Genomic DNA, 115,343 nt, shown 5'->3' on the forward strand with positions numbered 1-115,343 from the left:
TCGTCAAATTATATGATGATCTCCAAAAAGACTATCAAGAGGAAGGAATGTTAGGCGCAAATATGAAAATTGGGGAAGACTCAGAAGAAGGTAATCAATCCGAAGGTGAACAAGAGGAGGAAGAAACGAATCAGTGATGAGCTGGTTCGTTTTTTTGAAAGTTTAAAAGTGTTACAGCCATTTAATAGAAGAAAAAATAGAGGGGGGAAGTTTGTTTGATGAAAAAACGGTGGTTTACATCTATCGCATTGTTCTTCACTATTCTTTATCATCCTGACAGCCTCAGGTAAATATTATATAAAATTATAAGAATTTTCGGAATAATACTTGAACAAGTTGCTATATAATGTATATCATAGAAGTAGCTTCATAGATTACTACAAAAAAGAAAATAATAAGGAGGCAATATTTGTGGAAGATCGAACAAAGTTTTTTGCAGATTATAGCCATACTGCCTGTTCACATGATGTAGAAATTCCTGAAGAACCCGTGTCATTTTTGTTGAAGAGGAGTGCAAAACTTTATCAAGATCATACGGCTTTATCCTTTTATGGGAAGAAGCTAAATTATGCGGAACTTTATAAAAATTCACTCGCCTTTGCTTCTGCATTGCAAAACAAAGGATTAAAAAAAGGAGATCGGGTTGCCATTATGCTCCCGAATTGCCCGCAATATGTCATTGCATTTTTCGGAATTTTACAAGCAGGTGGAATTGTAACACAAGTAAATCCTTTGCTTGTTGAACGAGAACTAGACTATATATTGAAAGATTCAGGAGCAAATATGATTGTTGCTTTTGATGCGGTTTATGAATTAGTTAAAAAAGTACAACCTGAAACGAAGGTAAAACAAGTGATTACTGTTAGCTTGCAAAAGCCTTTTACACCCCCATCACAAGATCAGGCATTTGAAGACTTTATCCAAACGGCAACCCCATCATTTATACCACCTCATATCGATGCAAAACATGATGTTGCAGTTTTACAATATACGGGAGGGACGACTGGGAGATCAAAAGGAGTCATGTTAACGCACTATAATTTAGTTGCAAACGTCATTCAGTCTGCCGAAGTTTTTAAAACGAAAATTGGGCCTGGAGAAGATATATCGTTAGCAGTTGCTCCTTATTTTCATATCTTCGGATTAACGACAAGTTTGACCTTTCCTGTATATTTTGGGAATGAGTTAATCATAGTTCCTCGCTTTGATGTAGATGAGATCTTGCAAATCATTGAAAAGGAAAAGCCAACAGTATTTCCTGGAGTTCCGACCATGTATGTAGCCTTAACAAACCATCCAAAAGTAACTCCCGAGAGTTTAAAAAGCCTTTGGCTCTGTAATAGTGGTAGTGCGCCAATGCCAGTAGAATTATTAAAAAGGTTTGAAAAAATGTCTGGAGCGATGATTGTCGAAGGATACGGGCTATCTGAAACATCTCCAGTTGCAACTTGTAATCCAATTGATAGTGTTCGAAAGCCAGGAAGTGTAGGGATGGGAGTACCTAAAACAGCCATTAAAATAGTCGATATTGCCACAGGAAAAGAAGAGTTAGGAGCGAACGAACTAGGTGAAGTTGTTATAAGTGGACCTCAAGTGATGAAAGGCTATTGGAATAATGATGAAGAAACAGCGATTGCTTTGAGGGATGGCTGGTTTTATACAGGGGACATTGGTAGGTTAGATGAGGAGGGATATTTGTATATTGTAGATCGAAAGAAAGATATGATTATTGCAAGTGGATTTAACATTTATCCTAGAGATATTGAGGAAGTTTTATATGAACACCCAGCTATACAAGAAGCAGTCGTTATAGGTATACCTGATCAGTATCGGGGTGAGACCGTAAAAGCAGTTCTCGTCTTTAAAGAAAATAGATCAGCATCTGAAGAAGAAATGATTGAATACTGTAAAGAAAGACTTTCTGCCTATAAAGTACCTACTATCTTTGAGTTTAGAACAGAATTACCTAAGACGAATGTAGGAAAGATTTTAAGAAGAGCATTAAGAGAAGAAGTCACGAAACAATAGGAGGATTTAATGAAGATTGAAGATATTGATTCCATTGCAGTAATTGGAGCAGGTCAAATGGGTCACCAAATAGCCATGCTATGTTGTTTAGGAGGATTCAAAACTTTTTTGTATGATAAAGAAGAACTAGCATTGAAAAATGCTAAACAAAAACTCGATCAGTTAACGAGTAGATGGATTGAAAAACAAAGATTTTCTGAAGATAAAATTGAAATCGCTTACAAAAATCTGATCTTCACGACAAATTTTTTAGAAGCCGTTTCGAATACACCGTTTATAATAGAAGCCGTAGTTGAAAAGCTATCCGTAAAGCAAGAGGTTTTTCGAAAGTTAGATGAGTGTGCTCCAAAGGAAGCCATCCTTGCGACAAATAGTTCAACTATTGTCAATTCGTTATTAGCTGAAGTAACGAATCGGAAAGAAAAAGTTATTAACATGCACTTTTTCTTTCCACCAGTGAAAATGGATTGTGTTGAGATTGTTAAAAGTGATCAAACAAGTCAGGAAACGACTTTAATTACAGAGGCTGTCTGTGACAAGATTAATCGAAGTGCAGTAGTCCTTGAAAAAGAAATCTCTGGTTTTGTCGCCAATCGTATTTTAGGAGCCTTGCAAAAAGAGGCGGTATACTTATATGAAAATGGTTACGCTAGCTTTGAAGATATTGATCTAGTTTGTAAAAAAGCACTTAATCATCCTCTTGGACCGTTTGAGTTAATGGATTTATCAGGTATTGATGTTGGTTATTATGTCATGCAGCAAAGGTATGAGGAAACAGGAGATCCTTTGGATAAGCCATTTAAGTGTTTAGAGGATAAAGTAAAAAAAGGTCATCTAGGTAGAAAGACCGGTAAAGGGTTTTATCAATATTCACCTTAACTAAAGGGGGTAATTAAAAGAATAACTTCAAAAAGGAATTATCATTTTGAAGTTATTCTTTTTTTCTTTCAAATGTGGAAGGATTTTCTCTGTGAAGGTAGAAATGGTTCTATATGAAACATTGAACTAAAGAATGAGTTTTTCAATTATGAACAGTGACAGGAACGAGGAATCCTTTAAGAATTCATAAACTTAACAACTAGAGACAAGTGATCGGTGGTTTCAAAAGAGCTAAAAAAGCTTTTTTGAGTTGAAAAGGCACTAAGCTCATAATCATTTTTGATTATCAATCGAAAAAGGTGGTTTGAAGGAGGGGAATTGATGAAAAAAGAACTAAACGAAACAAAGGATCCTATTCAATTAATTGAGGTTTATATCCTTTTATCGGAAAGTGGTCATTTTCGTTTTGTTTCAACCAATTGTTTTCAACTGTTAGGCTATGAACAGCAGGAGCTCATCGGAAAAAATATTAGACACTATGTTCATGAAGAAGACATTTTTTTAATAGATTCTTATTTTTACAATGACCACCATCTTGAACCTTTGTTTCTTCGTCTTGTTAAAGAGGATGGTTCCTGTTTATGGGTTGAAGCGACTGTCGAAATTATTCAAAATCAGCTATGCAATCAGACAGAAATTATTATTAAAATTAAACCTCGTGAAATAGATTATTCATTGAATGATCACCTTCCAACTCGAGAACAATCACTTCCATATGGACAAACCCCCATTGATTATGCTTATTTAAATGATATACCTACTCCTATTGTCATAACAATAGAGGATTCAATCGTATTTGTTAATCATTATTGTCTTTTTCTTTTAGGTGCAAAAGCTACAAGTGAAATTGTAGGTAAGAAGATTGAGCAATTCATTTATGGTTATGATTCATCTATTTTGACCACCTCGAAAAAAACGGAGCAAAAATGGAAAAGGTTAGATGGACAAATGTTAGAGATTGAAATGAAGACAGGAAGAATGATGTTTAAAGGAAAAGATGCTAATATCATGACATTAATGGACATTACATCACGAAAAAGTTTTCAAAAATTACTACAAAAAAATAGAGAGCGTTATCAAAGGTTAATTCAAAACTCTGTAGATACAATCGCTGTTATCCACGAAAATAAGTGGGTTTTTATCAATGAATCTGGGCTCAAGCTGTTTAATGTCCCTAATTATTCAAACATTTTAGGTCATGACGTCTTTTCGAACTTAAATAAAGAATATCATTCAAATGTAAAGGAAATGTTCTCGCATATTTTATGTAAGGTTAAAGAAAAAACAATCGCCAATTTGACATGGGCTACTCCCAATCAACAAGAAGTTTATACTGAAATGATTTCATTGCCTACAACTTATTTTGGTGAACCTGCTGTACAAGTAATATTAAGGGATTTGTCTGAGCGAAAGCAGGCGGAAGAGTTAATGCTCCAATCTGAGAAGCTTTCAGTGGCAGGACAATTAGCTGCGGGAATTGCTCATGAAATAAGGAATCCTTTAACAGCCATAAAAGGTTTTTTACAGCTAATGAGGGGAGAAGAACTTAAAAATGATGAATATGTCGATATTGTATTTTCGGAGCTGAATCGAGTCGAACTCATTTTAAGTGAGCTCCTTTTACTAGCTAAGCCCCAAAAAGCACAACTCAAAGAAATTGCTATTCATAAAATATTAAACGATGTTATTACTTTATTAGAGACGGAAGCAAATATGAAAAACGTACAAATCGTTAAGGATATCAAACAAGAAGAGCCCATCGTCTGTGATGAAAATCAGATAAAGCAAGTTTTTATCAATTTAATTAAAAATGCAATAGAAGCGATGCCGAATGGTGGAAAAGTGAACGTTGAACTAGAAAATAAATCCAATCATGAGATCGTGATAAAGGTTGTGGATGAAGGAGAAGGGATTCCAGATCATTTAATAAAGAAACTAGGAGAGCCTTTTATAACAACGAAACCAAATGGAACAGGGTTAGGTCTTATGATTACATATAAAATTATTCATCATCATCAAGGGGCTATTAATGTTTATAGTAAAAAAGGCAAAGGGACAACGTTTGAGGTATTATTACCTAAAACGTTCCCTTTTGAAGAAGTAGTTGATTAAGGTCCAACTATGCTTGAACAATAGCTTTCTAATCGATCAAGAGCCTCTTTAAGCTGGGCCATGTTATAAGCAAATGAAAGCCTAAAGTAGCCCTCACCATATAAAGAAAAAGAACTACCAGGCACAACAGCTACCCTAGCCTTCTCAAGTAAATCAATCGCAAATTGAAAAGAAGTCATGTTTTGAAAAGGAACTTTTGGAAAAAGATAAAAGGCTCCATCAGGCTTGACGACATCCATTCCCATTTTAATTAATCGCTTATAGACATAGTCAAGACGTTTTTCGTATTCTTTTCTCATTTTGATCGGATCATCTCTCCCATTTGTCAGAGCAGCCAGAGCAGCTCTTTGTGAAATGGAACAAGTACAAGAAACATTGTATTGATGAACTTTTAAAACATGTTGAACAATTTCGGCTGGACCAAGTAAAAAACCAATTCGAAATCCTGTCATACTATGGGATTTAGACAAACCATTTATAATGATCGTTTGGTTGGGCAAAAATGAAGCAATCGAAAGGTGCTTATTGGAAAACTGTAGCTCACTATATATTTCATCCGACAGTATAAAAATATTACGACCTTTGACAAGGTTAGCTATCTTCTCTAGTTCTTCTTCTGAGATAGATACGCCTGTAGGATTTGAAGGATATGGCAACACAATACAGCGAGTTTTATTAGACAATAAAGGCTTAATTTGTTCGGCTGTTATCTGAAAATTGCTCGTTGTTGTATCAACATAAATAGGCTTAGCTTCACTAAGTTTAATTAAAGGTTCATAACCAGGATAAATCGGTCCTGGTAAGAGAACTTCATCTCCGTCTGATAAAATTGTACGGAAGGTTATATCTATTCCTTGACTGGCACCGTTCGTCACTATAATCTGATCTTTAGGAGAGTATTGAAGTTGATCTTTATCATAATAGTATTGGGCAATGGCTTGACGTAACTGTAACATTCCTGCATTTGCAGTATAGGTTGTGAAATTTTCATCAATGGCTAGCTTGGCTGCTTCTTTAATATGTTCTGGAGTTGGAAAATCAGGTTGTCCTATCGTTAACGATAATACATCCTCATATTGTGAAACCATGTTAAAAAACTGTCGAATCCCTGAAATTTGAATATTTTTCACTTGACTATTTATAGTATGTTCCATAAAATCATCCTTTAAGTTCATTCAATAGTTCATTTCTTGTTATGTATTTAGTTCTATTTGCCTGATATTGATTTTTAAGTGCATGTCAGTATTAAATTCTATTATAAGACTTGATGTTTAAATATTAAATAGGTATAACTAACATAGTTACTTTTTTTTTAAAAGCAACAATTTTGTTAAGGGAGAGAAAAAAATGGAAGAAATACAAAACTCGAAGGTGGAAAGTTATGAGTATGCCAGTATAGGATTAAGGTTTGCTGCACATCTTTTAGATGGAATTATACTATCCATTTTATCATTTGTATTGCAGTTTGTTTATTCACTTTTTACTATAAGTGATGAACTCTATGATAAGATCCTTATTTTAGAACAGAATCCCGAGTCTGTGTCGGAGGAATTTGCTGTTGAAATTTTTTGGGAACTTATGCCTATCATATCTTTTTTTATTTTATTATTAGTTATCATGTGTTACCTTTATTATGCGATTTTCCAATCTTCGAAGCTCCAAGCAACTCCTGGTAAATTAGCATGTAGTATCAAGGTAACAAACGTGAATGGCGAAAGAATTGGCTTTGGTCGAGCAACAGGAAGGTTCTTTAGTAAATCGTTTATTTCTTCACCTATCTTCATGATCGGTTATATTATTGCCTTCTTCACTGCAAAAAAACAAAGCTTACACGATTTAATTGCAGGTACGTTAGTTTTAAGAAAATAATCTAATTTTGTTTATTGAGACTTGTTGTCCTCTTATCAGACAACAAGTCTTTTCATATTCACCGTTTTTCTCATGAAAACCTTACAACGGTCGCTTCCACTTTTCTTTATTGTCTAGCTCCAGCGACCAGTGACTGGTGTTGCTTCGCCCTCCTCTCTACGATAAGTCAACATCGAAGCCTGCGGCCTTTCGTGTTTCCTATATCTCATGCGGGGGGGCTATAAGCACCTGCGTCACTAAACGGTCGCTTCCACTTTTCTTTATTCCCCAAAGGTTTGCAAATTCCCATTTTGCGCATCCATAATTAAATTTTCAAGCATCCTAATTTCAATATCCATTTGTTCTAACGTGCCTTTAATTAAATGAATGACGGGTCTTGGTATAAACTTATGGTACTGTTTATACACTTCATTTAGTTCATTATATCTTGATATGACAAGTTTTTTTCTTTTTTGAAAGATATCTATTATTTTTTCTTGATCTCCATATAAGGAAAATGATAGCCCAATACTTAAGGGGTGATAGTTTCTTTCATTTGTTGATAACATTTTATAAAGTAGGTCGTAAAAATGTTCCTTACCAGCTCTATTTATTCTATAAACTGTTCGATCAGGTCTATTCGTATCTGTAATGACTTCGACAACGTCTATCATCTTATCTTTATGTAGTTTATCAATGGCATAATATAAAGACCCCTTCTGTAGTTTTATAAGGTGGTCTAAATGCCTTTCAGACATGGTTTGTTTCAGTTCATAAGGGTGTGCATCTTTTTCCATGAGCAGTCCTAAAATGATTAATTTCATTGACATGAAAATACCTCTCTTCTATATCGCTATTCATATTATATAGAGATCTTTTCCATTTGTTCAATAGTAAAAAAAGAGATGGAATCAATCCATCTCTTTCCTCGTTTTTAATGTAGTGAATGTGCTATAAAATTTGCCAAAAATAAAAGAGCGATAATATAGAGAGGTAAGGTTACCTCTTTATGTCGGTTCATGGCAATTTTAATAAGTGGGTATGCAATGAAACCAAATGCCATACCATCAACAATACTATAGGTTAATGGAATAAGTGTAATGATCAAGAATGCTGGAAAGCTTTCTGTGAAATCTTTCAAATTAATGTTTTGGATATTTTGGATCATTAAACCGCCAATTAAGATTAAAATTGGAGCAATCGCACTATCAGGAACTAGTTTAACGAATGGAATAAAGAATAATGAAAGAAAAAACAACATTCCAGTCGTGATCGCTGTTAAACCCGTTCTTCCACCAGCTGTTATTCCAGAGGCGGTTTCTACTGTTGCAACTGTCGGACTTGTACCGAAAATTCCACAAGTAATCGTTGATAGTGAAGTTGATTGTAGTGATTTTTTATACCGTTCTGGCTGGTTAATCATTTGGACGTGACCATGAACTAAGCCAATGTTTTCAAACACAATGACCATGGTTAAAGAAAAAGTAGCGGTCCAGAAAACGACATCAAAAAAACGGTCAAATGACATGGCGCCAAACACGGATAAGTAATCTGTAAAGGAAAAGTTTGAGCTCGTTGCCGCTTGGTTCTCAATAAGTCCAAACATCCAAGCAATCAAAGTACCCATAACCATACTTATCAAAAAATTACCTGGGACATTTCGAGCAAATAGGATGACCGTTAAGATTAACGTAATCACCGTTGCAAGTACATGTAAGTCAGTCATATTTCCTAGGGCAACAAAAGTGGTTTCACTCCCCACGACGATGCCCCCTTTTTGAAGACCAATAAATGTAAGGAAAATTCCTATTCCTACTGTAATGGCTTCTTTTAAAGAAGAAGGGATTGCATCAGAAATAATATGTGACAGCTTTGTAAAGGCAATAATTGAAAACAAAATGCCTGAAACAAAAACAACGGCTAAACCTTCTTGCCAAGTTAATCCCATCGATTGGCAAATGGTATAGGTGAATAGAGCGTTAACTCCCATCCCAGGAACCACAATAATGGGGGTGTTACCGAAAAAACCCATTATTAAACATCCGACAAACGAACTTAACACAGTTGCAAGAATACCTGCTTCTAATGGAATTCCAGCATCCGTTAAAATAGATGCATTGACGACAACAATATAGACAATAGTGAAAAAGGAAATCGTTCCTGCAAGTAATTCCTTCCGAATCGTTGTTCCTTGTTTATTGAGTTGGAAAAATCGTTCCATCTATATCCTTCCTTAATTGTAACCCTCAACCCTGCCCGTCAATCAGTAGTATAAACAATCTGATTTACATTTAGCATTATAACAAGAGGTCAGACTTTATGCATTATTTTTTTTGGTAAATAAGCAGGTTCATTAATTATGCTATTTATGGCATCATTGTCAATCAATAATTACTATGTTTAAATACTATTTCCTCAAAAAATAGGCACTATTTTACCATGATCCAAAAGATTTTTTTTAGAAAATTGATGTTTTTTGTCAAATAAGATGAAAAAATCTGAAAATCAAGTATGATAGAAGAGGGGATCCTATTAAACTACATTAAAAAGGGGAGACATGATGGAACAAATTCAAAAAAAAAACATACAACAGGAAAGTAGAAAAACACTAACTTTATTATTTTCGTTGCCTATTTTTTCATGGGCGTTATACGATGCGCTAATACAATCTTTTCTTCAAATATTGTCACAATCTTTTTCCCTTTTTATTTAGAAGAAGTTGTTGGAAATAATGAAACGATGAAACAAGTTGCGGGGAGTTTCATTTCCTATGCAAATGCGATAGCGAGTTTTTTTATTGTGATTTTTTCACCGTTATATGGGGTTTTAGTAGACAGGACTGGCCTGAAGAGGAAGTATGTCATTCCTTTCACATTAGTGGCTGTTTTTTCAACTATGATGATGGGGGTAGTAGCCTCTGTAAACAGCAATCAACTAGTGTTCAATCTCCCGATAAACTTATTGTTTGTAATTTTATTCTTTATAATTGCAAAGTTTTGTTTTCAGTCGAGTCTTGTGTTTTATGATCCTATACTAAGTGATTTAGGTACAAAAGATGAAGTGCCACTCATATCAGGGATAGGGGTAGCTGTTGGTTACATAGGTACATTAATCGGTTTATTAGTTTATCCTTTAGTTGGAGATAGTGGTTTTCATGATGCCTTTATTCCAACAGCCATCCTTTACTTAGTTTTATCGTTACCTCTATTTTTCTTTATCAAGGATAGACCTAAGAAAGTCACTGAAGAAAAGAAATCATTCTTTAGTGGATATGGAGAAATTGTTCAAACATTTAAAGACATGAAGCATTATAAAGGGCTATTTCTTTTTATGGTAGCTTTTTTCTTTTTAAATGATGCAATCGCAACTGCAATTGCCATGATGGCATTTTATGCTAAAGCGATAGTTGGTTTTACAACTGGTGAATTTATCGTTATGTATTTAGTCAGCACAATTTCTAGTATTTTAGGCGCCATTGTGTTTGGCTACATTACGAAAGCGATGGGAGCAAGGCGAGCGATATGGCTAGTTGGAATCATTTTGTTAACAGCGATTATTATTGCTACTTTTGCAACGAAAGGAGTTTATTTTTGGATAGCAGGAAGTCTTTTTGGGGTTTCTTTAGGGTCCATGTGGGTTACTTCACGAACGTTAATTGTTGAAATGTCACCTGAAGATAAGCTTGGTCAATTTTTTGGATTGTTTGCATTTTCAGGAAAGCTATCATCGATCGTTGGGCCTGTTCTTTACGGTACAATTACCCTTTTATTAAAAGATTATGGAAATTTAGCAAGTCGAGTTGCCATTGCATCGCTAGGTTTACTTGTCATCATAGGACTGGCTTTTCATAGTAGGATAAAAGAAGAACCAACAGCTTAAATCAAGTTAGTTGAATAACAAGGCAAAAAGACAATTAAATAATTCTTTCATAGGAGGTGCTTTTTGCCTTGTATTTTGTTTAGGAAATATAATTTGTGATGATTGTTAGTTATACAAGGGTTATTCCTGCACCAATGATAATTAAAAGAATAAATAGTATTAAAATAATAATAAAGTTGCTTCCACAGCAATTGTTTACGTAATTACAACCTCCACCTGCATAACCGTAGCTATTGTATCCGCCCATTTTTTTTTCACCACCTTAGAAAGTTATTAGTAATATTTAAAATAAAGCCCCACAAGCTTGTGTTGGGGCTAATAAACTAAATTTTAATAATAACCTCCGCAGCATGCGCAACCTACAATGACTAGTAGGACAAAAACTACAACGATAAAAGCAAACCCTGCACCATATCCATATTCGCCCATTTTCTAACACCTCCTTCTGTCATATTAAATAATATGTAGGAGGGCACTTGTCTCGATAGGGACAGATGACTAGTTTTTTATAGGCGAATGCGGATTTTTTTATAAGAGGTTGTTCAAAAAGTCATGAAAAATTGCTGTCGAATAACTTTGTTGTCTCGCTATTCCAAGCTCCGACGTCAGGATTGGCTAGCACGAGCGTTATCCCTAGGATGGCGATGCACACGATGTGCTAGCGCAGGCGTTGTCACAGGACGTGGCCGATGTTAGTTGACGTTCCTCCTTTAGCCCGTGAACCATACTGAACGTACACTGTGGTGCTTCGATGCCCAAGGACGGGCTAGCGCAGGCGTTGTCACAGGACGTGACTGAACTTAGCCTGCGTTCCTTTAAGCAGTCGCCTTGTTCTTCTCGGCCCTTTTCCCCCCTACTTTTTGAACACGCACTAAAAAGTAAATGTTCATGTAAAAATATGATGACTTGAAATTATTGTTGTAATACAAAAAACTCCTTCGATTGAGGAGTTTTTATACATTCATGGTTCGACATAAAGTTTAGTAAGTCTCACCTAATTTTTTAAATACGGGTTTCTCATATTTTTGTTTTTTAGAAGAAGCTTTTTCATGATCGTCTTTTAAACCTACATAGTTTTGGAGTATCTCTTTTGCTATTGATAAGGAAAGAGAAGATTTTGGGTTTCGATAAGAAGAGGATAACTTTCCTAAATGAGGTAAATTTTTAAAGTCTTCTTTTGTAGGTGGCATATGAAAATAGTATTTCCCTGCTTCAATAAGTACGTCAGATGATTGCTGACTAAATCTTGGGTTATTAGAGTAGTGAAGGCCTTTTTTAGAGGCTTTACCTTCTTTTAAAAGCTTAATCAATGCTTTTCTTTTTAGAAGGTAAAGAAACTTTGGGTCAGGAGCCGTTTTCGCATGTCGGTTGACTGTAAAAATAGCCTCTGCAATATGATCTGTAGAGTGATTTGTCCGTTTGTCTTGATAATGATCATCCATAATGAATCTCCTTTAACTGTAAAAATTTACACGAGGTAAAATGCTTGTTAAGTCATTCTCTTATAAAAGATTATACGTTTCTTTTGAAAAAATGCAACATTCTAATAAATGTCGAAAAAGGCTTGTTAAATAGATCTATATATGATTAAATGTTCATATATGGATTTAAGGAGGGGGAATGGTTATGAAAGAGGATGTTTCTTCTAACTATGACATAGATGAGGAAACGTTATTTATTGTTACACAAACGTTTAAAGCCTTATCAGATCCCACTAGAGTAAGAATTTTGCACTTATTGTCGATAAAAGAGTGTTCAGTAAATGAAATAGCTAGTCAATTAACTTTGTCACAATCTACGGTTTCACACCAGCTAAGGTTTTTAAAAAACTTACGCTTAGTAAAGTTTCGTAGAGAAGGAACTAGCTTATACTATAGTCATGATGACGAACATGTACAAAACGTTTTAGAAGAAACGATTCGCCATGCACGTCATAATTAGGAGGAGTAAAGATGAAATCATTTGAGGTTGAAGGTTTATCATGTCCCAACTGTACACTTTCTATGGAAAAACAAATACAAAAGCTTCCTAGTGGCGAATCGGCTAGGCTGAATTATCAAACAAGTCAGCTAACGGTTGAAGAGAATATTAACATGAAAAAGGTAGAGGGTATTTTATCTTCAGATGGGGCGAAAATAGTCAAAGATGAATCTGATGAAGTGGCAAAATGGAGTCCAAAACAAGTGATGGTTGCTCAATTGGGAGTGTCCATTTTCCTTTTCATAACGACATTACTTTTACCTGATTTAGGCATCGTTTCTAAAGGTCTATACTTAACTGCAATCACTTTAAGTGGATATAAAACCTTTTTAAAAGGACTTAAAAATCTCACTAAATTTGTTTTTACGATGGATACGTTAATGACGATTGCCTTAACAGGTGCAGTAGCTATCGGAGAATGGAAGGAAGCCACCTTAGTTGCTATATTGTTTGGTTTAAATGAGCTGCTTGAAAGAATCGGAATGGAAAAAGCTCGTGATTCCATGAAATCCTTGTTAGCTGTAGCTCCAAAAGAAGCTGTTCTTTTAACGGATAGAGGCGAAGAAATTGTTTCGATTGAACAGTTAAAAGTAGGAGATGTTGTTTTAGTCAAGTCGGGAGAGAAAGTACCTTCTGATGGGAGTGTTGTAAAAGGAAAAAGCTCAGTTAATGAAGCTGCCATTACAGGAGAATCATTACCGGTTGAAAAGGATGTAGACGAGCCTGTTTTTGGAGGGAGCATAAATAACGAAGGTGTCCTCCATGTTAGGATTGAAAAAGAATATGAAAAGTCTTCCTTAGCAAAAATCCTTAAAATGGTACAAGAGCTCAAGATTCAAAAACACCAACAGAGCTTTTTATTGATAAATTTGCTAAATACTATACACCAGCCATTATGGTTGCTGCATTACTGATCACATTAATTCCTCCTCTCTTTTTTGGAGGCGACTTTTCTTTCTGGCTTTATGAAGGTTTAGCCATTTTAATTGTCGGTTGTCCATGTGCCTTAATTCTGTCTTCACCAATTGCTCTTTTATCCGGTATAACTAAGAATGCAAGGAAGGGTGTTTTAATTAAAGGAGGAGCCTATTTAGAAGCGTTAGGTAATGTAAATGTGCTTGCCTTTGATAAAACAGGTACGATAACAAAAGGGACACCTTATGTAGAGTCTTTTAAAGAATATGATCGTGAAATGATGAGGATTGCAGGAGCCATTGAACAATCTTCATCGCATCCTTTGGCAACAGCTATCGTTGACAAAGCGAAGGAAACAATGACTGAATTTCCTGAAGTAGATGAATTTGAAACGGTTAGCGGTGAAGGTATTGAAGCTATTGTTGAGGGGAAGGCTTATTGGGTTGGTAATGAAAAAATGGCGAGAAAAATTAATTTATTAAAGGACCAACAAGAACAGATTTCTGAATTGAAAGGAAGAGGGAATACGATTGTTCTTGTTGGTAATGATACAAGCCTTTTAGGGGTTTTCGCATTAGCAGATGAAATTAGACAAGAGAGTAGATCACTCATTAAAGAGCTTAACGAGATTGGGATTAATGAAACGGTCATGTTAACTGGAGATCATGAAGTGTCTGCAAAAAAAGTAGCTAACGAAGTTGGGATAAAATCTTTTTTTGCAAATTTACTTCCTGCTGAAAAGCTGGAAAAGGTTAAAAGTTACGGTAATAGACTTGCGATGGTTGGCGATGGTATTAATGATGCTCCTGCTCTAGCAACAGCAAATATAGGGATAGCCATGGGAAAAGGAACAGATAGTGCGATTGAAACAGCAGATATTGTGCTGATGCAAGACCATTTAGGAAAACTGCCAGAATCAATCAAAATTGCTCGACATGTAAATAAACTGATCAAAATAAATATAGGTATTGCTTTAGCTTTAAAAGCCATTGCATTAGGGTTAAGCTTATTTGGATTGTTAACCTTATGGTTTGCTATATTAGCTGACATGGGTGCAACCATAATTGTTACGTTGATCAGTCTAACGGTATTATACGAAACAAAAAAGTGAAACAACCAATAGAAACAACCTAAATGTTAAAAACACAGGCTGAAAGTTAAATACTTTCTAGCCTGTTCTTTGCTTTTCTCTCGTAGCTCTTCTCCATAACCATACTTAGGCGAGGCAAGGTGAGAAAATAAAAGACAAACACAATAAATAAAATAGCACTTACCCCATAATAGACGTAATCAATATTTGCAATAATGTTTGGAAATAAAAGGGCGATTAAAGTCAAGGTTAAAGATTGGGAAAACATCATCAAAGGATCTATCCAACCACTCACTCTCCCCATTAATTTAGGGTGAACAACCTTTGGTAGCCAACCGCCAATAGCGACATTAACAGGTGCTAAGCAAATTCCAATGATAAAGACGATACTTAAATAAACGGATAGAGTACTCGTATAGCCTAATATTAAGACAAGGAGTGATGTAATAAAGATAGGAAATATAAAAAGTTGATACGTTTTCACTTTATTTGCAAAATAGGTAGCTAATAAGTTTCCGATTAATAATCCAATCCCCAAGCTTATGGAAAAATAGGCTGCATGTTTTTCAACATGGTCTGGTGATAATTCATAAGCCATCGTAAACATTGGAAGAATGGCAAAACTGCCTGTCATTAAACCGAAAATAAAGAAACCGAATAGGATAAGGGTTAAAAAGCGATTCTTTAAAATATATACAATCCCTTCTTTATAATCTCGAAAAGTCGATCTAATATTTAAATCTTTCCACGTTACTTTTCCATTAGGAAGTCTAGCTTCTTTTGGAATATGACACGACCTTATAAACAAGGCCGAAATGATAAAGCTAATTCCATCGATTACAACCGCACCGTGAATGCCAAAATAGGTATAGGTTAATCCGCCGAGACCAACTCCAAAAACCATAAAAATACTAAATAAAAGTTGATTAAGTCCAGCAGCAGTTGAATATTGGTCTCTTCTTAAAATCCCTTGTACTAAACTGTTTTCTGCAGGAAAGAAAAACTTTGTTATCGAACTTCTTAAAAACAGCAATAGAAAGATTAAAGGAATGGAATTTAAATAGAGCGCAAAGAAAATGAGTAATGTGATGAAAGCTCTAATCCAATCGCAGTTTTCTGCAATCTTTTTTCTGTCAAAACGATCCGCTAATACACCAACAAAAAAGAAAACGAAGATTGTTGGGATTGAATACATTAATTCGGCAATCGTAGCATAATAAGGTTGATCTCTAAAACGATCCAGTAGGTAAAAGGCGAAAGCCATGTTACCAATGGTTGTCCCAATTTGAGACATCAGAGCAGCTAGAAACAATTTAACAAAGTTCTTGTTTTTAAAGATATCCATCGAAAATCCTCCAACAATAGTTCTTCAAGCGAATATTATTATAGTGCGTGTTCAAAAAGTAGGGAAAAAAGGACGCTGAAGAACGAGGCGGTGTAGCTTTGAGCACTCACAGTGTACGTTCTTGGTACATGAGGAGCGGAAAAGCAAACCAACAAAGTTATTCAACCGACATTTTTTTAGGACTTTTTGAACAACCCCTTAAAGAAAATAACAAGAAATGTGATAAGGAAAAGTATATCCTTTTCTATATTATCAAAAAAGAAACAAACATGTGTATTTTTCACACAAATTATTGGTGAACACCTAGGTTATTTTCGATTAATTGATTACTAAATCCTCTTACCTAGACAAAAAAGCTTACTTACCAAAAACAACCTCTTTAAATATAGTATTTCCCTTTTCGTCAGCTTTAATAAAGGGTAAGATAAAGATAATAGCTCGAAAGATAGGATGTTTAAAATGAAGAAAAATTATGCCATTATTGATGTTGGATCTAATACCATTCGTTTAGTCATTTATCAAATTGATCAAATTGGTCGATTCAAAGAGATTCAAAATGTAAAAGTCGTTGCAAGGTTGAGAAACTATTTAAACTCTCAGAGTCAATTGAGTCCCGAAGGAATCACGGTTTTGATTAACACGCTAACTAGTTTTCGTGAAGTTATCGCTTCTTATCCTGTTGCTAAAATAAAGTGCGTGGCGACTGCAACTGTTCGCCAGTCCACAAATCAAAGAGAAATCATGCAACAAGTGAAGGATAAAACTGATTTAGACTTTCGCGTTATATCAGAGTATGAGGAGGCATTTTTTGGTTTTTTAGCGGTTGTCAACTCAACACCATTTGAAGAAGGAATTACAATTGATATTGGTGGAGGGAGTACGGAAATTACTTATTTTAATCAACGTGAAATAAAAGAATTTCATAGTTTTCCTTTTGGGGTATTATCATTGAAACAAATGTTTGTTGCAGGGGAATTACCAACGGAGACTGAATTAGCTAAAATTAGTTTCTTTTTAAAACAACAATTTTCTAGTCTGTCGTGGTTAAACAATAAACAATTGCCCATTATTGCGATAGGTGGAAGTGCTAGAAATGTAGTTCAAATAGATCAAGCTATCAAAAAATATCCATTAGCTGGTGTTCATCAATATAAGATGAAACGTGACGACCTATCTTCGGTTAAAAGTTATTTACAAGGAAAAACAGTGGAGCAATTAGAAAGAGTTGAAGGTTTATCGTCTGATCGAGTAGATGTAATTATTCCAGCATCTGAAGTGTTTCTCTCTTTATATGACTGTGTGAATGCAACAAGCTTTTGCCTTAGCCGAAAAGGATTGAGAGATGGTGTGTTTTATGAAGAATTAATGAGAACTTTTCAAATTTCTGTTTTCCCAAATGTGTTGGAAGAGAGCTTTCATGAATTGGCGGAAGAGTATGAAATTGATGTTAATCACTCTTTTCATATTGCTCATACTGCAAAAACAATGATGGAGGAACTTGAAAAGCTATCGCTAATGTCATTCTCTGATGATGACTACTTTTATATTAATAAAGCATCATATGTATATAATTTAGGTCAGTATATTGACTCGGAATCAAGCAGTCAACATTCGTTTTATTTATTAGCCAATCGAACCATTGATGGAATGCTTCATAAACAGAGGTTGACAATTGCTTTATTAGCCTCATTTAAAAATAAGGCGACGTTTAAACAATACCTTCATCCATTTCGCTTATGGTTTACAAGAGAAGAGCAAAAAAAGCTGCGAATATTAGGGCTATATTAAAAATGGCTTCCAGTATGAATTCGACGAAAAGAAAAGTAATCGATTGCTTTCGTTTAGAGACCAACGGGAACCATCTTTCGTTTTATATCGGTTGTTTAGCAAATTATCAACCGGAACAATATCAAGTTGAAAAACAAAAGAAACAATTAGAAAAAGCATTAAAAATGACTATTTCATTTCATTTTTTTTTCTTCAATAGTAGGATGTAAACCACTTGTAGTAAATACTATTTCTTCAACATCGGAAAAATAGATGGTTGTTCAATATATGGTAAAATTTGTTTTTGTCATTTCTCATAAAACGAGCGCCTTAAGCTTTTCTTAGTTTCAGTAAGTTGAAATATCCAAAAACAATGATTTTTATAATATAATGAAAGTAATGGCTACCAATCTAGTTATTTAAAGGGATGATATATTATGGAAAAAGTTAAGAAGACAGTCAATTTAGGTCTTCCTCAATTTTATAATAATCGTGAATTAAGTTGGCTAGCATTTAATAAACGAGTCTTAGAGGAGTCTATTGATCAACGAAATCCTTTATTAGAAAGAATGAAATTTTTAGCTATTTTTAGTTCCAATTTGGACGAGTTCTTTATGGTTCGCGTTGCAGGCTTAAAAGACCAAGTAAAAGCAGGCTTCAATAAACCTGAGAATAAAGCAGGTATGACACCAAAGCAGCAGCTTACTCATATTTCAGAAAACACGCATGAACTAGTCAGTCTTCAATATAAAACATTTACTGAAGGTTTATTGCCAGAATTGAAAGATGAAAATATAGAGATTGTATCAATGGAGGATCTTTCAGAAGTAGAAAAAAAAGAGCTGGAAATGTTTTTTGATGATCAAGTGTTCCCTGTACTCACGCCAATGGCAGTCGACGCTTATCGGCCGTTTCCCATTTTACTAAATAAAAGCTTAAACTTGGCTATTTTGCTTGATGATGAGGATGAGATAGAGGAAAATCGCATTAAAACTGCGATTGTTCAAGTCCCATCCGTTCTTAACCGGTTTGTTAATGTAGGTGAAAAAACAGATGGTGATCGTTTTATAATGTTGGAGGATGTCATTAGTCATTTTATTGAAAAACTGTTTTATGGATATAGGGTTTTATCTGTTTCCGAATTTAGAATTACAAGAAATGCTGATATGACGATTCATGAAGAAGGTGCAAGGGACCTGCTGAAGGAAATAGAAAAAGAGTTAAAGAAAAGGAAATGGGGATCGGCCATCCGTTTAGAGGTGAAATCAGGTAAATTTGATGAACGAGTATTATCATACTTATTAGAAGAGCTTGAGATACATGAAAAAGACGTATATCAAATTAATGGACCTTTAGATTTAACTTGTTTATTCGGTTTTTATAAAAAACTCTCGCAAACAAATGAAACATTAATATATGAGACGTTAATTCCTCAGCCACCAAGAGACTTAGCATCTGATGAAGACTTATTTGAGGTCGTTTCAGAAAAGGATATCTTTTTACATCATCCATATGAATCCTTTGAACCGGTCGTAGACTTTATTGCGGAAGCTGCAGATGATCCAGATGTACTGGCCATTAAGCAGACATTGTACCGAGTAAGTGGTGATTCACCAATCATTGAAGGATTAAAAAGGGCGGCGGAGAATGGCAAGCAAGTAACCGTATTAGTCGAACTCAAAGCTCGCTTCGATGAAGAAAACAATGTCCAATGGGCGAAAGAGCTAGAAAAATCCGGCTGTCATGTTATATATGGTATGACCTATTTGAAAACTCATAGTAAGATTACTCTTGTCGTTAGAAGACGAAATGGGAAAATCGAACGGTTTGTTCATTTAGGTACTGGAAATTATAATGATGCAACTGCAAAACTTTATACAGATATGGGAATTATGACATCAGACTCTAAGTTTGGGATAGATGCTACGAACTTTTTTAATTATTTAAGTGGGTATACAGAAAAACCTCACTTTCATCAAATTTCTGTGGCTCCTTTTGACATAAGAAGAGATTTCTTGCATTTAATTGAACGTGAAATCCAGTTTCAGAAACAGTTTCAAAATGGTCGAATCATTGCTAAAATGAATTCATTGACTGATAAGCACTTGATTATGAAACTTTATGAGGCATCATGTGCTGGTGTTAAGATTGATTTGATTGTTAGAGGTATTTGTTGCTTGAAACCTGGAGTACCTAGTGTGAGTGAAAATATTAGAGTGAGAAGTATTGTTGGACGCTTTCTAGAACATAGTCGAATTTATTACTTTTTTCACAATGGGGAAGAGAAAATGTTTTTATCTTCTGCTGATTTAATGACAAGAAACATGGAAAAGAGAGTGGAAATTTCATTTCCTGTTTATGATAAGCATACTAAAAACCGTTTGAAAAATGTGTTTGCTGTTCAATTGGCAGACAACTTGAAAGCAAGGGAACAAGATGAAAACGGTGAGTATCATTATGTGAAACGTGAACCAGGAGACGCAGAGGTTGATTGTCAATTAGTTTTATTTGGGATGGCTTATCGCGTTTTAGAAGATGAGGAATGAGATTTAATGGATGTGAATTTCTTGCTTAAGAAGATGCCTAACTTTACAAGTTAGGTTTTTTATCTTTCTTTATTTTTTCGAACTGGGGTTTAATGGAACTATATGCATATAGTAAATTCTCTTCTAAAGGATTGTGTCAACTGTATGATAAAAAAATATCTTTATGTAGGTCTAGGAGGGATGGGAGGGGCATTGTTTCGCTATGCTACTTACTCCCTTTTTCCAACAATGTATCCAACATTAATAGTGAATGTTATCGGTAGTTTTTTGCTAGGGCTATTGACTTTTTTATTTACTTTTCGGTGGAAGGATGAAAAGCTAAAATTGTTTTTTGGAACGGGATTTTGTGGCTCATTTACGACCATGTCCACATTTGCTGGTGAAATTGTTAATGGTCATGCGATTGTTTATGGTGTAATTACAACTATTTTGGGAATAGGATTTGCTTTTGTGGGCTATATGTTAGGACAAACTCTTATTCGAAAGGAGCGAGTCAATGGATAGCATATTTTCCATCCTTCTTGTTTCATTTGGGGGCGCATTTGGAGCGATCATGCGCTTTCAGATCGGGATGACTATAAAAGAAAGGTCTGTCATGAAGAAATTTCCCACTGCTATGCTAATCGTGAACTGGATAGGTTCCTTCGGTTTAGCTGTTAGTTATCAATATATTGTATTTGAATGGGCACAATTATTTATTTCTATTGGTTTTTTTGGTTCATTTACTACTTTTTCCACCTTTAGTGTTGAAGCCTTTCAATTAATTAAAGATCGCTATTTTTTTATTGCTGCCTTTTATATAGGACTGACTGTAGTAGGAAGTGTATTGTTTTTTTATTTAGGATATCAACTAAGCTAAGGAATGTGAAGAAGGTATTCAGCGATTTTCTGACTGAATACCTTTTTTAAATGGATCGCAACGTAAAAAGGGTTATTTCAGGTACTGAGAAAAGTCTTGCAGGTATTCGTGTCATCCCAATTCCTTTATTTGTATAAAGTGTTAATCCATCTAGTTCATATCTACCTTTAGGATATTTTTGTCCATGTGGAGGAGTGATAATTGGACCTATAAAAGGTAGAGCTATTTGACCACCATGACTATGTCCAGAAAGCTGTAAATGAATAGGGTAGTTCTTTGATTGATCAGCAATATCGGGCTCATGAGCCAATAAAATGGTAAATAAGTCTTGTTGACGTTGTAACATGACCTCAAAATTAGGGAGACCTAACATAACATCATCTAACCCTGCAATTTGAATACGATCTCCCCCAGGCATGGTAAGAACCTTTAGATCATTTTTTAATAGTGTAAAGTTTGCCTCAACCATAATTTGTTGGTAAAGTTCAGTTCCATACCCTCCGTGATCGTGATTACCATAAATAGATAACTTTCCGAAAGGAGCCTGTAGTTTTTTGAGTATGGGACTAATTTTTTCGGGTCGTTCAAACTTGTTAGCCAAATCAATTAAATCACCTGAAAAAACAATTAAATCAGGTGATAGATGGTTTATTTTGTAAACAGTAGTTTGTAATTTTTCTAATGAGTAGTCACTACTAAGGTGAGTATCACTAAATTGAGCAATAGTAAAGCCATCAAAGGATGTCGGGATTTTTTTATGCTTAACTAAAATGGGGTTTATTTCAAGCCTTCTAGGCTCTATGTAAAAAGCATAACTATAAGAAAATAGGGCGACTCCTATCCCTGATGTGGCTAAAATGGCTTTTTTTAAAAATTTCCTACGGTTAACTTTTGTCATGTAATTACCTCTTAATCTATTAAGATGTTTAAACTAAATTTTAGCAAAAAAAAGGTATCTTTCTATCAAAATTTCTTTATAAATATTGCCTTCAGATTCTTTTATTAGATTTTCAGAAAATTATAAAGAAATAATTGATTATATATGGTAAAATAATGAGTGATCATTCATTTTTTTAATTAAAGGGGATGGAAAAGTGAAGAAAAAAGTAATTATTGTAACTGGTGGATCTAGTGGAATGGGAAAAGCTATGGCAGCACGCTTCGCAAAAGATGGGGCAAATGTAGTTATAACTGGTAGAAACGAAGAGAGATTACTAGAAACTAAAAAAGAAATAGAAACGTTTGAAGGACAAGTTTTGACCGTTCAAATGGATGTTAGAGAACCAGAAGATGTCCAGCGTATGGTTGAAACGACGGATAAGACTTTTGGCACCATTGATGGGTTAGTGAATAACGCGGCGGGTAACTTCCTTTGCCCGGCGGAAAAACTATCTTTTAATGGTTGGAATTCGGTTATTAATATCGTATTAAATGGTACATTTTATTGTAGCTCAGCAGTAGGAAACTATTGGATTGAAAAGGGGATTAAAGGGTCAATTATTAATATGGTTGCCACTTATGCTTGGAATGCTGGAGCAGGGGTTATTCATTCTGCATCAGCTAAAGCAGGAGTTTTAACGATGACAAGAACGTTGGCAGTTGAATGGGGATCGAAGTATGGAATACGTGTCAATGCAATTGCGCCTGGCCCGATCGAAAGAACAGGTGGAGCAGAAAAACTATTCCAATCAGAAGAGGCTGCAAAACGTACGATTCAAAGTGTACCTCTTAAAAGAGTTGGAACACCAGAAGAAATAGCCGGTTTAGCAAGTTTCTTATTCTCAGAAGAAGCAGGTTTTATAAATGGGGATTGTATTACAATGGATGGTGGACAATGGTTAAATGCTTTTCCTTTCTAAAAAAAATTAAACGCTTACATTCTCAAGAAAGCCTAGACTATGTCAGTCTAGGCTTTTTAGGAATAGTCAAGTGATGTGATGAACCTATCTTTATACTGAAATTACACAAAACAAAAGTTCTGTATAAAAAAACTCTCACAAAGGCTTGACTCAATCCTATACATACAATCATTTCATTTTATTTTCCATGATATGTTATAATATTAGGGTATAATGATATTGAGGTGGTGTTTTTTTATATGGATGCATTAGATATTTTAACGAGCAAAGAGAAAGTCCATCCATCTTATCAAGCTATTTTCAGTGCTGATGAACAAGCAATTATTGGCTATGATGTATTGGGTCATATTTCGAATGAGAACTCCTTTAGTTTAGGGCTTTTTTTTTCAGATGATACCATTCCCGAAGAGTATCGATTAGAAATTGATAATATTATCTTACATAAAGCACTTCAAACCATCTCACCTCAATCGAATAACGTTGGTTTGATATTTTTGAAAAGAAATGTAAATCTTCTGATGATTGATAGAGGAGAAAGTTTTTTAAAGACATTACTTCAATATAAGGATGAAGGAATTCAACTTAATCGAATAGTATTGCAAATTTCAGAGCATCAATATAAAGGAGATATCGAACAGCTTTGTCATTTACTGAACTACTATCGAACATTTGGGATCAAAGTGGCTGCTGATCATATAGGGAAGGAAAGTAGTAATTTAAATCGTATTGCAAGGCTTGAACCGCATTTTTTGAAAATTGATTTGTCTCCTTTTCGTTTAAAAACTCCTAGCCAATCATATCATGATGTCCTTTATTCCATTTCTCTTTTAGCAAGAAAAATTGGTGCAGGATTGTTGTATGAAAAAATTGATACAAGCTACCAACTTCAATATGCGTGGAAAAATGGAGGGCAAATGCTTCAAGGAGACTATTTGAAAACTAAAACAGACGATTATATTTGTTTTTCTAGTGATGAAGGGAAAAGAAAACTGAAAGAAGAGTTTCGTGAATATATCAAACTAGAAAAAGCTAAGCTTGATTCATTGTTTATTTTTGAAGATCAACTAAATAGCCGAGTTGCCCAATCCTTAAATAAACGTAGGAACCTTACACAGGAGTTTGATCAATTAATTATTGATTTGACAGAGCAGTTTTCAGATTGTTGCTTTAGAATTTATATTTGCGATGAAGATGGTTATCAAAAATCTAGCAATATTTTGAGAACGGGAAAACAGTGGGAATTACAAAGAGATTACCAAGATAAAAACTGGAGTTGGCGTCCCTATTTTTTAGAGAATGTGGATCGAATGAGGCGAGATAAAAAAGGGTTTTTAAGTGATCTTTATAGTGATATAGAATCCGGAGAAATCATTCGAACATTTAGTTATCCGTTGAATGAACTTCATTATTTATTTATGGATTTACCTTATGCTTTTTTGTATGAACAGGATGGACTTCTCTAAACGATGTGGTTTTTTACTTGTGCAATTTTGTATAGTTTTATCAATAGTAAAAGATACTAACTCCAAGTACTTTTATTTCATACAGAAGAGTAAGGGGAGTCAACATGTATTACATGCATATTATTCTAGCCATTATCGGTTTTCTCATTGCTATTGGTGGTTTAATCGTTACTTGGAAAGATGGAAGGAAAATGGACCAACGTCAACAAGTAATGGATACACAAATAAACAAAAATGTTCAAAAACACCCCTATTTAAGAAACCCAATATTTATTACGTATATGTTGTTAGCGATTTTAACCTTAGCATACATTATTTATAATATGTTAACGTCTTAAAAGAGGTTGTTCAAAAAGTCATGAAAATTGCTGTCGAATAACTTTGTTGTCTCGCTATTACAAGCTCCGACGCCAGGATTGGCTAGCACGAGCGTCGTCCCTAGGATGGCGATGCACACGATGTGCTAGCGCAGGCGTTGGCCACAGGACGTGGTCGATGTTAGTTGACGTTCCTCCTTTAGCCCGTAAACCATACTGTACGTACACTGTGGTGCTTCGATGCCCAGGACGGGCTAGCGCAGACGTTGCTCTCGCGACGTGGCTGAACTTAGCCTGTGATCCTTTAACTAGTCGCCTCGTTCTTCTAGGCCCTTTTCCCCCTACTTTTTGAACACGCACTAAAAAAATAGTAAATTTATATTGACAATGACATTGATAATCATTATCATTATAAATGTACACAACTTATTTAGTCATGAACGTCTTAAGCGTGTAACATATTCTCGTTCAAAAGAACCCCACTCCCCTTTGTTTCTCATAAAAAAGATTCTGGTTTTCCCGGCCAGGGTCTTTTTTTATTTGACGAAAAAGATAGTTATAGATAAACTATTTCAAGTGAACAATAAAGGATAGACTGTTATAGAAAAAATTAAATTGCTGATGAGGTGTATTCATGTCTAAATTAATTGGAATTATTCAGAGACTTCAAGCTCTTCAAGAAGATAATGAAGTAAATGAACGTTTTTTTGAAGTTGATGGAGATAAGAAGTGTAGTGTGAAATATGAAAAGAGTACAGAAATATTTCAAATTCAACTTTATAATAAAGGTGAAAAAACAAAATCCTATTCGTTTGATAACATAGATTTAATCGCTATAGAGGTTTATGATTTATTACAATAAAGGAGATGAACATCGTGGATCTTCCTTCTGTTAATTGTCCAAATTGTTTTAGAAAGGATTCTTTATCCAAGGTATTAACAGCTCAATCGAATCAAAATGTAATTTACATATGTAGTCATTGTCGATATACAGTGAAAAATATAGAAACAAGAAAAGGTTAAAATTGAATTTTTGTTAACATATTTCAAAAATTTAACGTTATATTTATAGAGGATGCCTTTTTAAAAGGAGTTATCATATATGGAAGAATCATTTAATTTTTACAATGTAAGTGAAAATTGCATGTCCTTTCATACCGTTATAGAAAGGTTGAAAGCTTTCATATGTAAAGACCCTCTCAATATGTTCGTTTTGTCGATTGGAACAGATTCACATGTTCATCAAAAAGAAACAAGGTTTATAACGGCCATTCATTTGCATCGAGTTGGTAAAGGAGCATGGGGATGTTTAAAGAATTTCCATGTGAAACGAGAAATAAAAAGTATTCATGAAAAAATTTCAACTGAAACGGCTTTAAGTCAAGAAATTGCTATTCTCTTTTTGGATTCTTATTTAAATGAATTAATGGAGTTAATCATCCCCCTGATAGATGAAGGAGCTGACTTGCGCTTTGAAATTCATTTAGATATTGGAAAGAAAGGTGTAACGAAGGAGTTTATTCATGAAATGACAGGAAGAATTAGGGCGATGGGAATAGAAGCGAAAATAAAGCCCGATTCCTACACTGCTTTTTGTTATGCAAATAAATATACAAAATAGAGCTTGCTATTCATTAGATCCTTCGAAAAATGTTCCTTCAAAATTGAAAACAGACTAATGTTTAGGTTGAAGTTGTTTGCTTATCTTGAAGAAAGCCATTTTTTCTCCTCTTTTTGAAAGTCTTTATAAAAACTAAACAACATCCATTTTACTGTTTCATATAATATTAAAGAATAGTGTGTGAACGATCACGATTTGAAAAAGGCTTGCCTGACTTTGGCCTTTTTGAAACATTTGTTTGCAGTTTTATGTTATATTGATAGGGGAGTTGATATTTATAGAGATTGTTCAAAAGGTAGTGCAATCTAAAGGTGGCTTTGTACTTCGTCTGATCCTTTTGAACAAGCATATATAGACAACATTATTGAATCTTTTCATATGAGAGGAAGAAACAAAATGTACAGTCTTCAAACAGAAGGTTTTCTTGGCTATGCTGTTCAAGATTTAATGATACCTGCGGACAAAGTTGCACATGTGCAATTAGGAAATAATTTAGAACATGCATTGCTTGTTTTAACGAAAACAGGTTATGCTGCGATTCCAGTTTTAAATCCAGACTTTCAACTTCAAGGGCTTATTAGTACAAATAAGATTATGGATTCGATCTTAGGTCTTGAGAGGATTGAGTTTGAACGACTTGAAAAGATGAAAGTTGAAGAAGTGATGAATAACCAGATTCCAGTGCTAAAATTGGAAGATACGTTAAAAAAAGCAATTAATTTAGTGATTGATCACCCATTTCTTTGTGTAGTGAATGAAAATGATGTACTAGAAGGCATTTTCACTAGAAGAGTGATCTTAAAGCAAATGAAAAAAAATTGCTGATAGTGACCCTCCTCTTACCCCCTCCATTATGGAGGGGAAGGGTTCACGGTGATTCATTGTATTCTAGAAATTCTATCCGATTATTAAAAGGATCAAAAATAGAAAATCGTATTCTTCCTGGAATGGGAGGATCTTCTTTTATTTTTACCCCCTTTTTTTCTAAGTAATTTCGAACTGAATGTAAGTTTTGAATTTCAAAGGCTGGATGTCTTTTGCTTTTTCCTTGAGGTTCGTTTTCTACCCCTATATGGATTTCGACAGAGCCATTTTGACACCAAAATCCTCCGTTTCTCTTTAGATTGTTAGGCTTGTTAATTTCCTTGAATCCAAGGATTTCTAGGTAAAAAAGACGTGCTATTTTATCCTCGCCTTTTGGTATACATAGCTGAACGTGATCAATGCGTTTAATATTAATCTTCATTTCACATTCCCTCTTTCAATCGTTATTCGAATATTCAATACTACTTCATTTAAATATTGAATAAAGTACATTTAAAATCAAGATAATGGTCATCAACTGCAAAATCCATTTTATTCGATTTGAGGATATTTTGTCAGCTACCCTTACAGAAATTTGGGCTCCTATTAATGTACCGCAACTTAAACTAAGAGCCATAGACCAATTAACGGTTCCTGCTAAAAGGTAAATAGTGAAACTTGATAGGCAGCTTAATAAAGTTTGAAATCTAGTATAAGTAATCGCTTTAAGGTAAGTGACTCCTACTTTTAAATAACTGATCATCAACAGAGTCGCTTGACCTGGACCAAACATACCATCATAGGTACTAATCCCGAAAATTGATAATAAGTGTTTTTTGTCAAAAGGGATACCTTTGACCGTCGTTGTTACAAGTTCTTTATATAGTTGAATCGTAACTGCTGCCAGCAAAAAGATTAAGGCAATATAATTCATTCTTTCTGGAGATATCATCGTGGTTAGGAGTCCACCCATAATTCCTCCAAAAGTAGCAATTGGAGCAATCATCACTAATTTGTTTGCTTGGATACGTTCGTTTTTTAGTAAATAAGTGAAACTTGATAATGAACTTATCGTATTGGAAAATTTATTAGCTGCGATAGCAGAATGAACTGGGAAACCTAATAAAAGCATCACGGGCATTCCGATAAGTCCACCTCCTCCCGCAAGAGTTCCGACAAAGGAAACAATGATTCCTAAAAAAAATAATGACCAAATCACTCTTTTATTTACCTCCTTATCTTTTGTTCTTTTACGGTACATGAGGAAGTTATATCCTCTATAATATGGTTTTTCACGTTTCTTATTGTCACTTTAAGTATATGGAATGAATGTTGATAATGAAATGTTAAATAAATTAATATATAATATAAGAAAAACTTATGGGTTGATTGGAGTGAATCCTTTGTATTTGTTCTCTAAAAGGGTAGTTAGGAAGTTAGTTTATGCAAATGAATGATTTTAAAATGCTAGTCGTTTTAGCAGAGGAAATGAATATGAGAAGAGCAGCCGAGCGCCTTTTTGTTTCACAACCTGCCTTATCCCAACGTTTGCAGTCCATAGAAAAACAGTGGGGGAACCATCTGTTTCTCCGATCTCAAAAAGGTTTAACCATGACGCAAACTGGAGAAAAAATTGTTGAATTTGCAAAGGAGGTTGTTTATAAGGAAGAAAAATTACAAGAAGGGATCTTGCAGCTAGAAGGAGAAGTTCATGGGACACTCCAACTTGCTGTCGCATCAATTATTGGTCAACATTGGCTTCCGAATATATTAAAACAGTATGTTCAAAAGTACCCTAAATCAAAAGTATCTCTCATTACGGGATGGTCTAGTGAAATTATTAAGAGTTTATATGATGATCATATCCATATAGGAATTATTCGTGGAAACCCTATGTGGAAAGGGGTTAAACATCATCTGCTAACAGATCAGCTTTATTTAGTGGATACGGAAATAGAACGATTTGAAGACGTGCAATTAACGGAGCGTCCGTTTATTCAATTTAAAAGTGATTCTTCTTATTACCAACAAATTCAAGACTGGTGGCATGATCATTTTCAAGCCTCACCTAAAAGAACAATTGTGGTTGACCAAATTGAAACTTGCAAGCAAATTATCATGGGATTGGTTATGCTATTTTACCATCTGTAACCTTAAGTGATTATGATAAAGTGGTTAATAAAATTCCTTTAAAAAATCGTTCAGGGCAGCCGATGATAAGGGATACTTGGCTTATTGGATACGAATCATCCTTTCAATTAAAACAGGTTCAGGCTTTTATTGAAGTGATTCGTCAACAAAATGAAGGGTAGATGTATAATTATTGTGAATCACTTAAAGATTTGATAGAGTAATGAAGTACATAAGAAAGACAATGTAGGAGGAATAAAGATGAAAATGATGGATGCCAACGAAATTATTTCGTATATATCTAATAGTAAAAAATCGACCCCTGTAAAAGTGTATTTAAAAGGTGACTTAAACGGAATTGATTTTGGTTCTAATGTTCAAACGTTTATACAGGACCATACTGGAGTCGTTTTTGGTGAGTGGTCGGAAATGAAAGCCCTATTGGAACTGAATAAAGACGCTATTGAGGATTTTGTGATTGAAAATGACCGCAGAAATTCTGCTATTCCGATGTTAGATTTAAAAGAAATAAAAGCTAGAATTGAACCAGGTGCTATTATACGTGACCAAGTAGAAATTGGTGATAATGCCGTTATTATGATGGGTGCCGTTATTAACATCGGTTGTGTCGTCGGAAAAGGGACGATGATTGACATGAACGTGGTGATGGGAGGAAGAGCGACTGTTGGTGACAACTGCCATATTGGTGCAGGTGCTGTTTTAGCAGGTGTCATTGAACCGCCTTCTGCTAAGCCAGTGATTGTTGAAGATGATGTTGTCATCGGCGCTAATGCCGTTATTTTAGAAGGTGTTACTGTCGGAAAAGGAGCGGTAGTAGCTGCTGGAGCAGTAGTAGTAGATGATGTTGAACCAAATACCGTAGTAGCTGGTACACCTGCTAGAAAAATAAAAGAGATTGACGATTCAACGAAATCAAAGACAGAAATTAAACAAGAACTCCGTCAACTGTAGTTCATGATCCTAGCAGCTAATGCTAGGATTTTTTATAAGATAAGGTTTTTTCTAAAGAAAGGAGGAGTGATTAAAGTCATGATTGATTTAATTAAAACCCGTAGAGACTTGCATCAAATTCCTGAGCTGGGCTTTAAAGAATATAAGACTCAACAATATATTATCAAATATTTAGAAAGTTTAAATTGTAATAGATTAGAAATCAAAAAATGGGAAACGGGCTTGTTTGTTATGCTTAAGGGGATAAATCCAGTTAAAACGTTAGCTTATCGAGCGGATATGGACGGATTACCTATTAAGGAACAAACGGGTTTACCTTTTCAATCGATTCATGAAAACAATATGCATGCATGTGGACATGATTTTCATATGACCATCGCTTTAGGACTAATTCAACACTTTGTCGACAACCCCATAAATGACCATTTACTTTTTATTTTCCAACCAGCAGAAGAGGGACCAGGCGGAGCAAAGCCCATGGTACAGTCGTCTATTATGAAAGAATGGAAGCCTGATATGATTACAGCTCTTCATATTGCACCGGAATATCCAGTAGGGACCATTGCGACAAAACCAGGTCTTTTATTTGCTAATACATCAGAATTATTTATTACATTATTAGGTAAAGGCGGGCATGCCGCCTATCCACATCATACAAATGATATGGTAGTAGCAGCTTGTTCACTTGTAAACCATCTTCAAACGATTGTTTCTAGAAATATAGACCCTCTTGATAGTGCGGTTGTCACGATTGGAAAAATTACAGGTGGAACTGTTCAAAACATTATTGCTGAACAAGCACGTTTAGAAGGGACAATCCGAACATTGTCTGCCACTTCTATGAGCAAAATAAAAGAACGAATCGAGCAATTAACGAAAGGGTTACAGATAGGGCTTAATTGTACAATTGAAATCGATTACGGAAGTAACTATTATCAGGTGTTTAACAATGAAAGATTAGTCAATGAGTTTATTCAATTTTCTAAGTCAACTAAGATTGAAGTAGTGGAGTGTCAAGAAGCTATGACTGGAGAGGATTTTGGTTTTATGTTAAAAGAAATTCCAGGATTCATGTTTTGGTTAGGGGTAGATTCTCAATACGGTCTTCATCATGCAAACCTCGCACCGAACGAAAAAGCATTGGAAGTGGCTGTTGAACATTTGAGTCGTTATTTGACTTGGAAAGGGAACTTGAGCTAAAAATGGTGAATAAAGACGAAAGGTATGAGCCACATTACTATTTGTAGGAGGTGGTAACATGCCAAAAGTTGGTATAGAACAATCCTTAACAGATGTATATGATTTATTGAAAACAAAAGGATATGATGTTGTACAATTAAAGAATGAGCAAGATGCACAAGGTTGTGAATGTTGTGTGATAACGGGTGTAGATTCAAATGTCATGGGTATTCAAAATACTGTCACATCAGGGGCAGTCATCAATGCTTCGGGTATGACACCAGATGAAATTTGTCATAGAGTAGAGGAAACCATCCATTAACTTTAAAGAAATAAGGTTTCTAGAAAGTCCATTTTATGTTTGATGTGAGCGAATTAAAAGCCAAAAATGTTGATATAAAAATAGCATTTTTGGCTTTTGCTCTTATCAAGGTTTTTGTTTGAGAATATTTTTTGGATCATTCTTTATCTGGAAATATAGTTCTGGAAGAAAATATATATTGTTTTGATTGCTAAACATGCGCTTCCGCTTTTCGCATTGTCTAGCTTCAGCGCCTAACCTCTCGAGGTCATAAGCCACATATGCATGAAGGTAAAGAGCACCTTCATTTCATATTCGTCTTATACTTGTCGAGGTTGTACAAGGCGCCTCCGCTTTTCTCATTTGACTATGACCCACAATATTCCTATAATAAGACTTGTACAGGGGCGTAAAAAAGTTTCCAATATAATTAAATGCATTTTATATGGAGGGATTAACAATGGCGGAACGTATGATCGGTAAACAAGCACCTCGTTTTGAAATGGACGCAGTGATGCCAAATAAAGAATTTGCAAAGGTTAGCCTAGAAGAAAATATGAAGAATGATAAATGGACTGTATTATTCTTCTATCCAATGGACTTTACGTTTGTTTGTCCAACAGAAATTACAGCTCTTTCTGACCGGTATGATGAATTTGAAGATTTAGACGCAGAAGTCATTGGCGTTTCAACTGATACAATACATACGCATTTAGCATGGATTAATACAGACCGTAAAGATAATGGATTAGGTGAATTAAAGTATCCATTAGCTGCTGATACCAATCACACCATTTCACGTGAGTATGGAGTACTAATTGAGGAAGAAGGGGTAGCCCTTCGAGGGTTGTTTATTGTAAACCCTGAAGGTGAATTACAATATGCAGTTGTGAACCATAATAATATAGGTCGTGACGTAGACGAAACTTTACGTGTTCTTCAAGCTCTTCAAACAGGTGGTTTATGTCCTGCAAACTGGAAGCCAGGAGAATCTACCCTTTAATTTCTATTAAAAGGCCTAATTTGGTATTAGGTCTTTTAAGTTTGAGAATATCACCAGGAGGAAAAATAGCCATGAAATTACGAGAACAAATGCCTGAACTTGAAGGAGCAACAGAATGGTTAAACGGTCAAGTAACCAAAGGTGAATTAATAGGTGAAAAACCAACTCTTATTCACTTTTGGTCGATAAGCTGTCATCTTTGTAAAGATGCAATGCCGAATGTTAACCAGTTTCGCGATCAATATAAAGATAAATTGAATGTTGTGTCTGTTCATATGCCTCGTTCTGAGAGGGATTTAGATATTGAAGAAATAAAAAAAGTAGCAAGTGAGCATGATATTACACAACCAACTTTTGTAGATGGTAAGCATGCATTGACGGATGCATTTGAAAATCAATATGTTCCAGCTTATTACGTATTTGATAAACAAGGTGCGTTAAGACATTTTCAAGCTGGAGGTAGTGGAATGAAAATGTTAGAAAAAAGGGTAAACCGTGTACTTACAGAAGTGGAAAAAAACGAGTAGATGATCGTTTCTATCAAAGGGGAATTCTGTATGATATTTCCCCTTTGGTAGATAAAAATAACCAGCCTCTTTATGAAATTTTCCTCAAAAAGATCTCCTTGTACGACTTTGCCTGTAAAGTCAAATAAGGAGCCTTTCTATGAGATCTCAAATCTTAATGTCCCCTCTATTATTAGTAGGATTGTGAAACCGATACCATATTTTCTATCCGTACATTTACGCTTTTTCTTTTATAAGTTACAATTATAAAGATAAACGAACGAAATATTTATAATTCTGTGCAATAAATGAAACACTTTCAACGTAAGAAGGGAATTATGAAGATGGATAGAGATAGAACAATAGAGAAACTAAAACAGCAAATTCAGGCTTATGAGGCCTTACTAAAACAATTACCATTCTCTTTTACATATAAGGACAGTGAAACCAACTGGTCCATTATGAAAAAAGAAGAAAATATGATCTCATCAAATGAGCAGGAAATAATAGATACATCTTTTACAATGCAATACAATATGGAGCATCTTTTTGAATACATTGAAAAGCAATTACTTTCTATCATTGATTTAATTACTCATCATATCGTCTTTATTAATAACGAAGGTGTCATTACATTGTGTAACTTACAAACAGCTAGAGATTTTCAAGTAGTTAGAGAAGACATCATCGGTGCACATATTCGAGATCTTTTGAAAATACCTGATGATCAAATCTATTTGTTGCAAACTCTTCGCACGGGAAGAGTGATGAAAAATAAAGAGGTATTCAATAATAACTATGGCTTATTAAGTACCCAAGTTATCAGAGCGGAAAATGGTGAAATTCAAAGAGTTATAGGAACATTTGAATTTTTAGAAGGTGTTAAACGATCTGAAAAACAAGCTTTAGCAGGCCGAATTGCAGCTGGAATTGCTCATGAAATTCGCAATCCTCTTACTACAGTTAGAGGGTATTTACAACTTTGGAAATCAAGGTCGGATCAAGAATTTTCTTTACTAGTAGAGAATTTGTTAATTCCTGAAATAGATCGTGCCAATAAAATTATTACGGACTTTTTAAGAATTGCGAAACCTAATAGCTCTGCAACTGAAATATATCTATTGAATGATTTGTGTTCCAATTATATTAGGAGCTTTTTAAGTACTGAAGCGCTCTTTCACAATGTTTCTCTTACTTTCCATACGCATAAGAATATAAAAGATCATTCGATTAAAGTTGATCGTGAGGAACTTTTACAAGTATTCATAAACTTATTTCGCAATTCATTAGAATCAACAAAGCATGCAGGGTTACTAAAGCTACAAATTGATGTGAAAAAAGCAGGGGATTTTGTATTATTTGTTTTCAAAGATAACGGTGGTGGGATTCCAAAAGGAGTTTTACGACATATCTTTGATCCATTTTTCTCAACAAAGGAAGAAGGAACAGGACTAGGGTTATCTGTATCAAGAAAAATTATTGAAAACCATCAAGGGACAATTAACGCAACTAGTGATCAAAATGGGACAGTCTTTTATATTAAAATTCCTCTCTTTAAATAAGGATAGTATACATTTAAAATGAGTTTTGCATTGAATGGCCTGAATTAGTTCATACTAATGCCAAACGAACGAGTATTTTTTATACAGGTGATGCAGTGCTTAATCGAATGAAGGTTATACCAGTTGTATGTTTTGTCGTGTTAATGTCGAGTTGTGTTGAGCCCGAGTATATTTCAGAAGTAGGTCTTACAACCATGGTTGGTTACGACTTAATTGATGAAGGTATGATTGAAGGGAGTAACCTCACATTTCAATTTGATCCAGCTGAACCCAATAATTTAAAGTTTTTCTCTGGGCAATCTAAAACAAGTAAAGGTATTAGACAAGAATTAAATGCCCAAAGTAGCTATAAGATTGTGTCAGGTCAAATTAGGGTTGCCTTATATGGAAAAAGTTTAGCTGAAAAAGGGATTTTCTCCATTGTTGACACTTTAGCAAGAGATTCAGCCATTGGAACAATGATGTATCTTTCTGTAAGTGAAGCAAAGGCAGTGGATATTATTAAAAGAAATTTACAGGAATCAATTGAAACAAAAACGAAGTTTTATGAGTTGATCAAGCAAAATATTGAATCAGAGCATATTTTATCCTGTACTTTACATGAGTTTTTACAAAGCTATTATATGGTTGGTGAAGATCCTTCATTACCGATGATTTCTTTAAAGGAAGATTTAGTAAGTATCATTGGGACCGGGCTTTTTAAAAAAGACAAGCTTGTTGGCTTTATAGATTTAAAAGAAAGCTTTTTCTTAAAAGTGGTAAAAGATGAATTCACCTCTGGTACTTTAGAGCTCGAATTCCCTAGAGAAAAACTACAAGATATATTAACAGGTAAGGGAGTCACTTCAACAAATGAAGTTTTTGTAACCATTGATAATATTAAATCAACTTCAACCATTAAATTAATAGATAAGAAAATTCCTTCATTTAAAGTAGACTTGAACATTGATGCAAGGCTCCTTGAAATATCTGAAGAACTAGTGATGGGTGAAAAAGGGATTATTGCATTATTAGAAAAAGAAATAGCACAAAAAATAGAGGATAAAACAGTTGACCTGTTTGAAAAATTAAAATCTATGGAGTCAGATCCAATAGGATTTGGGAAGAGTTACGATAGTCAAACTAAAAATGAACCTCTAAATGAAGAAGAATGGAGAAAACTTTATGCAAATTCTGAATATGATATAAATGTTAATTTAAAAATATTCAGTACAGGTGTAATCGACTAATGGAAATGAAATATTGAAAAAACCGTTTTTTAAGGTAAAAGTCCAATCGTTATGAATGAAAGTTGAATATAGTAAAAGTGGCTACGTATAAGCTAATGCTAGTCCATGATTTGTTCAGTCAATGAAGAGAGGATAAGGGGAATCCTCTCTATTTTTTATTCGTCTCTTTATATATAGGTAAATTTTGAAATAAATAGGCAAATATCGTGTATTTTTGATGCAACACTGGTATAATAAACTTATATTGGATGTAAATGTATTTGTGTTTGTTATATGATTAATGAGAGGAGTCGATTGGTATGAAAAGTACAGGGATCATGAGAAAAGTTGATGAGCTAGGTCGAATTGTAATACCTAAAGAGCTTCGTAGAACATTTCAAATTAACGAAGGGGATCCATTGGAGATTTTCGTTGATAAAGAAAAGATCATCTTACAAAAGTATAGACCATCAAAACAATGTATTGTAACTGGAAAAATTTCAGATGATAACATTGTCTTAGCAGAAGGAAATGTTGTTCTAAGTATAGAAGGGGCAGAAATCATTAAAGAAGAGCTTGAAAAAAGACTCAATTAGATTAGAGTAGACCGTCCGAAGTGTATCATATTACTTTGGACGGCTTTTTTCGTTTTTGAATAACGATAACAACCTAGAAAATCAATCGTTAGCCAATTTTTTCAATGCTGTTACCTTAAACTAGTTTGCGTGGTTTTCGGACAATCTCATTTTTCTAATTTATCTCTTTATATACAAATTCTCTATATTTTATAAATCCATGTTTTTTATAAAAGTTCTTTGCGACTCCATTTTTAACCCAATAGTCTAATTCTACTAATGCTATTTCTTTTTCCCTTGCTAAAGAGTAAATGTATTCCATTAGTTGAGAACCATAGCCTTTGTTCCTTTTTGCTTCAATAATATTAAGTTGGTGTACATATAGAGAGTGATACCCTTTCTTAAAGGGGTTCTCCGGATAGTTCCTTATTTCAACCCATGCATAGCCAATTGGGAAATTCTGCTTTTCATCTTCGAGTAATAAAAAAATATGATTAGTATTGCTAACAAGCTTCTTAAATGCAGTCGTTATCTTTTTTTCATCATATTGCTTAAAGTAATTTGGATATAAATCGAAGTGAAGGTCATGGACAGGTTTGTTTAGTTCAGCAATTACAGCATAGTTCGTTGTTTGTGTGATATTCATTAGAAGCCTCCATTTCTTTTCTGTTAATATTACTACTTATGGTTTCAACTAAAAATTATTTTTTATTTGACATACCTATGCAGGTATAATAACATACCTATAGGGGTAAGTATCGTTATTTATTGTTAAGTGTGTGTAATAAAAATGTGGTGCTCTTTGACGATTCATAAAAGAAACGAATGTATGATTGTAATTGAAGGAGGAGAATTAGGTGACAAAGATTTTAATTGTAGGTGGTGTGGCAGGTGGCGCTTCAGCTGCTGCTCGATTACGTCGTTTAAGTGAACAAGATGAAATCATTATGTTTGAAAAGGGTGAATATATATCATTTGCTAATTGCGGATTACCATATTATATCGGTGAAGTGATTGAAAAACGTGATAAATTACTTGTTCAAACAGTTGAGGGAATGTCAAAAAGGTTTAATATTGATATACGTAACGAGTCAGAAGTCATTCATATTAATCGAAAACAAAAAAGGATAACAGTGAAACATCAGGGGATTGAATATGAAGAGTCGTATGATCAGCTTATTTTATCTCCGGGCTCAAAGCCAATTATTCCGCCAATTCCCGGAATAAAAGAGAATGAGAAGATGTTTACTTTAAGAAATATTCCAGATACAGATCGAATAAAACAATATGTGGACGAGCAAAACCCAAAAAATGCGGTCGTCATTGGTGGAGGATTTATTGGTCTTGAAATGGCAGAAAATCTTGTGAAGCGCGGACTGCATGTAACAATTATTGAAATGGCCAACCAAGTGATGGCGCCTATCGATTTTGAAATGGCACAAATTGTCCATAAAAAGTTACGTCAACAAGGAATTGAAGTCATTTTGAATGATGGGGTTGAAAAATTTTTACAAAAAGGACATGCTGTGAAACTGAAAAGTGGAGCGGAAATAAAAACAGATATGACCATCCTTTCCATTGGGGTTCAACCAGAAAACAAACTAGCCAAGGATGCTGAATTAGAACTAGGGATAAGGGGGGGCTATAAAAGTAAATGAATCACTTCAGACTTCTGATCCATTCATCTATGCAATTGGTGATGTGATTGAAGTAAAAGACTTTATAAATCAACATGAAACGTATATTCCTCTTGCTTGGCCAGCTAATCGACAAGGACGCCTTGTGGCTGATCATATTCATGGGAAGAAGGTTAAGTATGAAGGAACAATGGGTACCTCAATCGTAAAAGTATTTGATTTGACGGTTGCTACTACAGGAAATAGTGAAAAAGTTTTAAACAAATTAAACGTTCCTTATGAAGTGATTCATGTCCACCCTGTTCATCATGCAGGGTACTATCCAGGTGCAAATCAAATGACGTTAAAACTTATCTTTGATAAAGAAACGGGTCACATTTTTGGGTCTCAAGCGGTGGGTAAAGGCGGTGTGGACAAGCGAATTGATGTGATTGCAACGGCTATAAAAGGAGGAATAAAGGCTCATGAATTGCCTGATTTAGAGTTAGCGTATGCTCCGCCTTTTTCTTCTGCGAAAGATCCAGTCAACATGGCTGGGTATGTGGCCTCAAATGTCATAGATGGATTTGTTAAAACGATCCAATGGCATGAAATTGATCAAGTAGTGAAAGAGGGAGGTTTCTTACTTGATGTTCGGGATTCAAATGAGGTAGCAAGAGGGATGATTAAAGGATCTATTAATATTCCATTGAATGACCTGCGTGATCGTTTGGCTGAATTACCAAAAGGTCAAGAGATATATGTTACCTGTCAAGTCGGGCTTAGAGGCTATTTAGCTGTACGAATATTGAAGGAACATGGTTGGGATGCCATTAACTTAGACGGTGGGTATAAGCTGTATTCCAGTGTAATAGTTTAAATCAATCAAAACTAGCAGTTATTTTTGGTAACTGCTAGTTTCACAAACTTTCACATTAAAATCTTAACATAAGTTCACTACGACCTTCATAATATTCCATTTACTTTTACTACCTTCTCCAGTTTTTATTAATTAAACTATATCATTAAACAAGAAAAGGTTTGAATAAACCTTCTACATTATTTAAAATGGCTTTAGAAGAAGAGAGGATGACGACAATGGACTATAATGAACAAACCAAAAATAGATTGAAACGTGTAGAAGGACAAGTTCGCGGTGTTTTGAAAATGATGGAGGAAGAAAAGGATTGTAAACAAGTTGTGACACAATTATCAGCTGTACGAAGTGCGGTTGATCGAACAATTGCCCAAATTGTTGCCTTAAACCTTGAGCAGTGTATTCTTGAAAAAGATCAATTAGGTGAAGATACCTCTGGAATGGTGGAAGAAGCGATCCAATTACTTATAAAAAGTAGATGAAAAATGAGTGGGTAGAAAGAGCACTACCCACTTATATAGGCCATCCAGCTCCTAAAACAGAAAGAAAAAAAACAATTTGGATCATTAATCTCGGGAAGACAGGAAGTGTTTGCTTGCCACCTATGGAGAGCTTCTGATTAGCTGCTCGTATATTGGCTGGAAACATGGCAATAAGTAAAATGGCTAACGCAATAGACGAAATCCAGCGTGTAGCAGGTAGGAATAATGCAATGGCTAACGCAATTTCTAATACACCCGTTATTGTTACAATAGTTTCTTTTTTTGAAAGAACTGGAGGTACCATGTTTATTAGGTTGTCTCTTCTTTTTCCCCAATGAGCACTTGCTGCAAAGAAAAACATGATCGAGACAGCAAATTGAAGACTATTTTGCCAATCACTTAAATAAGGGACAAACATAATTCCAGAAAAATAAAACAATAAAAACGATGTAATCAAAATGATTAAAGGTGCCATTTAATCTCACTCCTTTATTATAAACCTTTTGATATCATTAAATATAAAACGATGACAGGTAACAAAGTAGCTATTGTTCCAAACACATTCCAATAAAAAGAGACTTTAAGAGGTTGTTCAAAAAGTCATGAAAAATTGCTGTCGAATAACTTTGTTGTCTCGCTATTCCACTCCTCATGTACAGAGAACGTACACTGTGGTGCTCATAGCTTCGTCGCCTCGTTCTTCTCAGCCCTTTTCCCCCTCCTTTTTGAACACGCACTTTAAGATAGTTAGATGAGATTTTACCTTCCTTAACTGATTGGGAACTAAATCTAATCATTTTTCGTTGCATAGGTAAAAGAAAAAAAGACCAAATGATACCACTTAAAGTGAATAAGTAAAAAGAAAAAGAACTCCATGAAATTCCATATAAAAGTGGATAATTGTTTTTGTCAGCCATCCATATTCCAGTGCTTAACACTAAAAGAATCCCAGGTATCGTAAAGCAATAGTCAGCAATCATGATGTTTTTTGCAGTTGAATGAATGAGCCGTACATCTTTACTAAGATCTGCTCTTATTTTCCAAAAAGCAGCAGTGATAATGTTACCGACTAAAAGAATCCCTCCAAATATATGAAGATATAGAAGAGTATCCATATTAACCCTCTCCTCTTTTTAATGTTTTCTCCATAAACTTTATATAATCATTTGCAGTAAACTCAAATGAAGAATCTGTGATGGCGCTTCTTGCCCTCAACCCATAGGCAATAAGAACAAACAATTCTGCCGTTTTTTGTGCATGAATAGAAGGATCAATGACACCGTTTTCTTGTCCAGAGTGAATCCAGTTCTTTGATAAATTTATATTAAACTCATAAAATTGTTTCAGAATCTTTTTCACTTGAGGGTTGTCTTGCCTGCTTAATAAATAAATGAAAATTTGGTTGGTTACTTCTGATGGTTCTTCAATAAAGGAAACGTTCTGTGTAATTTCATCTAAAGGCTCCTGCAATTGTTTCTTTCCTTCACTCACTTTCGCAAAAAAGCGGTCATTAGTTTCATTTAACTTTTCCATTAAAACTAAACCAAGTAATTCATCCTTACTTTTTACATAATGGTAAATGGCGCCCTTTGATAATTTCGTTCTCTCCATAATGTCATTTAAGGTCATCTTTATACAGCCTTTTTCTTTTACTAAATCATGTACTGCCCGTAAGAGTAACCTTTTTGTTTGGTCTTTTTTCATAGACAATAGAAAACCTCCTTAGTTATGATGGTTTCTACTCTTATAGTAATAAACCGACTGTCGGTTTGTCAACAACATATTTGATTACTTTGGATAAGTTAGAAATGAAAGGTTGACAGTTTCCTAATAAATGAAGTAAACTACTGTTAAACTACAGAAAGGCGGTACTTAGGCGAATGAAGTTATAATCCTTTTTTTAGACGAGAGTTATTAATAAGAAAATTCGGTCTAGATAGGATTAGTCTGTTCATTTTTAAGTACACAGTCTTTTGTTCGTTGTGCAAAATAACTTTGGGTTTAGTTATAATAAACCCTATTTTTTTCGTGTACGTCATCCTTATGAACAATCCTCTCTAGCGATTAGGAGGGTTTTTTGTGCTTTTATTAGAAGCGAAAAACATTGAAAAATACTACAGTGACCGTTTAATCATAAAGGTAGATGAGCTTTGTATTTATCGAGGTCAACGTATTGGAATTGTCGGTGAAAATGGGCAAGGGAAATCAACATTACTCAAAATGTTAGTAAATGAGTTGAAACCTGATCAAGGGACGATTCACTCTTTATGTTCAATTGGATACATTCCTCAAATAGAGGGTGACCCTGAACTACCATCTAATTTAAGTGGTGGCGAAAGAACTAAAGAAAAAATAAAAGAATCCCTTTCTACTCATTGTGACCTTTTAGTGGCGGATGAGCCAACGACTCATTTAGATTTACCATCAATAGAATTCTTAGAAAAGAAACTAAAAGAATTTGCAGGTGCTGTTTTAGTCATTTCTCATGACCAAGAATTATTAAATGAAGTATGCGGTCAAATCTGGGAAGTGGATCGTGGGGAACTAACGGTTTTTCAAGGTAATTATCAAGACTATGTTATCCAAAAAAAGGCTTTAAGTGAACGGCAAACGTTTGAGTATCAACAATACGTGAAAGAGAAAAATCGTCTACAAAAGGCAGCTATTCAAAAAAGTGAAAAATCAAAAGCGTTAAAAAAAGCCCCTTCTCGAATGGGGAATTCCGAAGCGAGACTGCATAAAAGAAAAACAGGTCAAAAAAAAGCAAAACTTGATAAAGGTGTCAAAGCGATCGAATCTAGAATTGCCCAACTAGACAAAAAAGAAAAGCCTAAACAAGACGATGAAATCAGATTTGATTTGCAATATTTCAGACCGATTCATAATAAGCGTGTTGTGACTTTTGATAAGGTAAAAGCAAATGCCGGTCTTCAACATCTGTTCAGTGGTTTGTCAGGGGCTATACGACCAGGTGAAAAAGTAGCAATTACAGGGCTTAATGGTGCTGGAAAATCGACTTTGCTTAATATGATTGCTAACAAACAGGATGGGATTTTGATTTCTAAATCAGCAAGAGTGGGCTTGTTTGATCAAATGCTGGATAATCTGGATGAAACGAAAACACTACTTGAAAACGTGAAAAACACGTCCCCTTATCCAGAAGAATTCATTCGAACAGTACTTGCGAGGCTATTATTTAAACGAGAAACAGTCAAAAAGTACGTGTCCATGTTAAGTGGTGGAGAAAGGGTGAAAGCTGCACTTGCTAAAGTATTTTTAGGAGACTTTAATGTGTTACTTCTTGATGAACCAACCAATTTTCTAGACTTACAGACGAAGCAATCCTTGATTGAGGTGTTAAAGGTGTACCCAGGGACGATTATCTTTGTCTCACATGACAGATCTTTCATCAAACATCTAGCCACCCATTTAATCGTCATTGAAAATCATCAAGCTATGTTAAAGGAAGAAGAGGGATTGGTAAAAAAACAGAAGGTAGAGGTAGACCAACTGAAAATTGAAATGGAATTGTCAGAACTAATCGGAAAACTATCTCTTGAACAAAACCCTGATAAAAAGAAAATGTTAGAAAAGCGTTACGAAGAGTTAATAATGATGAAAAGTGAGAGAAAAGCCCTTCAAGTAAAATGAAGGGTCTACTTTGATTAAACGGATAATTTGGAACTTAAAATAAAATAGTAGGTTGTAGCACAAGCAATATCTATCATCCATGCATCTAATATAAAGAGTTAATAAGGATGGAGGTGAAAGGTATTATTACTAAAGCAAACTCTAACTTTTGTGCAAATTCAAGTAATGTAGCAGAACTTGAAAATGTCCTTAACAATACTTTTGAAAGAAATCAACTAATTCGAGTTGGCACATTAGATGGGAGCTTCACAGAAGGTCGATTTAAATATGCTAAAAATTCAGTTATCGCCTTACGTCAACCTGGTAAAGACACAAATACAATCATATTTCTTGTTTTAGGCTGGTGTTATGGCCCCGCTTAAAAAATTTTTAGTGAAGCCCTTCAGCCATAAAGATTGAAGGGCTTTCCATTGATTAATAATTTTAAGTAAAATAGCGATTTAAAGTTATGGTTATTTATACTTAATGGTGTGTAATGTAAGAAAAACCATCCTCAGTCGATGGTCATTCATGAAGTCTTATACATAATAGATTAGTGCTGCTATCCCAAGAGCAAGGAAACCTAGAAGTCCACTATAGATTCCGATTTTTGTTCTTGATTGTCTATCTTCTTTCGTTTCTGTGTAATTATTAGCACGATGCTGCATACCATCGGTGAATGCACCAAGAGTAAATGCGGAGACAAAGACGCCTATTGCACCAATGCAAAAGAAAAAAGGAATCAATGAAATTCACCTCATTTCTGCTTTAATAATGGGGATTCTTCACATAATGTTATGTAGAATAGGAGAAATTGTTGCAGGATTTCATTTAACCTCTTTGGAAATAGTTAGTTTATTGCCTTGAAATGAAGGGATTTATGAAAAAGGATTTCTCTTGTTGGTTGTGTTTGTCTTGTTTTCGTCTTCTGTTCAAGCCTTATCATGGGCCTATTCATTCGTCGTATGGGATCTTAGAGTGCACGAAATCAAAAAGGGTAAGAGATTTACAGAAAGTGAAGTTGGAAAAGTTAAAATAAGGCTAAATGATATGACCGGAAATTACTATGGAAACGTATCAAACTTTTATTCTAAAGGAACAAAGAAGGTATCTCTCTCATAGAAGAGTTCACTATTGAAAAGGGGACAGAATTTGTAAGAGATGTTTATGTCAACGATACCCCTTCTCATATTATGAGCTACTACAACTTTTTTCTTATCTTGGTTATATATAGTAGAAAGAGGTTTTATCCCGATCAAATTGATTAGGAAAAGTAGGTTTTAGTGTATTTTTTATTTGAAACGAACTAAAAAAAGAGTATATTTTGTATAGATTAAAAAATATACTCTATTACCATTTAAAAGGAGTTAATTAGAGTCAAACGACAGTGTTGGAGCAGGAATAATGGTTTTTTCAATACCTAGAGCCATTTCTAAGTCAATGGCATGCTCTTGTTCTTGAGTAGCAATTTCCCGAATTTTTTCAGAGGAATCATACATTCCAAGAGACTCAAGCTGATTTATTCTTTGTAAATATCGGTGGATTGCATCGTATTCCCCTTGTAAATCTTGGCGAAGCATGTCGATATTGTCGAGTGAAGTTGATACCGGAGCCACTTGTGTCATGGGAATACCACCTAAATATTGAATGAGTTCATTTAAAATGATTGCATGACCAAACTCATCTTTAGCGTGTTCATTTAATTCTTCTGCGATTGTAAAGTAAGCTGCCCCTTTCAACATATTGGCATGTTGTGCATATTGAACTGCAGCCGCATATTCCCAGGCTAAATCAATATTCAGGCCGTAAACAACTTGTTCAATTCCAGCTTTATTTTGCACTTTTAAATTCTCCTTTCCTTGTTATATCAAAAACATCGTATGTTTAATGACCCAAAAATGACACTGAGGAAAGTATAGATAATAGAAGTGAGGGGACATAAACCATAAGGAATATCTAGTTTTGAAAGATAAATTGACTACCGACAATGCCAGTGGTACTATGTCGGTACGATATATTAATAAAAAGGGTGATGAAGTGTCAGTTAAACATATTTTACTAGGTGTGTTGAGTTGGGCACCAAATTCGGGATATGGAATTAAATCAGAAGTCGAGTATAAAGGAAGAGAATTAGGATGGGGAAGAGTTAGCTTTGGTAGCATTTATCCACAATTAAAAAAACTCGTAGATGAAGGTCTTATTCAAACGTTACATACTGGAAATGAGGGGCGTAAAACAAAGATATATGAGCTTACTTCTAAAGGGTGGACGGAATTAACTCATTGGCTAAATCAGCCACCATCTCCTCCAGAAATGAGAGATGAACTTTTTATTAAAATGAGCTTTTGGGATACAGGGAGCCCAGAAGACAGAAAATCATTAATTCATCACTTACGATCGCGGTTAAAAGAGAATAGGGAAATGTTATCCCATTTTGAAGAGTGGACTAAGAATGATCTTTCTGCCATAGGTGAAATCGGTGGAATAAGCATGGATTTTATTATCGCTCGTATTCGTTTTGATATAGAATGGTATGAAAAAATGGTAGCAGTGATGAATCAACAATCAAACATTCCTCGTCAAGACCCGGATCAATTATTTGAGAAAGCTAAGGCTAGAAGAATTGAGGCTTTGCGAAAGGATTTAGTTGATGAAGATTGATTTAGTTAAACAGGAGATGCTTAGAAAGTCCTCTTTCGTATTAAATAAGAGCAATCCAAAGCCAAGAATGGTGAAAAAAAACAGCATTCTTGGCTTATACTTTTGTCTGTAAAATGACTTCTTACAAAGCCCCTTGATAGAAAAGTTTAAGGTGTATGCATTTCTTCATTTTTTAACGTAATTGCCGAGAAGTCGCCCACTTCTAAATGAAGAGAAAGTGGGTGATGAATCGGTTCTTTTTTTGTATAATATTGTTATAGAATGTCAAGGTAGGTGAAAATCGTGACAAAGCTAAACAAGGCGTATAAATTCCGTATCTATCCTACACGTGAACAAGCTTCTCTTATTCGCAGAACCTTTGGGTGTGTGCGTTTTGTGTACAACAAAATGTTAGATGACCGTAAGAAAACCTATGAGAAATATAAGGATGATAAGGAAACCTTGAAAATGCAAAAGTTCCCGACACCTGCCCAGTACAAAAAAGAATTCGAATGGTTGAAGGAAGTTGATTCACTCGCTTTAGCGAATGCACAAATTAATCTTCAAAAAGCGTATCAAAACTTCTTTGCTAAAAAGGCTGACTTTCCTACTTTCAAAAGTCGTAAATCGAGACAATCCTATTCAACAAACGTTGTAAATGGAAATATTGAACTTATAGATGGATTGATCAAACTATCAAAACTGAAATGGATAAAAATCAAACAGCATCGCCCAATACCTGATGGACATAAGATAAAAGCGTGTACGATCTCCATGACCAAAACAGGGAAGTTTTTTGTGTCCATCTTGACTGAATATGAAAAGAAAATTGTAGAACAACCCGCTCGTTCATTGATTGGCCTAGACTTTGCGATGAATGGCTTATTTGTCGATAGTGAAACAGGTAAGAAAGCCAATTACCCTCGTTTTTATCGTCAAATGGTAGAGAAGCTAGCCAAAGAAAGCCGCATATTAGCTAGACGAACAAAAGGCTCTTCTCGTTGGCATCAACAGCGCTTAAAAGTAGCGAAAATTCATGAGAAAATCGCCAACCAAAGAAAAGACTTTCTTCATAAACAGTCTTATAGACTCGCAAACCAATACGATTGCGTCATTATTGAAGACCTCGATATGAAAGGGATGTCTCAAGCATTGAAGTTTGGTAAAAGTGTAGCTGATAATGCCTGGGGGAGGTTCACATCCTATTTAGAGTACAAGTTAAAAGAACAAGGAAAGAAACTAATCAAGATTGATAAATGGTTTCCTTCTTCAAAAACGTGCTCAAATTGCGGTCAAATCAAGGAAGAATTGACGCTTTCTGACCGAGTTTTCGATTGTCATTGTGGATTCTCATCCGATCGTGATTGGAATGCGTCAATCAATATCAAAAACGAAGGTATTCGAAAGCTTACATAAAGGAAACAAGAACTCTTGGTTCACGAGGGATCGCCTAGTCCATTAGAGACCATTAGGTTTCTGTACCTAGGAAGCATCCACCTCTAAGCGCTAGCGTAGGTGGTATGTAGTTCACTAATTCCTCTTGTTTTGAATAGTATTTGATAGTAAATAAAAAATGATAGCAGATAGACAGGATGCGATTCCTGAAATTAAAAACACATACCCAACCCCAAAAAGATTAGCAAGTGTCGCCCCAAGAGCTGGAGCAATCAACATTGAAAAGGTTATTAACGCCTGACCAGCAGCTGAAACTCGTCCAATTAACTGTGAGGTTGTTTCTGTTTGAATGACATACCCATAAGGGACTGAAGCCGTTCCGCCAAGGATTCCAATCAGTAGAACGATTATTACCCATGTGAAAGTATGTAACTTCAAGATTCCTATACCACCCATTCCTAATAAAATGATGAAGGTTCCTGAGGTTATACCAGCTAAACACATAAAGACAACAGGGTTTTTTCTCCATTTTCCCCATTTCCCCATTATCAATGATCCGATGACAGCCCCTAATCCAATCATACTTAAAAATAAGCCAAAGTCTGATTCCTCAAACCCAATTTGTTTAGACCATAAAACTAGTAAGGAATCATACAGAAAAACGAAGAAAAGCCCAAGTGACATTAAGAGGATTGAAATTGATAATTGTTTGTTTGAAAAAATATGTTTAAAACCTAACATGATTTCCTTAGTAAGGTTTAATTTCTCTTCATGGTGAAATTCTTTAACAGGTTCGGCTTTGATTCTAGATAAAATGAGGGCCGAAAGTAACAATAACACAATTTCAATGACAAGGACTTTTTGAGGACTTAAAAAGATTAATAGAGCGCCACCAGTTGCTGGGGCGATAATTTTCATCGAGTTTACAGATAGTTGGCTTAACGAGATGGCTTCAGTTAGTTTTTCTTTAGGAATAATCATCTTTATCATCGTTTGTTTAGCTGGATCAAAAGCAGCACCAAAAGAACTTAAAAAGAAAATAAACAAGAGTATAAAACGTAAATATTGGGTGAAAAAATTAGTCCTATAGTGGTGATGGCTCTAGCTAGATCACATAAAACCATGATGACTTTTGCGTTCGTTTCGTTAATCCACACACTACAAATTGGGGCGATGAGAATCCACGGGATTCCAAGAGTGATGGTAAAGGCAGCGAGTGCTCCTGGGCCAAGTTCCCAATGGTATGCAATGAGAGTTGCTAAAGCGGTGAAATGAACCCAGTTTCCAAAATCAGATAACAATTGACCAAAGAACATCAAGCGAAAAGACTGAATTTTTAAAGGGCTAAATAACGACAAATTGAATTCCTCCTTCGTTATTTTGATCTGTTCCCATTTAAATATATCATAACGATATATCGCATTGATATAATTTTGTTTTATAGAGTGAAGTTAATTTAATGGTAAAATAGAGAAATACTCATCTTAAATAGAGGAGGGGTTAGATGGGGTATGTTGAAGAGTTAAGAAAGATAGTCGGTCACAGGCCGTTAATCTTGGTAGGAGCAGTGGTCATTATTATCGATGGTGAAGGAAGGCTCTTACTTCAACAAAGAAAATATCCAAAAGAATCTTGGGGGCTTCCTGGAGGTTTAATGGAACTAGGAGAATCGACAGAAGAAGTTGCACGAAGAGAATTATTTGAGGAGACTGGACTTGAAGTAAACGAACTTGAACTAATCAATGTTTATTCGGGAAAGGACAACTTTGTGATTGCTGAAAATGGCGATGAGTTTTATGTTGTGACAATTGCCTATTTTGCAGAAGGGTATAAAGGAGAAATAAAAATTGATCAATCAGAAATTAATAAATGTGAATTTTTATATCCTAACGAGTTACCCGAAAAAATAGTTAAGAGTCATCAAGTGATTTTGGATGAGTTTTTAGAGAAATATGATAAAGAGAAATAGAAAAAGTGAACAAAAAAGAATGTTAGTTTAATGAAGAATAGTATATTAATGATCGTTTTATTGGAGGGTAAAATGAATAAAAAAAGGGTCTTTTCATTTTTTAGCCTTTTAGTCTTAATTGTAATAAGTTTGTTTATTTATCAAAGAAATACAGATGAAACCTATCAAGGAATGTCTATTATTCCAGAACATCATAACGATATTCCTTTATATAAGGGGTTGGAACCGACTAGAAACGAGTACGTCATAGACGGAGAGAAATGGGAAGATATATATAACTACTATTTAAATGAGATTCCTAAAATGGGATGGAAAGTTGTTCATGAAGAATCTGCTTTAGACGATAACGATCCTAGTAATGATTGGTCAGGCTTTATTTCAACCTGGAAAAAAGATGAGTTTGAAGGGGTCTTGTGGATTTCTGCAGGCTATAATCAGTATGATGAAAAAACAGAGGTGAAGTTTGACAGTTCCTCAAAATAGAATATCAAGTTAAGAATGCTTTCTAGAAAAATAAAAGAGGTGGAAATAAATTATGGGGAGATGATATTAGGTGAGTAAAGTTAAATGGGAATTTACAGATGGAGAAGTTGACATCACATTAATTAATAGTGTTGAAGAAAAAATAGGTTTTGTTTTTCCAATGGACTATAAAGAATGTGTAAAAGTTAATCAAGGGGGTAACCCTGTCGCGGATTGTTTTGATGTTAGTGGTATAGAGAGAGTATTTGGTACGCTATTAAAGATAAATCAACCTGATAGTCCGTCAGATATAGTGAATAATTATCATGATATAAACAAGTTACTTCCGAAGAAAATGGTGCCTTTTGCTAATGACCCAGCAGGTAACTTAATCTGTTTTGACTATAAAGATCATGAAGAGAATCCAGTAGTAGTATTCTGGGAACATGAAGGTGCTTGGGAAAAAGAAGCATGGATGACTGAAAGAGGATTGACTGAAGAACAAGCAGAAGAAAGGGCAAGAGAAAATGTCTTTTATGTAGCCGATACATTTACAGACTTTTTGAATTTGTTGTATGAAGATGATGAGGAGAATTTCTAGAGTTCAGATACACTATGTTTTAAGAATAAATCAAATACAAGTTTGATAGGGATTGCTCACATTGGCATTCCCTTTTTTGTAGATGTAGACCAAATTTCGACATCAAATGTCAAATAGAAAAAATGAAGTTGGCCATTTTTGAGGAAATAAATTGGCTCTTCGCCATTTAGAATGATTATTTAGAAAATAAAAAACTTCTTTTCTAAAAGACTTAAAAGCGGACAAGGGAATAAGTCCAATTGCTCGCTCAGTATTTTCCACCTGTTACAGGGTTAAAAAACGGATCCCTGGTTACACTATTTACTGGACAAGGGAATGAGTTCAGTTGTGAAGCAAGGTATGGCTCCAAACTGTTACTTGTTCTTTTTTATTTATTTAATTTGAAGTCCAGTTTTCCATGGAGTAAAAAGACCATGGCCACCATATTTTTATGCGAACGATAGCCTCGTGCTTTTCTTTTGGCAGCCTGAAAGACACTATTAATTCTTTCTAATAAGCCATTGTTTAGCTTGGATGAGAACCACCTGATAATTCCGTCATAGTGGTCTTTAATGGTCTTTGAAACATCTACCATGGGCTTCAGTCTGCAACGAAGTCCCCACTCAATCCAGTCGTTTAATACCATAGGGGCAATTTCACGAGGGTATTGAAAGATTTCTTGAAAGCTTATTCGCATACGATAGGCTTTCGCTGTATCTAAGTTACAATCTTTTAAACGATCAAGGGTTTCTCTTTGAGAGCTTGTTAAGTTTTTCTCATTTTTTAACCAGACATATCGTGTGTTTTTTAAGTCTTTACACGTTTTTTGTTCCTTACGACGCACATCGTCTACTGCTTCATTTACGGCTTTGACGACATGAAACTTATCAAATGTGATGGATGCTTTGGGAAGTTTTCTTTCGCTCCCTTAATAAAAGCAGGGGACATATCCATACATACTTCTGTTATTTTCTCTGCCTGTCCTCCGCGAGATTCTAAATGTTTCTTACACTCTTCCCATGTACTAGAGTCCTTTCCCTTTGTGACGTGGATGACATTCTTTTTTTGGGGATCCATAAAAATCGTGATATAGTTATGCCCTCTCTTTGAAGAGGTTTCATCTGTACTAATCATCGTCACTTCTGATAAGTCTTGAGACTCAATCGCGTTGTCCACATAATAGTGAAGAATTCTCCACAACTGGGTATCGTGTTCACCAACTAAACGGCTGATCGCACTCATAGGCATATCTTTTGCCAGGGTCATAATCCATGCGTCGAAAAGGATCGTGAAATTGGATCGACTCTTAATCGCCCAAGGGATTTTCACACGATGAACCTTTTGGCAGTTCTGACAATCCGTCCTAGGTAATTCTGCATGGATATAACAGGGATATTCGAGGAAATTTAAATGCCTCCACGTTCGGTTGTAGTCAGCTATGTCATATACGGATTGGCTTTCTGCTCCACAATTCGCACAGGAAAACCGTGCACCTTTACGAATATCTACATAGACATCTAATTGTTGATGTTCATTGCTAAATATACAACTTTCTATATACCATGGCTCCGAAATATGAAAGACCTCTTCTATACCCTTCACTTCTATTAACATCTTGATCACCTGTATTCTATTGTTTTAGAATCCAGTATCGTCACTATTGCACCATCTTAAACAGCGAAGAAGCCCTTTTTATTAATTGAGTTGATTTCAGATGTTTAGATTTAAGCACTTACTTTACACTGTAAGTAGCGAAGAAGCATAAAAATCGTGATATAGTTATGCCCTCTCTTTGAAGAGGTTTCATCTGTACTAATCATCGTCACTTCTGATAAGTCTTGAGACTCAATCGCGTTGTCCACATAATAGTGAAGAATTCTCCACAACTGGGTATCGTGTTCACCAACTAAACGGCTGATCGCACTCATAGGCATATCTTTTGCCAGGGTCATAATCCATGCGTCGAAAAGGATCGTGAAATTGGATCGACTCTTAATCGCCCAAGGGATTTTCACACGATGAACCTTTTGGCAGTTCTGACAATCCGTCCTAGGTAATTCTGCATGGATATAACAGGGATATTCGAGGAAATTTAAATGCCTCCACGTTCGGTTGTAGTCAGCTATGTCATATACGGATTGGCTTTCTGCTCCACAATTCGCACAGGAAAACCGTGCACCTTTACGAATATCTACATAGACATCTAATTGTTGATGTTCATTGCTAAATATACAACTTTCTATATACCATGGTTCCGAAATATGAAAGACCTCTTCTATACCCTTCACTTCTATTAACATCTTGATCACCTGTATTCTATTGTTTTAGAATCCAGTATCGTCACTATTGCACCATCTTAAACAGCGAAGAAGCGAATAATTCATCTAAGTTAGTTCGACACCTTCTCTCGTTTCCCCTTCTAATTCTGAGATATACTATTGATCTACCTAAATGTTTAGATGGTAGTTTTTTAATAATATACCTAGAATACCGGTTTAAGGACATTCTAACACGCTTAACTGTATGTAATTGCAAGAACTTTAAACAACCGAGACTGTAAAAAAGGCAAGCATAAAACTTAGAAAAAGAGTTATTATCCAATGATGTAGTTTTGTCATCTTTAAAAGTATATTAAGAACCGAACCAAGCGTTAGAAAAACAAGGAATACAAACAGCCACATTAAACCATCTATCACCATAATACGTGAAGTTTCTGACATATATTATTGCCCTCCCCTTTAAATGATTTTTTAATTTAAATCCCTTTAAATGTAACATAAATGAATAAAGTTTCTATTTGATCTTTTAAAAAAAATTCACTCAACCCCCTATATTAAAAGGTTTTTTTTCTTATAATGGTTTTATGTGTGAAGGATAAAATGTAATTGGGAAAGGAGAGAAGGGATGGCAAGAGATTTAAAAATTAATTATGGAGTGCTAGATGGAATCATTGAACAGCTTCATGTCTATAAACGGGCACTAGACAACATGGAATCTTCCTTACAAACCATTTCTCAATTTGCTAAGCAGAATCAAGGGAAAAGTGTGGACTCATGGATCGATAGAATAGAAGAATCGAAAGAATACATAAAAGGCTATCAGGACCAAATAGAGAATCTATTAAATCTTTTTGAAAGCTATGTAGAGGATACCACTTCCTATATTTCACCCTTATCAAGAAACGCTATGATGAGAATAGATCGAGATGATATATGGGTGAATTTACTGCAAATAGAAAAGGGGATCACTAGGAATGTACTAAAAGCAAAAAACATAGCAGAAAGTCAGCCTTTCTATTCCATTTTGGATGAACCAACCGAAAGTGAAATAAAAAAAAGTAATAGTAACAAAGCGAAGCTATCTTCTATCCGAAATGAAATAAAAGCAACTGAAACATTCCTGAGTAAAAGGATGGATGAACTTTGGGAGTTATATGATACCAAAGTCAAACGTTTTGAAAATGTTGATGATGATTACAAAAGTAAAGCTAGTAAAGTGAAAAACCAATACACAGACTTCTTTGAAGGTGTTTGGGATGGACTTGAAGCAAATGTTAAAGCGGATGTTGATTTCATAAGAGGTCTATCGAATGGACTGTACGAACTAGCAAAAGGATTATATACGATTGTGGAAGACGCAGGGATTATTTACTTATCACAAGCCATACCTGATTTTGTGGAACCTGAAATTTTGAAGTCGTCAGCCAATCAACGAATAGATAAGTATACAGCTTCTCTTCAACAAATTATCGAAGACCCAATGGGTGCCGTTGAGTCAATCGGTCAATCCTTCTCAGATACGTATGAAGAGGAAGGAATTGCGTATGTCACCGGTGGTGCGGTACCTTCATTTATTCCATATGCTGGACAACTAGAGAAAATAACGAAAGTAGGGAAATTAGGAAATGCAATTGATGGTAAAAAACCTGTTCCTGATGAAATAAAAACAAAAGTAAAAGACCTTGTTGGAAATCATCCTGCCTTTCAAGGCGTTAGAAAAGGAACCATTCAGTTTATTAAAGACGTTAAAGATGGTAGTATCATCTTTATTGATGGAGTAAGAGGTGGAGTACAAAGACTAACCAACCCTGATAGTAACTTTGCCTATGCTTTCAGCGGGGCACGAAATGTATTAAACTCTCAAACTATTCAAAATAAGATTAATGCGGTCTTATTTAAGCTTGGTGTCAAAAGTCGTGTAGATGAAGTCATTAAAAATGATTATGATGCAGATGGGAACTTGGTTAATAGATCCGTAGTTCCAAAAGGTTATAGCAGTGTTGATGATTTCTTGAGTAAAGTAGATAATAACACCATTAAAGAATATGGATATAAAAATGTTGTTGAGTTTAAGGAAGTTGTTGCACTTGTGGATAAACATTTGAATGAATCCCCTAAAAGTAACATAATAAACAAAAAGCTTGCAGGAGGAACTCATCCTTCAGGAGTAGAATTTGATGTACTAGGGTTTCCTATTTTTAAAGGAGAGAATCTTAAATATACACTAAATCTTGATGAAAAGTTTTATCATATGAAAGATACACCTCAATTTGAAGAATGCACAAGGGTATTGAAGGACGCAATTATTAAAGGTGAAGTATCAAAGAGTATTTTTACTAAAGTTCAACTTGATCAAATAATGAATGAGAAAGCAAGAATCTCAGGTTTAACGTGGCATCACCACCAAGTATCAGGTAGGATGCAATTGGTAGTAAAAGAAATTCATGTATCTGTTGGGCACCTTGGTGGGAATACATTATGGGGAGAGGGAATAAGGTGAGGAAAGATATAATTTGGGAATATGCTGAATCAAAGGTGTCGAAAGATGATGTGGAAAAAATAGGAATACAATTAGGTTTTCTTTTACCACAAGATTACATTGATTGTGTAAGTGTAAATGGCGGAGCTAGTGTATCTCCACAAGAATTTAAAGTTGGAAATGTAGAACGGTGCTTTGGAGGTTTATTTAGTTTTAATGAGGAAAGTAGTGAAAATATTGTTAAAATGTATCAATTAGTTAAGGAGAGGCTTCCCAAAAGGATGTTACCTATAGCTGATGATCCAGCAGGAAATTTAATATGTTTTGATTTTAAAGATCATGAGGATAATCCAAGTATAGTATTTTGGAACCATGAAATTGTATGGGGAATAGATGAGTTAATGGAGGAAGAGAACTTAACAGAAGAGCAAGCAGAAGAAAGGGTCAGAGAAGACATCTCTTTTGTAGCAGACTCCTTTACGGATTTGATAAATTCTCTATACGCTAGTGAGGAAGATGATTAATAGACTGTTGGTACAAGAGTGAATAAAAATAACTGGGGATGCTAACATGGGCATTCCCTTTATTTAGAGAAAGACTTAATTATGCAATAAAATAGAAAACAGAAAAACATAGAGTTGGGCATTTTGGAGGAAATAAACTATGGGGAGAGGGTATAAGATGAGGGGAAATTTACAATGGCCATTTCCGGATAAGGAAGTATCAAGCGAATTTATAAAAGAAGTTGGACATGAACTAGGATATGAATTCCCTGAGGATTACATAGAATGTGCTAGAATTAATAATGGATCAGCAGTAATACCTTATTATTTCAAAGTAAAAGATGATGTCAAAGTGTTTGGAACTTTACTTTCGTTCGATAAAGAAAGTGATGACTATATAATTAGGGTTTTTAATAATTACATAGATACTTTACCTAAAAAAATGGTTCCTATAGTATATGACCCAGCAGGTAACTTAATCTGTTTTGACTATAAAGACCATGAAGAAAATCCAATAGTAGTATTCTGGGAACATGAAGGTGCTTGGGAAAAAGATATGCTGATGGAAGAAGAGGGTTTAACAGAAGAACAAGCAGAAGAAAGGGCAAGAGAAAATGTCTTTTATGTAGCAGACTCCTTTACGGACTTCTTAAATTCATTGTACGAATTTGACGAAGATGATATGTAGAATCAACTAAAGAAAAAAGCCCTTTATTTTAGGGCTTTTTATGATTCAGGAACATATCCAGATAGTAACATGGAACCTGCACCTACTGTGTAAATAGAGATGATTGCTATTGCTAATAATCTTTTCATTTTGTTACTTCCTCCTTCATATTCATTTTTAACCTTTCATGTAACGGTAAAGGATTCTTACGGAGGTGGTTTCAATTATGAAAGGGTATTGTTTAAATATGAGGACATTACTGAAGAATTTACAAAGTCACTAATTTGTATGTCCTAAAAGATATAAATTTTGCAAGTACCTATCTTGTCAGTCAAAAGTTTTCACCTTTAAGAAGCCTTCAGATCCTCGTCAAAAAAAGGGTCTGATTGCTTCTTTTTCATTATTCGACTTATGCATAAACGGCTCGTTTTACTAAAAAGCGAAAAAGTCGTCTTCCTTAAATAATAGGCAACGGTCGCTTCTGAGACAATAGGGTTGGACTTCGTTCGTAAAAATCGAACAGGACTCTCATTAATCTTAGTTGAAAAAGTAAGAGACAACATTTGAAGCATCCCCATGGCGATACAACTACACATGACAAATCCCTCGATTGCTTTCAAAGCGGACAAGATGAGTTCTTTCTCTTTTTCATCCTCCATTTCTTCTAATGGATGAATCATTCCTTTTTTTGCATAGCGTCTCAGTTTAGGCATGGCTTTTGACCAAAATTGATACCCAAATCCATTCATCACTTGTTTCAGGCTCTCGAAACGTACATTCAATTTTGAACCTAAAACTGTACAATTCAATGATGTTAACGGGATCTAAATCGAGCTTCGTTGTAACAAGAATGGCTGTTTTTTCTCCATACATGACAAGGACGAATCGCAGTTCTTGATAAAGCTTTTGCCCCCATAATAAATTAAGGCAAAGGTAACGAACGGTCTCTTCTTTTCCATATAAACGGACGGTTGCTTCTACGAATTCACTCTTCCTTGATGTAAAGAGGTCTTGAAGTTTGATGGTCTCTCCTTTTTTACGAGGACGACCTTTCCCTTTATATTCACCGGGCTTTGTATAAGCCCTACAAGACTTCTTGGCTTTAGTCAAAAGGTGAAGCATCGTTTCTGATTTCTCTAACAGTTCTGCCCGTTTCATAAGAGCAAAAATGGATAAATAGTAGCCATCAAGCAGTACGAGCGATTCTCCCATACATTTAGCTGCTTGAAACGCATCGTTTATGATTTGAACAATGTGAGAACCTTCACATTCATAATTGTTCTGTTTTTTCTCCAATTTCGAATCATGTTGACACCGTCATGGAGCCTGATCGAAAGAGGAAGACAAAATAGTTTCTTAGAAGGATCGCCAATGAGAACACCTATCCCACCAAACATGTGCCCAAAGATAAACTCGGCTTTTGAGGAATTTTCTGATTCTTGATGTAACCTCTTCACACCAGGCATTTTTCGTGCTTCTTTCGATTGCTTCACGCCATCTCCTACCAAGATGGTGATGCCGTCTTTCTTATAGATGGGTGCCTTACGATAAACAAGCTTCGTCCATGTTTGAATAAGATCCTCTAACTTCCAAGCTTGGGACCTAAAAAAATGCATCATAGCAGGATAGGACTTGGGTGAGATCGAAAGCTCACGAATGATGGAGGTTAATCCTACTTGATCGGAACGTAACATCAATCCAATAATCATGACGACAAACCATTCATAGGTAGCTTGTCGTGTAAAACAGGTCCTAAATTCTGAAAGTTCTTTATCTATTCTTTTCCACATAATCACTATGGTCATTCGCTGTTGAGTTTGATACAATATCAAAGATAACTCTTCTCGGATGACATGTCTCCTTATTTTGTTTAGTCGCTTAATAGGTTAACATGAAATCAAGCAGAAGGGTTATTTTTTATGCAGAAAATTCTCTTTCTAAGGGATTGAGTCATCTTTATAAAATGGACTTTGTAAGGGACCCCAAGACTCCTGCGGAAAAACGGGCTAGTCAAGACCCCGCAATGTGAGGCACGAACGAGGAGGCTTGACAGGTCGTCCGCGGAAAGCGAGGGGAATCCCTTACCATTACATAAAAAACATCGAGTATGGGGAAAAAGCTTTGAAAAATTCCGGAGAACTTTTGACTCTCCAGTACCTATATGTAAGGGAATTTTGATTGAAAGAAGGTACTTGCAAAATGAAAGAAAGAACTAGTAATAGGGGTAAATTAACTTTTAGTGTGTGTTCAAAAAGTAAGGAAAAAAGGGCGCTGAATAGAAAAGCTGAAGCCCTTTGCTCACATCCGACCAGCATAAGGCGAACATAACGTGAAGGTGTTCTTTACCTTCACTAAATGTTTGACTTATGACCTCGAGGATGTAAGGGCTGAAGCTAGACAAGAACGAGGCGGTCTGCTTAAGGAACGCAGGCTAAGTTCAGCCACGTCGCGAGAGCAACGCCTGCACTAGCCCGTCCTGGGCATCGAAGCACTCACAGTGTACGTACAATATGGTTCACGGGCTAAGAACGTCCCCATCTTAGGGACAACGCCCGTGCTAGCCAATCCTGGCGTCGGAGTGTCGGAAAAGCAAACCAACAAAGTTATTCATCCGACATTTTTTTAGGGCTTTTTGAACAACCTCTTTTAAGGTTAAAACATAAAATGAACCAAGTTCAAACGCACTTGGTGATCTAAATAAAACGCTAGGAAGAATATTTGAACAAAATGAAATTAATGTAAAGCAAAAAAACTTTGAAAAAGACGTTATCCTTAACTAAAGGGATATCGTCTTTTTTTTTTGTATATTTATCATAAGACAAAGGGTGCATTAGAAAATAAAATACGTGTTAAAATAGTACTCAAACAAATTCAATAAAGAGGTAGGTGATGCACTCATGTCAACTAATAAAATACCCAATAGATTAATCGCTGAGAAATCTCCATATTTATTACAACACGCCCATAACCCAGTGGATTGGTATCCATGGTGTGAAGAAGCGTTTGAAAAAGCGAAAAAGGAGAACAAACCTGTTTTTTTAAGTATCGGTTATTCGACTTGTCATTGGTGTCATGTGATGGCTCACGAAAGCTTTGAAGATCAAGAAGTCGCTGATTTACTTAATGAGCATTTCGTGGCTATTAAAGTGGATCGAGAAGAACGCCCTGATATTGATTCGGTTTATATGCAAGCATGTCAAATGTTAACGGGGCAAGGAGGATGGCCGCTTAATGTCTTTTTAACGCCTGATCAAGAGCCATTTTATGCTGGAACGTATTTTCCGAAAGAAAGTAAATATGGACGAGTAGGTTTTAAAAGTGCAATTGTTCAGCTTTCTCATAAATATCATCAAGAGGGAGACCATGTAATAAAAGCAGCCAAACAATTGACAGAGGCACTGCAAAGAAAGGGAAGGATAATTTCGAGCGAAATTCTTGGAATAGAAGAGGTTCATCAAGCTTTTCAGCAATTATCGCAAAGTTTTGACTCGATTTATGGTGGGTTCGGTCAAGCGCCAAAATTTCCAATTCCCCATATGCTTCAGTTTTTGATGAGATATGCGTATCAAACTGAAAATGAGCAAGCGTACCATTTTGTCGAAAAAACGTTGGATCGAATGGCACAAGGGGGGATTTATGATCACATCGGTTTTGGTTTCGCTAGATATTCTACTGATCAGCGCTGGCTCGTTCCTCATTTTGAGAAGATGCTTTATGACAACGCCCTACTACTTTATACATATGCCGAAGGATATCAGCATTTAAAGAAAGAGAAATATCGATTGATTTGTGAACAGGTAACCTTATTTTTAGAACGTGAAATGGTAAATGAAAGGGGAGCGTTCTATTCTGCTATTGATGCCGATACGGAAGGGATTGAAGGGAAGTATTACGTCTGGGACAAGGAAGAAATTCTTGAAGTATTAGGAGATCAAGGAGCTATTTTTTGTGATTTATATGGTGTGACGGAGGGAGGGAATTTTGAAGGGAAGAACATTCTTAATCAACTTTATACAAACATTGAGAAAGTGGCAGAATCGCATCAGCTTAGTGTTGGGGAGCTCGACAAGCTAGTTGAAAAAGCACGGAAAAAACTACTAGAGACAAGGGAAAAAAGAACTTACCCTCATGTTGATGATAAAATCTTAACCTCATGGAATGGATTAATGATTGCGGGATTGGCTAAAGCAAGCAGTGTTTTTCAAAATAAAAACATGCTTCAATTAGCTGAGAAAGCAATCGATTTTGTTGAGAATCACTTATTCGTAGATGGTCAATTAAAAGCTCGTTATCGAGATGGAGAAGTGAAATATGATGCTTATCTTGATGATTACGCTTTTCTGTTGTGGGCATACATTGAACTTTATGAAGCAACATACAAACGGACGTATATAGAGAAAGCAATGGATTTGGCAAATAACCTTATTGAAAAGTTTTGGGGAGACGGTGGATTTTACTTTACAGCTTATGATTCAGAAGAGCTTATTATGAGGGAAATGGAAATTTATGATGGGGCGATTCCTTCTGGGAATGGTGTTGCTTCTTCAATACTCGTTCGACTAGGAAGACTAACGAATAACGATGAGTGGTTGGACAAAGTCAATCAAATGTGGAAGAGGTTCTATGCGCAAGTTCATTCGTATGGAAGTGGACATACATTCTTTCTTCAAAGTGTCCTTGAAATGCACCAACAACAACGGGAAGCCGTCATTGTTGGGAAGTACTTGAATGCCGAGCAATTGAAGAAGGAGATTCAAAAAAAGGTCACCTATGGCTGGTCCATCATATTCGCGGAGGATGTTAAGGAGTGGAAATTTATTGCACCTTTTATAACAAGCTATCATATGATTGACAATCAACCAACCTTATATGTGTGTCAAAATTATGCTTGTCAGCAGCCGACAACAAATATAGCAAGTTTGCTGGCTCATTTTTAATTAAAAATGAGCCCTTCCGATATCAGTTTTTCGGAAGGGATAGCTCTTATTTGATAATCTCTTTATGAGTGAGTTCACCATTAGTGAAAGTGAACTGAACTTCTTTTCCACCGACAGATTCAAAGGCTGGCCATGAATAAACAATCACGCCATTTTCATTGGATAACATTTTTCCTTTTGAGCCCATGATATGCACAAGCTCTTTATAAGAAATACCATAACCTGCTTTCTCATAACGTTCCATCGTTACCACTCCATCTTCAACTGGTTCTGTTGTTTCCTCTTTTTGATCTTCTTCTTTTGTTTCACTATCTTTATTTTCGTTTTCTTCTGTAGAAGAGTCTTGTTGCGCGACTTCTTCTGAAACGTCATTTTTTTGACCTGTCCCACATGCAGTTGTGATAAGGGCTGTAAATATGACGAGAAAAATAAGTGAGTTTAATCGAAACATAGTTCATCATCCCTTTCTTACTTAATAAGACGTCCTTCACAATAAATAGTTACATTTCATTATAATGTTTCTATTTATGTGAAACAATATGGTATAGTATTACCAAAAGATGAAGAGAGTGATAGATATGAGTGTGTTGTCTATATACGGAAGCTCCCGTGAAGAAGGAAATAGTGAAGTGCTTGCCCAATATTTATTAACCGATATTGTGCATCAATCTATTTATTTGCGAAATTATTCGATCCATCCTATTCGTGATCAACGTCATGATCAAGGTGGCTTTGATCCAGTCGATGATGACTTTGATCAACTGATTAATCAATTCTTGAATCATGATGTTATCGTGTTTGTCACACCTTTATATTGGTATGGAATGACTGGGTTAATGAAAAACTTCGTTGATCGATGGTCGCAAGCTATGCGTGATGAACGTCTTGACTTTAAAGAGAGAGTAAAAGGAAAAGAGGCTTACTTGATTATTACAGGTGGCGGTGAGGTAGAGGTGAAAGCTCTGCCACTGATTCAACAATTTCAATTAATATTTGATTTTGTTGGAATGAGTTTTAAAGGATATGTGATTGGAAAAGGAGTAAAAAGAGGAGATGTTCACGAAGACGAAGGAGCAATTCTTAAAGCCCGTTTGATAAATGAGAAGTTGAAGCGGCATACTTAATCGTTTTGTTCTAAATCAATTTTATAGTCAATAGTATTCATTATAAATGAGACTTCCATCAGACTTTAGATGGAGGTCTTTTCATGATATTGAATGAATTTGAAAAAAAATCGATGAAAACACTAGCGATATATTTCGAAAACCGATATATTAATATATACATTGTAAAAGGGGGAATCGAAGTGAATACATTTAAAAAGTTAAAAGCCTTTTATTTGCCTTATAAAAAATATTTTATTTGGTCGATGATTTGCTTACTTATCGTAACAGGAATTACAGTGATATACCCTATAATTCTTCGATTTACGATTGATGAAATTATTTTAAATGGGCAATACCAGTACGTTTCCTTCATCGCACTTGGCTTTATTGGTATTATGGCTGTAAAGGGTGTGATGACTTTTTTTCAGCAATATTATGGAGACATGTTTGGAATTACTTCTGTTTATCGGCTTCGAAACGAACTGTATGAGAAGCTACAACGACTGCCTTTTAAGTATTATGATAATGCGAAAACAGGCGATTTAATGTCAAGACTAACGGCAGATGTAGAAGGGTTTCGATTTTTCCTATCTTTCGGATTTTCAGAACTGTTACGCTTTTTGCTTCTCGTTTCCGTTACACTGTCCGTTATGTTTTATTATTCTGTTAACTTAACACTTGTAACCATGGCGGCTTTGCCTTTTTTAGCGGTAGTTGTTTACCAATTTGATAAAAAGGTACACCCGGCTTTTAGAGGGATTCGCAAGTCGTTTGGAAAATTAAATACGAAAGTGCAAGAAAATATTAGTGGAATCCAAACGGTAAAATCATTGTCGAGAGAAGACTTTGAAATTGGAAAATTTAATCGATTTAATGGTTCTTATAAAGAAAACTATTTAACAACGGCAAACGTATGGGCTAAATTCTTTCCCCTAATGGAGTTCATCGGTAATATTTGTGTCGTCGCTCTTTTAGCGTATGGCGGTTTCCTTGTGATGAACGGAGAGTTAACTCCTGGGGAACTTGTGGCTTTTAATAGTTTAGTATGGTACCTCGTTTGGCCGATTATGAATCTAGGGTTTACCATTAACTTATTTTCACAAGCAAAGGCATCTGGCGAACGGTTACTTGAAATATTAGAGGCTGAAGAAGATATTAAGGACGCAAATCAAACAATGAACAAAGATCAAATAAACGGAAAAGTCAGTTTCAATCATGTTTCCCTGCACTATTTAGAAGGAGAGAACGAAGCAGCTTTAAAGGATGTTTCATTTAAAGTGGATGCTGGAAAAACAATCGGATTAATTGGAGGAACGGGTTCTGGAAAAACAAGTATTGTTCAGCTATTGACGAGATTTTATGAACCGACAGAAGGTACCATTTTAATCGATGACGTCCTTATAAATAACTTGCCATTAAAAAGCTTGAGGGCAAATATAGGAGTTGTTTTACAAGAGTCGTTTTTATTTTCTTCCACGATTAAATCGAATATTGCTTACGGAAAACCAGAAGCGACGATGGATGAAATTCTTTCTGCTGCTAAGCGAGCACAAGCCCACGATTTTATTATGGAGCTTCCTAACGGATACGACACAATGCTTGGGGAAAGAGGGTTAGGTTTATCTGGTGGTCAGAAGCAGCGAATTGCGATCGCTAGAGCACTTTGTCTAAATCCAAGCATTTTAATACTTGATGATTCAACAAGTGCGGTCGATATGCAAACGGAAGTCCAAATTCAAAAGGCTTTAAAAGAAGTGATGAAAGGAAGAACGACGTTTATTATTGCGCACCGAATCTCTTCTTTAAAACACGCTGATCAAATATTGGTACTAGAAAACGGTGAGATTGTCGAGCGAGGAACGCATGATCAGCTTATAAATAAAGAAGGTCCGTATCATCGAATCTATGACATTCAGTTTCAAGATCAAAAAGCAATCGTACAATCTTCATAAAGGACGGTGAGAAACGTGACAAGTAACGAAAAGAAAAAATTGATTCGCGAAAGGTTTCATTATTCTTCGGATCAAGCAATTGATAAACCTTTCAATTGGAAGCAAATGTGGCGTCTATTTAGTTATTTAAAACCGTATACAAAAAATTTATTACCTTTATCGTTTGTAACCGTAATAATAGTAACAGCGGTTAGGTTACTAATTCCTATTTTGATAGGAATCTATATTTTAGAGAAAGCCATTATTGAAAAGAACCAGAGTTTATTAATTATGTTATTGTTCTTCATTAGTGGATTATATTTAATCAACTATGTGGCTAACTTTTTGCGAATTCGCTGGATGAATCAGCTTGGACAAAATGTGATTTATGATCTCAGACAACATTTGTTTTCACACGTACAAAGTTTGTCGCATCGATTTTTTGATCAACGATCAGCAGGGTCGATCCTTGTACGAATAATGAATGACATTAATTCATTACAAGAGTTATTTACAAGTGGCGTTATTAATTTATTGATGGATATCTTTTTGTTATTAGGTATTTTCGTGATCCTCTTTTCTATTAATGCGAAGCTTGCTTTAGCCATTATGGTCATCATGCCGATCATGTTTTTTATTTCTACTAGATTGAGAAAGAAAATTCGTCGCTCATGGCAAAATGTACGTATTAAGCAATCAAAGCTGAATTCTCATTTAAATGAGAGCATTCAAGGTATTCGCGTTACGCAGGCTTACACACAAGAAAAAGAAAACATTGAATTCTTTGATGGCGTCAATACAGAAAACTTCTCGAGCTGGCAGGAAGCAACGAAAAAAAACGCCATGTTTCGCCCATTTGTTGAAATGACCAATGCAGTAGGGACTGCTATCTTAATTTGGTACGGTTCAACTTTAATTCGAGGTGGGGAAATCTCCATTGGTGAATTTGTTTCATTTGCTTTTTACTTAGGAATGTTCTGGGAGCCCATCTCTCGTTTAGGTCAAGTGTATAATCAATTGTTAATGGGGATGGCTTCATCAGAACGTATCTTTGAATATTTAGATGAAAAACCGATCGTGTCTGAAGCAGAAGATGCAATGAAGTTAACGGATATGAAGGGGAAAATTGAATTTCAAGGAGTTACCTTTTCTTACGACAATGACCGCAAAGCGTTAAACGATGTTTCCTTTGAAATGAAAGCAGGAGAAACCGTTGCCCTTGTGGGCCATACAGGATCAGGGAAGTCGACCATTGCGAACTTAATTAGCCGCTTTTACGATGCAACAGACGGAAAAGTCATGATTGATGGGTATGACATTCGAGATTTATCGGTCACTAGTTTACGTTCGCAAATCAGTGTTGTCCTCCAAGATACGTTTATTTTCTCAGGAACTATAATGGAAAATATTCGCTTCGGTAGGCCGTCGGCTACAGATGAAGAAGTTATCAAGGCCGCAGAGGCCGTCGGTGCTGATGAGTTTATTTCCAAACTACCTAATGGATTTTTGACGGAAGTAGAAGAGAGAGGGAACGTCCTATCTGTAGGAGAACGTCAATTAGTTTCTTTTGCAAGGGCATTACTCGCCAATCCAAGGATTATCATATTGGATGAGGCAACGGCAAGTATTGATACGGAAACAGAAATGAAAATTCAACACGCTTTGAAGACGTTATTAAAGGGGCGAACCGCGATCATGATTGCACACAGACTTTCCACGATTCGTGACGCCAATCAAATTATTGTTCTTGATCACGGTGAAATTATGGAAAAAGGGACACATCAAGAGCTGATGGAAGCACAAGGCGTCTATTATGATTTAGTGAAAGTACAATTTAACTTACCTGAAGTAGGGTGAAAGGAAAAAAGCTTGTGGTCGATTAGAATCACAAGCTTTTGCTTATGCAAAGATTCTTAAAAAAGGGAAGCACGGTCAGAGAAATGAATCATAGTAAGAACAAATGTTTCTCTTTGTGTCCGAATGATGATATAATTTATGTTGTATGATAGATTGGCTTTGAGGGTGGTAGTTCACTCCCCTATAGAAAGGGGGTGGACGTATGACAGTATTTGAAACATTGATGGCTATGATCGCTTTTGGGTCGCTCATTGTAGCAATATTGTCGTTTAAAAATAAAGAATAACCACCCCAAAGCCCCATACTTTAAGTGGTGGTTATTTCTAATGAGTGGTTTTTTCCTAACACTCTATTTGGAACTATTGCCCTTAGAGCGTCTATTGTACATTGACCGTAGGTGGTCCAACACCTGCGGTCTTTTCTTATCGTATGTTTTTCTTACTATCATTATAACTGAATTTTAAAAGAAAACCAAATCTGGACTATCTAGTTCTTTCCTCATTGTTTCAAGTGTTGTTATTTTGCTTCTATTTTTGAAGGGTGAACCGATTCAAAGTTAATAATCAAGTGATACTAATAACAATGCATATATATCCGAAAAATATTTCAATTTCCTTTGCAGAAATGATTTCTAATAACAAGCCCCTTTTAAACATCGATAAATACATGAGCGAACCATAGACCGAATAGTGAAACGAAAAACTTCCTTACTTAAAAGAATGAAATAGTCTAAGACTTTTGAATAAACTCTGGTGAAAAATCAATTCCTATTTGTAAAACTGTTTCATTTGAAGTTATAAATATAATAAATAATTATTAACTCGATAAAAATGATTGTTAATGTTCCCAATCCTATTAGACCCATTTTCTTTTGAATAACATTCTCTTGAAGGCTAATTTTACAAACAGATGCACCAAGAGTGACTCGTGATGGATTGACCATTGTCATTAGAGAAGAACTCACGTTTTGAGTAGTCGCTAGCAATACAGGACTAAGTCCAATATGAATGGCTGTTTCGGTTTGTAATCGAATGAACATAGTATTAGAAGCTGTGTTACTACCTGTTAAAAATCCTCCCATTGCACCAATTAATGGCGAAATAAAAAGGAACACAAATCCCATTGTTTCAGAAGCTAGAATAGAAAGAACAGTAAACATTCCTGCGGTCTGCATCATTTCAGAAATGAAAATATAAAAAAATGTTGCTAAGAGAACGGGGATACATTTTTGTAATGTCTGTTTTGAACTAACAAGTATATCTTTCTTTGAAAGCTTAAAAAAACTAATAGAATAAATACAACTTATAATAAGGAAAAAACCTGGTGAAAAGAATAGAAAAAAATCAATGTTATATTGTTGTAAAGAAAGGTTCGAAATCCCCTTTAAAGTTTCCTTAATACTTGAACTCGTTCTCGACAAAAATAATAAGAAAATTAAAAGAATGTAAGGAGAGATGTAACTAATAAAGGTCTTCATATTATCCTTTTTGTTATCTTTTATGTAATAGATCCCGTTTCTCTTGTTCTTAAATGTAATCAAACAAAAAATTGACAATATGATCATTAATGAACTGAAGATGCCAGCAATTTCAACGCTAATAAAGTGATTCGCAAACCATGTGAAAATCCCTAATAAGAGTCCAATGGCAATTACTTCATTTATTCTCGAAATAAGTAGTTTTTTACCTACAGCAAAATAACTAATTAAAATAGAGAAATAAATGAACAGTGGGATCATCATCAAAGATGTGCCCTCACCTAATGACTTAAGGGGAATTTCTCCAAGTGTAGCTCCAATAATAGTCCCCATGGCTAAAGTTCCCCATGGTATGATTATTAAACTAGTTAAAGAGATTAAAGAAGATTGTATAGGTGTGAATCCTAAAGCTAATAGAATAGGAGCAATGACAACCACAGCTAATCCAAATCCGCTTAATGACTCTATTAAAGGAGATAATCCCAATGCTAATAGCATTACCTGGTGTATTCGGTCATTTGTAGATGAAGCTATTGTGGATGCGATTCTTGAAATTGCCCCCGCTTTTTCCATTAGCTCATATAAAAGAATACCAAACACTAATATATAGGCAATGATAATCGTAATAAGGATTGCTTTTATTAGTGGATGAGAAAAATCCATTATGCTAATATTAAATATTGGCAATAAAGCAATCGTAGCTGTTAAAAAAGTAACAAATAGTCCTGTGTAAATGGCTGATTTTTTAAAGATAAAAATGAATAAGATAATTGTAATAAGTGGTAGAAAAGAAAAAATAACTTTCAACATATATTCACGTCCTTTTTATACTATAAGATAAATAAATTATACTATAGTATAAAAAAGTGTAAAGATATTTTTTAATCAAATAAAGAGGTGAAAGAATGCACTTTGGGAAAAATGTAAAAAAAATTCGAAAACAAAAAGGGATAACCTTGCAAAAATTGTCACAGTTAAGTGAGGTGAGTCCGTCTATGTTATCTAAAATCGAGCGAGAAGAGAAAAATCCCACGATTCAAGTTGCCTGTCAAATTGCTGAAGGGTTAAATATAACATTGTCTGATTTATTGGATCAAAAGGAGCGAAAAAAGGATCGAATGGTGTTAAAGAAAGAGACAAGACAAATTTATATAGATAAAAAATTCGGTTTTGAGAGGCATTTACTTTCTCCTTCAGCTCCTTCTAGTGGAATCGAATTTATTTTAAATAAAATTCCCCCAAAAAGCGAATCGGGCATATTTCCCGCTCATAAGGAAGGTGTAACAGAAACTATATATGTAGCTAAAGGGTGTATAACCGTTGAACTAGATGGAGGGGATTTTAAAGAAAATTTAAACGAAGGTGACTCGTTTTATTTTGAAGCAAATACAGAGCATCGATTTATAAACAAGACTGATGAAGAAAGTCATTATTATTTAGTAATTCACTCTACTATAAAATAAATTTATATTAATCTTTAAGTTCTGTAATAATGTTTTTTTCTTCTTGAAAAAAGTATATTTGTAACGAACTACCGAATTATTTCTAGAAATAGATTAGATTTTTTTTATTGAGTAAAATGTATATGTTTACTCCTATTTGTATTGTTACAGTCTTGGATTCTTGTTGTCACACATTTTCACATGGTTCACACATATTATTTCTACGATTTTTGGCTAAAGTGAATAATGAAATATAAAAAGGAGTGATTAAACATGAATAAGAAATGGATGACATTAGGAGTAGCTTTACTTATTGCGGTACCAACTTTTGCATTTGCAAGTGAAGCGCTTGATGATGGACAAACGGAAAATAAGTCAGAAGTGATAGAAAATGAGAAGGCCAACAAAGGAGAACAAAAGGGTAAATGTGATGATAAAGGAGGTCAAAAAGATGACATGCTCCTTCAACTAGTGGAACAATATTCTCCTGATACTCTTGACAGTTGGGAAGCAGCAATGGATCAACATAAAGAATTAAGAGAAGAACTGAAAAATAACCGTAAAGAAGGAAAACCAGAATTATCAGAAGAGGAACGTGAAGCGTTAAAAGAAGAGCGCGGTTCTAAAGAAGATAAACAAGAGTTATCGGAAGAAGAAAGAGCGGCCCTAAAAGAAGAACGTGGATCTAAAGGAAAACATAAAGGAGAAAAACCAGAACTTTCAGAAGAAGAACAAGAAGCACGTAAAGCTGAAAAAGAAGAACAAAAACAATTGAGAGAGCAATTAAAAGAGGCAATAGAATCTGAAGATGATGAAGCAATCTCATCTGTTTTAGATGAATTGTTACAAAAATTAGAAGCACGTAATGCTCACCTACAAGAAAAACTAGATAATGTAGCAACTTCTGGTGAAGAGTCTGCATAATTGAAAACAAAAACTTGGTCTACCATTAACAAAGGTGACCAAGTTTTTTTGTGTACTAAAACGACAGCTCATGCAATTTAGTAACCATAAAAATATAATTTTTACACTACCATAAATTAATGGTTTTATAGTATAATGATGGATGTTTGATGAGTGTTTTTAAGTGTGAAGGTGTAAAGATAATTGAACTTATTTTTAAAAATAATGAAACTTTTGTCACTTAGCACTCGTAGATAGTATGGAAACATATTTTAGAGGAGGATTTATTATGGAAATGCAAACAGAAACAACACATGTAGATAACAAAAAGCCTTCGTTATTTGGCGTATTCACGAGTCCTGGGCTTCAGTTTGAGAGATTGAGAGAAAGACCGACGGTGTGGGTGCCGCTTTTGGTTTTAATAATTTTATGGGCTTTAGATGGATTTTTGAGAGCAATTAGTTATGATTATGAACCTGAATTAATTGAAGGGGTCACATTAGAACAGGCAAAGTTTTGGGGAATGATAGGTGGAACAGGTGGTGCTTTAATAGCAGTACCAATAGGAAGCTTAATTTCAGCTGTGATTGTTTTAATAATTGCAAAAATAGCTCAAAAGAAGCCTACCTTTAAACAATTATATTCCTTTGCTTTATATGCAAGTGTAGTAGGAATTGTGGGGGCGTTATTAAACAGTATTTTATTCTATATTCTAGGTTTTTCAATCAGTGAAAAAACTCCAGAGCTTACTAGTTTGGGAAGTTTAATTGAAAGCGAAGGGGCACTCCAAGGTTTTTTAAACTCAATTGAATTATTTACTATTTGGTCTACAGTTATTTTTGCTATTGGTTTAGAGAAAGTGGTTGGCTTATCAAAAAGGTCTGCTTGGATTATCTCTATTGCCTTCTTGCTAGTCTTAATTATTATTAGCGTGGTAACTGCGTCATTTAGTACCTCTCTTGGAGGAATGTAACCTTGTCTAAAGCAGTCAAAATAATAATAGGAATTGTAATCGTACTGGCAATTGGTGGATTTGTTGGGTTAAATATTTATCAACAAAAAGAAGAGACGGCTGCTTCCTCAATCGTTGAGACAGTTTCTTTGGAGAAAGAAGAAATAGTCCAAAATGTCATGGTTCCTGGAACACTTGAATTAACGGATGAACAGCGCATTTATTTTGAAGTGGATAAAGGAAAAGTGAAAGAAATTTTCGTTAAAAAAGGGGACAAAGTGAAAGAAGGAACAAAACTTGTTGAATATGAAAATCAACAAGTTACGCTTGAAAAAGAACAAAATGCTTTAGAAGTTGAGTCTAGTAATCTACAACTTAAGCAATACGACTCGCAAATGGATGATTTAAAAGATGAACAAAAAGAGCTAGAAAAGCAAATAGGTGAAGACGAGGCAAAAAAGCAAATTGATGAACAGAGGGAGCAGCTAAAACTGGATAAAAAGATTGCTGAACTTTCTTTAAAACAAACGGACCTTCAAAAACAAACAATAGAAAAAGCGATCTCTGATTTAACCGTAAAAAGTGAAATTAACGGTGTTGTGGTCAATGTTGATGAAACTGCGATGAATCCTAGTATGCAAGATGCGGGCACACTCATTCATGTGGCGAATATGGACTCTATGCAAGTCACTGGTGTGATATCTGAATATGACACGTTAAAAGTGAAAAAAGATCAACCGGTTAAATTAACTTCTGAAGTTCTTCCGGAAAAAGAATGGAAAGGCAAGGTTTCTTATATAGGAGACTTGCCAGAAGGAAGTGCGTTGGGTGAAGGTGGCGGAGCCGTTCAATATTCTATTATTGTTGCCGTTGAAGAGGCTAGTAAAATGGAAGCGAAGCCAGGGTTTCAGCTATTAATGGAAATTGAAACGGAGCGCCGAGAAGTTGAAACACTTCCTTTAGAAGCCGTTCAACAGGAAGGGGAAGACTATTTTGTTTATCTCGTACAAGAAGGAGTAGCCATTAAGCAGCCCGTTACGGTTGGCTCAACATCCGAGGAATTTATTGAAATTGTCGAAGGGGTGACGGACTCCGACGTAATTATTAATAACCCTGATGGTATGATTACAGATGGCATGGAAGTGAGTGTGGAATGATTAAACTACAAAGCATTACGAAAAGCTACATGATCGCCAAAGAATCATTTGATGTCTTGAAAAGTGTGGACTTACAAATCGATGAAGGTGATTTTGTTGCGATCATGGGGCCTTCTGGTTCAGGGAAATCAACGCTAATGAATATTATAGGCTGTTTAGATAAACCAACCAAAGGTCAATATTTTTTAGACAACACGGATATTTCTACATACAAGGATAAAAAACTAGCTGATGTTCGTAATCAGTCGATTGGATTTGTTTTTCAACAATTTCACCTCCTTCCTAGATTAACGGCTTTAAAAAATGTGGAGTTACCAATGATCTATGCGGGGATGCCTGCAAAAGAACGGAAAGATAAAGCCATGAATGCTTTAGAAAAAGTAGGCTTAACTGATCGAATGAATCATATGCCAAACGAGCTATCTGGAGGGCAAAAACAAAGGGTAGCGATTGCGCGTTCGATTGTGAATCAGCCGAGAATTATTTTAGCGGATGAACCTACGGGAGCACTGGATACAAAAACGAGTGCATCAATTATGGAGTTATTTCAATCATTGAATGAAGAAGGGACAACGGTAGCGATTGTTACGCATGAAAAGGAAGTTGCTGATCATGCGAGAAAGTTGATTTTTGTTCGTGATGGCAAAGTGGAATACACTTCCGAACAGCAGGAGGTGTCCTTGTGAGTTTACTAGAAAATATAAAAATGGCGATTTCCTCTGTTATGGCACATAAAATGCGTTCGATTTTAACCATGCTTGGTATAATTATCGGGGTAGGGTCTGTTATTCTCGTTGTCGCTATAGGTCAAGGCGGAGAACAAATGTTGAAAAACTCTATAGTCGGAGAGGAGAATACGATTCAAGTATACTACTCACCATCCGAAGAGGAGATGGAACGAGACCCGAACATTTTTGATAAACCAGCGTTCACTGAAGAAGATATTAGAAACCTTAAGCAAATAGATGGAGTTAAAAATGTTGCAACAATGACGACGGTTGGACAACAGTCGAGGTATAAAGAAGAAATGCTAGATTTAAATATTAATGTAATTAATGAAGCTTATTTAAAGGTTAATGAAATCCGTGTAGCTGAAGGGAAACCATTTGATCGTTCAGATTTTTTAGGAGCTAGACGTGTAGGGATCGTATCTGATCAAGTGAAGGAGGATTTTTTTCCTGATCAATCTCCTATTGGTGAGGTTCTTTGGCTAGGGAGCCAACCGATTGAAATAATAGGTGTTCAAGAAGCGCCTACTGGGCTGTTCTCATTTTCCGTCCAATCTATATATATCCCAGATAGTACGTATAACGCTGCTTTTGGTAAATTAAGTTATGATGAATTGACTCTTCAAGTCGAATCGAAGGATCAATTTGAAAGAGTAGGCGAAGAAGCAACGACTCTTTTAAATAATGCTCATGGTACTGAAGAATCCTACCAAGTTTTTAACATGGAAGAAATGGCAGATGGGGTTTCTCAAGTGACCACCATCATGACAATGATTGTAGGAAGTATCGCTGGGATTTCCCTCCTTGTGGGTGGAATTGGTGTTATGAATATTATGCTTGTTTCTGTCACCGAGCGCACCCGAGAAATTGGTATACGAAAAGCGTTAGGAGCTACACAAGGGCAAATATTATTTCAGTTCTTGATTGAGTCTGTCATGTTAACGTTATTTGGTGGTTTAATTGGAATTTTATTAGGGGTTGGAGGCTCTTCGATTGCGGCAATGTTTCTGCAATGGGAACCACTTGTTTCATGGCAAGTCGTTTTGATCGGAACTCTATTCTCCATGTTAATTGGTGTGATCTTTGGGGTTTTACCTGCTAACAAAGCAGCAAAACTTGACCCTATTGATTCACTACGATACGAATAAGGAACAAAAGGAAAGACCCATCGTTCATTGATAACGAAGGGTCTTTTTAGCAGAGTGAGAAAGTATATAAATAGGTCCTTATGTGGATGGTGCTTTTATTTTTGTCTAGCTCCAGCGCCTAGCCAGGAGACGCCTCCAGGAGGGAGGTGGATCTACGTTGCCACAGGACGTGGCTGTTTTTAGTAGATCCTCCTCTTTCGGGCTTTTCGTGTTTCCTTTATCTCATACGGCGATGAACAGGATGTTCTAGCGTCAACGTTAGTCACAGGATGTGACTGCTCTTAGTTGACGTTCACTTTTTTATGCGTCGCTAGACGGTCGCTTGCGCTTTTCTTATTTGCGAATGTAAGTGACTAATTTTGTTCTTGGCTTTTAAAATAAGAGTGCATAATCTTATTGCTTGATGAAAAGTTCTTGATATTATAGCAAATATAAGACGACATGCGGTCGGTTGTTTATTTATTATTCAACTAAAAGTACTAATGGTTCATTAGCAACACTAATGTTATTCACGACTTGTAAGGAACTAACTTGGATATAACTAACTTGATTGGTCGCATTTCTTGAGGCGACAATATATTCACCGGAGGACGAGATATCAAAGAAACCTTTACCAAATCCATCAATTTCAGAAGTGCCGGTGATGACCCTAAATTCTTGATCATTTCGGGAAACTTGGCTCAAAAAACCTAAACCAGTTTCTGGAATAGTAACAGAAGCAAAGATTAAACTTTCATCTGTTTCTTCTTGCAATTCTTTTATAACGGGAACATCCAGTTCTGGGAATTCAATTGTTTGAAAGGATTGTAAAGTTAAAGTATCAGATAATGTGAAACCTTGGGTATTATAAATGACTAATTGAGCATTTGTCTCTCCAACCCCTAATTCATCAACAAACTCAACTCCACCATAAAGATAGGAACCATCTAATGAATAGACCAAGCTTTTAAATGACTGCATGCCATTAAGTGTTCTTTGAGCTATTATGTTTAAATTACTGATTTCAAAAACAACAAATGCCCCATTGCCTCCTACGGTAATATTCTCTGATGCCACGACTAAATATTGATTATCTGGAGAAGAAACTAAAAACTTAGAGTTTATTAACTCGGTTTCAATCGTATTTATTATAATATTAGTACTAGTGTCAATTTCAGAGATGGTATTGTCTCCCGTATTAAGCACAAACAGCAATCCTGCATTTGTTCCACTCTCACTTGTAATCGCCAATGCACTTGGGTTACTCCCCACCCTAATTGAAGTTTCAAGCGTATTTGTAGCAGTGTCAATTACGGATACATATCCTGTTGATGCCCCTGTTGTTATATACACTTTTGAATGATCTGACCGAGCGATAATATTCTGGTTAAGAAGAGACTGTGGAGCAGAAGGGAGAGAAATCGTATTGATGACGTTGTTCGTAGATGAATCAATAATGGATAGGGTTGAATCCTCACTCCCAACATAGAGAAATGTACTTTCTTCCGTAGTTGCAGAGAGAATTGCAATCGGTTTTTCTCCTACAATTATATTCGTACTATCATCGATAGAAAGGAAAGCGACTTCAGTACCTTTACTTTCTCCTACGTAAACATTTGGCAAAGTTACAACAGCGGTATCAAAGCGGGTTAAAAATACATTATCGACAACCACACTTGGTGAAAACGCTAATCCACCTTTGCGAATAATGACTTCGGCAAATCTTACCCCTAATGGCACAGTTTCCGTTAGTAAAGTGATTAAATTAAAATTTCCTTCTTTTCCATTAGGTAATTGACCTTCTGAAATAGTTGCTTCTAGTCCAATCGAAATCTCTCGTAATGAACGGTCGAGAAAGATTACGAGTATTTCCATAGGAGGAGCATTACCATCTTTTACAGTAGCTAGAGAAAGACTTAATTGATAACTTTCACCTTCAATGACATTGACTGTTTGTAAGATAAAGGCTTCATCCTCACCTCCTGCTAATCTTGCAGTATAGTTTCCAACTAATACGGGACAGGGTGTCATAATGACATCTGAATTTTCTCCTTGCCAAGGACCTAATTGTCCTAATCGAAAACTTCCGTTACTAATGAGATTTTGAATTTGTGCCACAAAAACACCTCTTTTCGTTTTTTATTCATTCACACTGTATGTTATGAAAAAAAATACATGGAAGTTCAAGTTTTTTTAAAAAAGAAAAAACTCCCTTGTTTAAGTTCGAGAAGTGAGCAATCATTTTGTTTCGCTTCACTTCACACGATTCCCATAGTGGTTAACACCAACATGTTAAATAGATTCAGCCCCTTATTTTTTACCTAATGACTAATATGAGGAAGGTTTTAGCCTAATCTTTTGATTGTAAGGAACCTTCATTTACCTTACTCATAGGCTATATAAATCAGTATATTCGTAACAAAAGGTTGGTTTGAGGTGAAATCGGTTTTATGAATACTTTCAGTAGATTCACTTTAAAATTTTGATGTGGTATTGAAGGCTAGGTTCTTATTTTCTATGACAATAAATGAGGTGCAAATTATGTCACTTATTCAAAACTTGATTGAAAATGGTAACTTCAAACAAGGTAGGTTGAGCCCTTGGATAGGGGAAAATGCAGAAGTTATCCCTTCGCCTTGTCCTTCCATCGTCGATGGTTTTAGTGCAAAGTTAAAAGGGGGAAGAGAGGAAGCGTCAATCTTTCAAAATTTTAATGTCATCACGGGAGAGTCATATTCATTAACACTGTCCCTTGCTACTGTAAGGAAAGGAACATCACCCCCCAATTCAAATTAAAGTTGAATTCCTCAACCGTTTATTACAATTTGTTGGATTAGGTCTAGAGGAATCAATTTTGCAAAATCAATTGCCAGACGGGAATGTAGGTAAATTTAATACAATTCAGTTAATAACAGCTACCGTGCCAAAAGAAGCGAGGTTTGCACGGCTCACTATTGAAAAAGAGGGGTTAACTTTCTCTCCAAGTGTAGTTGTTGATAATGTTTCAATGAGTCGAATTACAACGGAACTTACTCCCTTACCCAATAGTTATGTAGGGAATACGGATTCGGACACGGCCACTATCCTTGCTCTTGTGGTGGATTGATTTTGGGGAGTGTTTGTAGCTTTGACTTTTATAGGGTTGCTTAATCTATCCCATATAAAGCCTAAAAAAGAAGGAGGTAGCTAGGTAGCCACCCTCCTTCTCAAGTGATTAAGGTTGATAAAAATATCCAACAATCTCTACCATAAACTCACTCGTGTCATCGTAACTACTCCAGCTACCTACTTGGCCAATAAAGTTAAAGGCATAAGGGTCTGAGTTTGCGGGTACATACATAAGGGTACTGTGATTAATTTTTTCAGGTACTGTACCATTAAAATTGACTGTGGATGACGTTCCGAGCTTGGCAACAAGAGAGTTGTTTAAAGAAAATCCTATATGGTCAGAGCCCATGTTTTTAGCAGTTACATTCACTAAATACCCTTTAGGACTGAAGGCAAAGCGATCATTCTCTAACTCGATTGTTCCACTTGTATCCTTCACGTTTGATCCGCTAAGATCAGGGTGAGAGAGAGGAACGGGTTCAAAGAGTGGCTGATAAGCATAATCTTCATTTGATGAACTAGCATTTTGGAAATAACCAATCATTTCAATAGTATAGGTGCCAAAATCAACATTAATGGAACCATATCGGGTTATTGACCATTCACCTCGACTGATCTCAATCGATACAGTATTAGGTGATAGTTCATCTGCTGGAACAAAGATAACATCTTTGCTTTGGATAGGTAAATGTTGCACTCCAATACTGGAACCACCATTTTCAGAAGCTGAAGTTCCTAATTTTGCGGTGACACCATTGAGAGTCACGCGAACATCATCAGAAACGACATTTTTCGCTTTTACTCTGAACAAATAGCCTGAAGCGTTGTCTTTTCCTGTATTAAGAGTACTACTTCTACTGTCTTTTCCTGTATTAAGAGTACTACTACGAGTTTCTTCTCCGGCTATTTCTTTGTACATATACGATGGTGTAAAATGACCAGCTTCATCGGAAGTCGTATAGTACCCTACTAAATAGGTATTGACCAAATGATTGAGTTCTCGAACCTCGTCATCCTTTTCACCAGCAAAACACGCCACTGCCCAAGGAGAATCACATTCAGAATCATAAGGATCATAATAATAATAACGGTTGATTGCTTCGTATTCGGACTCCATATTTGATGTTTTTGGAACAACCATCGTATAGCTCTGTTTGGCAAATTCTTTAGGGTAATACTTATCGAACAGGTCTAGAGTTGTTTCATCTTGATAATCATGAGTGACTCCGAGATGAGTGGTAAAATTCCCAAATGTAATGGAATCCGTTGCATTGTGGAATTCTCCACTTACTTCAATAACAAACGCCTCTGCATTCGGATAGGTGTTCCCAAGGTCTTTGAAGTCAGTAAATTCCTTTTTTGAATCAAGTGGAACATATCCTAAGGGCTCATTGGAAAACGGATCCTTTTGTGACTCAAGAATTAAGTGTTCGGTGATGTTCCCTTTAACATTTTTCACTTGGATTTTCGCGTCTGAGTACGCCGTATCTACTGGCAAACTAAAAGTTGATTCATAGATCTGATCGCGATCTTCGTCCGTCAATTCAACTATCTTTTTCTCACCTGCTAGCGTTTTTACGGTTGCGGTAACGCTTTCAATTGGATAGCCATTATCCCATATGCCCGCCTTAATCGATTTCCCGCCGTCGGCATACATAGAGTAATTCACAATAGAAGAAGCATCTTCATTTGGATCCAGGATAGAAATGGTCATATCAGGGCTTAATTCCATATCATAAAAGTTTGTCTCATCTAAAACGATCGAACTATCTTCGGAGGAAACATAGAAGGACCAATCCGAGTCAACTTGTTGACCATCAAGATAAAACGTGTTTTCCCCATTCACTTCTCTTACTTCAGCGTCTAATGCATAGGTAAGTGCATCAGCAATGGTTAGAGTTGGTTTGTATTGACTATTCATTCCTTCTGAATCCCTTGCAAAAACTCGATAGGTCTTGACTTCATCCCCGTCCATAAAAACGATCTCCGCTGTTTCATTATCAATAGCGGCTTCATACCAACTCCAATCATACTCAAGAAGAGGCTGACCTTTGTCTAGGCGTTTGACCTTTCCATCAAATTGGTTGGCATGCAAATTGATTGGATAGCCCATCTCTATCAATTTAAGCTGATCTTCTGTTACATACAGGTCATTTCCGCTTTCATCGTATTGAACGGCAATCGAACTAGCGGACGGATAGATTCCGTTTGCCGCGAGGGAATTCACCTCAATCTGAGGATTGAACGTTAAAGCCGTCGTATCCAAAACTGAAAAGGATAGGGTAGGAATCAAATCATAAATAGGTGCTGTACCAATATTGGAATATTTCACATTCAATGAGACTTTGGCCGCTTTTGTTGGGTCAGTCGTTGTCGCCGTTTGCCAGCTTTTTTCTTCTGATCCATCTTTAGAGATAGATTTTTGAGTCAGGTTGTGCCTTTCCGTACTACCTGTCCACTCATGGGAAGCGGTCACTTCTGCTTTCCAACCCTCTTCCATAGAAAAACCGCCAGTCGCAGAGACACTATTGGTGTAGGAATCACTCGTTATGGTTCCGGTTGTTCTATCCACAGAGCTACTCCATCCTGACGATCGACTACTGCCATCTTCAAAGGTGATTTCACCATTAGGTGTGAAATCAATGGAAGTCAGCTCTACTTGCATTTCTGGAAATGCTGGGATTAATGGATGGTCCGCAGGAGAAACAATCGCCTGATCCACTTGTCCGGTTACTTCTTCTTTATCGCTATAGGGGTCTTGATCCGTACTCCAATCCGTCGGAGATGTGATAAACTTCTCAGCATTGAAATAGGTTTCATATTCATCATTCCACTCTAATACTCCATAGCCGGCAATAAAGGTATATCCTAACATTTCCCACGTATCAGGAACCCCATCTGCATCTGTATCCACGTCATTAGAAGGGACGATCGATAGTGAAGAGGCGGCAAGAGTTTCAGGCGTTTCAGAAATTTCCACTCTTGCAGATTCGTCGAATACAGAGAAAGAAAAAACTTGATCATTTAAAGGTACTTGTTCGTTTATTGTTATATCTGATGAAGAAGGAGCTTCGCCAATTTCATCAGGGGATCCATCGATAGATGGAAAGAGGTTTTCAAGTGGGATTACTTCTTCCTCTTGACTTGGGCTTGTCCATTTTAATTGTATTTCTGGAGAAGAACTGACTGTTTTCAAGACAATATCATAATACATTCCTTTTTCTAATGAGATTGATTGAGGTTCATAGTCGGTCCCATCGAGGATCAATTGATCATTGATCCATAACTGAACTTTTTGGTTGCTTGATGCGTTAAAGGTGTAACTCTCAGAATAATTAGGTGAAATCTGGCCTTTCCACATAGCCGATTCGACAGAATTCAACTTGGACTGAATCGAACTAGGGAAATCCGTTATGTCTTCAGCTAGGCTATATGAGGCATCGGACTCTTCGGAGCGGATCAGGATTAAATCCGAAAAGTTTTCCTTTTTGTAATAACGAACCTCCAACCCTTGGATGTTGTTTTCCGTTTCTGTCGTTAGATTACTTGTTTCATTGTTTGCTTGTACGTTGTCAGATTTATAGATCGGAAGTTGAGAAAAAACAAGTAAGATAGACAATATAAGGGGTAATTTTATTTTCACTATGACCTCTCCTCCTATAACTACATATTGTTTTCATTTCATCAAAACGGTTTGACCAGCTTATTTGGAACACCGTAAAAGTACAACCGGGTTCAGTGATAACGATGATGCTAGAAGCTCTTGTTGTATTAGGCCTTTTGAACTAGTGATGCAAATAAAATTAGAACTAGCAATCATATTTTCATAATAACACCCCCTTTATTATCAAAAAATTCTGAAATAAAAACATAATAATTCACGTCTATTTCTTTCAATAAAAAACAAACTAAAATCTATATAATTAATTTTAAGATATATATTATTTAAAGTAAAACATTTTTTTACAAAATTAGATCTTTTTTTACATTTATTTTATGAAAATAAAGCTATAATATTGATATTACGATGAAATATAGCATACACATTGCAATTGAATTACATTATGTAATGAATTATTATTTTACTAATATAATAAATTTATATAAAATCTAATAATTTTTTTAATGAAGTATGAACTAATTGGAAGGTTTAAAAGAATAATCGGAAGATTTTGTGTATGAAAAGGATTTTTTGAATATTTTGTATGTCGATTTTAAAGAGAGATTATTATTGAATGGACTTTTACAAAATTTTATTGAAAGTGAAAGCCTTTTTGTCAATTGAAGTTTCATTTGTCGTTTGAGGTGTCCTTGACAAAATCAACAGGCTCATTTTGTCATAATTCTGTTCTCTATACATGGGAGAGAGTTTGAAGAAGTATCAGCGAAGAAAAAAGGAAGGCACCTAAACGTTGTTATATAGGGAGCTTCCTTTTTATCTTTTTTTAAAATGATTGATCAAGAAATTTAGTCGACTTTGCCATTCATGTTCGTTTTGAATAGGATATTCTGATCATAATTCTTCTTTACGTAACGACCAGTACTTGTGGGTTAGAGCCTACGGGAGACGTTCCGAAGATTGTAAAAGTGTCTAATTGGATAAATGTAGCTGTATTATCTCTTTCATTTGCAGTAACAATCCAATTGTCCCCTTGCGATAGGCCGATAAAACCAGATGAAAAACCGCTAACACTTAAATTGGTAATTAAACTCAGAGATTCAGTCGAACAATCAGTAGAAATTTCGTTTTGTATTTGAAAGACTCGATCGGTAATAGTCTCTGCAACATAGATTGTTGAGGTATTGCCAGTACCTTCCTCGACTTGGACAAACGTGGTGGGTAAAGGAGCACTATCTGGTTCTTGTGATAGAATGATATTTTGGATAAGACTAAGACCATCCGCACAATAGGAAGCAAATCCAGAAAAAAAATCAGGCGGAGATGATGGATCTGACCCCCATCCAATGTAGATGCAATTCCCGTCGATTGAAGCATCTATACTGCCCATGATTCCATTAGATATATTAGGGGAAATAGACGGTAGAGTAACGGATTGGTTAAAGCTATTTTCTGGTACATTGTACACATCAAATGAATTGGCTAATTCATATCCAATAATTAGTTTTGTTTCATTAGGTGTTAATTGTAGAAAAGATCCATCGGTTCGAGTGGTTGTTGCCGTAAAACTTACAGTTACAGTGTTACTCATTGTATCAATGACGGAAACGGTACTATCTGATTGGTTTAATACATACAACGTATCATCTAAACTCGTAAGGGCTAATGCAACAGGTTGAATGCCAACGGTAATTTGACCCTCTAAAGAATTCGTTGCTGTATCAATAACGGCTACAAACCCTGCTGGATCATCGGATTCTCCTTCACATACGTAGACTTTAGATTGATCGTTACTCACAACAATATTACGGTTGAATTGATAAAGGATGTTTAACTCAACGTTAATGTCACGTGAATCTTGAGTGGTAGTATCAATATAAGTGATCGATCGACCATTTCCAACATAAACAAAATCGTTCGCAAGCACCATGGCATTTGGATTCCCACTAATTAATTGAATGGTCTCTTGCTCAGGTATAATCGTGACGGTTCTTTCTCCTGTATTGCCAACGTAAGTACATGGTAGATCTGATGCTAATGAAATGTTAGTACGATTGAGTAAAACATTATCAACAATGACAGCCGTGGTATTGGCTGTACCTGTCTTTGAGATTTTTAATCTTGCGAAGGCAGCGTTTAGCGGAGCAGATGAGGTGTTTTCAGTTATGAATTTAAACGACCCTTCCTGTCCGTTTGGCAGTTGTCCCTCCTCTATTATTAGTTCCAATCCATTTTCTATAAACGTTAAGGTGCTGTCCAAATATTCTAATAAAATAAATACCATAGGGGAGGTTCCTTTTTGGCTTGCTGCTAATGAAATAAAGAGTTGATAGGATTCGTCTTGGATGACATTGACGAGTTGTTCAAGTGTTGCATCTTCAGTGCCACTTTTTAACACGGCGCTGTATTTTCCTTCTACAGTTGGACAGGGACTTTCAACGATACAAACATTGTCTCCCGTCCAGGGGGATAAAACGCCAAACTGGAAGCGGCCATTGATAATTAAGCTTTGAATGAGAGCCATGGTGATCTTCTCCTTTAAGAAGTATTTTAAAAAAATTAAAACTTTTTATTGTTAATCTTTTCAAACGTTTTCATTATATATTCACATAGGATCAGTGATGACTAATACTTCCGGTCCAGAACCTGTAGAATATTTATTAAATATATAGAAAGAGGTGAGTCTGATATAAGACGCTGTGTTATTCCCACTATTTGACGTAACTAGCCAGTTCGTATCTGGAGATAATGCGAGAAAACCAGAGTTAAACCCTCCAACAGTGAGGTTTGTAATTAAAGATAACGATTCAGTTGTTCGATTATCTTGTATTTGATAGACGCGATTGGAACCGCTCTCCCCAACATAAATGTTAATTGTATTAGAGCTGCTATCTTCCACTTGAACAAAGGTATTCGGCAGAGGTGGATTTGCCATGCTCCCTTGTAAAAACAGAATTATCTCTGATTTAAGACTGAGATCCGTTGCATCATAGGAGAAAAAAAAAGGAACTAGGATCACTGATAATAGATGAACTACCAGCCCCAATGTAGATAGAAGTTCCGTCTAATGAAGTTCCGATACTGCGCATGATTAATCCGAATTCTGGAAATTCAACTGATTGATTAAAAGTGTTATCGGGAATATTGTAAACCTCGAAACAAGAACCGTTATCATAACCGATAATGAGTTTTGAATCATCGGGTGTGACTTGTAAGAATGTTGCATTTACTCCGCCGATAGCTGTTGCAGTAAAGCTTGCTGTAACCGTATTGTCGTTCGTATCAATAACTGATACGGTATTCTCAGACTTATTGACAACATAAAGCGTTTCATCATCACTGGTTAAAGCTAATCCAACGGGTTCTATTCCTACTGTAACGAGGGCTTCTAATGTGTTAGAGGACGTATCAATAACAGCTACGATTCCTTCTGGATCATTTGATTCACCCGCACAGACATACAACTTTGATTGATCACTATTTGTGAGTATGTTTCGATTATAAACATACTGGATAAATAGTTCGAGAAAAGCAATGTCGGTTAATGTGTTTGTGGTGATATCAATAACCGAGATGGCACTACCATTGGCAACATAAACAAAATTTCCAATTAGTTGCATAGCCACGGGATTTCCACTAATTAGCTCAATTGTTTCTTCAGCATTTGGGATTACGCTTACACTTTCTTCTCCTGTGTTTCCAACATAAGAACATGGAATATTAAAGTCTAAAGCTGTTTCCACACGATTTAAGATGACATTATCCACAATGACTCCTGTAGTATTTTTAGACCCGATTTTTCGAATCTTCAGTCTCGCAAATGTGACATCTTGTGGAACAGTGGTAGTATCTTCAATAATCGTAGAAAAATTTCCGTCTTTTCCATTCGGTAGTTGCCCTTCCTCAACAACTAATTCTATTCCGTTTTCAACTACGGTAAAGTTGCTATTCAAATATTCTAAGTCGATTAATACAGAAGGAGAGGTTCCTTTTTGATTTGATGCAAGTGAAAGGATCAGTTGATACGATTCTCCTTGTATGACATTAACAAGTTGTTCGATACTTGCATCTTGAATGCCACTTTTTAGCGCAGCACTGTATTGTCCAGCAACTATCGGACATGGTGCATCTATAACACACGCATTTTCTCCCGTCCAAGGAGACAACTCACCTAATTGAAAACGACCATTGACAATTAAATTTTGAAAGAGTGTCATTAATTTTGCTCCTTTTTAGTTAGAGTTTAATTTTATCCCATACACATTTATTGAAGTAACAAATTATATTTTGCCATGTAGGGATTGAATTTGATTTATTCAAGTAACAACGAGGATTTGTGGACTAGAACCGACGGGTGAAGTGCCGAAAATAGAGAAAGAATCTAATGAAATGAAGGTAGCTGAGTTATTACCCGAGTTCGCTGTCACAATCCAATTCGTATCTTGGGATAAACCGATGAAGCCAGATTCAAAATCAGAAATATTGATCTCAGTTATTAAGGATAGTGGGTCAACTACTTGGTTGTTCTCTAAAATTTGATAAACGCTATTAGACCCGCTCTCTCCCACATATATACAGGAAGTATTTGTGCTGGTGCTTGCCACCTGTACAAAAGTATTTGGACAATTTGTTGTATTTCCACTGGATAATTGTAGTGATTGTTTTAAAATAAGTTGAGTTGGTTCATAGGCTAAAAATTCAGATCCTCCATTACTGTTCGCGCATCCAACATTGATTGAAAGTTCATCTAAAGAGATGCCAATACTTCGCATTTGCAGACCGGAATTTGGAAAAGAAATGGATTGATTAAAGGTGTTTTCAGGAATATTGAAGACATCAAATGAATTGGCCTCTTGATAACCGATAATGAGCTTCGAATCATCGGGTGTTACTTGGAGGAAAGTGGCATCTGTTCGAATTGTCGTAACTATAAAGCTTGCCGTAAAGGAATTGTCGTTTGTATCAATGACTGAAACGGTGCTGTCTGCCTGATTTAAAACATAAAGGGTATCATCGTTACTTGTTAAGGATAAGGCAATGGGCTCAATCCCAACGGTAATCTCTGCCTGAATTATATTTGTATTAATGTCAATTACGCCAACAAACCCCTGAGTATCAGTCGATTCCCCTTCACAAACATAGATTTTTGTTTCACTCTTATTGACTAACATGTTTCGATTAAAAGCATATTGAACACTTAACTCTAATGTCAGATCACTCCGTCTATTATCGGTGGTATCGATAATAGAGATTGCTCTGCCGTTCCCAACATAGATGTGATCATTCACGAGTACCATAGCCACGGGACTACCACTTATTAATTGTATAGTTTCGATTGAAGGAATTTCAGTAATTGTGCGTTCTCCCGTGTTGCCTACATAGGTATTCGGAATGTTAGTTCCTAGAGAGTCATTTACACGATTGAGTACGACATTATCGACTATGACAGCTGTTGTATTCACAGATCCCAATTTTGTTATTTTTAACCTTGCGAATGCCGCGTTTTGTGGAGCCGTAGAAGTGTTTTCTGTTATAAATTTAAACGATCCCCTCTGTCCGTTTGGAAGTTGCCCTTCTTCAATTATTAATTCTAATCCATTTTCAATAAAGGTTAAGGTATGATCTAAAAATTCTAAAATAATGGATACGAAAGGGGAGGTTCCTGACTGGTTTGCAGCTAATGAAATAAATAGCTGATACGATTCATCTTGAATCACATTGACTAGCTGCTCGATGCTTGCATCTTGAGTGCCACTTTTCAATGCGGCGCTATAAGTCCCTTCTACTGTCGGGCAGGGATTTTCAACAATACATGCATTGACTTCGGTCCATGGAGGTAACTCTCCTGATTGAAAGCGACCGTTGATGGTTAAGTTTTGAAATAGAGCCATGATCATCTTCTCCTTATTATGAGTGTATGAAAAAAAGTCGACCTTCTACTTCACTCAACGAAAGAATTAAGTGACAACTAAAACTTGGGGACTGGATCCTGTGGAATAGCTATTAAACAGATAAAAGGTAGATGAAGTTGAGGCTGTGACTAAATAAGAAGCCGAATTATCACCTTCGTTCGCTGTCACAATCCAATTGCTGTCTTTAGATAATGCAATGAACCCCGAGTTGAAGTCTTTGACGGATACGTTTGTAATAACTGTCAATGTTTGCGAAGAAAAATTATCTTGAATTTGCCAGACAAGATTAGTACCTGCTTCCCCAACATAAATAAAAGAAGTGTTGGAACTGCTGTCTGCGACTTGAACAAAAGTGTTAGGGCTAGCAGATGTATTCGATGATAATAAGAGGATTTGATTTAAACTAAGGTCATCTACTCCATAAGATAAAAATGCTACTCCTGAAGAACTTGAACACCCCATATAAACTCGAGAATCGTCTAAGGAGAGACCAATACTGCGCATTATTAAAGATGCAGGAAAGTCAATGAACTGATTAATTGTGTTTTCAGGAACATTGTATACAGCAAATCCAGGGATGCTTTCATAACCGATTATTAATTTTGAATTATCGGGTGTTAATTGTAAAAAAGAGGGATTTCCTAATAATGATGAAAAGCTTACGGTTGAAACATTGAGGCTTGTATCCACGACAGAAACTGTACTATCAGTTTTATTTAATACGTACAGTGTCTCTTCATTACTTGTTAGTGCTAACGCAACAGGCTCTAGTCCAACCGTAATTTGAGCTTCCCTAGAAGCTGTTGACGTATCAATTTTTCCTACTAACCCGAAGCTATCTGTAGATTGACCTGCACAAACATAAACAATGGATTCATCACTGTTCGTGAGAATATTACGATTGGCTTGATAGCTTATAAAAAAATCTAGTGGAATGTTTTCGCTAACTGTATTTGTTTCCGTATCAATGACAGAGATCGTGTTTCCATTGGCCACATAAACATTATTGTCGATAAGGACCATTGCAACAGGGTTTCCACTGATCAATTGAATTATAATAGATGAAGTTGGAACAATACTCACAGACTCTTCCCCCGTATTGCCAACATAGGCACTTGGAATATCAAACTGTAACTCAGTTTGTATTCGGTTAAGGACCACGTTATCTACAATCACCCCTGTTGAATGTAAGGATCCTTTCTTCGTAATGACAAGTTTGATAAAAGCAGCATCTTGAGGGACAGAGGTTGTATTTTCGACGATCGTATTAAACGTGCCATCTTTTCCATTTGGTAATTGACCTTCTTCTACAGTTAACGACAAGCCGTTTTCAATAAAATTAAAATTTAGATCTAAAAATTGTAAAATGATCGATACAGTAGGGGAGGTTCCTTTTTCGTTTGCTGCTAAAGAAATCGAAAAGGAATACGACTCATCTTTTACAACATTTATGAATTGTTCTAACGTTGCCTTTTCCTTTCCACTTTTCAAAGCAGCACTATACTGCCCTTCTACAGTAGGACATGGATGATCAATGGTACAAGCATTTTCACCAGTCCAAGGAGATAATTCCCCTCGTTGAAACCGGCCATTTACAATTAAATTTTGAATGAGTGCCATTTTACTTTCTCCTTTGTTTAATATATATTGACTCATTTTTTATTAATTTTTTTCCATTGCTAATATTCTATGAAAAAAGAGTGTGTTGGCTTGGACGAACGTCTATTTTGAAAAAATCATGTACTAAATATGCCATTGTCTTCATTGTGCAAGTGATCCCAAGCTTAAAGAATTATTCACGTCATCGCTAAACCTTATGTTTTATAATGGTTGTTCTATGAGAATTATATTTGAGGTGTTTGTGAACCTATCTTTTTAGTAGTTTTTTTAGGGGGCTTTATTAGGTTAAACTTTTATGTGTTCTCCATGCCTAATAGATATTTTCGCATTTTAGTGAGGAGTCGTTTATTTCTTAAAAATACCGTAGTGACAATTTAATGTTTCTTTCTGTCTGTATCCAACGGTAGTTAATGGTCTTTTTGATGACGTTTCATTCTTTTAATTATGCAACCTTTCTTCTTTATTGAATAGGATATATTAATGTTTATAGAAATGAGATTTATTGTCTTTCCATGGGTGTAGTGAGGGTATTATTCTCAGACCAAGCCTATTACACTCATTGTTATAAGGGGATTTTTGGTATAATGCAAGGTGCTCTCGTATTAATAAAGGGGAGTGAACTGTATGGCAATCATTCAAAACTTGATTAGAAATGGGGATTTTGCATTTGGGGAACTTGACCCTTGGATAGGGGAAAATGTCGATGTCATCTCATCCCCTTGTCCTTCGGTAGTGGACGGATTTAGTGCCCGCTTGAAAGGAGGGGAACAGAGGGCTTCTCTTTTTCAAAATTTCAATGTCATTTCAGGTGAGACCTATCAATTAACCTTGTCTATCGCGACAGCAAGGAAAGGAAGGTCACCACGAATTCAGATTCGAGTGGAATACCTTAACCGATTATTAGAAGTTGTTGGATTTGGTCTAGATGAATTGATCACTGAAGGTCAATTACCCAATGGGGCTAAAGGGGCATTTAATACCATACAATTGCTAACAACTGTTGTGCCAAAAGAGGCAAGGTTTGCACGTCTCCTTATTGAAAAACAAGGGTTAGCTTTTTCTCCAAGTGTCGTGATTGATAATGTTTCGATGAACCGAATTACATTAGAACTTACTTCTCTACCGAATACGTATGTAGGAAATACGGGTTCAGATACAACCTCGATTCTTTTTGAAGAAAGTTTAAGTACACTTACCGTTGGAATGACTCCGAATGCGATGAGTCGAGTTATCAATGGGGAAACGGAATTATTGTATATTGCTTTTGGAAATGAACAGTATGTTTCTGTTATTGATGTCACGACTCAGAAAGAATTGACAACCCTATCTATAAATGGAGACGTTACTTACTACTTTAATCGGAATATTACCGTAAGTCCAGATGGTTCGAGGGTATATGTTGCGTCAGAAACAGGATATGTGAATGTGATTGATACAAGTACGAATCAATTGATAGGTGTGGTTTCTGTAGGGCAGGTACCTCAGGCACTTGCTATCACAAACGATGGATCGTTCTTATATGTTGCTGTTGTTCGTGATGTTACAACTGGTAAAAATACAAACTATGTCTCTCGAATTGACACAACTAGTTTACTTATTACGGAAACATATACAGTGTCAAATGAATTTAACTCTGACCTTAATGAATCGCAGGCAGTGTTAGTCTTAATTGAAAATAAGGAACAATTTGTTATAAGTGGTGCAACTGAAAATAATGATGGTGAAGAAGGGTATGGAGCATTTTTAGTTGTTGATATTCAATCTGGAAACATTATTACTAGGGAAGTATTTAATTTTGCTTATTTTATTTATGATATAACCTTATCTTTGGATGGTCGTTTTATATATGTGACACTCCAAGGAGGTACAACAGAATATATCTTTTTGGTATTTGATACATCCAATTGGGAGCAAATAACGTCTTTTACGTTGAGAAATAGTAGTCAATTTTCTGATACTACTCCAGGACTTATCCGTCAAATAACGGAAGGTGAAGAAGAAGATCTCATTTTTGCCTCATACAAAGTTGATTCTACGGGTTATATATATGAAATTAGCCGTTGTGGGGATACATTTAATTCGGTGACCAACTTTTTTATTTCAAATTCAGGCGTTTTCTATTCAATATCATCTGATGGATCGACGATCGTTTTAGCCAATCAATCAAGTAATTCAGTGTCTTTTATTGAAACATCTACCTTAACTGAAGAGTTTACGTCGTTAAATACGGGAACAGGTCCACAAGTGCTTGTTGTGGATTGAACTACCTATATAGTTTTTCTAAAATAGTTGATCTCAAAAAAAGCAAGGTACTTTCGTATTAATAAAGGGGAGTGAACTGTATGGCAATCATTCAAAACTTGATTAGAAATGGGGATTTTGCATTTGGGGAACTTGACCCTTGGATAGGGGAAAATGTCGATGTCATCTCATCCCCTTGTCCTTCGGTAGTGGACGGATTTAGTGCCCGCTTGAATGGAGGGGAACAAAGGGCTTCTCTTTTTCAAAATTTCAATGTCATTTCAGGTGAGACCTATCAATTAACCTTGTCTATCGCGACAGCAAGGAAAGGAAGGTCACCACGAATTCAGATTCGAGTGGAATTCCTTAACCGATTATTAGAAGTTGTTGGATTTGGTCTAGATGAATTGATCACTGAAGGTCAATTACCGAATGGTGCCGAAGGGAAATTTAATACCATTCAATTACTAACAACCATAGTGCCAAAAGAGGCAAGGTTTGCACGTCTCCTTATTGAAAAACAAGGGTTAGCTTTTTCTCCAAGTGTCGTGATTGATAATGTTTCGATGAACCGAATTACATTAGAACTTACTTCTCTACCGAATACGTATGTAGGAAATACGGGTTCAGATACAACCTCTATTCTTTTTGAAGAAAGTTTAAGTACACTTACCGTTGGAATGACTCCAAATGCAATGGTTCGTGCATCCCATGGTGATACAGAATTATTGTATATTGCTTTTGGAAATGAAAACTATGTGTCGGTTATAGATGTTACAACTCAAGAAGAACTGACAACCATCTCTGTAAATGGAGACGTTACTTACTACTTTAATCGGAATATTGCCGTAAGTCCAGATGTTTCGAGGGTATATGTTGCGGGTGAAGGATCGGATACAGGATATGTAAATGTGATTGATACAAGTACAAATCAATTGATAGGGGTAGTGTCAGTAGGGGAGAAACCTCAGGCGCTGGCCATTACAAACGACGGTTCATTCTTATACGTTGCTATTGCTGTGACAAATAATAGACTTGGGGGGTTGTAATACAAACAATGTCTCTCAAATCGATACAAATAGTTTGACTATAACGGAAACATATAATGTGTCTAATGAATTTAATTGGATGAACTTCAATTCACAGGCATTGGTGGTCTTAACAGAAAATGAAGATCAATTTGTTGTAAGTGGTACGACTCAAGTTCAGCCGACTGGAGCATTGAGTGGAGTATTTTTAGTTGTTGATATTCAGACAGGAGATATTATTACTCAAATTACTATTAATAATGAAATAGCTGAACCGATCTATGATATAGTTTTATCGTTGGATGGTAATTATTTATATGTAACAACTGAAGAACCTCAATGTATATTTTACAATTTTTACGTATTTGATACGTCCAATTGGGGGCAAATAACATCAATTAGGTTAAAAGATAGTAGTGAATTTTCCAGTACCACTCCAGGGCTCATTCGTCAAATAACGGAAGGTGAAGAAGATAACATCATTTTTGCCTCTTACAAGGATAATTCTACAGGTTATTTATATGAAATTAGCCGTTGTGGGGATACATTTAATTCGGTGACCAATATTTCTATTTCAAATTCAGGTGCTTTCTATTCAATATCATCTGATGGATCGACGATCGTAGTAGCCAATCAGGATGGAAATTCAGTGTCTTTTATTGAAACATCTACTTTAACTGAAGAGTTTACGTTGTTAAATACAGGAACAGGTCCACAAGTGCTTGTGGTGGATTGAAAATGTAGTTGTTTGATAAATAATAATGAATATTAAACCTTAATGATATTTCAGAAAATGAGTTAATGTTATAGAAAAAATCTTCATCTTAGTACAACTTATCAATGAGGTATAGACTAACATCTGTGTACTCTTAAAACAAAATAAAAAAGGCCATTTACTTTCGAATTATGAAAGTGAATAGCCTTTTTTAATACCATAATGTTTTTTAGCAAGTCTTAAATTAGGTTACATTTTCATCTCTAAATAAAAAAATTCCAATTCACTAACTTTATAATCCTCTAAATTACAACGAGAACTTGTGGACTAGACCCGACATTTGAATTTCCGAAAATAGTAAGGGTATCTAGTTCGATAAGTGATGCTGTATTATTGCCCTCATTGGCGGTCACAATCGTTTCATTATCTCCTGATAGACCGATGAAACCAGAGTTAAAGTTGCTAATCGAAACATTTGTAATAATCTCTAGTGAATCATTTACTCTCTTTAAAATTTGGTAAACACGATTTGTACTGCTTATACCAACATAAATACAAATGGTGTTAGTGCTATTTTGCACTTGAACAAATGTGTTTTGGTCCCCACTTGGTATATCATCTGCTGTTTGAGCAAAGAAGCTGAGATCAGTTGAATCATAGGACAAAAACCTAGATGTAGTACCTATAAAAATGTATGATTCATCTAAAGATAGACCAATACTTCTCATTTCTAATCCTGAATCAGGAAAGGCTATAGATTGATTGAAAGTGTTTTCGGGAATATTGTATACATCAAACGAATTTGCGCTTTGGTAGCCAATAATGAGCTTTGAATTGTCTGGATTTATTTGTAAAAATGTTGCGTCTGTTCGATTTGTAGAAGCGGTAAAGCTTGCCGTAAAAGTATTCGTATCTGTATCAATCACAGATACCGTATTGGCTGTCTGGCTTAAAACATAAAGTGTTTCATCGTCACTTGTTAGTGCTAAAGCTACGGGTTCGACACCTACTTCTACTTGTGCCTCAAGTGAATTACTACTTGTATCGATAACCACAACCAATCCAGCTGAATCCGTTGATTCTCCTGCACAAACATAAATTTTTGTTTCACTACTATTGACAAGTATATTTCTATTGTATTGGTAAAGGGTATCGAGTGATATGGCAATGGGTGTTGTACTATCATCGGTTGTGTCGATAACCGTTATGATTCTTCCATTAGCAACATAAACACAGTTGTTTACTAACGCCATCGCAACCGGATTTCCACCACTTAACTGAATAGTATCACCTATAGGAAGCGGTGTGACAGAAGTTTCTCCTGTATTGCCTACATAAGCAAAAGGTATCGTAACATCAAATGATGTGTTAACGCGATTTAATACTACGTTATCAATAAAGATAGCCGTTGTATTCTTGATCCCTTTTTTTGTGATAATTAATCGAGCAAAGGCAGCATTCTGAGGGAGAGTTGTAGTATTTTCCGTTATTAATTTAAATGTGTCTTGTTTGCCGTTAGGAAGTTGACTTTTTTCGATATTTAATTCTACCCCATTTTCAATAAACACGAGATCACTGTCTAAATATTCTAGAACTATCCGAACAAAAGGGGAAGTGCCTTTTTGATTAGCAGCTAGAGAAATAAAAAGTTGATATGATTCCTCTTTTACTACATTAATAAGTTGTTCAAGTGTTGCATCTTCAGAACCGCCTTTTAAAAGAGCGCTGTATCTTCCTACTACTGTGGGACATGGGTTTTCAACGATGCATGCATTGATTCCCGTCCAAGGAGATAATTCTCCACTCTGAAATTGCCCGTTAATTACAATATTCTGTAGCAGGGTCATCATCATCGTCTCCTTTATATAATATGATCTGATGAACATTTCAATCAGAGAATGTTTGCCTCTCTTAAGAGATGAAATGTTATTTTTATCAAGTTATCATGATTTTTCTTGTACTAGAGTATTCACAAAAGAATATTTGGATTGGACTCTTGTCTAGATTTTGCCGTTTTGTTATTTCGTAGGATTTTTTTAAAAAGACTCGAGGTTGTAATCGCTTTTCTTTAGTAAATGATACGTTTAAGTATGTTTGTTCTATGAGTAATACTTTTACTTGTTTATTTCTAACAATTAAATGCGGATATTAAAAGAAATCGTCTCCTCAGCATACATCGTGAATATGAGAAATTTCATCACCAATTACTTGTTTTAAATAAAGGTTTAAAAATTAGAAAGTATCCATTAACTTGTACTCTCATTTCTTTCTAAAACAGGATAAGGGATCATGGTTACATCTGAATTTCTTCCGATCACAATTCACAAATATTCAATAGAATAAACAATGTGTCTAGAACAATGATTGTAAGGTCTTCATAAACTAATCATAAGAAATAAAGGATTTGAAATGAACTTTTTAGTGGTCCAGCAAATACAAGCTTACCTGTCATCATATCAGGTGATTTTCAATTTTCTCCAGTTACTCCTTTTTACACTAGATTCCCGAATGCAGGATTTATTGATGCTTGGGCAGACAATAAACAAAATCCAGGATTGATTACGAGACAAACATTCGATCTCTTAAATGTAAATTCAACCTTAGTTTTACGAGATAATTATATTTTTTATAAAGAGAAAAAAGACTTGACCATTGAAAGTATAGCTAGAGTAGGCATTGATGTAAATGATCGTACTCCAACAGGGCTTTGGCCTTCAGATAAGGCAGGGATTAGAGCAGATATAAGTATAAATCGTAATAATGTTTAATCTAAATATAATGAAATACTGGATTACTACCTATGTATAAAATTAACATCAAGAAAAGATTGATCAACATTCAAATGTTTTTTAAAAGGTTTCTTTAATTGAACTATGATTAAATGGTCATTCAATAATTCAACGTATTTATGTAGATTTCTATAAATATTCATATATTCGAGCTAAAGGTGATTATCAAGGCTTGTGATAGAAAATAGGAATTAGGTATTTCACAGAACTTAGCTACAAGGTTAGGGTGACTTCTTTATTAAATCGATAGCACTGGATAGCATATGTTGAATATACTGTGAAATAAAGGTTTTTATTGTTGTTTTGTTATATGTTCTTTAAGTTTATGTTTTTATATCAGTTTTTATTGTAAAAGAATGCTTTTTAAAATAGGGATATGTTTTAAGGAAAGATGATTATTTTTTCCTCATATTACGATTTAAAAAGGTGAACTAAAATTCATGATTTTCCTAAATATAGGTGATGTAATCATGAATAAAAGGGTGAGAAGCTTTTCCTGTTTTAAAATAGGAAGGAGTTTAGTTTTTTGTGCGAATTCAAAATTTAATCCAAAATGGGAATTTTAAAAGTGGAACTCTTGATCCTTGGTTAGGAGAAAATACCGATGTTATTGGCTCTCCTTGTCCCTCGATAGTGGATGGCTTTAGTGCTAGGTTAAAGAGTGGTGAGGAAGTTGCGAATCTCTTTCAAAATTTTAATGTTATCACGGGTGAAACGTATCAATTAGTCTTGTCGATCGCCACTGCAGGGAAAGGAACGTCTCCTCCTGTAAAAATACGAGTGGAATACCTTAACCGGTTATTAGAAGTCGTTGGAATTGGTTTGGATGAATCAATCCCTAAAAGTCAGTTGCCTAATGGATCTGAAGGTAAATTTAATACGATTCAATTACTAACAACTGTCGTACCAAAAGAGGTGAGGTTTGCGCGGCTCATTATTGAGAAACAAGGATTGGCTTTTTCACCGAGTGTCGTAATCGATAATGTCTTTATGAGCCGTATCACAGCTGAACTAACTCCATTACCGAATACGTACGTCGGAAATACCGGTACAGATACAACTTCTATTATTTTTGAGGATAATTTTAATACCCTTACAGTAGGAAATACCCCAAATGCCATGATTCGCGCGTTTAATGGAGATACACGCTTGTTATATATTGCTTTTGGAAATGAACAATATGTTTCTGTCATTGATGTGTCGACTCAGGAGGTATTAACTACAATTCCTGTAAGTGGTGTTGCTGATTTCTATTACAATCGAAACATTGCGGTTAGTCCTGATGCTTCTAGGGTATATATGGTTACTGATCAATTTGGAACAGGTTTTGTAAACATCATTGATACATGTACGAATCAATTAGCAAATGTGGTGACTGTAGGAGAGAATCCCTTGGCTCTTGCTCTTACAAGTGATGGTTCAACATTATATGTGGCCAATGGTAATTCAAAATCTGTATCGCAACTAGATACAGAGAATTTAATAATAATCGAAACATTTGATTTTTTAGATGACTTTGGCGAATCAATTTCTTTTCTTGTTTTAACTTCAAATGAACAACAAATGATTGTCGGGGGTTTTGGTCCCCAGGGAGACTTAAGTTGTAATGGGAAATTTGAAGTCATTGATGTCGTTTCTAGTGAAGTTATTTTTAGTATAACTTATGGTACTGATACGAATGAAATTATTTATAGTATGACATTATCCTCTGATGGAGAATTTTTGTATGTTGGAACCGCAGACAATGATGAACGAACTAGGAAAACGTTTTTGAATATCTTTGATACCTCTACATGGGATTGTATAGATATACAATTATATAGTGAGTTTTTGAGTACGGGTAGTGGTAACTATTTTATTCCATATGTGATTCAGGAAGTCTCTGAGGGTGTTGGAGAGAGTTTAATCTATGTATCAGTAGTGAATAGTTCACAAGATGTAATGAATATATACGAGATTAGTCGTTGTAACAACACATTTAATACGGTGACGAATGTTTCAATAGATGGTTTTACCAATGGGTATTTTATGCTCTCTTCTGATGCATCTACCATCACAACGGCAAACCAATCAGGTAATTCAGTGTCCTATATTAGCACAGACACATTTAGTGTGGCATCAACTATAACTGTAGGGACATGTCCAGAAGTGCTTGTAGTGGATTAGATATCAAATATAGGTCTTTAGTATTCATATTACTAGTATAGTATTAATTATTGATGAGAGCTTATTCGTTGTCACAGTAAAATATGTGGAAGCCCCTTTCTAGAAATTCATTTCCATTCCTTGTATTAGCTTTAGAAAGCGCCTGCTTTATCAGCATTTCCATAGTTGACCTCGTAATAGTTTCATTCCGACTATGTTCAGTGTAGGGTTGTATCGTTTAACGCTAAAATAAAAATATCTAATTCATGAAAGTGGTGTTTTAATGGCGATCACTCAAGATTTAATTCAAAATGGAAATTTTAAGAGTGGAACTCTTGACCCTTGGATAGGAGAGAATGCCGATGTTATTGCCTCTCCTTGTCCTTCAATAGTAGATGACTTTAGTGCTAGGTTAAAGGGTGGTGAGGAAGTCGCGACTCTTTTTCAAAATTTTAACGTTATCACGGGTGAAACGTATCAATTAGTCCTGTCAATTGCAACGGCAAGGAAAGGAACGTCCCCTCCTGTAAAAATACGAGTGGAATTTCTTAACCGGTTATTAGAAGTTGTCGGAATTGGTTTGGATGAATCAATTTCTCAAAGTCAATTACCCAATGGAGCTGACGGAAAGTTTAATACGATCCAATTACTAACAGCTGTCGTACCAAAAGAGGCAAGGTTTGCACGTCTCATTATTGAGAAACAAGGATTGGCATTTTCACCTGGCGTCGTGATCGATAATGTCTTAATGAGCCGGATCACAGCTGAACTAACGCCATTACCGAATACGTATGTTGGAAATACCAGTACAGATACAACTTCAATTATTTTTGAAGATACCTTCAATACCCTCACAGTTGGAAATACCCCTAATGCGATGATTCGTGCCTTTAGTGACGAGACAAAATTGCTTTATATCGCTTTTGGAAATGAAGAATATGTATCAGTCATTGATGTTTCAACTCACACAGAAATGACAACCATCTCTGTAATGGGGACAACAGATTACTATTTTAATCGAAACATTGCGGTTAGTCCAGATGGTTCAAAAGTGTATATCGCATCTAACCAATCAGATAATGGGTTTGTAAACGTCGTTGACACGAGTACGAATCAATTAGTAGGCGTGGTGACAGTAGGCGGGAATCCTACAGCTGTTTTAATATCAAATAATGGTTCGAATGTATATGTGGGGAGTGTGGGATCTACATCGGTAGTGCAAATTGATACAGATAATTTAATCATAACAGAAACATTTACGCTTAATTCGAACTACAGATATACTCTATTTTTAGCGATCACTTCAAGTGATCAACAATTAATTGTAGGGACAGAAGGTGATCTTAGTAATCAGTGTAATGGAGATAAAGATCTGCCTGGGAGATTCTCTATATTCGATGTGAGCACAGGTGAGAGAATAATAGAGAATACATTAGCTGAGTGTGAAATTATGTATAGTATGTCTATATCCACCGATGAAATGTTTTTGTATGTAGGGACTACTTTGGCTAGTAATGGATCAACGCTTTTACGAGTATATGATACGATGCAATTTAAAGAAATTACCTGTCTTCAGTTAGTTAAAGGAGGAGCTAATTTTCCAAAGCCTAATGTAATTGCTAGTATATCTGAAGGTGAAGGAGAAGAAATTATTTTTGTTTCCGGTATAGATATAGTTATAGGATTCATTTTCTTTACTAATATTTATGAAGTTAGCCGCTGTAATGATTCTTTTACAACGATCACAAACATATGTATTGATGGTTTTACGAATGGTTTTTTTACAGTATCTTCTGATGGATCTTCTATTATAACAGCAAATCAATCTGATAACACCATATCTTTTTTTGATACAGACTCCTTTACCTTAAATACAACACTAGATGTAGGTGCAGGCCCGGAGGTTCTTGTAGTAGATTAAGCTTTACGAAATGGTATGACTATTTTTTTATTTTGAATATGAACAAAGAGGTGTCGATATGACAGTCATACAAAATTTAATTGAAAATGGGAACTTTGAAAGAGGAGAGCTATCTCCTTGGAAAGGAAAGAATGTCGATGTAATTGCCTCTCCATGTCCAGTAGTTGTAGGTGACTTTAGTGGTAGGTTAAAAGGAGGAGAAGTAGTCGCATCAATTTTTCAAAACTTCAACGTTGTTACAGGAGAAGTTTATCAACTAACCTTGTCGATCTCGACGGCGAGGAAAGGAACGTCTCCTCCTCTTCGCATTCGAGTGGAATACCTTAATCGTATATTAGAAGTCGTTGGATTTGGTTTGGAGGAATCAATTTCTCAAAGTCAATTACCCAACGGGGCTGACGGCAAGTTTACTACTGTCCAATTCATAACAACTGTTGTACCAGAAGAGGCAAGGTTTGCACGTCTCATCATTGAGAAACAAGGATTAGCTTTTTCACCAAGTGTCGTAATCGATAATGTTTTAATGATTCGGATTATAGCTGAACAAACTCCAATACCGAATACGTATGTCGGAAATACTGGTACAGATACCACTTCAATTATATTTGAGGATCGTTTTAATACACTTACAGTTGGGAACACTCCCAATGCCATGATTCGCGCATTTAATGGAGAAAAACGGTTGTTATATATTGCTTTTGGAAATGAACAATATGTTTCTGTCATTGATGTGTCCGCTCAAGAAGAATTAACAACGATTCCTGTAAGTGGTGTTACTGATTTCTATTACAATCGAAACATTGCGGTTAGTCCAGATGGTTCGAAAGTGTTCATCACGACTAATGCTGAAGCAGGATTCGTAAATGTCATTGATACGAGCACAAATCAATTAGCGGGAGTAGTGACGGTAGGTGAAAACCCAACGGCTGTTGAGATTTCGAGTAATGGGCTGAATTTATATGTTGCAAGCGTGGGATCTACATCTGTTGTTCAAATTGATACGGAGAGTTTAGTGATAACTGAAACGTATACTCTTAATTCGAACTATAGTTTTACTTTATTTTTAGCTTTGGCTTCGAATGATCAACAGGTAATTATAGGGAGTCAAGGGGACCCCGAAAAACAGGGAGACGATGATCCTATTTCAGCGAGATTTTCGGTAGTGGAGGTTAGTAGTGGTGAGACGAAAACAGAAAATATATTTGGTGGTTCTAATCTTATGTTTAGTATGGTGATCTCCCTAGATGAGGAGTTTGTGTATTTTGGCAACGAAATTGAAGATAATGAAGGTTGTGATATCGCACTATTTTACGTGTATGATACGTCTGACTATAAAGAAGTGACTTTTCTTCAGTTAGGAGTAGCAGTAGTAGATACTAGCAATCCAAATGTGATTACACAGGCATCCGAAGGTGACAACGAAGATTTTGTCTTTGTATCAGTGGTAGGACTTAATATTAGTGACATCTTTGAGATTAGCCGTTGTGGAGATACCTTCACAAATGTGACTAATATTTGTATACCAGGCCTTACTAGTTCTGGATTTGACAGAGGGTATATTTCTATATCTTCAGATGGCACTCAAATTGTAACTGCAAATGAAGGAGAGAACACAATCTCATTTGTTCCTACTGATACTTTTAATATTCGTCTCACCCTCGAAGTAGGCACCGGTCCAGCAATTCTTGTAGTGGATTAAAGAATTAATGAATACCTAGCTATCAAGTTAACGATAAGTTAGAAGTTATTAACCAAGTTTTAAATCAACTCATTTAGAGCAATTTTATTCTCTATGCAACGAATATAGGGTTTGAAAATCAAGAGTCATGAATATTTTGAATAAAGAGGTGTCAATATGACAATCATTCAAAAATTAATAGAAAATGGAAATTTTGAAAATGGACTTCTTGACCCTTGGATTGGAGAGAGTGCCGATGTGATTGCCTCTCCATGTCCAGTAGTTGTAGGTGACTTTAGTGGAAGGTTAAAGGGAGGAGAAGTAGTCGCATCAATTTTTCAAAACTTCAACGTTGTTACAGGAGAAGCTTATCAACTAACCTTGTCGATCGCCACAGCAAGGAAAGGTACGTCTCCTCCTGTAAAAATACGAGTGGAATACCTTAACTGGTTATTAGAAGTCGTTGGATTTGGTTTGGAGGAATCAATTTCTCAAAGTCAATTACCCAACGGGGCTGACGGCAAGTTTACTACTGTCCAATTCATAACAACTATTGTACCAGAAAAGGCAAGGTTTGCACGTGTCATCATTGAGAAACAAGGATTAGCTTTTTCACCAAGTGTTGTGATTGATAATGTTTTAATGAGTCGTATCACAGCTGAATTAACCCCATTACCGAATACGTATGTCGGAAATACCAGTACAGATACAACTTCAATTATTTTTGAAGATACCTTCAATACCCTCACAGTTGGAAATACCCCTAATGCGATGATTCGTGCCTTTAGTGACGAGAAAAAAATACTCTATATCGCTTTTGGAAATGAACAATATGTTTCTGTCATTGATGTATCGACTCAGGAGGTATTAACTACAATTCCTGTAAGTGGTGTTACGGATTTCTATTACAATCGAAACATTGCGGTTAGTCCAGATGGTTCAAAAGTGTTCATCACAACTAATGAATCTACAGCAGGATTCGTAAATGTCATTGATACGAGCACAAATCAATTAGCGGGAGTAGTGACGGTAGGGGAAAACCCAACGGCTGTTGAGATATCAAGTAATGGGCTGAATTTATATGTCGCAAGCGTGGGATCTACATCTGTTGTTCAAATTGATACGGAGAGTTTAGTGATAACTGAAACGTATACTCTAAATTCGAACTATGGTTTTACTTTATTTTTAGCCTTGGCTTCGAATGCTCAACAGTTAATTATAGGGAGCCAAGGTGAAGTAAGAAACACGGTTGCGAGATTTAGTGTTATTGACATTAGCACTGGTGAGGTGATCAAAGAAAATGTGTTTAATGATTGCGATATGATGTTAAGTATGGTTATTTCTTTAGATGGGAATTATTTGTATACAGGTATTAATAACATTGAAACAACAAGAAACACTACCAATTTATTTGTTTATTTTAATGCATTTGATACGACGAATTTTCAAGAAACGACAAACATCCAGTTATTCAATAATACTATTGCTTTTTCCTCATTGCCATCACCAAATGTCATTTCGGAAGTCTTTGAAGGTGAAGAAGAAACTCTCATCTTTATTTCAGCTGTGACGAGTGATGGCGTAAATAATTTATATGAAATCAGCCGCTGTGGTGATTCCTTTTCCTCTGTGACCAATAAAAGCATTGCAGGTTTTACAAACGGTTATTTTTTTATTTCTTCAGATGGGTCAACAATCGTAACAGCTAATCAATCTGATGATACCGTATCGTTTTTAAACACAAACTCGTTTAGCTTGGAGACTACTTTAAATGTTGGTTCAGGTCCAGGAGTGCTTGTGGTTGATTAGGTTTTCATCTTTTGAAGAAGGAAACATAGTGTTAGATTCATTATTTCTCCTCTTAAATGGAGAGGATTATCTAATAAATGCATGGCCAATATGGTAAGTAGATACGTTTCTACAAATGAGAAGGATCGACATAATCAACAGACATATACTCTCTCTTACCCTTTTCCCCTTAACAATTATGAATTGTTATAGTGGTGACATCCCATCGTTAAAAGAATGATAAGGCTGAATTTTGATTAATTTCCGCAATCGTCCAATCCTTTTCATGATACTTTTCATAAAATATAGAAAAATATTATAGTGAGGCTTTTAAACATGGTTATACTTTTTACTACAGGCCCTGTTGATAACACAGATTTAGCGTTAAGTAACATTGAAGTGCGTGTTCGTAATACAGATCCATCAAACAATGCTATGATAACCGTTCGACTTTTAGACGAAAGTTCGTCACCTGAGTCACTAAATAATTCGGATTCATTTACTGTTAGTGCAAACAGTACGGAAAGTGTTTTGTTCAGCGCAGCTTCATTGTCTTCGTTTTTAATTGAAGTGGAAGTCAATCTTGCAAATCGAAGCGATATCATCACTACAACGGCCATTCATCCAACAGTTACTTTGTTTAACGAGATGAGTGAGTTTGTCCAATTTATTCGCTTACTTGTTTCAAGCCCGGAGGATTTACTGGAAATAAACTATCCTGCTACGCCACAATTGAATTTATTCATACCGGATATGATCGATTGCTATGAGCAAATTTCGGGGAACTTGACCACTGATCAAATGCCGATTTCAGGTGTTGATATCACATTCGAAGTGGACGTGACCAGTGTTTCTTTCTTTCCAAACCCTTCTGTAACAGATGGAAATGGCAATTTTGTTTCGACTGTATCAGTGGGGAACCCCACCGTTACACAGCAATCAATTATTACAGCTAAAGCAAATGTTAATGGACAAAATATCCAAATAGTTGGATTGACAGAAGTGATGTGTATCGCACTCCTTTATGTAACAAATTTTGATTCTAACAACATTTCTGTCATTGACGTTGATACGAATTCGGTAATAGATACGATTACGGGATTTACAAAACCTACGGGTATTGATGTTAACTCAATAACAGAACTAGTTTATGCTTATAATACGGTGGATTCTTCAATGGTGGATACTATAACTGTAAATGCCGTGTCAGTCATTGAAGTTGGTACAAATATCATTAACACAACCATAACAGCAGGAGAAGAAGTGGGTCTTTTTGGAGTTGCGGTCAATTTAGTTGAGAATTATATTTGCTTAGCAAATGAAACAACTATGTCTACAGTTATTATTATTGATGGAGAAACTAATCTCATCACTAATACTGTAACGGTTGGTAATTTCCCAAGAGGAGTAGGTATTGACGAAATAAGAAATTTAATTTATGTCACAAACGATGATTCAAGTGTATCTATAATCGATGGAAATCAAGGGTTTGTAGTTACAACTACCATTAATGTGGGGGATCTTCCTGAGGGACTAGCCATTAATGAAGTGACCAATCGCATTTATGTTGCTAATCTTGCATCAAATAACGTATCAGTCATTGATGGAAATACATTCAATATCATTGCTACAGCAACGGTTAATAATGTACCAAGAGGAGTGGATATTAATGAGAGTACGAATACCATTTATGTTGCAAATGGAGCTAGTGATAACATCTCCGTCATCGATGGCTGGACAAATATTGTTTTGATAACGGTCACAGTAGGATTTTCTCCATTAGGAATTAAAGTGGTTGAAAGTTTGAATTATGTTTATGTAACGAATGAAAATAATATATCCGTTATAGATGGGGATTTAAATATGATCATTGCAACGGTTACGGTAGGCGATCGTCCTTTAGCTATTACATTCGTTTAATTCGTGTTGCTTTCGTCCATTAAAAAGAAGAGACGTGGATTGATAAATCTATGTGTAGGACATGAAGAAACACCAAAACCCCCTAATCTCCCATACAAGAAGGTTTAGTAGTGAGGATAAATCTTATTTCATGGATTAGCCAATGGGAAATGAGTACCTAATTCACCGCAAAATCCGCTCACGTCCATGACGCTTCTTCTTTTTTTACATATCATATATCTAAATTAGAAAAGGAGGTAAGAATGAAGTTACTAATCAAATCTATGTGACAAATTTCAATGGAGCAAGTGTTTCAGTTATTGATGGCAACTTATTTGTAATTACAGCAACTGTGCCTACAGGTGCTTTTCCTCAGTCAGTTACCGTAAATGTAGATTTAAATCGAATATATGTTGTCAATAATGGACCTGGTAACGTTTCTGTTATAGATGGGATGACGAATGTAGTAATAGCAACGGTCACTGTTGGAGGGAGTCCACAAGCGATAACCCATTTTATTTAAGTCGTTGTTTATTTCAATTTCTTAGTCAGTTTTTATTTGGAGAAACTCCTGTCAATTTTGAAACACCTCAGTAAAGTACTGTGTTATTTGGTTCATTCATGTAAAAGGGAATTATATTTTATCAAATGAAATTTCAGTTGTTATTATTCACTTGTCAGTCCAAAGTGTTCAACATTAACAAGCTTTCAAATTTTCGTCAAAAAAGTCTGAGTGCTTTTTTTAGTTTTGACTTATATTTACGTGGATGAAGAGACTGGTTTAAGTAAAAGTTATAAAATATGAGGACACTAAATTTCCTACATATGGTGCCATCAAAATAAGATTAAGCGATAAAGATATAATGAAATGGAGGAACAGTTGAATATGAAACAAGCATATAAATCAATATTAATTTTAGTACTTGTTGTTTCAATTGTTTTAATGGGTTGTAACAATACCGACGATGAAAATGGTAATCAAAATGAAATTACATCTAGTTTGAATAATGTTGAGCAACTATTAGCTAGTGTAGAAGGACAAGAAAGAGAGATGATTATTTATGTAAAGGAAGGGTCATCAGGTGATGGTTCTAGCTGGGATCAAGCCTTAGGGAGTTTGCAAGATGCATTAAATCAAGTAGAAAATGCAGAGGATACAGAAATATGGGTAGCTGAGGGAATGTATTTTCCTACTGAAGAAGATGATAGGTCCATAAGTTTCGAACTGGTTAATGGAGTTGCGCTGTATGGTGGATTCTCAGGGACGGAAGAATCAAGGTCTGACCGAGATTGGGAAGATAACGAAACCGTTTTATCTGGTGATATAGGTGAGAAGGGAAATCAGGAAGACAATTCATACCATATTGTGATTGGTGCAAACCAAGCAATCTTAGATGGTTTCATTATAGAAAATGGTTATGGATTTGTGACAGAAGGACGAATAGCTCAAGGGGGACAAGGTGAAGGACAAGGTGCATCACCAGAAGGGCAAGGTGAAGGTCAAGGGACCTCGCAAGAAGGAAAAGGAGGTCAAACACACACCACACCAGAAGCGATCCTAGAAGGTATCAGTGAAGGGATTGGTGCAGGTATGGTTAATTATCAAGCGGCTCCGATCATCATTAATTGTATATTTAGAGATAATTCGGCAATGAAAGCTGGAGCGATGTACAACATGGTCTCTACCGAGTTTGGTGAGGGAATTGGTCAAGAAAATAGTGATGGTGAAGAAAAACAAGCTCCGATCATAGTGAATACAAAGTTTATTAATAATTTTGCAATTTCCAGAGGGGGAGCGGTTAGTAACGATATAAATACATCTCCCTATTTTATTGACACACAGTTTATAGGAAATTCTACCGAACAAAAAGGTGGAGCAATGTACAATGATTTTACTTGCTCACCTCTTATTTACAATAGTTTGTTTGTTAATAATACAGCTAGCTCAGTTGCTGCAATTGGAAATGATGGAGCATCATTACCGGTCATTTTGAATACAACCATCGCGAATAATTATGCGGATGATGTAGGTGCAGGATTATATCAAGGAACAGGAAAACATCCTAATAACCCGGTTGTTAGTAACTCCATTATTTGGGGAAATGAAAGTCTTTATGATTTAGGTAATATTTATAATTGGCATGAGAGTACCCCTTATATTACGAACTCTGTTATTGAAGGAGGATATACGGGAGAAGGAAACCAAGAAGAGGATCCCCTTTTTGCTGATGTAGATAACTTGGATTTTAATTTATCTGAAACATCACCGTATGCCGGGAAAGAAATGGGATATAAAAGTGAAAATGTGAACGAGCAAACGTCTGATCGTTACGAAACAATTGTTGAAAAACTAAAAGAATCTGTTCTAAATGAACAAATGTCTGTAATGGAGATACCAGAGGTAAAAGTGGATATGGAAGAACAAGATGTAGATGTTGTGTATGTTGTAGCGGATGGGAAAGAAGGGGAGTGGAACGGGAAATCTTGGGATAATGCTTTTCGTGACATACAAACCGCTATTGATTATGCCTATGAAGCCGGTGCAGATGTTTGGGTAGCAAACGGAACTTATACTCCTACAAAGTCAGACGATCGAGTATTTCCTTTTATCTTCGCGAAGGGGTTAGCATCTACGGTGGATTTAGTGGAAGTGAAAGTACGTTAGGTGAACGAGATGTAAGGAATAATAAAACGATTTTAAGTGGAAACATCGGTAATCAAGATGATCAAACCGATAATTCGTACCATGTTTTAGTAGGAGCAAACGATAGTTTGGTTGACGGGTTTGTTATTTCTGATGGTTACGCTAATGGAGATGTCATTTACCAGCAAAAAGGTGGTGGGTTGTTGAATTACCAAGGTGGGAAAACTGGAAATTTTGGTGAATATGTCGGTTTTTCAACTGCTATCCAAAATTCAACGTTTGAAAATAACTATGCCAGAGAAGGCGGAGCGGTTTATAACTATAGCAATTCTCCACAATTTTCAACGGTTACGTTCTCTAATAATTCAGCCATATATGGAGGTGCGGTTGTTGACCGAGTTGGAGTAGACAGTAAATTGGAAAATTGTACATTTGAAAATAACAAAGCCGAATTTATGGGTGGCGCTCTTTATCTTGATTATGGCGCAAGACCAATATTGGAAGCTAGTACTTTTAACTCTAATGAGGCAGGCTCAAATGGAGGTGCCATTTACACGGTAACTAGAGCTTCACAAGTGGAGAACACGGATGTAGTGCTTAATTCAGCTCAATTTACATCAAATAAAGCTGGGTATCGTGGCGGAGCCGTCTATAATTTTGATCAAAGCTTAATGGAAATTTCCAATTCTACTTTTACCAAGAATACAGCAGAAGCTGGTGGAGCAATTGCTACTGATTACCGAGCCGAAACTACTTTAACGGATTGTTCCTTTGATCCTGAAGGTAGTGAGGGGAACAATGATCTAACAACGGATGATACGGGAATGATACATCAATAAAGGCTTGAAAGTGAAGAAAACGACAAACCTACGATATGAATTCGTAAACAACAGGTTCATCTTGACTGATGTATTTTTGAATTTTTAGCCCTCGCATGTCTAAAATGGAATGTGTGAGGGTATTTAATGTGGGGCTTACTTTAAACTTATTGTACCAAAAGTATTGAAGACAACGGTTTTGTAAGAGTGAAGGTATGAATACAGTTATTACCTTCAAATTGTTGGATTGGCCGTTTATTTAATAATATTCTTCAAAAAATAACGTAGAAGTAATTTTATTGACAAGTGACACCTCGTCTCTTATAATCGTTTTTAACAACTGGTTGTTATTTGTTGTGTAAACACTCACTTTAATATGAGGTTCAAAACCATATGAAATAATTTAGGGTGAATTTATTTTTTAAAATTTTATTAACGACGCGTCGTCTATTTTGGAGAATAACAATTTGAAAGGAATGACAGCTATGAAAAAGAAAACAGCATTAATTACTGGAGCATCCAGTGGAATCGGGAAGGAATTTGCCCATCTTCACGCCGAACAAGGAGGAGACTTAGTGATTGTGGCGAGAAGTGAGGAAAAGCTAAAAGCACTTAAAAAGGAATTAGAAAGAAATTATATAGTAAATGTTATGACCATTGTGAAAGATTTAACGTTGCCGACTGCCCCTTTTGAAATATATGAACAAGTGAATCAAGCAGGTGTCAAGATCGACTATTTAATTAATAATGCTGGAATGGGAGGTAGAGGTCTTTTCTACGAGCGTTATTTGGAAAAGGACATAGAGATGATCAATTTAAATGTAATAGCTTTAACAACACTCACACGCCTATTCTTACCTGGTTTTGTAAATCGGAATGAAGGGAAAATTCTTAATGTATCATCTACGGCAAGTTTAGTGCCTGGGCCATTACAAGCTGTTTATTTTGCTTCAAAAGCGTATGTTACGTCTTTTAGTAATGCACTTGCCGAAGAACTTTCTGATACAGATGTAACGGTGACTGCCTTATTACCTGGTGCAACAGAAACAGGGTTCAAAAAGCAAGCAGATTTAGATAACACAAAAATGTTTGATCAACCTTCTAGCGCAAAGGTTGTAGCCGAAGATGGATACAAAGCGATGGTAGCAGGAAAATTAAATGTCTTTTCTGGTCTTACGTTTCCACAAAGAATGCAAGTTGAAGCTATTCCATTCACACCAAAGAAAATGTTAATGAAACAAATACGACAAATGCAAGAGAAAAAATCTTAGTAAAGGCTGTTTAAAAAGTGAAACGAACAACACGGGACATTAACATCGCCATAAAGTAGTTTCCTCGCCCTTATTAACACTTGTCTTTTTGTGTATGAAATAATACAGTTTTGAATGAATAGGAAAATCAATTTGGGATTGCCGTTTTTCATTATACAATTCATCTCAGTTTTATCGTTAATCATGATAGTAGAGGTAATTTTATAGGGTTTTCCATGGGTATATGAACGTGGTCTAGGCTATAATTGTATAAAATGAAATCCATATTATGACAAGGAGTGGTGGTTATGGGATTTTCTCGGGCTCGAACGAATGAGCAAAAACAACAACGAATAGATGCAGTGGTAAAGGCTACAGCTCATCTATATGACACAGTTTCATATGATGACATTACCTTTGCGGCTATTGCCAAAGAAACAGGTTTTGCAAGGTCCAATCTCTATATTTATTTCACTAGTAAAGAAGAAATTTTACTAGAACTTTTAATCCATGATTTGCGTTCATGGTCCGAGGATATTGGAGAGGCATTTCATGTTCGAAAATCGTATACGGTAGAAGAGGTGGCTGAGGGATGGACGAATGCCTATCTCAAAAACAAACGTCTCTTAAGTTTGCTCGCGATTTTATTTACTGTATTGGAAAAAAACGTATCTACAGAGGCGCTTGCTCAATTTAAAAGAAAGATGATGGAGGTTCAACATCGTGTCCTTGAATTATTAGGTGGACTATTGCCTTCTATACATGAAGAAGTACTTGAACAGTTTTTAATTAATCAGCTTGCTTTAGTTCAAGGGTTGTATCCAATGGCTTTTATTACTGAGCGGCAAAAGCAAGCGATTGAAGAATCAGGGACAGGGTATGTTGCACCTGAATTTGCATCATCTTATTTAAATGTTATTACTGCTTTACTGAAAAATCTTAATAAAGAGTCAATTTCGTAAGGACAGGAAAACGAAAAATGACGATCTGCATTACAGCTTATGAAAAACAAACGGAGGAAAAACATGAAAACAGTTAAAGAAACCCTATGGACAAGATCGTTCATCATGATCATTATAGGGAATTTATTTATGTTCATATCATTTCAAATGCTTATTCCGACTCTCCCGCCCTATATTAAGTCATTAGGTGCGTCAAGTTTGGAGATTGGACTGGTTACAACTTTATTTTCTGTTGGTGCAGTGCTTAGTCGTCCTTTCATTGGTTATATGCTGGAATATAAAAAACGAAAGCCTCTTGTTTTAATAGGGGTGATTGCTTTACTAATGATCACCCTTATTTATCCTTTAACAAGCATTGTCATCTTGCTCTTATTATTGCGATTCATTCATGGGTTAGCATGGGGATGGTCCACGACTGTCATTAGTACGGCAGCTGTAGACGTTGTACCAAAATCACGTCTAGGGGAGGGTATGGGATATGCTGGATTATCAACCGTCATTGCACTCATTATTGCTCCTAGCTTAGGGATCTATTTATTTCAAGAGACATCCTTTTCTAATTTAATCATTACCTCGAGTGTTTTTGGAGTTATTGCTATTATTCTATTGGTCTTTTTACAAGATCAAACACCATCAAGAGTAAGGAGAGCTAACAGGAATGGTATCACATTTTCGTACCTTGGATCGCTTGTTGAAAAGTCAAGCTGGTTTCCAGCGTTTATTCTTCTTTTAGTGACGTTCGGATACGGATCTATTATCACGTTTCTCGTTATTTTTGGAGAGGAGCGTGGTATAGCCCACATCTTCTTATTCTATTTGTTTAATGCGCTGTTTGCCACTTTATCTCGTCCGATCATTGGCAAATGGTTTGACGAAAGAGGACCTAAAGGACTTGTCTTGTTTTGTATTGGTGTAACATTCATGGGAATGTGGGTGTTATCTTTTACCCATTCCGATTTATTGATATCTATAGCCGGTATTTTGTTTGGAGTCGGGTATGGTTCATTAATTTCTACACTGCAATCGTGGATTCTTTTAATGGCTCCTGATCATAGGAGAGGAGTAGCTAGTGGGATGTTCTTTTCTTCCATTGACCTTGGAACAGGTTTAAGTGGATTGGCCTTTGGATTATTAGCTCAATTTGTTGAACTAGGCATTCTATTCCAAATATCCAGTTTCTTCTTTATACTTGCAGCTGCTGTAACGTTGATGGAACCTCGCATACAAAGGAATTATGTTCAAGTTTTAAAATAATTATGGTGTGTTGTATTTTTTTATAAAAAGACTACCTTTCCTGTAGATTCGTTATGGTTTATGGAGAGGTAGTCTTTTTAGTGAATTACTATTGAATAGCTATAGAGAAAGGATTACTTGTATATTATTTTCAAACAAATTCTAGTCTAAAACTTAACCATTTTATTAGACCATAGAGAACCCTATATTAAAACTCGAATAGAATGTATTAATGAACTTTTTTCATTTTATGAAAGCAATTGTCTATGAATTTTAAGCTTTAATTTAAACGTAACGAGTGATGATATTTCCAGGTATAGGAGTGCTCTTTATGAGTGTTATTCAAGATTTAATTGAAAATGGAAATTTTGAACAAGGAGAACTTGACCCTTGGATGGGAGAAAATGTAGATGTGATTGCTTCTCCTTGTCCCGTAGTTGTGGGAGACTTTAGTGTTAGGTTAAAAGGTGGGGGAGTAGACGCAACCCTTTTTCAAAATGTGAATGTCATCACGGGTGAAACATATCAATTAACTTTTTCTATCGCAACAGCTAGGAAAGGGACGTCTCCTCCTGTAAAAATACGAGTGGAATACCTAAACCGATTATTAGAAGTGGTTGGATTTGGTTTGGATGAATCAATCTCTCAAAATCAATTGCCTAGTGGGGCTGAAGGGAAATTTAATTCGATTCAATTACTAACAACTATTGTACCAGAAGAGGCAAGATTTGCACGTCTCATCATAAAAAAAGAAGGACTGGTTTTTTCACCGAGCGTTATAATCGACAATGTTTCGATGAGCCGAATCAAAGGGGAACTTACCCAGATACCTAATACGTATGTCGGGAATACGGGTACAGATACTACCTCGATTGTTTTTGAAGAAACGTTTAATACTCTTACCGTTGGGAATACTCCAAATGCGATGATTCGCGCATTTAATGGAGAAACAAGGTTGTTATATATTGCTTTTGGAAATGAACAATATGTTTCAGTCATCGATGTTTCCACTCAGACAGAAATTACAACCATCTCTGTAATGGGGACAACAAATTACTATTTTAACCGTAACATTGTGGTTAGTCCAGATGGTTCAAAAGTGTATATAGCGTCTAATCAATCTCAATCAGGGTTCGTAAACATCCTTGATACGGGTGCAAATCAATTAGCAGGAGTGGTGACAGTAGGGAATAACCCTTCCGATCTTGCAATCACAAGTAATGGTTCAACAGTGTATGTGGCATATGATGGATCTACTTCTGTAACTGAATTGGATGTAGAAAGTGCAACCATAATAGAAACGTTTGATCTTAGTGGAGACTTTTCTTGTATTCAATTTATTTTCTTGGTTGCAGATGACCAACAACTTGTTGTGGGTGGGAAACAGTTTTCTGGTGGTGCAGGCGCTGATTTCGGTTCATTTGCCGCTTATATCATTAGCACAGGTGAGAAGATTGTTCAAGTGCAATTTGCTCCTATCGATGACCTTGAATTTATCGGAAGTATGGCGGTATCTTTAAATAAGGAGTATGTATACTTTGCCAATACTAATCAGGTTGGATTTGATCCAAGTACAGCATTTCTCCGGGTGTATGATATATCAACGTGGACTGAAGTTACAAACTTGACATTTATCAGTGATAGGGCATTTTTCTGTCCGACTGTGATTGGAGAAGTTTCCGAACAAGAAGGAGAATCTCTTATTTTTGTGTCAGTCGTGGGTGATTTCACCAGATTATATGAAATTAGTCGTTGTCAAGATGAATTTACATCTGTGACTAACATATCTATGGATAATTTTTCAAATGGTTATTTCTCTATCTCTACTGACAGATCGACTATTGTAACGGCAAATCAATCAGGTAATTCAGTGTCTTTTATTGGAACATCTACCTTCAATGAAGATTTCATCTTAAATGTTGGAACAGGTCCACAAGTTCTTGTGGTGGATTAGTTGAAGAATGACCTATTAACTAGTGTTGGAAGTGGCGTCTTTTTTAGAATAATAAGATCTAGGGTAGAAAGATTGAAGTTTTTTTGTTAGGTACTCTCAGTTTATTTGGAGTAATTGGTGTTTTAAGGGACAATTCCATCGTTTCATAAAACATAATGTATAAACTTTATTTAGGAAGAGATATCGAGGTTTTCTAGCTCTAGTGTTATACGAGTCCGACGCACAGGTAGTGCTAGCATCATCGTTAGCTGTTTTTAGATGATGAGCATATTTTTGTTATAGTGGCAAGTCATTTTAGTTGGAACATTATTCTCCATGTTAATTGGTGTGATCTTTGGGGTTTTACCTGCTAACAAAGCAGCAAAACTTGATCCTATTGACTCACTACGATACGAATAAGCAACAAAAGGAAAGACCCATCGTTCATTGATAACGAAGGGTCTTTTTTAGCTCCCAAATGTATGTGGATAAACATCTGCATGTGCTTTTCCTATTCCTATTCATCATCATTCGAAAACATATAGACTTTATAATGATAACGAATGCCAAATATTAAACCGATAGCAAGCATGCTACCTAGAATGGAGCTCCCCCCATAGCTAACAAGAGGAAGGGGAATCCCTGTAATAGGGAGCAAACCAACTGTCATTCCAGCGTTTTGAAAGACATGAAAGGCAAATAAACTTATCACACCTGCGCAAATATAACTATTAAACGGTTCATTGGACTCTAAAGCTACTTTCACTAAGTAATAAATGAGCACAAAGTATACACTTAAAAGGATACTAACACCAATAAAGCCAAACTGTTCACCGATTACAGCAAAAATAAAATCGGTATGGTTCTCTGGAATATATACTTGCCCCTGGCCTAATCCTTTTCCGAAAATTTGCCCTGATCCAATCGCTTTCATCGAGTTAATTAAGTGATAGGCAGCGTTTCCTTGATACTTCTCAGGTTCAAGCCATGCATAAATTCGATAAAAGGCATACTGCTTTATCCCAAGATATTTCTCAAGTATTTCAGGCTTGTTAATAACTAAGTAAAAAATAGTCGTAATAAACATGGCAATTAAAGACGTTCCAAGCAAGATAATTCGCCAAGCGATACCCGAGACGAAAATTAAGCCTGTTAATATCGCCATGATCACAAGAGCAGTTCCTAAATCAGGCTGTTTTACAATTAATAATATTGGGACGGTTGTTACCATACCCATTTTTAAAAGAAGCCATAAGTCTGATCTCAAGTCTCGATTAGGATTTTTTTCGTTATGATCATGAATTAAAGTGCTTAATTGAATAATTAAAAATACTTTCATAATTTCCGCTGGTTGAAAAGAAAAACCTAAAATTTGAAACCAAGCTTTAGCCCCATTGACTGGTCTGGCAATCGATTCAGGAGCAATGGCTAAAAAAATAAGTAATAAAATTCCGAATCCATACAAGTACCAAGACATCTTGCGAAGCTGTTCAGAATCAAAAAACATGACGGTAATGGCTACGCCGATCCCTACAATATAGTATAGGACTTGTTTAATTAAGTGACTAGTTGCGCCATACTGAGAAGAAGTCAGTTGTGCCCCATATATTGAGATGCAGCTAATGCAGAATAATAAAAAGACAATAAAGGCTAATTGATAGTCAAAACGGTATGGAGGTTGCTTTTTAGGCGAATCCATATTATCCACCTACTTTTATAAATTTATCATTTAAGAAAGCCTCTGATATAGAGGCTTTAAGTTTATAGTAAAGCACGATCATAAATTAGTCGTTACAAAAAAGATTCAATTTTGAGTTCGTTTTGAAAGACATTCTTTCAATATATTAGCATAAAATAAGTCTTTTGCACATAAACAAATGAAAATTCCTTCATACTAACAGTATTAATTATGAAGGGTTCGGTTCATAGTGAAGGCTATAATTGAGTGGGTTTGGGGTATTCCAATGATCGTTTTACTTTTAGGTGGTGGAGTTATTTTAAGTAGCCGCATCGGTTTTATTCAACTAATAAAATTACCGATGATCTTTCGTGAAACGATTGGGATGATGTTTTCCAAAAAGGAACGTTCGAAAGAA

Annotated in this window: 100 protein-coding genes and 6 pseudogenes (2 of these 106 cut by a window edge); 71 read left to right on the forward strand and 35 right to left on the reverse strand. The window is 35.7% G+C overall.

The features are described from left to right. From LC087_RS02950 to LC087_RS02965, 4 genes are all read left to right on the forward strand, one after another. A protein-coding gene (locus LC087_RS02950; protein WP_226539002.1) for a peptidoglycan D,D-transpeptidase FtsI family protein crosses the window boundary here: on the forward strand, positions 1 to 137 show its final stretch. It extends 2,026 nt beyond the left edge of the window; the window shows 137 of its 2,163 coding nt (coding positions 2,027–2,163); its start codon lies beyond the left edge, outside the window; it ends in the stop codon at positions 135 to 137. Positions 138 to 411: 274 nt separating this feature from the next. After that, the gene (locus tag LC087_RS02955) at positions 412 to 2,028 is read left to right on the forward strand and encodes a long-chain-fatty-acid--CoA ligase (protein WP_226539003.1); all 1,617 of its coding nucleotides are present in this window, start codon (positions 412 to 414) and stop codon (positions 2,026 to 2,028) included. Between the two features lie 9 nt (positions 2,029 to 2,037). Next, positions 2,038 to 2,907, forward strand: a complete 870-nt coding sequence (locus LC087_RS02960) for a 3-hydroxyacyl-CoA dehydrogenase family protein (protein WP_226539004.1) — start codon at positions 2,038 to 2,040, stop codon at positions 2,905 to 2,907. A 321-nt stretch (positions 2,908 to 3,228) separates the two neighbouring features. Continuing rightward, entirely contained in the window at positions 3,229 to 5,019 is a 1,791-nt protein-coding gene (locus LC087_RS02965; RefSeq protein WP_226539005.1) for an ATP-binding protein, read from the forward strand. On the opposite strand, the gene LC087_RS02970 is transcribed toward LC087_RS02965, so the two are convergent. Continuing rightward, positions 5,016 to 6,173: an aminotransferase A gene (locus LC087_RS02970; protein ID WP_226539006.1), complete on the reverse strand. Its 1,158-nt coding sequence runs from the start codon at positions 6,171 to 6,173 to the stop codon at positions 5,016 to 5,018. The two genes, LC087_RS02965 and LC087_RS02970, sit on opposite strands and share 4 nt — an antisense overlap. Before the next feature lie 193 nt (positions 6,174 to 6,366). Between LC087_RS02970 and LC087_RS02975 the strand changes: the two genes are divergently transcribed. After that, entirely contained in the window at positions 6,367 to 6,888 is a 522-nt protein-coding gene (locus LC087_RS02975; RefSeq protein WP_226539007.1) for an RDD family protein, read from the forward strand. Between the two features lie 260 nt (positions 6,889 to 7,148). Here LC087_RS02975 and LC087_RS02980 read toward each other — a convergent pair whose 3' ends face one another. After that, positions 7,149 to 7,697 (reverse strand): PadR family transcriptional regulator, encoded by a 549-nt coding sequence (locus LC087_RS02980; RefSeq protein WP_226539008.1) that lies wholly within the window; start codon positions 7,695 to 7,697, stop codon positions 7,149 to 7,151. Between the two features lie 104 nt (positions 7,698 to 7,801). Further along, positions 7,802 to 9,088 (reverse strand): NCS2 family permease, encoded by a 1,287-nt coding sequence (locus LC087_RS02985; protein ID WP_226539009.1) that lies wholly within the window; start codon positions 9,086 to 9,088, stop codon positions 7,802 to 7,804. 339 nt (positions 9,089 to 9,427) lie between these two features. On the opposite strand from LC087_RS02985, the pseudogene LC087_RS02990 reads away from it, so the two are divergent. Beyond that, a pseudogene (locus tag LC087_RS02990) lies at positions 9,428 to 10,746 on the forward strand (MFS transporter). A 109-nt stretch (positions 10,747 to 10,855) separates the two neighbouring features. Here LC087_RS02990 and LC087_RS02995 read toward each other — a convergent pair. The 3 genes from LC087_RS02995 to LC087_RS03005 form a co-directional block, all read right to left on the reverse strand. After that, positions 10,856 to 10,993: a YjcZ family sporulation protein gene (locus LC087_RS02995; protein ID WP_226539011.1), complete on the reverse strand. Its 138-nt coding sequence runs from the start codon at positions 10,991 to 10,993 to the stop codon at positions 10,856 to 10,858. An 83-nt stretch (positions 10,994 to 11,076) separates the two neighbouring features. Then, positions 11,077 to 11,175, reverse strand: a complete 99-nt coding sequence (locus tag LC087_RS03000; RefSeq protein WP_226539012.1) for a YjcZ family sporulation protein — start codon at positions 11,173 to 11,175, stop codon at positions 11,077 to 11,079. A gap of 551 nt (positions 11,176 to 11,726) precedes the next feature. Beyond that, the gene (locus LC087_RS03005) at positions 11,727 to 12,188 is read right to left on the reverse strand and encodes a YkyB family protein (protein ID WP_226539013.1); all 462 of its coding nucleotides are present in this window, start codon (positions 12,186 to 12,188) and stop codon (positions 11,727 to 11,729) included. A gap of 184 nt (positions 12,189 to 12,372) precedes the next feature. On the opposite strand from LC087_RS03005, the gene LC087_RS03010 reads away from it, so the two are divergent. Beyond that, positions 12,373 to 12,687, forward strand: coding sequence for an ArsR/SmtB family transcription factor (locus tag LC087_RS03010; protein ID WP_226539014.1), 315 nt, complete (start codon positions 12,373 to 12,375; stop codon positions 12,685 to 12,687). A gap of 539 nt (positions 12,688 to 13,226) precedes the next feature. Then, a pseudogene (locus tag LC087_RS03015) lies at positions 13,227 to 14,749 on the forward strand (P-type ATPase); the annotation flags it as partial. Positions 14,750 to 14,798: 49 nt separating this feature from the next. Here LC087_RS03015 and LC087_RS03020 read toward each other — a convergent pair. Then, positions 14,799 to 16,076, reverse strand: coding sequence for an MFS transporter (locus LC087_RS03020; RefSeq protein WP_226539016.1), 1,278 nt, complete (start codon positions 16,074 to 16,076; stop codon positions 14,799 to 14,801). 459 nt (positions 16,077 to 16,535) lie between these two features. On the opposite strand from LC087_RS03020, the gene LC087_RS03025 reads away from it, so the two are divergent. The 5 genes from LC087_RS03025 to crcB all read left to right on the forward strand — a co-directional run bounded on the left by LC087_RS03025 (position 16,536) and on the right by crcB (position 21,248). Next, on the forward strand, positions 16,536 to 17,864 hold the full coding sequence (locus LC087_RS03025) for a Ppx/GppA phosphatase family protein (protein WP_371932646.1): 1,329 nt from the start codon (positions 16,536 to 16,538) through the stop codon (positions 17,862 to 17,864). Positions 17,865 to 17,878: 14 nt separating this feature from the next. Continuing rightward, positions 17,879 to 18,073 carry a hypothetical protein gene (locus LC087_RS19555; RefSeq protein ID WP_371932647.1) on the forward strand — a complete coding sequence of 65 codons (195 nt, stop codon included), beginning with the start codon at positions 17,879 to 17,881 and terminating at the stop codon, positions 18,071 to 18,073. Between the two features lie 207 nt (positions 18,074 to 18,280). Continuing rightward, positions 18,281 to 20,389, forward strand: coding sequence for an RNA degradosome polyphosphate kinase (locus LC087_RS03030; protein WP_226539018.1), 2,109 nt, complete (start codon positions 18,281 to 18,283; stop codon positions 20,387 to 20,389). Positions 20,390 to 20,533: 144 nt separating this feature from the next. After that, entirely contained in the window at positions 20,534 to 20,893 is a 360-nt protein-coding gene (locus tag LC087_RS03035; protein ID WP_226539019.1) for a fluoride efflux transporter FluC, read from the forward strand. Then, positions 20,886 to 21,248 carry a fluoride efflux transporter CrcB gene (gene crcB / locus LC087_RS03040; protein ID WP_226539020.1) on the forward strand — a complete coding sequence of 121 codons (363 nt, stop codon included), beginning with the start codon at positions 20,886 to 20,888 and terminating at the stop codon, positions 21,246 to 21,248. Before LC087_RS03035 ends, crcB begins: the two co-directional genes overlap by 8 nt. 46 nt (positions 21,249 to 21,294) lie before the next feature. Here crcB and LC087_RS03045 read toward each other — a convergent pair whose 3' ends face one another. Beyond that, a complete protein-coding gene (locus LC087_RS03045) occupies positions 21,295 to 22,146 on the reverse strand; it encodes a metallophosphoesterase (protein WP_226539021.1) in 852 nt (283 codons plus the stop codon). A 196-nt stretch (positions 22,147 to 22,342) separates the two neighbouring features. Between LC087_RS03045 and fadH the strand changes: the two genes are divergently transcribed. The 6 genes from fadH (at position 22,343) to cbpB (ending at position 27,333) form a co-directional block, all read left to right on the forward strand. After that, entirely contained in the window at positions 22,343 to 23,107 is a 765-nt protein-coding gene (gene fadH, locus LC087_RS03050; RefSeq protein ID WP_226539022.1) for a 2,4-dienoyl-CoA reductase, read from the forward strand. 239 nt (positions 23,108 to 23,346) lie between these two features. Beyond that, entirely contained in the window at positions 23,347 to 24,570 is a 1,224-nt protein-coding gene (locus tag LC087_RS03055) for an EAL domain-containing protein (protein ID WP_226539023.1), read from the forward strand. 104 nt (positions 24,571 to 24,674) lie between these two features. Continuing rightward, a complete protein-coding gene (locus LC087_RS03060) occupies positions 24,675 to 24,908 on the forward strand; it encodes a phage holin family protein (protein WP_226539024.1) in 234 nt (77 codons plus the stop codon). A gap of 613 nt (positions 24,909 to 25,521) precedes the next feature. Beyond that, positions 25,522 to 25,749: a DUF1797 family protein gene (locus tag LC087_RS03065; protein ID WP_226539025.1), complete on the forward strand. Its 228-nt coding sequence runs from the start codon at positions 25,522 to 25,524 to the stop codon at positions 25,747 to 25,749. Between the two features lie 240 nt (positions 25,750 to 25,989). Then, positions 25,990 to 26,508, forward strand: a complete 519-nt coding sequence (locus LC087_RS03070; RefSeq protein WP_226539026.1) for a ribonuclease H-like YkuK family protein — start codon at positions 25,990 to 25,992, stop codon at positions 26,506 to 26,508. 396 nt (positions 26,509 to 26,904) lie between these two features. Then, on the forward strand, positions 26,905 to 27,333 hold the full coding sequence (gene cbpB / locus LC087_RS03075; protein WP_226539027.1) for a cyclic-di-AMP-binding protein CbpB: 429 nt from the start codon (positions 26,905 to 26,907) through the stop codon (positions 27,331 to 27,333). A 43-nt stretch (positions 27,334 to 27,376) separates the two neighbouring features. Here cbpB and LC087_RS03080 read toward each other — a convergent pair whose 3' ends face one another. Then, positions 27,377 to 27,754: a VOC family protein gene (locus LC087_RS03080; RefSeq protein WP_226539028.1), complete on the reverse strand. Its 378-nt coding sequence runs from the start codon at positions 27,752 to 27,754 to the stop codon at positions 27,377 to 27,379. A gap of 45 nt (positions 27,755 to 27,799) precedes the next feature. Then, positions 27,800 to 28,531, reverse strand: a complete 732-nt coding sequence (locus LC087_RS03085; RefSeq protein ID WP_226539029.1) for a sulfite exporter TauE/SafE family protein — start codon at positions 28,529 to 28,531, stop codon at positions 27,800 to 27,802. 224 nt (positions 28,532 to 28,755) lie between these two features. On the opposite strand from LC087_RS03085, the pseudogene LC087_RS03090 reads away from it, so the two are divergent. From LC087_RS03090 to LC087_RS03130, 9 genes and pseudogenes are all read left to right on the forward strand, one after another. Then, positions 28,756 to 29,624: pseudogene (locus tag LC087_RS03090) on the forward strand (LysR family transcriptional regulator). Positions 29,625 to 29,703: 79 nt separating this feature from the next. Then, a complete protein-coding gene (gene dapD / locus LC087_RS03095) occupies positions 29,704 to 30,414 on the forward strand; it encodes a 2,3,4,5-tetrahydropyridine-2,6-dicarboxylate N-acetyltransferase (RefSeq protein WP_226539031.1) in 711 nt (236 codons plus the stop codon). A 78-nt stretch (positions 30,415 to 30,492) separates the two neighbouring features. Next, complete coding sequence (locus tag LC087_RS03100; RefSeq protein ID WP_226539032.1) at positions 30,493 to 31,614, forward strand: N-acetyldiaminopimelate deacetylase; 1,122 nt, start codon at positions 30,493 to 30,495, stop codon at positions 31,612 to 31,614. Positions 31,615 to 31,672: 58 nt separating this feature from the next. After that, positions 31,673 to 31,915 (forward strand): YkuS family protein, encoded by a 243-nt coding sequence (locus LC087_RS03105; protein WP_226539033.1) that lies wholly within the window; start codon positions 31,673 to 31,675, stop codon positions 31,913 to 31,915. A 439-nt stretch (positions 31,916 to 32,354) separates the two neighbouring features. Further along, the gene (locus tag LC087_RS03110; RefSeq protein ID WP_226539034.1) at positions 32,355 to 32,897 is read left to right on the forward strand and encodes a peroxiredoxin; all 543 of its coding nucleotides are present in this window, start codon (positions 32,355 to 32,357) and stop codon (positions 32,895 to 32,897) included. A 71-nt stretch (positions 32,898 to 32,968) separates the two neighbouring features. Continuing rightward, a complete protein-coding gene (locus LC087_RS03115) occupies positions 32,969 to 33,424 on the forward strand; it encodes a TlpA family protein disulfide reductase (RefSeq protein WP_226539035.1) in 456 nt (151 codons plus the stop codon). A gap of 323 nt (positions 33,425 to 33,747) precedes the next feature. Continuing rightward, complete coding sequence (locus LC087_RS03120; RefSeq protein WP_226539036.1) at positions 33,748 to 34,965, forward strand: ATP-binding protein; 1,218 nt, start codon at positions 33,748 to 33,750, stop codon at positions 34,963 to 34,965. 95 nt (positions 34,966 to 35,060) lie between these two features. Beyond that, a complete protein-coding gene (locus LC087_RS03125) occupies positions 35,061 to 36,194 on the forward strand; it encodes a Ger(x)C family spore germination protein (protein WP_226539037.1) in 1,134 nt (377 codons plus the stop codon). A gap of 299 nt (positions 36,195 to 36,493) precedes the next feature. After that, complete coding sequence (locus tag LC087_RS03130; RefSeq protein ID WP_226539038.1) at positions 36,494 to 36,769, forward strand: AbrB/MazE/SpoVT family DNA-binding domain-containing protein; 276 nt, start codon at positions 36,494 to 36,496, stop codon at positions 36,767 to 36,769. Positions 36,770 to 36,923: 154 nt separating this feature from the next. Here the strand turns inward: LC087_RS03130 and LC087_RS03135 are convergent, their stop codons facing one another. Next, on the reverse strand, positions 36,924 to 37,394 hold the full coding sequence (locus LC087_RS03135) for a GNAT family N-acetyltransferase (protein WP_226539039.1): 471 nt from the start codon (positions 37,392 to 37,394) through the stop codon (positions 36,924 to 36,926). 211 nt (positions 37,395 to 37,605) lie between these two features. On the opposite strand from LC087_RS03135, the pseudogene LC087_RS03140 reads away from it, so the two are divergent. Together LC087_RS03140 and LC087_RS03145 are read left to right on the forward strand one after the other, a co-directional pair. Continuing rightward, positions 37,606 to 39,244, forward strand: a pseudogene (locus tag LC087_RS03140) (CoA-disulfide reductase). 218 nt (positions 39,245 to 39,462) lie between these two features. Further along, complete coding sequence (locus LC087_RS03145; RefSeq protein WP_226539041.1) at positions 39,463 to 39,723, forward strand: metal-sensitive transcriptional regulator; 261 nt, start codon at positions 39,463 to 39,465, stop codon at positions 39,721 to 39,723. Between the two features lie 31 nt (positions 39,724 to 39,754). Here LC087_RS03145 and LC087_RS03150 read toward each other — a convergent pair whose 3' ends face one another. The 3 genes from LC087_RS03150 to LC087_RS03160 form a co-directional block, all read right to left on the reverse strand. Then, positions 39,755 to 40,198 carry a DoxX family protein gene (locus tag LC087_RS03150; RefSeq protein ID WP_226539042.1) on the reverse strand — a complete coding sequence of 148 codons (444 nt, stop codon included), beginning with the start codon at positions 40,196 to 40,198 and terminating at the stop codon, positions 39,755 to 39,757. A 70-nt stretch (positions 40,199 to 40,268) separates the two neighbouring features. Further along, complete coding sequence (locus tag LC087_RS03155) at positions 40,269 to 40,838, reverse strand: DUF2269 family protein (protein WP_226539043.1); 570 nt, start codon at positions 40,836 to 40,838, stop codon at positions 40,269 to 40,271. A gap of 1 nt (position 40,839) precedes the next feature. Further along, positions 40,840 to 41,427 (reverse strand): TetR/AcrR family transcriptional regulator, encoded by a 588-nt coding sequence (locus LC087_RS03160; RefSeq protein WP_226539070.1) that lies wholly within the window; start codon positions 41,425 to 41,427, stop codon positions 40,840 to 40,842. Positions 41,428 to 41,802: 375 nt separating this feature from the next. Between LC087_RS03160 and abc-f the strand changes: the two genes are divergently transcribed. Together abc-f and LC087_RS03170 are read left to right on the forward strand one after the other, a co-directional pair. After that, entirely contained in the window at positions 41,803 to 43,374 is a 1,572-nt protein-coding gene (gene abc-f, locus LC087_RS03165) for a ribosomal protection-like ABC-F family protein (protein ID WP_226539044.1), read from the forward strand. 107 nt (positions 43,375 to 43,481) lie between these two features. Next, on the forward strand, positions 43,482 to 43,736 hold the full coding sequence (locus LC087_RS03170; RefSeq protein ID WP_226539045.1) for a hypothetical protein: 255 nt from the start codon (positions 43,482 to 43,484) through the stop codon (positions 43,734 to 43,736). A gap of 156 nt (positions 43,737 to 43,892) precedes the next feature. Here LC087_RS03170 and LC087_RS03175 read toward each other — a convergent pair whose 3' ends face one another. Next, complete coding sequence (locus LC087_RS03175) at positions 43,893 to 44,099, reverse strand: DUF5316 family protein (protein WP_226539046.1); 207 nt, start codon at positions 44,097 to 44,099, stop codon at positions 43,893 to 43,895. A gap of 621 nt (positions 44,100 to 44,720) precedes the next feature. Then, positions 44,721 to 45,194: a ferritin-like domain-containing protein gene (locus tag LC087_RS03180; RefSeq protein WP_226539047.1), complete on the reverse strand. Its 474-nt coding sequence runs from the start codon at positions 45,192 to 45,194 to the stop codon at positions 44,721 to 44,723. 121 nt (positions 45,195 to 45,315) lie between these two features. Between LC087_RS03180 and LC087_RS03185 the strand changes: the two genes are divergently transcribed. Then, positions 45,316 to 46,014 carry a PadR family transcriptional regulator gene (locus tag LC087_RS03185; protein WP_226539048.1) on the forward strand — a complete coding sequence of 233 codons (699 nt, stop codon included), beginning with the start codon at positions 45,316 to 45,318 and terminating at the stop codon, positions 46,012 to 46,014. 282 nt (positions 46,015 to 46,296) lie between these two features. Then, positions 46,297 to 47,409, forward strand: coding sequence for an RNA-guided endonuclease TnpB family protein (locus LC087_RS03190; RefSeq protein WP_306019978.1), 1,113 nt, complete (start codon positions 46,297 to 46,299; stop codon positions 47,407 to 47,409). A gap of 114 nt (positions 47,410 to 47,523) precedes the next feature. On the opposite strand, the gene LC087_RS03195 is transcribed toward LC087_RS03190, so the two are convergent. Together LC087_RS03195 and LC087_RS03200 are read right to left on the reverse strand one after the other, a co-directional pair. Further along, entirely contained in the window at positions 47,524 to 48,435 is a 912-nt protein-coding gene (locus LC087_RS03195) for an MFS transporter (protein ID WP_306019980.1), read from the reverse strand. Then, positions 48,417 to 48,746 carry an MFS transporter gene (locus tag LC087_RS03200; RefSeq protein ID WP_306019982.1) on the reverse strand — a complete coding sequence of 110 codons (330 nt, stop codon included), beginning with the start codon at positions 48,744 to 48,746 and terminating at the stop codon, positions 48,417 to 48,419. Before LC087_RS03200 ends, LC087_RS03195 begins: the two co-directional genes overlap by 19 nt. A gap of 146 nt (positions 48,747 to 48,892) precedes the next feature. On the opposite strand from LC087_RS03200, the gene LC087_RS03205 reads away from it, so the two are divergent. The 3 genes from LC087_RS03205 (at position 48,893) to LC087_RS03215 (ending at position 50,420) form a co-directional block, all read left to right on the forward strand. Continuing rightward, positions 48,893 to 49,357 (forward strand): NUDIX hydrolase, encoded by a 465-nt coding sequence (locus tag LC087_RS03205; protein ID WP_226543453.1) that lies wholly within the window; start codon positions 48,893 to 48,895, stop codon positions 49,355 to 49,357. 72 nt (positions 49,358 to 49,429) lie between these two features. After that, entirely contained in the window at positions 49,430 to 49,840 is a 411-nt protein-coding gene (locus tag LC087_RS03210) for a hypothetical protein (protein ID WP_226543456.1), read from the forward strand. A gap of 70 nt (positions 49,841 to 49,910) precedes the next feature. After that, positions 49,911 to 50,420, forward strand: coding sequence for an SMI1/KNR4 family protein (locus LC087_RS03215; RefSeq protein WP_306019986.1), 510 nt, complete (start codon positions 49,911 to 49,913; stop codon positions 50,418 to 50,420). A 367-nt stretch (positions 50,421 to 50,787) separates the two neighbouring features. Here the strand turns inward: LC087_RS03215 and LC087_RS19560 are convergent. The 3 genes and pseudogenes from LC087_RS19560 to LC087_RS03235 all read right to left on the reverse strand — a co-directional run bounded on the left by LC087_RS19560 (position 50,788) and on the right by LC087_RS03235 (position 53,119). After that, positions 50,788 to 52,013, reverse strand: a pseudogene (locus LC087_RS19560) (ISL3 family transposase). 110 nt (positions 52,014 to 52,123) lie between these two features. Continuing rightward, positions 52,124 to 52,699: a helix-turn-helix domain-containing protein gene (locus tag LC087_RS03230; protein ID WP_306019990.1), complete on the reverse strand. Its 576-nt coding sequence runs from the start codon at positions 52,697 to 52,699 to the stop codon at positions 52,124 to 52,126. Positions 52,700 to 52,939: 240 nt separating this feature from the next. Next, positions 52,940 to 53,119 carry a hypothetical protein gene (locus tag LC087_RS03235; RefSeq protein WP_226543438.1) on the reverse strand — a complete coding sequence of 60 codons (180 nt, stop codon included), beginning with the start codon at positions 53,117 to 53,119 and terminating at the stop codon, positions 52,940 to 52,942. Positions 53,120 to 53,303: 184 nt separating this feature from the next. Here LC087_RS03235 and LC087_RS03240 point away from each other — a divergent pair, with 184 nt between their 5' ends. The 3 genes from LC087_RS03240 to LC087_RS03250 all read left to right on the forward strand — a co-directional run bounded on the left by LC087_RS03240 (position 53,304) and on the right by LC087_RS03250 (position 56,348). After that, entirely contained in the window at positions 53,304 to 55,178 is a 1,875-nt protein-coding gene (locus LC087_RS03240; protein WP_226543436.1) for an HNH endonuclease, read from the forward strand. Further along, entirely contained in the window at positions 55,175 to 55,681 is a 507-nt protein-coding gene (locus tag LC087_RS03245) for an SMI1/KNR4 family protein (RefSeq protein WP_226543434.1), read from the forward strand. Before LC087_RS03240 ends, LC087_RS03245 begins: the two co-directional genes overlap by 4 nt. 157 nt (positions 55,682 to 55,838) lie before the next feature. After that, positions 55,839 to 56,348: an SMI1/KNR4 family protein gene (locus LC087_RS03250; RefSeq protein WP_226543432.1), complete on the forward strand. Its 510-nt coding sequence runs from the start codon at positions 55,839 to 55,841 to the stop codon at positions 56,346 to 56,348. Between the two features lie 326 nt (positions 56,349 to 56,674). Here the strand turns inward: LC087_RS03250 and LC087_RS03255 are convergent, their stop codons facing one another. The 3 genes from LC087_RS03255 to LC087_RS03265 are packed head-to-tail and all read right to left on the reverse strand — an operon-like array spanning position 56,675 to position 58,159. After that, on the reverse strand, positions 56,675 to 57,079 hold the full coding sequence (locus tag LC087_RS03255; RefSeq protein ID WP_306019994.1) for a hypothetical protein: 405 nt from the start codon (positions 57,077 to 57,079) through the stop codon (positions 56,675 to 56,677). Further along, positions 57,033 to 57,623 carry a hypothetical protein gene (locus LC087_RS03260; RefSeq protein WP_306020883.1) on the reverse strand — a complete coding sequence of 197 codons (591 nt, stop codon included), beginning with the start codon at positions 57,621 to 57,623 and terminating at the stop codon, positions 57,033 to 57,035. Before LC087_RS03260 ends, LC087_RS03255 begins: the two co-directional genes overlap by 47 nt. After that, entirely contained in the window at positions 57,566 to 58,159 is a 594-nt protein-coding gene (locus tag LC087_RS03265; protein WP_306019996.1) for a transposase, read from the reverse strand. Before LC087_RS03265 ends, LC087_RS03260 begins: the two co-directional genes overlap by 58 nt. 1,065 nt (positions 58,160 to 59,224) lie before the next feature. On the opposite strand from LC087_RS03265, the gene LC087_RS03270 reads away from it, so the two are divergent. Next, positions 59,225 to 61,264, forward strand: a complete 2,040-nt coding sequence (locus tag LC087_RS03270) for a thioredoxin domain-containing protein (protein WP_226539791.1) — start codon at positions 59,225 to 59,227, stop codon at positions 61,262 to 61,264. Between the two features lie 46 nt (positions 61,265 to 61,310). Here the strand turns inward: LC087_RS03270 and LC087_RS03275 are convergent, their stop codons facing one another. Then, positions 61,311 to 61,715: a hypothetical protein gene (locus tag LC087_RS03275; RefSeq protein ID WP_226539789.1), complete on the reverse strand. Its 405-nt coding sequence runs from the start codon at positions 61,713 to 61,715 to the stop codon at positions 61,311 to 61,313. A gap of 133 nt (positions 61,716 to 61,848) precedes the next feature. Between LC087_RS03275 and LC087_RS03280 the strand changes: the two genes are divergently transcribed. The 4 genes from LC087_RS03280 (at position 61,849) to LC087_RS19565 (ending at position 66,444) form a co-directional block, all read left to right on the forward strand. Beyond that, the gene (locus tag LC087_RS03280; RefSeq protein WP_226539807.1) at positions 61,849 to 62,388 is read left to right on the forward strand and encodes a flavodoxin family protein; all 540 of its coding nucleotides are present in this window, start codon (positions 61,849 to 61,851) and stop codon (positions 62,386 to 62,388) included. A 182-nt stretch (positions 62,389 to 62,570) separates the two neighbouring features. After that, positions 62,571 to 64,322, forward strand: a complete 1,752-nt coding sequence (locus LC087_RS03285) for an ABC transporter ATP-binding protein (RefSeq protein ID WP_226539805.1) — start codon at positions 62,571 to 62,573, stop codon at positions 64,320 to 64,322. Positions 64,323 to 64,337: 15 nt separating this feature from the next. After that, positions 64,338 to 66,158, forward strand: a complete 1,821-nt coding sequence (locus LC087_RS03290; RefSeq protein ID WP_226539787.1) for an ABC transporter ATP-binding protein — start codon at positions 64,338 to 64,340, stop codon at positions 66,156 to 66,158. 202 nt (positions 66,159 to 66,360) lie between these two features. Next, positions 66,361 to 66,444 carry a putative holin-like toxin gene (locus LC087_RS19565; protein ID WP_226539804.1) on the forward strand — a complete coding sequence of 28 codons (84 nt, stop codon included), beginning with the start codon at positions 66,361 to 66,363 and terminating at the stop codon, positions 66,442 to 66,444. Between the two features lie 498 nt (positions 66,445 to 66,942). On the opposite strand, the gene LC087_RS03295 is transcribed toward LC087_RS19565, so the two are convergent. Beyond that, a complete protein-coding gene (locus LC087_RS03295) occupies positions 66,943 to 68,445 on the reverse strand; it encodes an L-lactate permease (RefSeq protein ID WP_226539785.1) in 1,503 nt (500 codons plus the stop codon). Positions 68,446 to 68,540: 95 nt separating this feature from the next. Here LC087_RS03295 and LC087_RS03300 point away from each other — a divergent pair, with 95 nt between their 5' ends. The 6 genes from LC087_RS03300 to LC087_RS03325 all read left to right on the forward strand — a co-directional run bounded on the left by LC087_RS03300 (position 68,541) and on the right by LC087_RS03325 (position 73,965). Beyond that, positions 68,541 to 69,098, forward strand: a complete 558-nt coding sequence (locus tag LC087_RS03300; RefSeq protein ID WP_226539782.1) for a helix-turn-helix domain-containing protein — start codon at positions 68,541 to 68,543, stop codon at positions 69,096 to 69,098. A gap of 252 nt (positions 69,099 to 69,350) precedes the next feature. After that, positions 69,351 to 70,001, forward strand: coding sequence for a hypothetical protein (locus LC087_RS03305; RefSeq protein ID WP_226539780.1), 651 nt, complete (start codon positions 69,351 to 69,353; stop codon positions 69,999 to 70,001). 268 nt (positions 70,002 to 70,269) lie between these two features. Beyond that, positions 70,270 to 70,953 (forward strand): YknW family membrane protein, encoded by a 684-nt coding sequence (locus LC087_RS03310; RefSeq protein ID WP_226539778.1) that lies wholly within the window; start codon positions 70,270 to 70,272, stop codon positions 70,951 to 70,953. 2 nt (positions 70,954 to 70,955) lie between these two features. Beyond that, positions 70,956 to 72,089: an efflux RND transporter periplasmic adaptor subunit gene (locus tag LC087_RS03315; RefSeq protein ID WP_226539776.1), complete on the forward strand. Its 1,134-nt coding sequence runs from the start codon at positions 70,956 to 70,958 to the stop codon at positions 72,087 to 72,089. Further along, positions 72,086 to 72,775, forward strand: a complete 690-nt coding sequence (locus LC087_RS03320; protein ID WP_226539774.1) for an ABC transporter ATP-binding protein — start codon at positions 72,086 to 72,088, stop codon at positions 72,773 to 72,775. The genes LC087_RS03315 and LC087_RS03320 overlap by 4 nt, the downstream gene beginning before the upstream one ends. Further along, entirely contained in the window at positions 72,772 to 73,965 is a 1,194-nt protein-coding gene (locus LC087_RS03325) for an ABC transporter permease (RefSeq protein ID WP_226539772.1), read from the forward strand. Before LC087_RS03320 ends, LC087_RS03325 begins: the two co-directional genes overlap by 4 nt. 462 nt (positions 73,966 to 74,427) lie before the next feature. Here the strand turns inward: LC087_RS03325 and LC087_RS03330 are convergent, their stop codons facing one another. Then, positions 74,428 to 76,062, reverse strand: a complete 1,635-nt coding sequence (locus LC087_RS03330) for an NTTRR-F1 domain (protein ID WP_226539770.1) — start codon at positions 76,060 to 76,062, stop codon at positions 74,428 to 74,430. Between the two features lie 423 nt (positions 76,063 to 76,485). Here LC087_RS03330 and LC087_RS03335 point away from each other — a divergent pair, with 423 nt between their 5' ends. Then, positions 76,486 to 76,740 (forward strand): hypothetical protein, encoded by a 255-nt coding sequence (locus LC087_RS03335; protein WP_226539768.1) that lies wholly within the window; start codon positions 76,486 to 76,488, stop codon positions 76,738 to 76,740. Positions 76,741 to 76,798: 58 nt separating this feature from the next. Beyond that, on the forward strand, positions 76,799 to 77,050 hold the full coding sequence (locus tag LC087_RS03340; protein WP_226539766.1) for a hypothetical protein: 252 nt from the start codon (positions 76,799 to 76,801) through the stop codon (positions 77,048 to 77,050). 108 nt (positions 77,051 to 77,158) lie between these two features. On the opposite strand, the gene LC087_RS03345 is transcribed toward LC087_RS03340, so the two are convergent. The 6 genes from LC087_RS03345 to LC087_RS03370 form a co-directional block, all read right to left on the reverse strand. Next, positions 77,159 to 80,695 (reverse strand): binary toxin-like calcium binding domain-containing protein, encoded by a 3,537-nt coding sequence (locus LC087_RS03345; RefSeq protein WP_226539764.1) that lies wholly within the window; start codon positions 80,693 to 80,695, stop codon positions 77,159 to 77,161. An 883-nt stretch (positions 80,696 to 81,578) separates the two neighbouring features. Continuing rightward, positions 81,579 to 83,195: an NTTRR-F1 domain gene (locus LC087_RS03350; RefSeq protein ID WP_226539763.1), complete on the reverse strand. Its 1,617-nt coding sequence runs from the start codon at positions 83,193 to 83,195 to the stop codon at positions 81,579 to 81,581. A gap of 81 nt (positions 83,196 to 83,276) precedes the next feature. Next, complete coding sequence (locus LC087_RS03355) at positions 83,277 to 83,606, reverse strand: YncE family protein (protein WP_306020005.1); 330 nt, start codon at positions 83,604 to 83,606, stop codon at positions 83,277 to 83,279. 52 nt (positions 83,607 to 83,658) lie between these two features. Next, complete coding sequence (locus tag LC087_RS03360; protein ID WP_306020007.1) at positions 83,659 to 84,888, reverse strand: NTTRR-F1 domain; 1,230 nt, start codon at positions 84,886 to 84,888, stop codon at positions 83,659 to 83,661. A 99-nt stretch (positions 84,889 to 84,987) separates the two neighbouring features. Next, a complete protein-coding gene (locus LC087_RS03365) occupies positions 84,988 to 86,562 on the reverse strand; it encodes an NTTRR-F1 domain (RefSeq protein ID WP_226539761.1) in 1,575 nt (524 codons plus the stop codon). 66 nt (positions 86,563 to 86,628) lie between these two features. Further along, positions 86,629 to 88,203, reverse strand: a complete 1,575-nt coding sequence (locus tag LC087_RS03370; protein WP_226539760.1) for an NTTRR-F1 domain — start codon at positions 88,201 to 88,203, stop codon at positions 86,629 to 86,631. A 624-nt stretch (positions 88,204 to 88,827) separates the two neighbouring features. Between LC087_RS03370 and LC087_RS03375 the strand changes: the two genes are divergently transcribed. From LC087_RS03375 to LC087_RS03385, 3 genes are all read left to right on the forward strand, one after another. Continuing rightward, complete coding sequence (locus tag LC087_RS03375) at positions 88,828 to 90,465, forward strand: NTTRR-F1 domain (protein WP_226539759.1); 1,638 nt, start codon at positions 88,828 to 88,830, stop codon at positions 90,463 to 90,465. An 80-nt stretch (positions 90,466 to 90,545) separates the two neighbouring features. Continuing rightward, positions 90,546 to 91,493: an NTTRR-F1 domain gene (locus LC087_RS03380; RefSeq protein WP_306020010.1), complete on the forward strand. Its 948-nt coding sequence runs from the start codon at positions 90,546 to 90,548 to the stop codon at positions 91,491 to 91,493. 58 nt (positions 91,494 to 91,551) lie between these two features. Then, complete coding sequence (locus LC087_RS03385; RefSeq protein ID WP_306020012.1) at positions 91,552 to 92,208, forward strand: YncE family protein; 657 nt, start codon at positions 91,552 to 91,554, stop codon at positions 92,206 to 92,208. A 281-nt stretch (positions 92,209 to 92,489) separates the two neighbouring features. On the opposite strand, the gene LC087_RS03390 is transcribed toward LC087_RS03385, so the two are convergent. Then, positions 92,490 to 94,034, reverse strand: coding sequence for an NTTRR-F1 domain (locus tag LC087_RS03390; protein WP_226539757.1), 1,545 nt, complete (start codon positions 94,032 to 94,034; stop codon positions 92,490 to 92,492). Positions 94,035 to 94,832: 798 nt separating this feature from the next. On the opposite strand from LC087_RS03390, the gene LC087_RS03395 reads away from it, so the two are divergent. The 14 genes and pseudogenes from LC087_RS03395 to LC087_RS03460 form a co-directional block, all read left to right on the forward strand. Continuing rightward, a complete protein-coding gene (locus tag LC087_RS03395; protein WP_264189855.1) occupies positions 94,833 to 94,955 on the forward strand; it encodes a hypothetical protein in 123 nt (40 codons plus the stop codon). 549 nt (positions 94,956 to 95,504) lie between these two features. Next, positions 95,505 to 97,142, forward strand: coding sequence for an NTTRR-F1 domain (locus LC087_RS03400; protein WP_226539755.1), 1,638 nt, complete (start codon positions 95,505 to 95,507; stop codon positions 97,140 to 97,142). Positions 97,143 to 97,404: 262 nt separating this feature from the next. Next, entirely contained in the window at positions 97,405 to 99,042 is a 1,638-nt protein-coding gene (locus LC087_RS03405) for an NTTRR-F1 domain (protein WP_226539754.1), read from the forward strand. A gap of 58 nt (positions 99,043 to 99,100) precedes the next feature. Continuing rightward, positions 99,101 to 100,741, forward strand: coding sequence for an NTTRR-F1 domain (locus LC087_RS03410; RefSeq protein WP_226539753.1), 1,641 nt, complete (start codon positions 99,101 to 99,103; stop codon positions 100,739 to 100,741). A 156-nt stretch (positions 100,742 to 100,897) separates the two neighbouring features. Beyond that, positions 100,898 to 102,529, forward strand: a complete 1,632-nt coding sequence (locus LC087_RS03415; RefSeq protein ID WP_226539752.1) for an NTTRR-F1 domain — start codon at positions 100,898 to 100,900, stop codon at positions 102,527 to 102,529. A gap of 315 nt (positions 102,530 to 102,844) precedes the next feature. After that, positions 102,845 to 104,428, forward strand: a complete 1,584-nt coding sequence (locus tag LC087_RS03420) for a YncE family protein (RefSeq protein ID WP_226539751.1) — start codon at positions 102,845 to 102,847, stop codon at positions 104,426 to 104,428. Between the two features lie 265 nt (positions 104,429 to 104,693). Further along, positions 104,694 to 104,930, forward strand: coding sequence for a YncE family protein (locus LC087_RS03425; RefSeq protein WP_226539750.1), 237 nt, complete (start codon positions 104,694 to 104,696; stop codon positions 104,928 to 104,930). Positions 104,931 to 105,293: 363 nt separating this feature from the next. Further along, positions 105,294 to 107,072, forward strand: coding sequence for a hypothetical protein (locus LC087_RS03430; RefSeq protein WP_306020018.1), 1,779 nt, complete (start codon positions 105,294 to 105,296; stop codon positions 107,070 to 107,072). Then, positions 106,958 to 107,890: a hypothetical protein gene (locus LC087_RS03435; protein WP_306020019.1), complete on the forward strand. Its 933-nt coding sequence runs from the start codon at positions 106,958 to 106,960 to the stop codon at positions 107,888 to 107,890. The genes LC087_RS03430 and LC087_RS03435 overlap by 115 nt, the downstream gene beginning before the upstream one ends. Positions 107,891 to 108,345: 455 nt before the next feature. After that, positions 108,346 to 109,140 (forward strand): SDR family NAD(P)-dependent oxidoreductase, encoded by a 795-nt coding sequence (locus tag LC087_RS03440; RefSeq protein WP_306020755.1) that lies wholly within the window; start codon positions 108,346 to 108,348, stop codon positions 109,138 to 109,140. Between the two features lie 287 nt (positions 109,141 to 109,427). Then, a complete protein-coding gene (locus LC087_RS03445) occupies positions 109,428 to 110,081 on the forward strand; it encodes a TetR/AcrR family transcriptional regulator (protein WP_226539749.1) in 654 nt (217 codons plus the stop codon). A 63-nt stretch (positions 110,082 to 110,144) separates the two neighbouring features. Next, positions 110,145 to 111,335, forward strand: coding sequence for an MFS transporter (locus tag LC087_RS03450; protein ID WP_226539748.1), 1,191 nt, complete (start codon positions 110,145 to 110,147; stop codon positions 111,333 to 111,335). A 310-nt stretch (positions 111,336 to 111,645) separates the two neighbouring features. Further along, positions 111,646 to 113,268 (forward strand): NTTRR-F1 domain, encoded by a 1,623-nt coding sequence (locus tag LC087_RS03455; protein WP_226539747.1) that lies wholly within the window; start codon positions 111,646 to 111,648, stop codon positions 113,266 to 113,268. Positions 113,269 to 113,550: 282 nt separating this feature from the next. Next, positions 113,551 to 113,667: pseudogene (locus LC087_RS03460) on the forward strand (ABC transporter permease); the annotation flags it as partial. Positions 113,668 to 113,764: 97 nt separating this feature from the next. On the opposite strand, the gene LC087_RS03465 reads toward LC087_RS03460, so the two are convergent. After that, a complete protein-coding gene (locus tag LC087_RS03465; RefSeq protein WP_226539746.1) occupies positions 113,765 to 114,946 on the reverse strand; it encodes an FtsW/RodA/SpoVE family cell cycle protein in 1,182 nt (393 codons plus the stop codon). A 229-nt stretch (positions 114,947 to 115,175) separates the two neighbouring features. Here LC087_RS03465 and LC087_RS03470 point away from each other — a divergent pair, with 229 nt between their 5' ends. After that, positions 115,176 to 115,343, forward strand: partial view of an alanine/glycine:cation symporter family protein gene (locus LC087_RS03470; protein WP_306020024.1) — the 5' end (the start) only. Its footprint extends 1,134 nt past the window's final position; 168 of the gene's 1,302 nt are visible here — the first part of the coding sequence; it begins with the start codon at positions 115,176 to 115,178; its stop codon lies beyond the right edge, outside the window.

This window comes from Bacillus carboniphilus, assembly GCF_020524035.2.
In the GTDB taxonomy this organism is placed as follows: domain Bacteria; phylum Bacillota; class Bacilli; order Bacillales; family JAIVKR01; genus Bacillus_CC.

What these genes read in the sequence shown, in the direction of transcription:
- LC087_RS03055 (WP_226539023.1), top strand. Translation starts at nt 23,347, where the DNA reads ATGGATGCATTAGATATTTTAACGAGCAAAGAGAAAGTCCATCCATCT.
- LC087_RS03045 (WP_226539021.1), bottom strand. Translation starts at nt 22,146, where the DNA reads ATGACAAAAGTTAACCGTAGGAAATTTTTAAAAAAAGCCATTTTAGCC.
- LC087_RS03145 (WP_226539041.1), top strand. Translation starts at nt 39,463, where the DNA reads ATGGACTATAATGAACAAACCAAAAATAGATTGAAACGTGTAGAAGGA.
- LC087_RS03210 (WP_226543456.1), top strand. Translation starts at nt 49,430, where the DNA reads ATGAATAAAAAAAGGGTCTTTTCATTTTTTAGCCTTTTAGTCTTAATT.
- LC087_RS03310 (WP_226539778.1), top strand. Translation starts at nt 70,270, where the DNA reads ATGGAAATGCAAACAGAAACAACACATGTAGATAACAAAAAGCCTTCG.
- LC087_RS03240 (WP_226543436.1), top strand. Translation starts at nt 53,304, where the DNA reads ATGGCAAGAGATTTAAAAATTAATTATGGAGTGCTAGATGGAATCATT.
- LC087_RS03235 (WP_226543438.1), bottom strand. Translation starts at nt 53,119, where the DNA reads ATGTCAGAAACTTCACGTATTATGGTGATAGATGGTTTAATGTGGCTG.
- LC087_RS03070 (WP_226539026.1), top strand. Translation starts at nt 25,990, where the DNA reads ATGGAAGAATCATTTAATTTTTACAATGTAAGTGAAAATTGCATGTCC.
- LC087_RS03025 (WP_371932646.1), top strand. Translation starts at nt 16,536, where the DNA reads ATGAAGAAAAATTATGCCATTATTGATGTTGGATCTAATACCATTCGT.
- LC087_RS03420 (WP_226539751.1), top strand. Translation starts at nt 102,845, where the DNA reads ATGGTTATACTTTTTACTACAGGCCCTGTTGATAACACAGATTTAGCG.
- LC087_RS03205 (WP_226543453.1), top strand. Translation starts at nt 48,893, where the DNA reads ATGGGGTATGTTGAAGAGTTAAGAAAGATAGTCGGTCACAGGCCGTTA.
- LC087_RS03000 (WP_226539012.1), bottom strand. Translation starts at nt 11,175, where the DNA reads ATGGGCGAATATGGATATGGTGCAGGGTTTGCTTTTATCGTTGTAGTT.
- LC087_RS03020 (WP_226539016.1), bottom strand. Translation starts at nt 16,076, where the DNA reads ATGGATATCTTTAAAAACAAGAACTTTGTTAAATTGTTTCTAGCTGCT.
- LC087_RS03130 (WP_226539038.1), top strand. Translation starts at nt 36,494, where the DNA reads ATGAAAAGTACAGGGATCATGAGAAAAGTTGATGAGCTAGGTCGAATT.
- LC087_RS03120 (WP_226539036.1), top strand. Translation starts at nt 33,748, where the DNA reads ATGGATAGAGATAGAACAATAGAGAAACTAAAACAGCAAATTCAGGCT.
- LC087_RS03415 (WP_226539752.1), top strand. Translation starts at nt 100,898, where the DNA reads ATGACAATCATTCAAAAATTAATAGAAAATGGAAATTTTGAAAATGGA.
- LC087_RS03080 (WP_226539028.1), bottom strand. Translation starts at nt 27,754, where the DNA reads ATGAAGATTAATATTAAACGCATTGATCACGTTCAGCTATGTATACCA.
- LC087_RS03455 (WP_226539747.1), top strand. Translation starts at nt 111,646, where the DNA reads ATGAGTGTTATTCAAGATTTAATTGAAAATGGAAATTTTGAACAAGGA.
- LC087_RS03405 (WP_226539754.1), top strand. Translation starts at nt 97,405, where the DNA reads ATGGCGATCACTCAAGATTTAATTCAAAATGGAAATTTTAAGAGTGGA.
- LC087_RS03150 (WP_226539042.1), bottom strand. Translation starts at nt 40,198, where the DNA reads ATGGCACCTTTAATCATTTTGATTACATCGTTTTTATTGTTTTATTTT.
- LC087_RS02980 (WP_226539008.1), bottom strand. Translation starts at nt 7,697, where the DNA reads ATGTCAATGAAATTAATCATTTTAGGACTGCTCATGGAAAAAGATGCA.
- LC087_RS03410 (WP_226539753.1), top strand. Translation starts at nt 99,101, where the DNA reads ATGACAGTCATACAAAATTTAATTGAAAATGGGAACTTTGAAAGAGGA.
- LC087_RS19565 (WP_226539804.1), top strand. Translation starts at nt 66,361, where the DNA reads ATGACAGTATTTGAAACATTGATGGCTATGATCGCTTTTGGGTCGCTC.
- LC087_RS03440 (WP_306020755.1), top strand. Translation starts at nt 108,346, where the DNA reads ATGACAGCTATGAAAAAGAAAACAGCATTAATTACTGGAGCATCCAGT.
- LC087_RS03160 (WP_226539070.1), bottom strand. Translation starts at nt 41,427, where the DNA reads ATGAAAAAAGACCAAACAAAAAGGTTACTCTTACGGGCAGTACATGAT.
- LC087_RS03110 (WP_226539034.1), top strand. Translation starts at nt 32,355, where the DNA reads ATGGCGGAACGTATGATCGGTAAACAAGCACCTCGTTTTGAAATGGAC.
- LC087_RS19555 (WP_371932647.1), top strand. Translation starts at nt 17,879, where the DNA reads ATGAATTCGACGAAAAGAAAAGTAATCGATTGCTTTCGTTTAGAGACC.
- LC087_RS03390 (WP_226539757.1), bottom strand. Translation starts at nt 94,034, where the DNA reads ATGACCCTGCTACAGAATATTGTAATTAACGGGCAATTTCAGAGTGGA.
- LC087_RS03105 (WP_226539033.1), top strand. Translation starts at nt 31,673, where the DNA reads ATGCCAAAAGTTGGTATAGAACAATCCTTAACAGATGTATATGATTTA.
- LC087_RS03320 (WP_226539774.1), top strand. Translation starts at nt 72,086, where the DNA reads ATGATTAAACTACAAAGCATTACGAAAAGCTACATGATCGCCAAAGAA.
- LC087_RS03300 (WP_226539782.1), top strand. Translation starts at nt 68,541, where the DNA reads ATGCACTTTGGGAAAAATGTAAAAAAAATTCGAAAACAAAAAGGGATA.
- LC087_RS03060 (WP_226539024.1), top strand. Translation starts at nt 24,675, where the DNA reads ATGTATTACATGCATATTATTCTAGCCATTATCGGTTTTCTCATTGCT.
- LC087_RS03465 (WP_226539746.1), bottom strand. Translation starts at nt 114,946, where the DNA reads ATGGATTCGCCTAAAAAGCAACCTCCATACCGTTTTGACTATCAATTA.
- LC087_RS03275 (WP_226539789.1), bottom strand. Translation starts at nt 61,715, where the DNA reads ATGTTTCGATTAAACTCACTTATTTTTCTCGTCATATTTACAGCCCTT.
- LC087_RS02965 (WP_226539005.1), top strand. Translation starts at nt 3,229, where the DNA reads ATGAAAAAAGAACTAAACGAAACAAAGGATCCTATTCAATTAATTGAG.
- LC087_RS03065 (WP_226539025.1), top strand. Translation starts at nt 25,522, where the DNA reads ATGTCTAAATTAATTGGAATTATTCAGAGACTTCAAGCTCTTCAAGAA.
- LC087_RS03030 (WP_226539018.1), top strand. Translation starts at nt 18,281, where the DNA reads ATGGAAAAAGTTAAGAAGACAGTCAATTTAGGTCTTCCTCAATTTTAT.
- LC087_RS03350 (WP_226539763.1), bottom strand. Translation starts at nt 83,195, where the DNA reads ATGGCTCTCATTCAAAGCTTAATTATCAATGGCCGCTTCCAGTTTGGC.
- LC087_RS03360 (WP_306020007.1), bottom strand. Translation starts at nt 84,888, where the DNA reads ATGACACTCTTTCAAAATTTAATTGTCAATGGTCGTTTTCAATTAGGT.
- crcB (WP_226539020.1), top strand. Translation starts at nt 20,886, where the DNA reads ATGGATAGCATATTTTCCATCCTTCTTGTTTCATTTGGGGGCGCATTT.
- LC087_RS03295 (WP_226539785.1), bottom strand. Translation starts at nt 68,445, where the DNA reads ATGTTGAAAGTTATTTTTTCTTTTCTACCACTTATTACAATTATCTTA.
- LC087_RS03100 (WP_226539032.1), top strand. Translation starts at nt 30,493, where the DNA reads ATGATTGATTTAATTAAAACCCGTAGAGACTTGCATCAAATTCCTGAG.
- LC087_RS03445 (WP_226539749.1), top strand. Translation starts at nt 109,428, where the DNA reads ATGGGATTTTCTCGGGCTCGAACGAATGAGCAAAAACAACAACGAATA.
- LC087_RS03115 (WP_226539035.1), top strand. Translation starts at nt 32,969, where the DNA reads ATGAAATTACGAGAACAAATGCCTGAACTTGAAGGAGCAACAGAATGG.
- LC087_RS03305 (WP_226539780.1), top strand. Translation starts at nt 69,351, where the DNA reads ATGAATAAGAAATGGATGACATTAGGAGTAGCTTTACTTATTGCGGTA.
- LC087_RS03370 (WP_226539760.1), bottom strand. Translation starts at nt 88,203, where the DNA reads ATGGCACTCATTCAAAATTTAATTGTAAATGGCCGGTTTCAACGAGGG.
- LC087_RS02960 (WP_226539004.1), top strand. Translation starts at nt 2,038, where the DNA reads ATGAAGATTGAAGATATTGATTCCATTGCAGTAATTGGAGCAGGTCAA.
- LC087_RS03270 (WP_226539791.1), top strand. Translation starts at nt 59,225, where the DNA reads ATGTCAACTAATAAAATACCCAATAGATTAATCGCTGAGAAATCTCCA.
- LC087_RS02970 (WP_226539006.1), bottom strand. Translation starts at nt 6,173, where the DNA reads ATGGAACATACTATAAATAGTCAAGTGAAAAATATTCAAATTTCAGGG.
- LC087_RS03355 (WP_306020005.1), bottom strand. Translation starts at nt 83,606, where the DNA reads ATGGCAAATCCACCTCTGCCGAATACCTTTGTTCAAGTGGAAGATAGC.
- LC087_RS03380 (WP_306020010.1), top strand. Translation starts at nt 90,546, where the DNA reads ATGGCAATCATTCAAAACTTGATTAGAAATGGGGATTTTGCATTTGGG.
- LC087_RS02995 (WP_226539011.1), bottom strand. Translation starts at nt 10,993, where the DNA reads ATGGGCGGATACAATAGCTACGGTTATGCAGGTGGAGGTTGTAATTAC.
- LC087_RS03430 (WP_306020018.1), top strand. Translation starts at nt 105,294, where the DNA reads ATGAAACAAGCATATAAATCAATATTAATTTTAGTACTTGTTGTTTCA.
- LC087_RS03035 (WP_226539019.1), top strand. Translation starts at nt 20,534, where the DNA reads ATGATAAAAAAATATCTTTATGTAGGTCTAGGAGGGATGGGAGGGGCA.
- LC087_RS03155 (WP_226539043.1), bottom strand. Translation starts at nt 40,838, where the DNA reads ATGGATACTCTTCTATATCTTCATATATTTGGAGGGATTCTTTTAGTC.
- dapD (WP_226539031.1), top strand. Translation starts at nt 29,704, where the DNA reads ATGAAAATGATGGATGCCAACGAAATTATTTCGTATATATCTAATAGT.
- LC087_RS03375 (WP_226539759.1), top strand. Translation starts at nt 88,828, where the DNA reads ATGGCAATCATTCAAAACTTGATTAGAAATGGGGATTTTGCATTTGGG.
- LC087_RS03005 (WP_226539013.1), bottom strand. Translation starts at nt 12,188, where the DNA reads ATGGATGATCATTATCAAGACAAACGGACAAATCACTCTACAGATCAT.
- cbpB (WP_226539027.1), top strand. Translation starts at nt 26,905, where the DNA reads ATGTACAGTCTTCAAACAGAAGGTTTTCTTGGCTATGCTGTTCAAGAT.
- LC087_RS03250 (WP_226543432.1), top strand. Translation starts at nt 55,839, where the DNA reads ATGAGGGGAAATTTACAATGGCCATTTCCGGATAAGGAAGTATCAAGC.
- LC087_RS03135 (WP_226539039.1), bottom strand. Translation starts at nt 37,394, where the DNA reads ATGAATATCACACAAACAACGAACTATGCTGTAATTGCTGAACTAAAC.
- LC087_RS03335 (WP_226539768.1), top strand. Translation starts at nt 76,486, where the DNA reads ATGTCACTTATTCAAAACTTGATTGAAAATGGTAACTTCAAACAAGGT.
- LC087_RS03010 (WP_226539014.1), top strand. Translation starts at nt 12,373, where the DNA reads ATGAAAGAGGATGTTTCTTCTAACTATGACATAGATGAGGAAACGTTA.
- LC087_RS03230 (WP_306019990.1), bottom strand. Translation starts at nt 52,699, where the DNA reads ATGTTAATAGAAGTGAAGGGTATAGAAGAGGTCTTTCATATTTCGGAA.
- LC087_RS03450 (WP_226539748.1), top strand. Translation starts at nt 110,145, where the DNA reads ATGAAAACAGTTAAAGAAACCCTATGGACAAGATCGTTCATCATGATC.
- LC087_RS02985 (WP_226539009.1), bottom strand. Translation starts at nt 9,088, where the DNA reads ATGGAACGATTTTTCCAACTCAATAAACAAGGAACAACGATTCGGAAG.
- LC087_RS03170 (WP_226539045.1), top strand. Translation starts at nt 43,482, where the DNA reads ATGGAGGTGAAAGGTATTATTACTAAAGCAAACTCTAACTTTTGTGCA.
- LC087_RS03365 (WP_226539761.1), bottom strand. Translation starts at nt 86,562, where the DNA reads ATGGCTCTATTTCAAAACTTAACCATCAACGGTCGCTTTCAATCAGGA.
- LC087_RS02975 (WP_226539007.1), top strand. Translation starts at nt 6,367, where the DNA reads ATGGAAGAAATACAAAACTCGAAGGTGGAAAGTTATGAGTATGCCAGT.